General features: G+C 34.7%; 104 protein-coding genes and 2 tRNA genes (1 of these 106 running past the window's edge). 71 read left to right on the top strand and 35 right to left on the bottom strand.

The window, feature by feature from the left end:
• The 4 genes from AC3HD6_RS21545 to AC3HD6_RS21530 form a co-directional block, all read right to left on the bottom strand.
• Nucleotides 1–1,547 carry the 5' portion of a murein hydrolase activator EnvC family protein gene (locus AC3HD6_RS21545; RefSeq protein ID WP_488898188.1) on the bottom strand. 16 nt of this gene lie to the left of the window's left edge, so the window shows 1,547 of its 1,563 coding nt (coding positions 1–1,547); its start codon is at nt 1,545–1,547; the stop codon falls past the left edge of the window.
• On the bottom strand, nt 1,544–2,389 hold the full coding sequence (lolB1, locus tag AC3HD6_RS21540; RefSeq protein WP_488898187.1) for a lipoprotein insertase outer membrane protein LolB1: 846 nt from the start codon (nt 2,387–2,389) through the stop codon (nt 1,544–1,546). Before lolB1 ends, AC3HD6_RS21545 begins: the two co-directional genes overlap by 4 nt.
• A gap of 113 nt (nt 2,390–2,502) precedes the next feature.
• The gene (locus tag AC3HD6_RS21535; RefSeq protein WP_488898186.1) at nt 2,503–3,519 is read right to left on the bottom strand and encodes a sugar phosphate nucleotidyltransferase; all 1,017 of its coding nucleotides are present in this window, start codon (nt 3,517–3,519) and stop codon (nt 2,503–2,505) included.
• Nucleotides 3,520–3,666: 147 nt separating this feature from the next.
• Nucleotides 3,667–5,088 (bottom strand): lipopolysaccharide biosynthesis protein, encoded by a 1,422-nt coding sequence (locus AC3HD6_RS21530; protein WP_488898185.1) that lies wholly within the window; start codon nt 5,086–5,088, stop codon nt 3,667–3,669.
• Between the two features lie 210 nt (nt 5,089–5,298).
• Here AC3HD6_RS21530 and AC3HD6_RS21525 point away from each other — a divergent pair, with 210 nt between their 5' ends.
• Nucleotides 5,299–6,636: a dihydroorotase gene (locus AC3HD6_RS21525; RefSeq protein ID WP_488898184.1), complete on the top strand. Its 1,338-nt coding sequence runs from the start codon at nt 5,299–5,301 to the stop codon at nt 6,634–6,636.
• Between the two features lie 72 nt (nt 6,637–6,708).
• Here the strand turns inward: AC3HD6_RS21525 and AC3HD6_RS21520 are convergent, their stop codons facing one another.
• From AC3HD6_RS21520 to AC3HD6_RS21510, 3 genes are all read right to left on the bottom strand, one after another.
• Nucleotides 6,709–9,006: a GH92 family glycosyl hydrolase gene (locus AC3HD6_RS21520; RefSeq protein WP_488898183.1), complete on the bottom strand. Its 2,298-nt coding sequence runs from the start codon at nt 9,004–9,006 to the stop codon at nt 6,709–6,711.
• 69 nt (nt 9,007–9,075) lie between these two features.
• A complete protein-coding gene (locus AC3HD6_RS21515) occupies nt 9,076–9,765 on the bottom strand; it encodes a response regulator transcription factor (protein WP_488898182.1) in 690 nt (229 codons plus the stop codon).
• Between the two features lie 12 nt (nt 9,766–9,777).
• On the bottom strand, nt 9,778–11,031 hold the full coding sequence (locus tag AC3HD6_RS21510; protein ID WP_488898181.1) for a sensor histidine kinase: 1,254 nt from the start codon (nt 11,029–11,031) through the stop codon (nt 9,778–9,780).
• A 159-nt stretch (nt 11,032–11,190) separates the two neighbouring features.
• On the opposite strand from AC3HD6_RS21510, the gene AC3HD6_RS21505 reads away from it, so the two are divergent.
• The 4 genes from AC3HD6_RS21505 (at nt 11,191) to AC3HD6_RS21490 (ending at nt 15,612) form a co-directional block, all read left to right on the top strand.
• A complete protein-coding gene (locus AC3HD6_RS21505) occupies nt 11,191–11,601 on the top strand; it encodes a DUF1573 domain-containing protein (protein ID WP_488898180.1) in 411 nt (136 codons plus the stop codon).
• Nucleotides 11,602–11,778: 177 nt separating this feature from the next.
• A complete protein-coding gene (locus AC3HD6_RS21500; protein ID WP_488898179.1) occupies nt 11,779–12,660 on the top strand; it encodes an SDR family oxidoreductase in 882 nt (293 codons plus the stop codon).
• An 87-nt stretch (nt 12,661–12,747) separates the two neighbouring features.
• The gene (locus AC3HD6_RS21495) at nt 12,748–14,682 is read left to right on the top strand and encodes a M1 family metallopeptidase (RefSeq protein WP_488898178.1); all 1,935 of its coding nucleotides are present in this window, start codon (nt 12,748–12,750) and stop codon (nt 14,680–14,682) included.
• 102 nt (nt 14,683–14,784) lie between these two features.
• The gene (locus tag AC3HD6_RS21490) at nt 14,785–15,612 is read left to right on the top strand and encodes an endonuclease/exonuclease/phosphatase family protein (RefSeq protein WP_488898177.1); all 828 of its coding nucleotides are present in this window, start codon (nt 14,785–14,787) and stop codon (nt 15,610–15,612) included.
• A 3-nt stretch (nt 15,613–15,615) separates the two neighbouring features.
• Here the strand turns inward: AC3HD6_RS21490 and AC3HD6_RS21485 are convergent, their stop codons facing one another.
• Both AC3HD6_RS21485 and AC3HD6_RS21480 read right to left on the bottom strand, forming a co-directional pair.
• Nucleotides 15,616–16,302 carry a response regulator transcription factor gene (locus AC3HD6_RS21485; RefSeq protein ID WP_488898176.1) on the bottom strand — a complete coding sequence of 229 codons (687 nt, stop codon included), beginning with the start codon at nt 16,300–16,302 and terminating at the stop codon, nt 15,616–15,618.
• Complete coding sequence (locus tag AC3HD6_RS21480) at nt 16,292–17,614, bottom strand: sensor histidine kinase (protein ID WP_488898175.1); 1,323 nt, start codon at nt 17,612–17,614, stop codon at nt 16,292–16,294. Before AC3HD6_RS21480 ends, AC3HD6_RS21485 begins: the two co-directional genes overlap by 11 nt.
• A gap of 199 nt (nt 17,615–17,813) precedes the next feature.
• Between AC3HD6_RS21480 and AC3HD6_RS21475 the strand changes: the two genes are divergently transcribed.
• Nucleotides 17,814–20,183 carry an outer membrane beta-barrel family protein gene (locus AC3HD6_RS21475; RefSeq protein WP_488898174.1) on the top strand — a complete coding sequence of 790 codons (2,370 nt, stop codon included), beginning with the start codon at nt 17,814–17,816 and terminating at the stop codon, nt 20,181–20,183.
• Between the two features lie 258 nt (nt 20,184–20,441).
• A complete protein-coding gene (locus AC3HD6_RS21470) occupies nt 20,442–22,307 on the top strand; it encodes a M1 family metallopeptidase (RefSeq protein ID WP_488898173.1) in 1,866 nt (621 codons plus the stop codon).
• A 35-nt stretch (nt 22,308–22,342) separates the two neighbouring features.
• Here AC3HD6_RS21470 and AC3HD6_RS21465 read toward each other — a convergent pair whose 3' ends face one another.
• The 9 genes from AC3HD6_RS21465 to clpB all read right to left on the bottom strand — a co-directional run bounded on the left by AC3HD6_RS21465 (nt 22,343) and on the right by clpB (nt 32,241).
• Nucleotides 22,343–23,728 carry a phosphatase PAP2 family protein gene (locus tag AC3HD6_RS21465; RefSeq protein ID WP_488898172.1) on the bottom strand — a complete coding sequence of 462 codons (1,386 nt, stop codon included), beginning with the start codon at nt 23,726–23,728 and terminating at the stop codon, nt 22,343–22,345.
• A 108-nt stretch (nt 23,729–23,836) separates the two neighbouring features.
• Nucleotides 23,837–24,856: a zinc metalloprotease gene (locus tag AC3HD6_RS21460; RefSeq protein ID WP_488898171.1), complete on the bottom strand. Its 1,020-nt coding sequence runs from the start codon at nt 24,854–24,856 to the stop codon at nt 23,837–23,839.
• A 398-nt stretch (nt 24,857–25,254) separates the two neighbouring features.
• Nucleotides 25,255–26,274, bottom strand: a complete 1,020-nt coding sequence (locus tag AC3HD6_RS21455; protein ID WP_488898170.1) for a zinc metalloprotease — start codon at nt 26,272–26,274, stop codon at nt 25,255–25,257.
• 244 nt (nt 26,275–26,518) lie between these two features.
• Entirely contained in the window at nt 26,519–27,160 is a 642-nt protein-coding gene (locus tag AC3HD6_RS21450) for a response regulator transcription factor (protein WP_488898169.1), read from the bottom strand.
• Nucleotides 27,157–27,942 (bottom strand): sensor histidine kinase, encoded by a 786-nt coding sequence (locus AC3HD6_RS21445; RefSeq protein ID WP_488898168.1) that lies wholly within the window; start codon nt 27,940–27,942, stop codon nt 27,157–27,159. The genes AC3HD6_RS21450 and AC3HD6_RS21445 overlap by 4 nt, the downstream gene beginning before the upstream one ends.
• The gene (locus AC3HD6_RS21440) at nt 27,924–28,568 is read right to left on the bottom strand and encodes a hypothetical protein (RefSeq protein WP_488898167.1); all 645 of its coding nucleotides are present in this window, start codon (nt 28,566–28,568) and stop codon (nt 27,924–27,926) included. Before AC3HD6_RS21440 ends, AC3HD6_RS21445 begins: the two co-directional genes overlap by 19 nt.
• Nucleotides 28,569–28,596: 28 nt before the next feature.
• Nucleotides 28,597–29,124 carry a hypothetical protein gene (locus AC3HD6_RS21435; protein ID WP_488898166.1) on the bottom strand — a complete coding sequence of 176 codons (528 nt, stop codon included), beginning with the start codon at nt 29,122–29,124 and terminating at the stop codon, nt 28,597–28,599.
• A gap of 194 nt (nt 29,125–29,318) precedes the next feature.
• The gene (locus AC3HD6_RS21430; RefSeq protein WP_488898165.1) at nt 29,319–29,471 is read right to left on the bottom strand and encodes a hypothetical protein; all 153 of its coding nucleotides are present in this window, start codon (nt 29,469–29,471) and stop codon (nt 29,319–29,321) included.
• A 175-nt stretch (nt 29,472–29,646) separates the two neighbouring features.
• A complete protein-coding gene (clpB, locus tag AC3HD6_RS21425; protein ID WP_488898164.1) occupies nt 29,647–32,241 on the bottom strand; it encodes an ATP-dependent chaperone ClpB in 2,595 nt (864 codons plus the stop codon).
• 363 nt (nt 32,242–32,604) lie between these two features.
• Here clpB and AC3HD6_RS21420 point away from each other — a divergent pair, with 363 nt between their 5' ends.
• From AC3HD6_RS21420 to AC3HD6_RS21310, 23 genes are all read left to right on the top strand, one after another.
• Nucleotides 32,605–33,183, top strand: coding sequence for a TetR/AcrR family transcriptional regulator (locus AC3HD6_RS21420; RefSeq protein WP_488898163.1), 579 nt, complete (start codon nt 32,605–32,607; stop codon nt 33,181–33,183).
• A 269-nt stretch (nt 33,184–33,452) separates the two neighbouring features.
• On the top strand, nt 33,453–34,769 hold the full coding sequence (locus tag AC3HD6_RS21415; protein WP_488898162.1) for a phenylacetate--CoA ligase family protein: 1,317 nt from the start codon (nt 33,453–33,455) through the stop codon (nt 34,767–34,769).
• The gene (locus AC3HD6_RS21410; RefSeq protein ID WP_488898161.1) at nt 34,769–35,854 is read left to right on the top strand and encodes a 2Fe-2S iron-sulfur cluster-binding protein; all 1,086 of its coding nucleotides are present in this window, start codon (nt 34,769–34,771) and stop codon (nt 35,852–35,854) included. The genes AC3HD6_RS21415 and AC3HD6_RS21410 overlap by 1 nt, the downstream gene beginning before the upstream one ends.
• Nucleotides 35,855–35,967: 113 nt before the next feature.
• Complete coding sequence (gene paaA / locus AC3HD6_RS21405; protein ID WP_045501831.1) at nt 35,968–36,906, top strand: 1,2-phenylacetyl-CoA epoxidase subunit PaaA; 939 nt, start codon at nt 35,968–35,970, stop codon at nt 36,904–36,906.
• A gap of 122 nt (nt 36,907–37,028) precedes the next feature.
• Nucleotides 37,029–37,310 (top strand): 1,2-phenylacetyl-CoA epoxidase subunit PaaB, encoded by a 282-nt coding sequence (paaB, locus tag AC3HD6_RS21400; protein ID WP_002981782.1) that lies wholly within the window; start codon nt 37,029–37,031, stop codon nt 37,308–37,310.
• Between the two features lie 66 nt (nt 37,311–37,376).
• A complete protein-coding gene (gene paaC, locus AC3HD6_RS21395; RefSeq protein WP_488898205.1) occupies nt 37,377–38,129 on the top strand; it encodes a 1,2-phenylacetyl-CoA epoxidase subunit PaaC in 753 nt (250 codons plus the stop codon).
• Nucleotides 38,130–38,177: 48 nt separating this feature from the next.
• Nucleotides 38,178–41,030 carry a T9SS type A sorting domain-containing protein gene (locus AC3HD6_RS21390; protein WP_488898160.1) on the top strand — a complete coding sequence of 951 codons (2,853 nt, stop codon included), beginning with the start codon at nt 38,178–38,180 and terminating at the stop codon, nt 41,028–41,030.
• Between the two features lie 22 nt (nt 41,031–41,052).
• Entirely contained in the window at nt 41,053–41,520 is a 468-nt protein-coding gene (gene paaD, locus AC3HD6_RS21385) for a 1,2-phenylacetyl-CoA epoxidase subunit PaaD (RefSeq protein WP_488898159.1), read from the top strand.
• 156 nt (nt 41,521–41,676) lie between these two features.
• Nucleotides 41,677–42,477, top strand: a complete 801-nt coding sequence (locus tag AC3HD6_RS21380) for an enoyl-CoA hydratase/isomerase family protein (RefSeq protein ID WP_488898158.1) — start codon at nt 41,677–41,679, stop codon at nt 42,475–42,477.
• A 36-nt stretch (nt 42,478–42,513) separates the two neighbouring features.
• Nucleotides 42,514–42,819 carry a four helix bundle protein gene (locus tag AC3HD6_RS21375; protein ID WP_488898157.1) on the top strand — a complete coding sequence of 102 codons (306 nt, stop codon included), beginning with the start codon at nt 42,514–42,516 and terminating at the stop codon, nt 42,817–42,819.
• Between the two features lie 88 nt (nt 42,820–42,907).
• Complete coding sequence (locus AC3HD6_RS21370) at nt 42,908–44,041, top strand: 3-hydroxyacyl-CoA dehydrogenase NAD-binding domain-containing protein (RefSeq protein WP_488898156.1); 1,134 nt, start codon at nt 42,908–42,910, stop codon at nt 44,039–44,041.
• 48 nt (nt 44,042–44,089) lie between these two features.
• The gene (locus tag AC3HD6_RS21365; protein ID WP_488898155.1) at nt 44,090–44,407 is read left to right on the top strand and encodes a hypothetical protein; all 318 of its coding nucleotides are present in this window, start codon (nt 44,090–44,092) and stop codon (nt 44,405–44,407) included.
• A gap of 2 nt (nt 44,408–44,409) precedes the next feature.
• On the top strand, nt 44,410–44,823 hold the full coding sequence (locus tag AC3HD6_RS21360) for a PaaI family thioesterase (protein WP_488898154.1): 414 nt from the start codon (nt 44,410–44,412) through the stop codon (nt 44,821–44,823).
• A gap of 35 nt (nt 44,824–44,858) precedes the next feature.
• Complete coding sequence (locus tag AC3HD6_RS21355; RefSeq protein WP_488898153.1) at nt 44,859–45,566, top strand: DUF6624 domain-containing protein; 708 nt, start codon at nt 44,859–44,861, stop codon at nt 45,564–45,566.
• Between the two features lie 133 nt (nt 45,567–45,699).
• Nucleotides 45,700–46,905 (top strand): 3-oxoadipyl-CoA thiolase, encoded by a 1,206-nt coding sequence (gene pcaF / locus AC3HD6_RS21350; protein WP_488898152.1) that lies wholly within the window; start codon nt 45,700–45,702, stop codon nt 46,903–46,905.
• 98 nt (nt 46,906–47,003) lie between these two features.
• Nucleotides 47,004–47,597, top strand: coding sequence for an acyltransferase (locus AC3HD6_RS21345; RefSeq protein ID WP_068938883.1), 594 nt, complete (start codon nt 47,004–47,006; stop codon nt 47,595–47,597).
• Nucleotides 47,598–47,616: 19 nt separating this feature from the next.
• Nucleotides 47,617–48,444 carry an alpha/beta hydrolase gene (locus tag AC3HD6_RS21340; RefSeq protein WP_488898151.1) on the top strand — a complete coding sequence of 276 codons (828 nt, stop codon included), beginning with the start codon at nt 47,617–47,619 and terminating at the stop codon, nt 48,442–48,444.
• Nucleotides 48,445–48,506: 62 nt separating this feature from the next.
• Nucleotides 48,507–49,352 (top strand): aspartyl protease family protein, encoded by an 846-nt coding sequence (locus AC3HD6_RS21335; RefSeq protein WP_488898150.1) that lies wholly within the window; start codon nt 48,507–48,509, stop codon nt 49,350–49,352.
• A 152-nt stretch (nt 49,353–49,504) separates the two neighbouring features.
• A complete protein-coding gene (locus tag AC3HD6_RS21330) occupies nt 49,505–49,684 on the top strand; it encodes a hypothetical protein (RefSeq protein ID WP_488898149.1) in 180 nt (59 codons plus the stop codon).
• A 34-nt stretch (nt 49,685–49,718) separates the two neighbouring features.
• Nucleotides 49,719–52,214 (top strand): phenylacetic acid degradation bifunctional protein PaaZ, encoded by a 2,496-nt coding sequence (paaZ, locus tag AC3HD6_RS21325; RefSeq protein ID WP_488898148.1) that lies wholly within the window; start codon nt 49,719–49,721, stop codon nt 52,212–52,214.
• A gap of 312 nt (nt 52,215–52,526) precedes the next feature.
• Nucleotides 52,527–52,688: a hypothetical protein gene (locus tag AC3HD6_RS21320; protein ID WP_488898147.1), complete on the top strand. Its 162-nt coding sequence runs from the start codon at nt 52,527–52,529 to the stop codon at nt 52,686–52,688.
• Nucleotides 52,689–52,779: 91 nt separating this feature from the next.
• A complete protein-coding gene (locus tag AC3HD6_RS21315; RefSeq protein ID WP_488898146.1) occupies nt 52,780–53,556 on the top strand; it encodes a DUF4241 domain-containing protein in 777 nt (258 codons plus the stop codon).
• A 5-nt stretch (nt 53,557–53,561) separates the two neighbouring features.
• The gene (locus tag AC3HD6_RS21310; RefSeq protein WP_488898145.1) at nt 53,562–54,269 is read left to right on the top strand and encodes an SMUG2 DNA glycosylase family protein; all 708 of its coding nucleotides are present in this window, start codon (nt 53,562–53,564) and stop codon (nt 54,267–54,269) included.
• 66 nt (nt 54,270–54,335) lie between these two features.
• Here AC3HD6_RS21310 and AC3HD6_RS21305 read toward each other — a convergent pair whose 3' ends face one another.
• The gene (locus tag AC3HD6_RS21305; RefSeq protein WP_488898144.1) at nt 54,336–55,163 is read right to left on the bottom strand and encodes a T9SS type A sorting domain-containing protein; all 828 of its coding nucleotides are present in this window, start codon (nt 55,161–55,163) and stop codon (nt 54,336–54,338) included.
• 34 nt (nt 55,164–55,197) lie between these two features.
• Nucleotides 55,198–55,746 carry a phage tail protein gene (locus AC3HD6_RS21300; RefSeq protein WP_068938898.1) on the bottom strand — a complete coding sequence of 183 codons (549 nt, stop codon included), beginning with the start codon at nt 55,744–55,746 and terminating at the stop codon, nt 55,198–55,200.
• A 347-nt stretch (nt 55,747–56,093) separates the two neighbouring features.
• On the opposite strand from AC3HD6_RS21300, the gene AC3HD6_RS21295 reads away from it, so the two are divergent.
• The 12 genes from AC3HD6_RS21295 (at nt 56,094) to AC3HD6_RS21240 (ending at nt 63,866) form a co-directional block, all read left to right on the top strand.
• Nucleotides 56,094–56,858, top strand: a complete 765-nt coding sequence (locus AC3HD6_RS21295; RefSeq protein WP_068938900.1) for an enoyl-CoA hydratase/isomerase family protein — start codon at nt 56,094–56,096, stop codon at nt 56,856–56,858.
• Between the two features lie 258 nt (nt 56,859–57,116).
• Nucleotides 57,117–57,734 carry a hypothetical protein gene (locus AC3HD6_RS21290; protein ID WP_488898143.1) on the top strand — a complete coding sequence of 206 codons (618 nt, stop codon included), beginning with the start codon at nt 57,117–57,119 and terminating at the stop codon, nt 57,732–57,734.
• Nucleotides 57,734–58,354: a hypothetical protein gene (locus AC3HD6_RS21285; protein WP_488898142.1), complete on the top strand. Its 621-nt coding sequence runs from the start codon at nt 57,734–57,736 to the stop codon at nt 58,352–58,354. The genes AC3HD6_RS21290 and AC3HD6_RS21285 overlap by 1 nt, the downstream gene beginning before the upstream one ends.
• 181 nt (nt 58,355–58,535) lie before the next feature.
• On the top strand, nt 58,536–58,826 hold the full coding sequence (locus tag AC3HD6_RS21280; RefSeq protein WP_488898141.1) for a winged helix-turn-helix domain-containing protein: 291 nt from the start codon (nt 58,536–58,538) through the stop codon (nt 58,824–58,826).
• Nucleotides 58,827–58,887: 61 nt separating this feature from the next.
• Entirely contained in the window at nt 58,888–59,727 is an 840-nt protein-coding gene (locus AC3HD6_RS21275) for a metallophosphoesterase (protein ID WP_488898140.1), read from the top strand.
• Nucleotides 59,728–59,739: 12 nt separating this feature from the next.
• Nucleotides 59,740–60,036, top strand: coding sequence for a hypothetical protein (locus AC3HD6_RS21270; protein ID WP_488898139.1), 297 nt, complete (start codon nt 59,740–59,742; stop codon nt 60,034–60,036).
• A gap of 9 nt (nt 60,037–60,045) precedes the next feature.
• Nucleotides 60,046–60,345 carry a hypothetical protein gene (locus tag AC3HD6_RS21265; protein ID WP_488898138.1) on the top strand — a complete coding sequence of 100 codons (300 nt, stop codon included), beginning with the start codon at nt 60,046–60,048 and terminating at the stop codon, nt 60,343–60,345.
• Nucleotides 60,346–60,357: 12 nt separating this feature from the next.
• On the top strand, nt 60,358–60,843 hold the full coding sequence (locus AC3HD6_RS21260; RefSeq protein WP_488898137.1) for a Coq4 family protein: 486 nt from the start codon (nt 60,358–60,360) through the stop codon (nt 60,841–60,843).
• A 12-nt stretch (nt 60,844–60,855) separates the two neighbouring features.
• Nucleotides 60,856–61,149: a hypothetical protein gene (locus AC3HD6_RS21255; RefSeq protein ID WP_488898136.1), complete on the top strand. Its 294-nt coding sequence runs from the start codon at nt 60,856–60,858 to the stop codon at nt 61,147–61,149.
• Between the two features lie 24 nt (nt 61,150–61,173).
• Nucleotides 61,174–62,544 carry a DUF4153 domain-containing protein gene (locus tag AC3HD6_RS21250; protein WP_488898135.1) on the top strand — a complete coding sequence of 457 codons (1,371 nt, stop codon included), beginning with the start codon at nt 61,174–61,176 and terminating at the stop codon, nt 62,542–62,544.
• 211 nt (nt 62,545–62,755) lie between these two features.
• A complete protein-coding gene (locus tag AC3HD6_RS21245; RefSeq protein WP_488898134.1) occupies nt 62,756–63,295 on the top strand; it encodes a hypothetical protein in 540 nt (179 codons plus the stop codon).
• A gap of 58 nt (nt 63,296–63,353) precedes the next feature.
• On the top strand, nt 63,354–63,866 hold the full coding sequence (locus tag AC3HD6_RS21240) for a hypothetical protein (RefSeq protein WP_488898133.1): 513 nt from the start codon (nt 63,354–63,356) through the stop codon (nt 63,864–63,866).
• 202 nt (nt 63,867–64,068) lie between these two features.
• On the opposite strand, the gene AC3HD6_RS21235 is transcribed toward AC3HD6_RS21240, so the two are convergent.
• The 4 genes from AC3HD6_RS21235 to AC3HD6_RS21220 form a co-directional block, all read right to left on the bottom strand.
• A complete protein-coding gene (locus AC3HD6_RS21235) occupies nt 64,069–65,724 on the bottom strand; it encodes a S8/S53 family peptidase (protein ID WP_488898132.1) in 1,656 nt (551 codons plus the stop codon).
• Nucleotides 65,725–65,975: 251 nt separating this feature from the next.
• On the bottom strand, nt 65,976–66,572 hold the full coding sequence (locus AC3HD6_RS21230; protein WP_488898131.1) for a hypothetical protein: 597 nt from the start codon (nt 66,570–66,572) through the stop codon (nt 65,976–65,978).
• A 6-nt stretch (nt 66,573–66,578) separates the two neighbouring features.
• Nucleotides 66,579–67,028: a D-aminoacyl-tRNA deacylase gene (gene dtd / locus AC3HD6_RS21225; RefSeq protein WP_488898130.1), complete on the bottom strand. Its 450-nt coding sequence runs from the start codon at nt 67,026–67,028 to the stop codon at nt 66,579–66,581.
• An 8-nt stretch (nt 67,029–67,036) separates the two neighbouring features.
• Nucleotides 67,037–67,495, bottom strand: a complete 459-nt coding sequence (locus AC3HD6_RS21220; RefSeq protein ID WP_068938930.1) for a hypothetical protein — start codon at nt 67,493–67,495, stop codon at nt 67,037–67,039.
• A gap of 110 nt (nt 67,496–67,605) precedes the next feature.
• Here AC3HD6_RS21220 and greA point away from each other — a divergent pair, with 110 nt between their 5' ends.
• The 8 genes from greA to AC3HD6_RS21180 all read left to right on the top strand — a co-directional run bounded on the left by greA (nt 67,606) and on the right by AC3HD6_RS21180 (nt 74,153).
• Nucleotides 67,606–68,076, top strand: coding sequence for a transcription elongation factor GreA (greA, locus tag AC3HD6_RS21215; RefSeq protein ID WP_068938932.1), 471 nt, complete (start codon nt 67,606–67,608; stop codon nt 68,074–68,076).
• Nucleotides 68,077–68,133: 57 nt separating this feature from the next.
• Complete coding sequence (locus AC3HD6_RS21210) at nt 68,134–68,523, top strand: HIT family protein (RefSeq protein WP_101240720.1); 390 nt, start codon at nt 68,134–68,136, stop codon at nt 68,521–68,523.
• Nucleotides 68,524–68,589: 66 nt separating this feature from the next.
• On the top strand, nt 68,590–69,777 hold the full coding sequence (gene clpX / locus AC3HD6_RS21205; protein WP_488898129.1) for an ATP-dependent Clp protease ATP-binding subunit ClpX: 1,188 nt from the start codon (nt 68,590–68,592) through the stop codon (nt 69,775–69,777).
• A gap of 74 nt (nt 69,778–69,851) precedes the next feature.
• Nucleotides 69,852–71,816 (top strand): T9SS type A sorting domain-containing protein, encoded by a 1,965-nt coding sequence (locus AC3HD6_RS21200; protein WP_488898128.1) that lies wholly within the window; start codon nt 69,852–69,854, stop codon nt 71,814–71,816.
• A 5-nt stretch (nt 71,817–71,821) separates the two neighbouring features.
• On the top strand, nt 71,822–72,064 hold the full coding sequence (locus AC3HD6_RS21195) for a hypothetical protein (protein WP_068938937.1): 243 nt from the start codon (nt 71,822–71,824) through the stop codon (nt 72,062–72,064).
• A 61-nt stretch (nt 72,065–72,125) separates the two neighbouring features.
• Nucleotides 72,126–73,418, top strand: a complete 1,293-nt coding sequence (locus tag AC3HD6_RS21190; RefSeq protein ID WP_488898127.1) for a TlpA family protein disulfide reductase — start codon at nt 72,126–72,128, stop codon at nt 73,416–73,418.
• 44 nt (nt 73,419–73,462) lie between these two features.
• A tRNA-Met gene (locus AC3HD6_RS21185) sits at nt 73,463–73,536 on the top strand.
• A gap of 543 nt (nt 73,537–74,079) precedes the next feature.
• A tRNA-Met gene (locus AC3HD6_RS21180) sits at nt 74,080–74,153 on the top strand.
• Nucleotides 74,154–74,339: 186 nt separating this feature from the next.
• On the opposite strand, the gene AC3HD6_RS21175 is transcribed toward AC3HD6_RS21180, so the two are convergent.
• The 6 genes from AC3HD6_RS21175 to AC3HD6_RS21150 all read right to left on the bottom strand — a co-directional run bounded on the left by AC3HD6_RS21175 (nt 74,340) and on the right by AC3HD6_RS21150 (nt 82,605).
• Nucleotides 74,340–75,638: an HlyD family secretion protein gene (locus tag AC3HD6_RS21175; protein WP_068938989.1), complete on the bottom strand. Its 1,299-nt coding sequence runs from the start codon at nt 75,636–75,638 to the stop codon at nt 74,340–74,342.
• A 45-nt stretch (nt 75,639–75,683) separates the two neighbouring features.
• Complete coding sequence (locus AC3HD6_RS21170) at nt 75,684–75,878, bottom strand: bacteriocin-like protein (protein WP_123909037.1); 195 nt, start codon at nt 75,876–75,878, stop codon at nt 75,684–75,686.
• Between the two features lie 70 nt (nt 75,879–75,948).
• Entirely contained in the window at nt 75,949–78,141 is a 2,193-nt protein-coding gene (locus AC3HD6_RS21165) for a peptidase domain-containing ABC transporter (RefSeq protein ID WP_488898126.1), read from the bottom strand.
• A gap of 82 nt (nt 78,142–78,223) precedes the next feature.
• Entirely contained in the window at nt 78,224–78,388 is a 165-nt protein-coding gene (locus AC3HD6_RS21160) for a bacteriocin-like protein (protein ID WP_488898125.1), read from the bottom strand.
• A 94-nt stretch (nt 78,389–78,482) separates the two neighbouring features.
• Nucleotides 78,483–79,991, bottom strand: a complete 1,509-nt coding sequence (locus tag AC3HD6_RS21155) for a vitamin K epoxide reductase family protein (RefSeq protein ID WP_488898124.1) — start codon at nt 79,989–79,991, stop codon at nt 78,483–78,485.
• Nucleotides 79,992–80,850: 859 nt separating this feature from the next.
• The gene (locus tag AC3HD6_RS21150) at nt 80,851–82,605 is read right to left on the bottom strand and encodes a helix-turn-helix domain-containing protein (RefSeq protein WP_488898123.1); all 1,755 of its coding nucleotides are present in this window, start codon (nt 82,603–82,605) and stop codon (nt 80,851–80,853) included.
• 261 nt (nt 82,606–82,866) lie between these two features.
• Here AC3HD6_RS21150 and AC3HD6_RS21145 point away from each other — a divergent pair, with 261 nt between their 5' ends.
• From AC3HD6_RS21145 to AC3HD6_RS21125, 5 genes are all read left to right on the top strand, one after another.
• Complete coding sequence (locus tag AC3HD6_RS21145) at nt 82,867–82,989, top strand: hypothetical protein (RefSeq protein ID WP_262495828.1); 123 nt, start codon at nt 82,867–82,869, stop codon at nt 82,987–82,989.
• Nucleotides 82,986–85,151: a prolyl oligopeptidase family serine peptidase gene (locus AC3HD6_RS21140; protein WP_488898122.1), complete on the top strand. Its 2,166-nt coding sequence runs from the start codon at nt 82,986–82,988 to the stop codon at nt 85,149–85,151. The genes AC3HD6_RS21145 and AC3HD6_RS21140 overlap by 4 nt, the downstream gene beginning before the upstream one ends.
• A gap of 116 nt (nt 85,152–85,267) precedes the next feature.
• The gene (locus AC3HD6_RS21135) at nt 85,268–87,451 is read left to right on the top strand and encodes a prolyl oligopeptidase family serine peptidase (RefSeq protein ID WP_488898121.1); all 2,184 of its coding nucleotides are present in this window, start codon (nt 85,268–85,270) and stop codon (nt 87,449–87,451) included.
• The gene (locus tag AC3HD6_RS21130) at nt 87,452–89,659 is read left to right on the top strand and encodes a lantibiotic dehydratase family protein (RefSeq protein WP_488898120.1); all 2,208 of its coding nucleotides are present in this window, start codon (nt 87,452–87,454) and stop codon (nt 89,657–89,659) included. It abuts the gene before it with no gap.
• A 6-nt stretch (nt 89,660–89,665) separates the two neighbouring features.
• A complete protein-coding gene (locus tag AC3HD6_RS21125) occupies nt 89,666–90,505 on the top strand; it encodes a thiopeptide-type bacteriocin biosynthesis protein (RefSeq protein WP_488898119.1) in 840 nt (279 codons plus the stop codon).
• 506 nt (nt 90,506–91,011) lie between these two features.
• Here the strand turns inward: AC3HD6_RS21125 and AC3HD6_RS21120 are convergent.
• The 4 genes from AC3HD6_RS21120 to AC3HD6_RS21105 form a co-directional block, all read right to left on the bottom strand.
• On the bottom strand, nt 91,012–91,968 hold the full coding sequence (locus AC3HD6_RS21120; RefSeq protein ID WP_488898118.1) for a DUF3810 domain-containing protein: 957 nt from the start codon (nt 91,966–91,968) through the stop codon (nt 91,012–91,014).
• A 94-nt stretch (nt 91,969–92,062) separates the two neighbouring features.
• Nucleotides 92,063–93,832 carry an MFS transporter gene (locus AC3HD6_RS21115; RefSeq protein ID WP_068938958.1) on the bottom strand — a complete coding sequence of 590 codons (1,770 nt, stop codon included), beginning with the start codon at nt 93,830–93,832 and terminating at the stop codon, nt 92,063–92,065.
• 40 nt (nt 93,833–93,872) lie between these two features.
• Nucleotides 93,873–94,601, bottom strand: a complete 729-nt coding sequence (locus tag AC3HD6_RS21110; RefSeq protein ID WP_488898117.1) for a lysophospholipid acyltransferase family protein — start codon at nt 94,599–94,601, stop codon at nt 93,873–93,875.
• A 3-nt stretch (nt 94,602–94,604) separates the two neighbouring features.
• Complete coding sequence (locus AC3HD6_RS21105; RefSeq protein WP_068938960.1) at nt 94,605–95,063, bottom strand: GtrA family protein; 459 nt, start codon at nt 95,061–95,063, stop codon at nt 94,605–94,607.
• 364 nt (nt 95,064–95,427) lie between these two features.
• On the opposite strand from AC3HD6_RS21105, the gene AC3HD6_RS21100 reads away from it, so the two are divergent.
• From AC3HD6_RS21100 to AC3HD6_RS21090, 3 genes are all read left to right on the top strand, one after another.
• Entirely contained in the window at nt 95,428–95,691 is a 264-nt protein-coding gene (locus AC3HD6_RS21100; protein ID WP_488898116.1) for a hypothetical protein, read from the top strand.
• An 84-nt stretch (nt 95,692–95,775) separates the two neighbouring features.
• Nucleotides 95,776–96,627, top strand: a complete 852-nt coding sequence (locus AC3HD6_RS21095) for a BadF/BadG/BcrA/BcrD ATPase family protein (protein WP_068938962.1) — start codon at nt 95,776–95,778, stop codon at nt 96,625–96,627.
• Between the two features lie 15 nt (nt 96,628–96,642).
• The gene (locus tag AC3HD6_RS21090; protein ID WP_488898115.1) at nt 96,643–98,928 is read left to right on the top strand and encodes an NADP-dependent malic enzyme; all 2,286 of its coding nucleotides are present in this window, start codon (nt 96,643–96,645) and stop codon (nt 98,926–98,928) included.
• Between the two features lie 65 nt (nt 98,929–98,993).
• Here the strand turns inward: AC3HD6_RS21090 and AC3HD6_RS21085 are convergent, their stop codons facing one another.
• Nucleotides 98,994–99,350: a helix-turn-helix domain-containing protein gene (locus tag AC3HD6_RS21085; protein ID WP_488898114.1), complete on the bottom strand. Its 357-nt coding sequence runs from the start codon at nt 99,348–99,350 to the stop codon at nt 98,994–98,996.
• A gap of 146 nt (nt 99,351–99,496) precedes the next feature.
• Here AC3HD6_RS21085 and AC3HD6_RS21080 point away from each other — a divergent pair, with 146 nt between their 5' ends.
• The 13 genes from AC3HD6_RS21080 (at nt 99,497) to AC3HD6_RS21020 (ending at nt 114,489) form a co-directional block, all read left to right on the top strand.
• Entirely contained in the window at nt 99,497–99,691 is a 195-nt protein-coding gene (locus AC3HD6_RS21080; RefSeq protein ID WP_488898113.1) for a hypothetical protein, read from the top strand.
• 79 nt (nt 99,692–99,770) lie between these two features.
• Entirely contained in the window at nt 99,771–100,736 is a 966-nt protein-coding gene (gene gwsG, locus AC3HD6_RS21075) for a grasp-with-spasm system ATP-grasp peptide maturase (protein ID WP_488898112.1), read from the top strand.
• Complete coding sequence (locus AC3HD6_RS21070; RefSeq protein WP_488898111.1) at nt 100,733–100,933, top strand: hypothetical protein; 201 nt, start codon at nt 100,733–100,735, stop codon at nt 100,931–100,933. The genes gwsG and AC3HD6_RS21070 overlap by 4 nt, the downstream gene beginning before the upstream one ends.
• Entirely contained in the window at nt 100,908–101,906 is a 999-nt protein-coding gene (locus AC3HD6_RS21065; protein ID WP_488898110.1) for a hypothetical protein, read from the top strand. The genes AC3HD6_RS21070 and AC3HD6_RS21065 overlap by 26 nt, the downstream gene beginning before the upstream one ends.
• 4 nt (nt 101,907–101,910) lie before the next feature.
• Nucleotides 101,911–102,510 (top strand): hypothetical protein, encoded by a 600-nt coding sequence (locus tag AC3HD6_RS21060; protein ID WP_488898109.1) that lies wholly within the window; start codon nt 101,911–101,913, stop codon nt 102,508–102,510.
• 14 nt (nt 102,511–102,524) lie between these two features.
• Complete coding sequence (locus AC3HD6_RS21055) at nt 102,525–103,376, top strand: vitamin K epoxide reductase family protein (protein WP_488898108.1); 852 nt, start codon at nt 102,525–102,527, stop codon at nt 103,374–103,376.
• A gap of 281 nt (nt 103,377–103,657) precedes the next feature.
• Nucleotides 103,658–104,041: a hypothetical protein gene (locus AC3HD6_RS21050; protein ID WP_488898107.1), complete on the top strand. Its 384-nt coding sequence runs from the start codon at nt 103,658–103,660 to the stop codon at nt 104,039–104,041.
• Nucleotides 104,038–104,841 carry a GLPGLI family protein gene (locus AC3HD6_RS21045; RefSeq protein ID WP_488898106.1) on the top strand — a complete coding sequence of 268 codons (804 nt, stop codon included), beginning with the start codon at nt 104,038–104,040 and terminating at the stop codon, nt 104,839–104,841. Before AC3HD6_RS21050 ends, AC3HD6_RS21045 begins: the two co-directional genes overlap by 4 nt.
• Nucleotides 104,842–104,923: 82 nt before the next feature.
• Nucleotides 104,924–105,508 (top strand): Holliday junction branch migration protein RuvA, encoded by a 585-nt coding sequence (gene ruvA / locus AC3HD6_RS21040; protein WP_068938969.1) that lies wholly within the window; start codon nt 104,924–104,926, stop codon nt 105,506–105,508.
• A 6-nt stretch (nt 105,509–105,514) separates the two neighbouring features.
• A complete protein-coding gene (gene sov / locus AC3HD6_RS21035; protein WP_488898105.1) occupies nt 105,515–112,612 on the top strand; it encodes a T9SS outer membrane translocon Sov/SprA in 7,098 nt (2,365 codons plus the stop codon).
• A 195-nt stretch (nt 112,613–112,807) separates the two neighbouring features.
• The gene (locus tag AC3HD6_RS21030; protein WP_488898104.1) at nt 112,808–113,620 is read left to right on the top strand and encodes a FliH/SctL family protein; all 813 of its coding nucleotides are present in this window, start codon (nt 112,808–112,810) and stop codon (nt 113,618–113,620) included.
• A 139-nt stretch (nt 113,621–113,759) separates the two neighbouring features.
• Complete coding sequence (gcvH, locus tag AC3HD6_RS21025; RefSeq protein WP_488898103.1) at nt 113,760–114,137, top strand: glycine cleavage system protein GcvH; 378 nt, start codon at nt 113,760–113,762, stop codon at nt 114,135–114,137.
• A 55-nt stretch (nt 114,138–114,192) separates the two neighbouring features.
• Nucleotides 114,193–114,489, top strand: a complete 297-nt coding sequence (locus AC3HD6_RS21020; RefSeq protein ID WP_488898102.1) for a VanZ family protein — start codon at nt 114,193–114,195, stop codon at nt 114,487–114,489.
• The last annotated feature ends 854 nt before the right edge of the window (nt 114,490–115,343 follow it).

The following is a 115,343-nucleotide window of genomic DNA, read 5'->3' as shown; positions in this document are numbered from 1 at the left end:
CCTAGTGGATCAACTGGAGTACTTCCGTTCCATACTTGGAAATCAAGGGTGTAAGCACCGTCGAAATCCTGAGCCACAGTTCCTACCGGAGTTCCTGCAGAAACCTGCTGTCCTTTAGAAACACTTACATTTCCTAAGTTGGAATAAATCGTAAAGTAGCTTCCATGCTTAATGATGACAGTTTTTGTTCCGTCATTATTAGCCAATACAGAAGATACTGATCCCGGATATACTGACTTTGCGCGAGTACCTGATGGTACGGATAGTTTAATACCGTTATTCTCTTCAGTAATATTTTTGAAAACAGGGTGTGGCTGTCTTCCGAAACGGTGAGTAATTTGCCCGGCTCTGTCTGCAGGATATCCTAATTTCCCTCTGCTTTCTGCGAAACTGCTTCCGGCTGAGGTTGTAACTCCATAGCTTGTCATTGCCTTAGATTCTGCCGCTTTTTTCTCGTCTTCTTTTCTCTTGGCTAATGCTGCCTCTGCAGCTCTGGCAGCTGCTAATTTATCTGCAGCTACTTTTGCATTAGCTGCGGCTTCATCAGATGCTTTTTTAGCGGCTACTTTTCTGGCTTCATCTTTTGCACTGGCTTCTGCTCTTGCTGCTTCTTCATTGCGTTTCTTTTCTTCTTCAGCTCTTTTAGCAGCTAATTCTGCCGCTCTTTTAGCTTCTGCTTCTGCTATTCTTCTTTCTCTTTCCAGAGCTTCTGCTCTTGCTTTAGCTTCCGCTTCAATTCTTGCTTTCTCTCTTTCAGCAGCAAGCTTTGCTAGACGTATTTTTTCTGCTTCCGCTTTTCTTCGGGCTTCTTCTTCTGCTTTTGCAATTCTGATTTCTTCTGCAATAATTGCTCTGATCTGTCCTTCAAGCGCCTTGGATTGAACCTGTTTTTGTTTCAATTCAGCAGTAAGCTTTGATTCGTTCTTCTTAAAATCAGCTACCAATTGCTCTTTCTGAGCTCTTTCCGTATTGATTGTTGCTAAATCCTTCTGTTGGTTTATCAAAAGATTTTCTTTCTCTTTTACGGAGTTTTGTCTTTGTGTAATAGTTTTTTTGATCAGATTAGCTGCGTCAGTAATTTCAGCCGCTTTTTTATCCTGGTAATCAGAGTATTGTTTCAAGTACTGTACTCTTCGGATAGCCTCGCCCATGTTTTTAGCCGAAAGAATGAAGGTTACTTTATTCTGTACCCCTTTATTTTTATAAGCATTTACCAAGACTTCAGCATAGTTCTTTCTCAGAACTGCCAATTCCTTATTCTGGCGATTGATCTCAAGCTGCTTCAGGTAGATGTCATCTTCAATAAATCTCTTTTCTTTTTGAGTATTATTATAGACTTTTTCTCTTAAAACTAACTTTTGATTAACGCTGGTAAGATAGGCTATGGAAAGTTTAGATTCGCTTCTTGTTTTAGCTAAATCTGTATTTATTTGTGCAATTTGTTTTTTAAGTTCGGCATTCTGCTTCTGCAGCTGTTCTTTCTTCTGCTGTCCGTGGTGCAGTCCAAACATAAGAACACCAATTAAAAAGCTAAATTTTTTAATCATTTAATCTCAATTTTCTTATAACTGGATGGTACAGAATAAGGTGTTTCCATCCTCGAAAAGTCAAATTTCGTGTTTTCCAGTAAAATTTGACTAGATTTTGAGCCTTTTATAATTATTTTAACATTTTGCGGAAGTCGGATTCCGTTGTATTCATTCCAGTCACTATAAGATATTTCTAACTCATCCGGAGATAGAACATCTTTTAAATTGACACTCAGTAAATCATAATTGGTGTCATATTGCAGGGCAATTTTGTATTCTCTGTTTTTTTCATCGGTTACAATTTTCTGATTGACATTGGAAACCATTTTGTAGCCTTGTGCATTTTGTGTCAAAGTAAATTGAGAATCACTGATTTTAACAAAGGTTCTTCCTAATAGAATTTTTTCCAGAGCTTTATAATCAATGAAATTAACATTCAGTAGATTATTAAGATAATCGAAATCAGAATCAATATAGGTTTTACTTGTTTTATCCTGTCCTTTTATTCCATCCGGAGTGGCAATCCCTCTTGCTACATTTAGGAAAAGGGCTCTCAGGTTCATCCAAACTTTTTTGTCATTTTCAATATAAATAGTGGCATCTAAGGTTGGTATAAAACTCCCTGTTTCTACCCTAACTTTACTGTCTATCTTAATTTGTTCGAATTTTGGGGGAAGCAATACATGTTCGTAAAAGGTAAGTTTATCTCTTACTGGCTGGTTTACATCTTTTGGATTTTTGTTATCTTCTGCTGTTTTGATACTATCTCTGGTATTGCCCGTATCATTTTTTACGGCATTACGAGTTTTACAGGATGATAAAGTAAGAAGTATTAAAAGAAGTGGGATCCAATTTTTCATGTATTTATCTTTTTTCAATTAAAAAAATACGGTGCAATATTAACGCCAAACCACACAAAATCTTTTGTGTGGTCTGACTTTATCTTATATAAATTAAAGAATTTTGATCTTAATTATTTGGACAGGAAATCTAAAACTGAATAATCTCCTAAGGAAATTTCTCTAGCCACTCCTACATATTGAGCAGAATTACCAATCATCGAATTGGAAAGGTTTCCATGGTTGATTTTTGTGTTTTCCTGAATCAAAGAGTTTTCAATGTTAGAATTTACAATGACTGTATTGTTTCCTAATGATACTCCAGGCCCTACTTTAGAATTAGAAACCTTTACATTTTCTCCAATAAAGCATGGTGGAATGATCAAAGAGTTTTCGATGACAGCAGAAGCCGGATAGTGGCTCATTTCTTCTTTTTCATATTCAAGAATCTTGCTGTTGGTTTCTACGGTAGCATTTTTGTTACCACAATCCATCCAGTCATTTACTTTCCCCAGTGTAAACTTAGCACCTTTTGATCTTAAGTTTTCCAATGCAGTAGTTAATTGATATTCTCCGCCATTTTTAATATCATTATCCATGATATAGTTGATCTCTTCCATCAGTTTTTCAGCACTGTTGAAGTAATAAATACCAATAATGGCAAGATCTGATACGAATGTTTTAGGCTTTTCGACGAAGTCTGTAATAAAACCGTAGTTATCTAATTTTACAACTCCGAATGCAGAGGGGTCTTCTACACTCTTTACCCAGATCACTCCATCAGAATTCTTATCTAGTTGGAAATCTGCACGGAAAAGAGTATCAGCAAAAGCAATAACGATATCTCCTGTCATTGACTGTTCAGCGCATTTGATAGCGTGAGCAGTTCCAAGAGGGTCATTCTGATAATATATACTTCCTTTTGCTCCTAGTTTTTCGGCAATCTGAATAAGGGATCTTTCGATCTCAGGACCAAAGTCTCCAATGATAAAAGCTACCTCTTCGATTTTTTCTCCTGCAACTTTAGCAATATCTTCCACCAATCTCTGTACGATAGGTTTCCCTGCAATAGGAATAAGTGGTTTTGGTACTGTCAGTGTATGTGGACGTAATCTGGAACCACGGCCAGCCATTGGAACAATAATTTTCATAGATGATATAACAATGTTTTTTGTTTAAATGTAGTGTATTTTTGACTAAGTATAATAATTAAAACGTTTTTGAATCGTAATAGTTATAATGCCTAGTGAATTGTTTAATTTTTTAAGCTTAAGAGTTATCAAAAGCAATACCAAATCTTAGTTTTTTCTCACTTTTGACAATAGCGTATTTTTTTCTGTATAAATTAAGATTCCAGCATAAAGTAAGAATAATAAGTTTCCAATCCAGAAATTATAATTAAAAATGTAGGCGATCATAAAACTGAAAATAATCAATAGTCCTAAAAATAGAGATATCTTCTTCATTCTATAAGGAATCGGGTAGTATTTTTGCCCCAGCCAATAGGAAATAATCATCATAGAAAGATAAGCGATGAGAGTAACCCATGCAGAGACCATAAAACCATATGTTTTTAGTAAGGCAAAGTTTAAAATAATGGTAATGATGGCACCTGTCCAAGAAATATAAGTTCCTACTCTTGTACGGTCTGTTACTTTGTACCAGGTGGAAAGATTATAATAAATCCCAAAAAATAAGTTAGCAATAACAATAATCGGAATGATATTAATGGCAATCCAATAGGAGCTATTCGGAACCAATAGCATTTTGATCCATGAAACATTGGCAATAATTCCCAAAGCAACAATGGAAGCAAAAAATGAAAAATATTCTGTTACCTGTGCATATGTTTTCTTTGCATTTTCATTATTCATCTGCTTAAAGAAAAAGGGTTCGATTCCCATTCTATATGCAGTGACAAAAAGAGTCATCAATACTGCCATTTTATAACAGCCTCCATAAGCTCCTGCGTCTGAATCACTGATTAAAAATCTTTGAATAAACTTATCAAAATTTTCATTGACCATAAATGCCAGACCTGCAATCATTATGGGCCACGAGTATTTGGCCATTTCAAGGAAAAGGCTTTTTGAAAATTGAAATTTTACTTTTAAAATGACAGGAAGTACTAATAAAAATCCCAGAAAGCTCGCTGCTAAATTACTGTAAAAAGGATAGGCAACTTTTTCTTTTAATCCTAATTTCAGAGAGAATTCTTGTGGGATGTAAAGGAATAAAGCGATTGCGAAGATACTTTGAAAAACAGCCTGAATGACTCTAATAGCTGTATATTTTATAGGTTTATTATGAAACCTGAACCAGGCTAAAGGAATTACAAGAAGGTTGTCAAAGAATGCAATCCAGGCAAACCATCTGATGAATTCAGGGGTGTTGGAATAATTAAAGAGATCAGCAATAGGTTGCTCAAATAATAAAACTAGAAGTAAAAATACTGTTGATAAACCTGTTAAAAACCAAAACGAGGTATTGAATACTTTTTGTTCATTGTCTTTATTGGACGAAAATCTAAAATAAGCTGTTTCAAAACCAAATGAAAGAACAATATTGACAAAAGAGATCAGTGCATAAAGATTGGTAAAAATAGCAAAATCACTGTTGTTGATGTTTTTGATGAACAGATAATTAAGCAAGACAACAATTATTCTTGGCATTATTGCCCCAATTCCATATATAATTGTCTCGTTGAGAAGTTTTTTCAAGATGTGAAATTTTATGCAAATGTAAATATTTAGAAATTGATTTATTATGAGTGATCTTAAAATTCATTCATAAACCTTAATTTTGCTTTTTAGAGATGTTAAAAACAATATGTTATCAATGAATGATTGTATGTATTCATCAGCCCTAATTGATAAGCCTGTCTTTTTTTCAATCTTTATTTTCTAAATCTAAATTTCTAAAAAAGTAAAATGAAGACCTTAATCAAAAATGTAAACATCGTGAACGAAGGTAAAATCTTTGAGAGCGATATCTTAATAGAAAATGACCTAATTTCTAAAATTGCTTCTGGTATTTCTGAAGAAGCAGATCAGATAATTGATGGTACGGGAAAATATCTTCTTCCGGGAGTTATTGACGATCAGGTACATTTCCGTGATCCAGGACTTACTCATAAAGGTGATATTGAAACTGAATCAAAAGCAGCCATTGCTGGTGGAACAACCAGTTTTATCGATCAGCCTAATACAGTTCCTAATGCTGTTACCCAGGAATTATTAGCTGACAAATACGAAATAGCTTCTCAGAAAGCTTATGCAAACTATGGTTTCATGATGGGAGGAACCAATGATAATCTTGAGGAAGTTCTGAAAACAAACCCGAGAAATGTTCCTGGAATTAAATTGTTCCTGGGTTCATCTACGGGAAATATGCTGGTAGATAATCCCGAGACTTTGGAAAACATCTTTAGCAATACAAAAATGCTGATTGCTGTTCATTGTGAAGATGAAGCTACTATCAAAGCTAATACTCAAAAATATATAGATGAATATGGAGAAAATATTCCGGTGAAATTCCACCATTTAATCCGAAGCGAGGAAGCTTGCTATAAATCGTCTTCAAAAGCTATTGAATTGGCACAGAAAACAGGAGCAAGACTCCATGTTTTCCATCTTTCAACAGCTAAGGAAATGGAATTATTCAGAAATGATATTCCACTAAAAGATAAAAAGATTACTGCTGAGGTATGTGTTCATCATCTTACCTTTACGAATGAGGACTACGAAACAAAAGGTGGTCTTATCAAGTGGAATCCTGCGGTAAAAACACAAAAGGATAAAGACGCCCTTTGGGAAGCTTTGCTGGATGACAGAATAGATGTGATTGCAACAGATCATGCACCTCATACTGCCGAGGAAAAGAATAATGTATATACAAAATGTCCTTCGGGAGCACCATTAGTTCAGCATTCACTAGTTGTGATGTTAGAAAATTATAAAAATGGCAAAATCTCTTTAGAAAAGATTGTTGAAAAAATGAGCCACAATCCAGCCATTCTTTTCAGAGTAGAAAAGAGAGGATTTGTAAAAGAAGGGTATAAAGCAGATCTTGTTTTGGTAGATCTAAATGCTGATTGGACTGTATCCAAAGATAATTTATTATACAAATGCGGCTGGAGTCCCCTGGAAGGAATGAACTTCCATTCTAAAGTGACGCACACTTTTGTCAATGGACATCTTGTATATGATAATGGAAAAATTGCAGAGGAAAAATTTGGGGAAAGGCTGCTTTTTGAGATGAAAGAGTAATATATAAGATCAATAGAAGCGGGCTTTAGCCCGCTTTTTTATTTCAAAAATTCCATTGGCTTTAGCCAAAACCTATTTTTTAGCCTTATTTCCCATATAAAAAGTAAGCTTTCCACCATTCATAATCTCAGAATGTTTTAATATGAAATTCTTGATTTCTGTTCCGTTTAAAAGGACTTTCTGTACATATACATTTTCCGGACCTTGATTAAGGGCTTCAATTTCAAATGTTTTTCCGTTTTCTAAATGTAATATCGCATTATTAATCGCCGGACTTCCTATTGAATAGTTCTCTGAACCAGGCGCTACAGGATAGAAGCCTAATGAACTTAAAATATACCACGCACTCATTTGCCCTGTATCATCATTTCCTCCTAATCCATCAGGAGTTGCTTTGTACTGCATTTCCAGAATATGACGGATCTGTGATTGGGCTTTCCAGGGTTGCCCTGCCCAGTTATAAAGATAAGCAACATGATGTGCCGGCTCATTTCCATGAACATATCCGCCAATGATTCCTTCACGGGTAATATCTTCCGTATCGGCAAAGAATTCATCAGGGAGATGCATGGTAAACAATTCATCCAGTTTTGAAGAGAATTTCTTTTTTCCACCCATCATTTTTATCAATTCTTCTGGGTTTTGTGGCACAAAGAAGCTGTAATTCCAGGAGTTCCCTTCGATAAATCCCTGCCCATGGGTACTTAATACATCAAAGTCCTTTTTAAAGCTTCCATCTGCCAGACGGGGACGCATAAAGCCGATGGTTTTATCAAAATTATTCTTCCAGTTCTCCGAACGTTTGATGAATTGATTATAGATTTCAGTTTCTCCTAAATGTTTAGCCAATTGAGCAATCGCCCAGTCGTCATAAGCATATTCCAACGTATTGGAAACCGAAGTGCCATTTTTCTCAGCCGGAATGTAACCTAAATCAATATATTGTCCAATACCTTCATAATCTCTTTTGTTGGCGGTTTCTATACATGCTTTCAATGCTTCTTTAGCGTCACCATCATAATTCCCTTTAATAATAGCATCGGCAACTACACTTACGCTGTGATACCCACTCATGCACCAGTTATCATTGGCATAATGTGACCAAATGGGCAGCATTTTCATAGAAAATTGATTATAATGAGCCATCATGGACCTTACCATATCATTATTTCTTTTGGGTTGGATAATATTAAAGAAAGGATGAAGAGCCCTATAAGTATCCCATAAAGAGAATGTGGTATAGTTGGTGAAGTTTTCTGCTTTGTGAATATTTTGGTCCAGTCCTTTATATTCTCCATTTATATCCATATAAACAGTTGGATTGATGAATGTGTGATACATTGCAGTATAGAAATTGGTCTTTTGGGATTCGGAGCCCTCAATAACAATTTTATTTAATTCTTTGTCCCAATCTTTTTGAGCATTTGCCTTAACCTGATCAAACGTTAAATTTCCGGCTTCTTTTTCAAGGTTTTCCAGAGCATTAGTTTGGCTTACAGGAGAAATTGCAAGTTTGATCTCTATAGATTCGTTTTCATTTGTATCAAAATCGAAATACATTTTTAAATTCTTTCCAGCGATCTCCGGAAAGTTTTTTGTTTGGTCAAACTTTCTCCAAAATCCTTTATACACCTGTTTCTCATCATAGTTTTTCTGACCGTAAGACTTAAATGGTTTTGAAAATTTCATCGCAAAATAAACAGTTCTGGTTCTTGCCCAGCCGTTAGTTTGTCTATACCCGGTAATGGTATTACCATCTTCTACCCGGGCATAGGTCCAGACATTTTTCCCGTCATAATTATAAATACCGGCCATTAAGTCCAAAATGATATGGGATTGGTCTGATTTAGGAAAAGTATAGCGGTGGACTCCCACTCTTGGAGTAGCTGTCAATTCTGCAAGAATACTATAATCGGTAAGCTTAACCTGGTAATATCCTGCGGCAGCCTTCTCGTTTTGATGTGAAAATCTGCTTCTATATCCATTTTCAGGATGGGCAGCTGTTCCTGGGTTAAGCTGAAGCTTTCCTACAGTAGGCATGATCAGAAAATCTCCAAGGTCTGAATGTCCCGTTCCGCTGAAATGAGTTGAGCTGAAGCCTGTAATGGTTTTGTCTTCGTATCGATAGCCTGCACAATATTTATACACTTCACCGTTGTATTTTCCGTTAAGCTCATAAGAAATACTGTCTGTTTCAGGGCTTAATTGTATGGCTCCAAATGGAACTGTAGCTCCGGGATATGTATGTCCCATTTTTTCTGTTCCGATAAGTGGATTTACATATTGGTATAATCTTTCAAATTTTTGAGCTTTAAAATGGATGCTTAAAAATAATAGAAACAGAAAAACAGTGGGTTTGTGATTTTTCATTAATAGCAGATTTTCAAAGGTTAAAATTAATTAAAATCATCATTTGCTGGTTTGCTTTATTAAATTCGTTCAATATTTATTTTTTTCGGAAAAGCGGAAACCTATTCCGTGCAGATTTTCAATTAGAATATCCTGTTCTGCAGCCAATACTTTTCGCAATCGGGAAATAAATACATCAAGACTTCTTCCCATGAAATAATCATCATCTCCCCAAATGGCTTTCAGGATATCCTGCCTTTTCAAAACTGTATTTTTGTGATCAAGGAAATAATGAAGAAGCTCAGACTCTCTTTGAGTAAGAGTAACAGTATCAATAGCATTTTGTAAAGTATAATTTTTAGGATCAAAATCATATTTTCCGACTTTGTACTTTAGAGAAGAGGTATTTGTTTTCTTTGTACGTTTCAGGAAAACTTCAATTTTCAGCATGAGTTCCTCAATACTGAATGGTTTTACAAGATAATCATCAGCTCCTATTTTTAACCCTTTAATTCTGTCTTCTTTCAATGCTTTGGCGGAAATGAAAATAATCGGAATATCAGAGTTTTTGCTGCGAATCTGTTGTGCGACCTCAAATCCGTTCATGCCAGGCATCATAATATCCAGCAGACAAATATCATAATCCGTACTGTTAAATGCTTCCAATGCAGATTCACCATCAGAATAGCAGCTGATATCATAATAACTTTCCAGGCTGTCTTCAACCAGGAATGCTATTGTTTTGTCATCTTCCGCATATAAAATTTTAGATTTCTCCATACTTACACATGATTATATTGAAAACGGAAAAAAGAGGGTAGTGGTAATTCCTTTATCTTCATTATTCTCTACTGAAATTTTCCATTGATGTTGCTGTACGACTTTCTTTACATAAAATAGTCCCAGCCCAAAACCATTCACTTCTTCACTTCTTTTGGTAGATACCCTATAAAATTTTTCAAAAATATGAGGAATATTTTTAGCAGGGATACCCAATCCGTTGTCTTTAAACTTTAAATATAACCCTTTTGAGTCTTTATAGGCTGAAATTTTAATAACTGGTTTTGTTTCACAGTACTTGATAGAGTTGTCTAAAATATTATAAATGATATTGGTAAAGTGAAACTCATCAGCCATTATTGAAGTGCTGCCTTCAATATCTATTTCGATATTGACGTCTGTATTTTTGTACTGTATTGTGTCTGTAATTTCCTGAATAAAGGGAAACAGTAAAATTTTATGAGGCTTTAATGACAACCCTGAAGCATCATTCTTTGCAATATTCAGTATTTTTTCAATATGATTATTAAGCTTATGACTTTGGTTAATAATAATAGATGTGTAGGTCTGCAATTTAGAATTTTCCTGCACCTGATCCTGCTTATTGAGCGCTTCGGACGCTAAAAGTATGGAAGATAAAGGTGTTTTGAACTCATGTGTCATATTATTGATGAAATCTCTCTGCAGCTCTGAGAATTTCTTTTGTTGAATAATGGTATAGATAGAATAAACATACACTAAAAGAATAATAATAAGGGCAAAAGTGAGCAGATACCAGAATCTTAATGAACTGATCAGATAAGTTGTTTTATCCGGAAATCGGATTGAGAAATAATAGATCAGATTTTTATGTTTGGGAAAATTAATGACCTTGTTACTTGGGCTTTCCTGGTGGGAAGTCATAAACTTTCCGTACACCATTTTGTCACTATGGCAGTTGTATAGAGCATATACATAGTCTGTATTGACCTGAAAGCGGGTGAATTCTGTTTTCAGATAATATTCAAGAACTATGGGATGAAATTCATTATTAATATTGACTACATAATAGTCATTAGCAATATTCTGTACCGGGTTTTCAATATAAGAAGTTTTGCCTCCGGATAGTTTCTCTGCAACTTCCATTAAGGCAATATTTACCTTTTGGTTAAACTTTTTATCCTCAAGATTATAAGCCTGGCGGGTCCACATCAGTTGAGCTATTAAAATTCCGATAATAGCGACGAACCCCAGCGTTATGATGATATTGAGTTTTTTAATTTTCATTTCCGGAAACAATATTATCCAAAAATATCTATTTATCTTTTATCATTAACAACTTGTTAACAAATGTTTGACAGCAGTTAACAAGTTATAATCATAGTCTGTTTTACATTTGCTACATCGAAAAAAGATAACCTTATCTAAATATTAAAATTTATACTCATGAAAAAACTAAAAATTACTGCTCTTTTAGCTGTTTTAGCATTCTCACCTTTTTATGCTAATGTGCTTTCTACTGATGCCCCATCAATTGTAAAAAGGGTTGCAGATGCTATTAAATGGAAATCAGAATCTATAGATGTAGGAAATATTCCTCAGGGAAAACCAAAATTGATCAGGTTTGAATTTACCAATACAAGTTCAAAACCAATCATTATACAAAATGTAGCACCTTCATGTGGATGTACTACAGCTGATTATACAAAAACTCCTATCCAGCCAGGAAAAAAAGGTTTTGTAGAAGCTAGTTATAATGCGGCAGCAGTAGGTCCATTTATGAAAACTGTAAATGTGACTACAAGTGATAGCAAAACTCCTAAAACACTTTCATTCAAAGGAGTAGTTGCTTCTTAGTAGATCGTTTTAAATAAATAAAAAATAGCCTGGTAATCATTATCAGGCTATTTTCTTTTTAGAGTATTTGATTTATTTTTTTGAATAGTATAAGGAATAATTATTTGTAGCATTATTTATCAACCTATTTTAAAGGATTGCATTTCAATATTTATTATTTTTAAGAAAAAATATTTTATGAGTCTATATACACAACCAATGTTGCGCGAAGGTGCACTGAAAGATAAAGTAGCAATTGTGACAGGAGGCGGAAGCGGCCTTGGAAAAGCAATGACTAAATATTTTCTTGAACTGGGAGCCAATGTGGTGATCACCTCCAGGAATCTGGAGAAACTACAGACTACAGCAAAAGAACTTGAAGACGCGACAGGAGGGAAAGTTCTTTGTGTAGCTTGTGATGTGAGAAACTGGGATGAGGTGGAAGCCATGAAAGAGGCAACGCTGAAAGAATTTGGTAAAATTGATATTTTATTAAATAATGCGGCAGGAAATTTTATTTCTCCAACAGAAAAACTGACTCATTCTGCTTTTGATTCTATTTTAGATATTGTTTTAAAAGGAACAAAAAACTGTACACTTTCTATAGGAAAACATTGGATAGATTCTAAAACTCCAGGAACTGTATTGAATATTGTAACAACTTATGCATGGACGGGTTCAGCTTATGTGGTGCCTTCTGCCTGCGCAAAAGCAGGTGTTTTGGCAATGACAAGATCTCTGGCTGTAGAATGGGCAAAATATGGAATCCGTTTCAATGCGATTGCTCCAGGACCTTTCCCTACAAAAGGAGCTTGGGATAGACTTCTTCCGGGAGATCTGCAGGAAAAATTCGATATGAAGAAAAAAGTTCCATTGAGGAGGGTAGGAGAACACCAGGAATTGGCTAACCTTGCAGCATACCTTGTTTCGGATTATTCTGCTTATATGAACGGAGAAGTAGTGACTATTGATGGTGGTGAATGGCTTCAGGGAGCAGGAGAGTTCAATATGCTTGAAGCAATTCCAGGCGAAATGTGGGATGCTTTGGAAGCGATGATTAAGGCAAAAAAATCAAACTAAATTAATTTATTTAAAAAAATAGCCCGGAATTGTTACAATTCCGGGCATTTTTTTTACCTATGCATTACATTAGTATAATTTTTTCAAATGAATTTAAAACTTCCAACCCTTGTTTCGGCTATTACAGTTTTCTTTTTCTCGGGATCTGTATCAGCACAGGAAACTCCAAAGTATGATTATGTAGAAGCATTTAAACCATTCTTCTATCCTCAGACAGGTACGGAAACCCGCTCTGCAAGCGGACAACCGGGACATGCTTATTGGCAGAACTCAGCAGATTATCATTTGAATGTCAGCTTGAATGAAAGTAAAAAAGAGATTACAGGAACGGCTGAGATTAAATATACAAACAACAGCCCTGATCAACTTGGCTTTCTTTGGCTGCAGCTTGATCAGAACCTATTTGCGAAAGATTCCCGTGGGAATGCCGTTGTTCCATTGTCAGGAAGTAGGAATGGAGCGCATGGAGAAACTTTTGATGGTGGATATACCATTAAATCTGTAAAACTTGATGGTAAAGCAGTAAAATATACCATTACAGATACTAGAATGCAGATTGATCTGCCTGGTGAACTTAAAGCCAGAGGCGGAGTGGCAAAAATTTCTATCGAATATTCCTTTGTCTCACCAGAATACGGGTCAGACAGAATGGGAGTACAGGATACTAAGAATGGGAAAATCTTTACCATGGCACAATGGTATCCGAGAATGTGTGTGTATGATGATGTAATGGGTTGGAATACCCTTCCTTATGTAGGCGCTTCCGAATTTTATCTGGAATATGGAGATATTACGGCTACTATTACAGTGCCCGCCAATCATTACGTTGTAGCATCAGGGGAGCTTCTGAATGAGAATGAAGTATACAGTAAAGAAGAGACAAATAGATGGAATCAGGCTAGAAATAGTGATAAAACAGTCATGATACGCCCAGAATCTGAAATAGGAAAAAATAAATCTTCAGGAACAAAAACTTGGAAATTCAAGATTACCCAAGCCCGCGATTTTGCTTGGGCATCCTCTTCAGGATTTATTTTGGACGCAGCAAGAATCAATCTTCCGAATGGTAAAAAATCATTAGCTATTTCTGCCTATCCTGTAGAAAGTGCGGGGGAAAAAGCATGGGGAAGATCCACCGAATATACAAAAGCTGCTATAGAACATTATTCCAATAAATGGTATGGTTATACGTATCCTGCAGCAACCAATGTGGCTGGGAATGAAGGCGGAATGGAATATCCGGGAATTGTTTTCTGTCATATGGATTCGAAAGAAGAAGAGCTTTGGGGAGTCACAGATCATGAGTTTGGGCACAACTGGTTTCCGATGATCGTAGGATCTAATGAAAGGGTATTTGCTTGGATGGATGAAGGTTTTAATACATTTATCAACGGAATTTCAACAGAAGCCTTCAATAAAGGAGAATATTACAGAAAAAAGAATCTAGGACAATCGGGAAGCTACTTCATGAATGATAATCTGGAGCCTATTATGGTGGGACCGGATAATATGAAAGAAAGAAGTATTGCTGCTTTGGCATATTATAAGCCTGGAGCCGGATTATCTATTTTAAGAGAATCAATTTTAGGACCTGAAAAATTTGATAAAGCTTTCAGAGCTTATATTGACCGATGGGCATTCAAGCATCCTACTCCGTGGGATTTCTTTCATACAATGGAGAATGTTTCAGGAGAAGAACTAACCTGGTTTTGGAGAGGTTGGTTTTTCAATAAATGGAAAATCGATCAAGGGATAAAGAGTGCGAAATATATTGATGGAGACTTTAAAAAAGGAGTTCAGATAACGATTGAAAATATTGGGCAACTGCCTGTACCTACTACAGTTCAGCTGAGGTTTAAAGATGGAACAGCAAATACAGTGAAAATTCCTATCGAAGTTTGGAAACGAAATACAGAATGGACCTTCAAAGTAGATTCTAATAAAGAAATTAAAGAAGTTAAGTTAGATCCAGATTCCCAAATCTCTGATACTGATTTGAATAATAACAGTCTGGTTTTGTAATATTCATCATTTAAAAAGAATAATTTAACATTATTATCATATAAATAAGACTTCTCTATCACAGAGAAGTCTTATTTTTGTCTCAACTTGATAAAATAGATTATGAATTTCAGATTTTCAATGGTATTCCTGATGTTATTTGCATTGGGATTTTCTCAGGATCTTACGGTGATGAGTTTTAATATCAGGCTGAATGTTGCTTCAGACAAAGAAAATGCATGGCCGGAGAGAAAACAGGATGTTGCGGACCTTTTAATGTATTACCATCCTGACTATTTCGGTGTTCAGGAAGCTCTTCCGGAGCAGATGAAGGATATTAAAAATGGATTGAAGAATTATGAATATATCGGAGTTGGGAGAGATGACGGTAAGGAAAAAGGAGAGTTTTCCGCTCTTTTTTATGATACCCAAAGATTGGAAGTAGTAAAATCGGGGACGTTCTGGTTATCTGAAACGCCCGAAAAACCCTCAAAAGGATGGGATGCAGCTTTGAACAGAATCTGTTCTTATGCTGTTTTCAAAGATAAAAAATCGAAAAAAGAATTCCTTGCGATGAATCTTCACTTCGACCATATTGGAAATGTTGCCCGGGTAAAGTCCTCAGAATTGATTTTGAAGAAAATCAAAGAACTGAATCCAAAGAATCTCCCGATAACAGTAAGTGGAGATTTTAATCTTACAGATGATACGGAACCTGTTAAAATCCTTTCTCAAAATATGAAGGATACCTTTTATCATTCAGAAACGAAGCATTACGGACCAATAGGAACTTTTACGGCTTTTAATGTAAATGAAGTGCCTAAAGAAAGAATAGACTATATTTTTACCAATGGCTTTACAATAAGATCTCACCGTCATATCAATGATAGAAGAGAGAATTTACTTTATCCATCGGATCATTTTCCGGTTATCGTAAAACTTTCTTTCTAAGAATTAGTGGGTTGGAAAATCAATCTCAAATCCAATTCCTCTGAGGGATTGGATTTTTATTTTCGGGTCATTGCTGAAATATTTACGAAGTCGGCTGATAAATACATCAAGACTTCTTCCTGTAAAATAATCGTTGGTTTCCCACAGGTTATCCAGAATATTATTTCTTGTGATCGTAGTATGGTTATGCTTCAAAAGATAGAGAAGCAATTCCTGTTCACGAACCGTCATTCGTACATTGCCGTTAGGATGAGATAAGAGAAGTTTTTGAGTATCCAGCAAGTAGTCTCCAATTTTCACTTGAGGTTCTATAGCCGGTGGTGATGTTCTTTTCAGAATATTCTTTATTCTTAATACCAGTTCTTCAGGATCACAGGGTTTGGCAATATAATCATCAGCACCTATTTTTAATCCGGTTAGGCGGTCAATTTTCTGATTCTTTGCAGTTAAAAATAAAAGAGGAAAGTTATTTTTCTCTTTTAAGATCATTTTTGCAAGGGAGAAACCGTCAATATTGGGCATCATCACATCCAGAATTCCCATCTGAAAAGGAAAATCAGTGGAAATAATCGGTATGATATCTTCAGGGTTTTGGAACCAGCTGATCTCAAAATCTTCCAGTTCAAGATATTGTTTAAGAATCATTCCGAAATCAGAGTCATCTTCTGCCAGCAGGATTTTAGTTTTCATAAGGGATGGTTATTTTAAAAGTACTTCCAATACCCGGTTGGCTGGATACGTCAACTTTACCGTGATAGGAGGTAATGATTTCTTTTACAAAATACAGCCCAAGCCCCAGTCCTTTGCTGTTATGAATATTATTGGCCTGTATCCTGTAGAATTTTTCAAAAATGTTTTTCAGTTCTTTACGTTCCATACCCTGGCCATTATCAGAAACCTCAATTTTTAGATGCTGAGCAGCACTGTTGGTATTGATGGTCACGGCTGATGCTCCATACTTTATACTATTTTCACACAGATTCTTTACAGTTGTTTCCATAAGATTTTTATCAAACGGAAGCTGGCTGGTGACTTTATTATCTAATTTAAAATCTATTTGTGGATAAGTGAAAGAAAGGTCCTGAATGAAAAATGACCAATCTTCGGGCTCAATAGCAATCATATCTTCCGGTGTTTCATCTTTATGGAGCTGAATCATCAAGCTTTCGAGTCTTGAAATTTGTCGGTCAATCAAGGGAAGAGTCTCAGGATTCCAACCTTTTTTTAACGTTTTTGATGCTATTTTTAAGGTTGCAATTGGAGTCTTAAACTCATGCGAGATGTTATCCACAACAGTGTGGAGAACTTCTACCTGTTTTTGCTGTTTGATGAGGTTTTTGATCGTGAAAATATATAATAGAAGAACACCTGAAAGAAGGGCAATACAGCAAATAATTAATAGCGCAAGTTCTTTGAAAACAACATTTTTTATATTTCTGATTTCAAAATCAGTTTGGGTTTTAACCAGAAAGGTATTGCTTCTTTTAACGGTTCCTTTGTCTGAATCATTTCTTTTGGTTGTGGAAGTTTCCCAGCTTCCGTTGCTGGCTATGTGAGGCTTCTTAATCTTATCTTTTGTTTCAAAAATAACAATAGGCTCAGTGATCACTTTAGCACTGTCCGGAAGGTGAACAATAGAGAGATAACGGATTCTTGCAGAAATGTCATAACCATCTTTCTCAGCTCGGCTCTCAATATAGCGGATAAGTCTCTCCTTGGCTATTTTTCTGTTTTCTAAGAAATACCTTAAAAAATCCTTTTTACTGATCTCTTTATTATGATATTTGATAATAATTTCCTGAAGGGCATCATCCTTTGACTCCTTGATCTCATGAATATCCTCCAGATTATCAGAGTAGTTGGTAAGCCCGTCATTGACAGATCTGTAGATGTCTCTTTCTTTGACCTGATAGGTTTTATACATAAAGTAAACCTGTATTCCCAGTAAAAGTAGGAATAAGGCAGCAAAAACCGGAATGAGAATTTTACTCTTAGATATCATTAAAACAAAGATAAAGCTTTAGGATTCTATTGAAATGGTATTTTTCTCATTAACCTTTTATTAACCTTATGTTTTAAGGAGAAAGCGAAAAGACGTTAACCCATCATTAACCTTTCGTTAACCGAAATTCTCCAGCCCAATTTGGAATTTTGTCCTGTAAAAACAAACTAGTCTTTTTTATATTCTTAAAAATATAATCATGAACAAAACTCTTCTTTTTCTGTGTCTTCCCATAACGATGCTGGCTCAAAAACAAAAAATTGCAGGAACGGTGATGAATACCGAAAATGAAAAACTCTCAGCAGTGCACGTAGTTCTTTATAATTCCAAAAATGAATTAATCAAAGATTTGAAAACAGATAGCAATGGGGGTTTTATTCTGGAAGGAATCAGTGATCAAAATGTAAAGTTGATGGTGAAGAATGATGGGTATTCTTTATTTGAAAAGAATCTGGATCTGGAAAACCCTGAAACCTTACAAATTATTTTAAAAAGAGAGGCTAAGGAGATAGAAGGTGTTGTAATGACTCAGCGAAAACCATCAGTGAAAAGAAAAGTGGACCGCCTGGAGTTTAATGTAGAAAACAGCAATATATCATCACTTAATGCATGGGAAATTTTAAAAAATACTCCTAATGTTACTGTAAACAATAGTGTACTGACTGTGAAAGGAAGCACAGGAATTCTGGTCACGATCAATGATAAAAAAATAATGCTGACCGGTGATGAACTGAAAAACCTTTTGGAAAACACGCAGGGGGATGAAGTGAAATCTATAGAAGTGATTACCAATCCACCTGCGAAATATGAAGCTTCAGGAAGTGCAGTGCTGAATATTGTGATGAAAAAGAACAAAATTGAGGGCTATCGGGGAATTTTGTCTTCAAAATATGTTCAGACCCAATATGCAAAAGCAGTTTTTGGACTGTCGCAATATTATAAGAAAGATAAGCTATCCATCATGGCAAGTTACTATAAAGGAATGGGAACTTATTTGCGCGAAGGATCTGACTATGTCTATTATCCCGAAAGCCAAACCCGGTGGATCAGCACGATGAATAGGAAGGATAAAAACACTAACCAGAATACCCTGAACCTTAATGTAGAATATGAGTTGGACAGTTTGACCAGCTTAAGCCTCAACTATTCAGGGTATTTTTCTCCAAAGTCTCATGGAGTCTATGATGTGCCTACATTGATCTACAACAATCAAGATGTGGTAGAATCTCGTTACAGAACATTCAATGATCACGAATCAAGTTCCAATAATAATTCAATTAGTTTTCAGATAGACCGAAAGCTGAATAAAAAAAGCAGCCTTTCCTGGATCAATTATTTTACAGGAAATAATACTGATAAATACCAAAATGTCACCACTCATCTGAACTTTGCAGGGCAGCCCCCAAGAGAAGACCATTTTCTGACCCAGAATAAAGCTGATGTTCAGCTGTATTCTACTCAATTGGATTATCAATGGAAGGGCGAAAAGCTGGAGTGGGAATCCGGTACAAAATATAGTTTTGTAAAAACGAACAGTAAACTTGATTTCTCTGATAATGAAAATGGATTGATGGAATTCAGACCTGAAAAAAGCAGTGATTTTGATTATAAAGAATATAATTTTGCACTATACTCTTCACTATCATATAATATTGGAAAATGGAACTTTAAAGGAGGGCTTCGTGCGGAAATGACAGACCTTGAGGGGATTGTTTCAGAACCCTATACCCGAAATAAAAATAACTATTGGAATTTTTTTCCAACCTTTTATGCTCAGTATACCACAGGGAATAAACAAGAATTTGGGTTTTCTTATGGAAAAAGAATCAGCAGACCTTCTTACTCATGGTTGAATCCTGCAAAATCTTATTACAACCTGTTTTCCTATTTTCAGGGAGATCCTCAATTGAAAGCCACCATTATTCATAATCTAAATCTTACCTACTCTTGGAAGAATTGGAATCTGGATTTTTATTACCGCAAAGAGCTGTATCCATCTATGGAAATTTCATATCAGATTCCGGAAACGAACAATGTTGTATACCATTTTACGAATATTGAAAAAGGTCAGGCATTTGGACTGAGTTTATATAAAAATTTCCAAATAAAGCCTTGGTGGACTGCTGTTTTATCCGAAAATCTGGAACGCAACGAAAACTACTTCAATGGAGTAGACGGAATATTACATCAGAATAAAGTCTGGAATTGGGTATCTAATATTTCTACCAGCTTTACTCTGGATAAAAACAGGGATTGGAAAATGGAAATAGGACATCGGTATTTCTCTCCGGGAATACAGGGACCTTTCAGAATTTCCAGCAGTTGGTCTGCATATTTTGTGATGAACAGAAAATTTTTCAATAAAAAGCTGGAAGCATCATTAGTTGTAAGTGATATTTTTAAAACTACACGAGAGAAAGTTTCTACCAGGTATGCCAATCAGGATAATTATTTCCTGGATTATTCGGATACTCAGGGATTCACACTGTCACTGAAATATAACTTTGGAAATCAATCTGTGAAGAATGCTAAAACCATCAAAAAAACATCTGAACAGGATAGACTTTAATCTAAGTTTGAGGGAAGAAAATCAAGATTCAGCATAAGTTTGTTTTAGGCGGGATGATTACAGCTATCATACAATCAAATTACTTTAAAAAGGAATTAGCCTTGATTAATGACTTTCATAACTCCCATCTTCCATCTCCAGAACTTTTAGAATATTTTAAATAGAAAATTAATTATCATAAAACATTATTATAAAAGAAATTCTCACTTGATGTTACATTTTCGCTATTTTTGATACTTATCTAAAAAAGAGATTATTATGAAGAGAATTTTTTCCGGAATGCTGGTGGTTGTTTCATTGCTGCAACTCTCCGCTCAGGAATTGTATATGCCGAGAAATATTAAAAGAGCTTATGAACGAGGAACCCGTGATATTTCTGGTACACCTGGCAAAAACTACTGGCAGAATAAAGGGATTTACAATGTTGACGTAAAAGTGGATGCTAATACAAAGACTGTTTCTGGGAAAGAAACTATTGTTTATACCAATAATAGTCCCGATAATCTTAATGAATTAGCGATAAGATTTGTAAATAACTTACATAAACCTCAATCTCCGAGATCAGGATCAGTTTCTAAAGATTTTTTGTCTACTGGGTTGAAAATCAAATCATTTATTGTAAATGGAGAAAAATATGATATCGATAGTGAAGATTGGGGAACCGTTGAAAAAGTAAAATTAAAATCAGTTTTAAAATCGAAGTCCAAAGCTGAGGTTAAGATTGAATGGGAATATCCGCTTTCTGTGCAGAGCGGAAGAGAAGGACAGATTGATCCTGAAACATTCTATGTCGCTTATTCTTTCCCTAGAATTTCCGTATATGACGATTATAATGGATGGGATATGCTTCCACACTCTGACAGACAAGAGTTTTATAATGACTTTAATGATTATAGCTTTGCCATTACAGCACCCAAAAATTATGTAGTGTGGGCAACCGGAGATTTCCTGAATCCTGAATCCGTTCTTCAGCCAGAGTATTTAAAAAGATACAAGGCTTCGTTAAAAAGTGATAAGGTAATGCATATTGCTACAGAACAGGAAATGAAGTCAGGAAAAGTTACCCAGCAAAATAAATGGAATGTCTGGAAATTTAAAGCCAATCATATTACAGATTTCTGTTTTGCACTGAGTAACCATTATGTATGGGATGCAGCGAGTGTTCAGCTTAAAACCAAAAGAGCAAGCGTTCAGGCGGGGTATAAAGCAGGAGCGAAAGATTTTGAACATTATGTAGACTGGATGCGTTATAATCTGGACTGGTTTTCCAAAAACTGGCCTGGAGTAGAATATCCTTATAATGTAATGACTGCCATCCAGGGATATGCAGATATGGAATATCCGATGATGATTAATGATAGCAGTATTCCTGATAATCTTCAGGATGCTAGACTTACCGCTGATCATGAAATTGCACATACCTATTTTCCTTTTTATATGGGTATCAATGAAACGAGATATGCTTTTATGGACGAAGGATGGGCTACTACTTTAGAATATCTGATTGGGATTGATGAGAATGGGGAAGAAAAAGCAAAAGATTTTTATAAAAACTTCCGTGTAAAAAAATGGATCAATGATCCTTCTGCAGAACAAGATCAGCCGATTATTACAATGAGTACGCAGGTAAGCGGCTCAGGATACGGAAATAATTCATATGTAAAATCATCATTGTCTTACCTTGCATTAAAGGATTATTTGGGAGATGAATTGTTCAAAAAAGCATTACATCACTATATGGACAACTGGAACGGAAAACATCCGGTTCCATGGGATTATTTCAATTCTATGAATGCAGGTTCCGGGAAGAATCTGAACTGGTTTTTCCAGAATTGGTTTTATACCAATAATTATATTGATCTAAAAGTTGCAGGAGCTTCTCAAATGAATGATTTGCTTACTGTAAATGTAGCCAATATAGGAGGGTTTGCTATTCCGTTTGATGCCGTGCTGTCCTATGAAGACGGAACTACTGAAAAGCTGCATTTTTCACCTTCTGTCTGGGAAAAAGATCAAAAATTAACGGATCTGGTGATTCCTATTAAGAAAAAAGTAAAATCCGTAAAGCTGGACGGAGATATTTTCATGGATTATACACCGGGAGATAACAGTAAAACTTTATAAAATGAAAGCCTTCAAAATCTGAAGGCTTTTTTATTTTAAAAATAGGCAGTTAATCTTAGACCTAGGGTAACATAATTTATTTTTTCTTTCGCAATCAGATTGTTCAGTTCCTGATCCAGTTCAGCACTTTCCTTGATCTCATCGCTGAAATGATAACGGATTGTAGAGTTAATCTGGTTATAATCTGTATAGAAAGTAAGACCTAATCCAGGGTTGAATTTATAGGTTATAGAAGCGCCTGTGTTCCAGCGGAAAGCTGGTTTAGGTTTGTATCGGGCTATCTGAAGTTCATGATTTGGGGCATCTATTTCGTTTCCTTTTACAAATACTTTTCCACTGGCTGTAGCAGAATATCCACCGGTTAGCTTTAGCATAAGCTGCCATTTTTCTGAGAACTCATGAGAAAAATAGGGTCCAATCCCTGCAGCCAGAAAGCCCATTGATTGTGTTTTAATTTCATGATCTCCAAAATCCTGGCCATCATCAAAAGTTATTCTTTGAGATTTAATTGGGAAGCTGCTGAAAGTAATATCTGCTCCCACACCCCATTTTTTTGAAAAGAAGTAAGCGCCTTCCAGTCCGCCTTCAAAACCGGTTTGCTTTTTGTCATCCAATTCCGATTCTTTCAGGAAGTTGGTAGTCCCTAAAGCGGTACCCATTTTTAAGGAAAGAAAAGAAGGATAATCATTCCCTTGTATTCTGGATAAAAGGCTTAAATTATCTCCTTTGTTCTTATATATTTTATCAATAAAGAAATAGCCGAGTTCTGTAGATATAATTCCTATGCCGGCACCAGCAAGAATATCCGGTACCCAGTGTCTGTTATTTAAATTTCGGCCAAGGCCTGTAATGGTGGCAGAGCCATATCCTGCAATACTGTAGGCTGGGTTTACCATTCCATATTCCTTATGGAGAAAGCTTGCGTTGGTAAAAGCCATGGCAGCATGTCCTGATGGAAAAGAATTATTTTTAGAGCCATCCGGACGTTCAACTTTAGCAGTGTATTTAATGGAGTTGACTAAAATAGCCATGATGGCTAAACTGGCTCCATAGGACAGAGTAGCTCTTCCAATATTGTTTCTTCCTTTTACACCGCTTAGTTTCAGACCATAAACGGCTACAGCAGGAGCATACTGAAGATAATCATCATATTTGACTTTGAAATTGGGAAGATATCTGTTTCTTACCTCACGGATATTTTCTTTTTCTCCCCATGTAGCCGCAGCTGCAGTAAAAAGTATGGCAGGGGCTACAGACTTCTTTACCCATTCCTTTTTAAAAAAAGGTGTAGGTTCTTTTAGTGGAGTATTTGTATTAATCAAAGCAAGATCTTGCTGAAGATTACGAGGCTGAATGGTATCTTGTGCTTTATAACTGCAAAAATGTAATAAAATCCCTAATGTTAGGACCGATTTTTTCATCACCGTGTCTTTATTTTTAAAATCTCGTAAAAATATAAAAAAAATCTATCCCAAAAATTGAGATAGACTATTTTAATGTTTTTATAATATTTAAACTGATCGTGTTGATTATCTTAATCCAGCTCTTGGCCCGGATGCTGATACTACAGCCTGCATTCTTGTTTTTTGATTGGCAGAGAACATGTACATAGACTTATCATCTACATAATCCATATAATTCATAAACATCTGAGAGCGGCTTACTCCACCACAAACTCTGTTCAAAGGATATGTTGGATTTCCGTAATTAGGACCTGGAGAAGTTGGTGTGTCATTAGAATAATCTGTTTGGCAGCCTGCATCAGATGATCCCCAAAGGTGTGGTAGGTTTAGGTAATGACCTACTTCATGTGTTACTGTTCTTCCCAGATTGAACGGAGCTGAAGCGCCGGTTTTTCCAATATATTGATAACCTATTACAAGACCATCATACCATTGCCCTGCGTGTTCCGGGTAATAAGCATAGCCTAAAGTTCCAGGCTGGTTATTTTCGTCTAGAATTGAATTAACAACCCAGATATTCAAATTTTTATTTACATCAGTGGCGTCAATTCCACCTGTGCTTGCTTTCTTCATTTGCTCAAGGTCAGATCTCCAGCCTGTTTTTGAATTCTGTTTACGGTTCGTAGCCACTAATTTGAAACGGATTTTTACATCACCTGCTGCGGAAGGCTGAAATGCGGAAGGGATCTTGGTGATGTCAGAGTTAGTAGCACCATAATCTGCGTTTAAAACAGCAATTTGTTCAGCGATTCTTGCATCAGAAACATTCTGGGCGGAAGTACTATAGATCACGTTAAAAACAACTGGGATTTCAACGGTTCCATCAGCAAGTACTTTTCCAAACTTAATATTTTCTGCAAATTTTTCAGTACCGAATTCAATATCGGCTATTTTTTGTTTGAGTGCAGGGTTTTTCAAAAGCATTGCTTCTCTTATTTCTTCAGACGCGCATTTTCTTTGGCTCGCCGTTGAAGCAGTAGAGGAAGCTTCTGGGTTCATTGAAGATTCATTTTGATTGGTAATGCTGTCATTATTACAAGCAGACATAAAGCTCAGAATTAGAGCTCCCAAAAAGAGTTTTTTCATATCGTTATAATATAATGTGGTTGAGGGTGTGAAATTATATTATTTAAAATTAATATGCAAATTATTTTCTAAATTATTTAGTAAATATTTACATTAATGGTTGATTGTTTGAATATATGGTAATGTAATTTGGTAAGTTTTGAATTTTAATCAATTTTGGTTTATTGTTTTATATTTCACATTTAAGTGTATTTCAAAATGAAAATAATATTATATTTCTTTGTTATTTATAGAATATTTTTCACGCTAAGTCCGTCAGTAACACGCTTAAATATAAAACTGATAACTTTGTTTTTAGTGTGTTTGAATGTCTATAATGCTTGTCTCAACAATTTTGATTTTAGCGCAAAAAAAATCTATCTCAATTTGAGATAGATTTTAAATATTTTAAACGAATTTTAATTAACTCTTAATCCTGCTCTAAGTCCGGTAGCAGAAACTACAGACTGCATTTTTGTTTTTTGTCCGGCAGAAAACATGTATAATGATTTATCATCAGAGTAATCCATATAATTCATAAACATTACAGATCTTTTAACCCCATAACATGTATTATAAAGTGGGTAAGTCGGATTTCCGGTATTAGCAGTTGTTTGTGTTGGAGTGTCTGCAATCAGGTCATCTCCACATGTGGTATCTCCCCAGATATGTCTAAGGCCTAAATAGTGTCCTACTTCATGAGTGGCAGTTCTTCCTAGATTGAAATTAGCAGAAGTTCCTGTTTTGCCAAAAAACGGAGCAGCAATAACTACACCATCTTTCCATGTTCCTGCATCTTCAGGCCAGGAAGAATATCCAAGAACATCTCCTCTGGTATCCGGCATTCTGCCTACCACCCAAATATTGAAATTATTCGCAGTATTAGTTGCGTCAATTCCTCCTTTAGATGCAAGTTTCATATTATTTTTATCTCTGTCTGTTTTGGTCCATGATGATTTAGTTGTGGATTTTCTGATCGTATTCACCAATTTGAATCTTACTTTTACATCACCAGCTTTTACCCCTTGAAATTCTGTAGGTATCTTTGAAACATCGGTATTGGTTCCTCCGTAGTCTGCATTCAACACATCAATTTGTTCTGTGATCCTTGCGTCTGAAACATTTTCTGTTGCTGTACTATATAATACATTTACCACTACTGGGATTTCAACTGTTCCATCTGCCAGAACTTTTCCCATTGCTGCTTTTTTTGCAAAGTTTTCAGCATTAGCTTCAAGATCAGCTACCTTTTGCCTTAAGGCTGGATCATTCTTCAGCGCTTCGTTTCTCATGTCTTCTGAAGGGCAATTTCTTTCTGTTGCAGTGAAGGCAGAAGAAGTTTCTGAATTGATTTGTGCTTCATTCTGATTGGTCATGCTGTCGTTATTACATGCAGACATAAAGCCAAGAGCAAGTGCTCCAAATAATAATTTTTTCATATCGTTTTTCTATTTTGAGGATGTGAAATTATATTATTTGAAATTAATATCCAAATAAATTTAATATTTATTTAGAATATAATCAATAAAATTAGTATTTCTTTGATTATAATATTGCTTATTTATTTTTTTATTGAATTTTAATTAATTTATGTTTTTGCTTAATTTATTTCATATTTAAGTGGATGATTCTATTTGAATGATGATGTTGTTTTGAATTTTATAGAATTTTTTTTACTTTAAATCAATTCGCAAAACCATTTTTAATAGCAAAAACAGCCAGGCCTACACGGGTTTTCAAATCTAGTTTTTCGCATAACTGGTCGCGATAACTTTCTACTGTTCTGGGGCTGCAGCACATTCTGTCTGCAATTTCTTTATAGCTAAGTTCTGTAACCGTATATTTTAAAAATTCTTTTTCGCGTTCAGATATTTTTATGGCATTTTCAATATCATTCCCTTTGTTGAGATTAGAGAATATAATTTTTGAGGCCCATTCAGGGTAAAAGAAACCATCAGAGTTTAATCTTATCAATGCTGTTTCCAGATCTTTGGGATGGGTATTTTTTAAAAGATAACCTTTTGCTCCGTTTTTAATCATTTTAATGACACTATTGTCATCACCTTGCATGCTGAGTGCCATCACTTTGATGTCAGGATGATTTTTGGTAACCCAGGCTGCGGTTTCAAAGCCGTCCATAATCGGCATGCTGACATCCATAAGGATAATATCCGGAATTGTATTTCCTTCTTCGAATTTTTGGATCAGATCTTTTCCGCTTTCACAAACGTAGATCACTTCAAATTCAGTGAAGTTGCCAATAATTCCTTCAAGGGCTTTGGCAATAAGTATATGGTCGTCAACAATTACAATTGTTTTTTTCATGGCTGTTTCTTTAAGATAATATTAAGTTGGGTTCCTGCATTCTTTTCGCTCTCCAGATGGAAATCTGCACCAATAATTTCAGCTCTGTTTTTCATATTAGTGAGACCAATTCCATTTGATTGCGTCCGGGTTGTATCAAATCCGATTCCATCATCACGAATGGTAAGTTCCCAAAGTATGTTTTCAGAAGTATTTAAGCTGATGAAAATATTTTTGCAGTGAGAGTGTTTTATGCTGTTTTGAATAAATTCCTGAGTGATTCTTAACAAGAGATTTTTATGAACAAAGCCAAGATCCAGGTAATCAAAATTATGTTCAAAACTGATCAGACATTTTTTCAGTGAATTGGTATTATCAACTTCTTCCTGAATTAAAGTCACAATTTCTTTTTGACTGATATTGTCATCGGTCAATGTTTTTGAGAGGCTGCGAAGATCCTGTAGTGACTGATTGATGATTTGTGAAACCTGGTCAATTCTCTCATTGGCTTCAGGAACTTTATTTTCGTAAAGCATTTGCTGAACATATAGACTTACCAATGTAAGCTTTTGCCCGATATTGTCATGCAATTCTCTTCCAATCTGCTGCATGGTAGCCTGCTGGATCTCGAGTTGAGTAGAGAGGAGCTCTCTTTGATGAATTTCATTTTTCATCTCTATTTCATTAAGATATTCTCTTTTGCGCTGTCTGTAATTCCTGATATAGATGGCAACAGCAACGGCAAACATTACAAAGAATGTATTGAAAAGGATGATTGTAATTATTAATTCTGCTTTCCCCATATGAATGAACTTGCAAATAAAAGATACATGATAGTTCCGGAAACCTGAAAATAAGCAAAATATAGATCCCATAGATCTCTATATTCCCAAAGAAGAGACATGAAGGTCATAAACGGGAGTGTTCCTATATAAAAAAGAGTATTACCCAGATTGATATAAAACATCCTGTTGGTACTGAATTTTAGAATTTCTGTTGAATTTACCTGCTTATAATATTCCATAACTACCAGTACCATCAAAAATATACATCCTAAAGTATAATTGGGAGCATAAACAACTTTTCTTTCTACGAAAAGTGAGAGTTGCGGAATAAACGCAGCAAAATATAAGAAAGAAAAGATGTAGAATAGTTTGGGTTTCTTCAGAGATTTTATCGCATATAACCAATAAAAGAAAATAAACTGCAATGGCATTACAAAATAGTTGTAAAAAATAATCCTATCGATACGAAGTTCCTCCTCTGCCCATTTCACAGACGATTCACATAGGAATATAGCAATAAGATATAAAGCAAAAAGTTTCCAATGCAGTTTTTTTTCACGGTTAAAATAAATAATGGATACTAAAGCAGCGATAGCCTCTCCGGTATACATAAATTGTGCGAAAAACCTCTGGAATTCAGTCATAGTTTATAATAAGTTCTTTTAATTAATTCTAAAGCATCCCCATTGAGCTTGCTGGAGGAGATAAAGTACCTTGATTTTCACCGATTCCTTTAGGTGGTGGTGAACCTTTTGCAGAGAGTGCAAGATTAGCTATTTTCCCATTTTTAGGTTGTAATGAATTGAAATCGAAATGTAAAATTTCACCTTCTTCAGTTTCTTTTTTCAAAGTAGGCACCATTACAAGGGTGTGTCTTTCAGAGTATTCTTGGGGAACAGGATGGCTTTCCATAATGTCCCAGTTTTCGATTTTCGGATAAGCGGCATAATAAAATCTGATGCCCAGATCTTCCTGGGTACATTCAGGATTTATTTTTAGGGCTTCATGTTCTAACTTCTTAATGAAGTTTTTCAGCTTGGTAAGATCAAACCATATAGAATTGGCATCTGTTATTCCCATGGTTTCATTAATGGCAGTCATTTGGTTTTGACGATAGTTGTCAATGAGAGCTTTGATAAGATCATTTGACATTGCTCCTGAGCTTAGAGGCTCTTGTTCATTAGTAGTTTCTGTTTTCATAACTTAGTTTTATAATAGAGCATCCGTGTTTTCGCAAATTTCGTAAAAAAATATGGGAGTAAATAGGATAGGGAATAGGGAATTACACTGTTATTTTTACCGTATTTTTACGGATTGTGTATGTAAGGGAAAAAGAATAAAAGTAAAACTAAGATATTGTTCATAAAAAAAACGGAGAGTAACTCCGTTTTGCTTTAAATACAAGGGTATCTTCTTGGATCTCTGCAAATCATTCCTGATGTACAGCATAAACCGTTAGGGCAGTTCCAGTTTTCATCACATTCAATGATAGGAAGTAGCAATCCGCCTTCAATTTTCTTTAATTCTTGTCTTTTTAATTTTTTCATACTGATTTTGTTTAAGTTATTAATTTGTTGGAAATATAAAATTAGTGATATTTCACATTGAAAAGATATAAATTAATGAAAAATTTAATTATTAAATAAAAAATGAGTGCCGCAGATTTCTCTACAGCACTCATCTACAAAAATTAATGTATATGAAAAAAACTACTTTATTTTTTTATTGTTCAGTAGGTCTGAACACTAGCCCTGTTTCTGTAAAATAATCCAGGGTAATTCTGTCGCCGTCATTTACATTTCCTGCAAGAATTTCTTTAGACAGTTTATTTAATACTTCTTGTTGGATCACTCTTTTTAAAGGTCTTGCTCCAAATGCGGGGTCATATCCTTTTTCCATCAGGTAATCTACTGCGTCCTGAGTGAAGGTCATAATAATGTTACGCTTTGCGAGCATATCATTAAACCCTCTCAGCTGATACTGAACGATTTTTCCGATTTCTTTCTTTCTTAAAGGCTGGAATAATACAACCTCATCAATTCTGTTCAGGAATTCCGGTCTTAACGTCTGCTTTAAAAGATCAAAAACTTCATCTTTGGTTTTATCTACAATCTCATCCTGATTTTCCTCAGTTAAGTTTTCAAAGTTCTCCTGAATAAGATGCGAACCTAAATTCGAAGTCATAATGATAATCGAATTTTTGAAATTCACTACACGGCCTTTATTATCCGTTAAACGGCCGTCATCCAAAACTTGAAGTAAAGTATTGAAAACATCGGGATGTGCTTTTTCAATCTCATCCAAAAGCACTACAGAATAAGGTCTTCTTCTTACTGCTTCAGTTAATTGCCCGCCTTCATCATATCCTACATATCCCGGAGGAGCTCCTACCAGTCTGGAAACACTGTGACGCTCCTGATATTCACTCATATCAATTCTGGTCATATTGTTTTCATCATCAAATAAGAACTCAGCTAACGCTTTTGCAAGCTCAGTTTTACCGACACCGGTTGTTCCTAAGAATAAGAAAGATCCGATTGGTTTTTTATCATCGCTCAATCCGGCTCTGTTTCTTCTTATTGCATCCGCTACAGCCTCAATTGCCTCGTTCTGTCCTACCACTCTGTGGTGAAGTTCAGCTTCAAGATTTAATAATTTATCTCTTTCAGACTGCAATAGTTTAGTCACAGGAATACCTGTCCATTTTGCAATGACTTCAGAAATATTTTCAGACGTTACTTCCTCTTTGATCAGCTCATTCTGATGGTTCTGCATTTCCAGTTCCACTTTGGCCAGTTCGTCTTCTTTTTCACGAAGTTTTCCATACTGGATTTCCGCAACTTTTGCATAATCTCCAGCTCTCGAAGCTCTTTCTGCTTCTAACTTCAGAGATTCAATATCTTTTTTGATCTGGGTAAGATCTTCACTTTTCTGTTTTTCTTTCAGCCATTTTGCATTGATCTCATTTCTCTGTTCAGAAATTTTAGCAATGTCTTCTTTTAAATGGTCAATTTTAGTTTGGTTGCCTTCTCTCGAAATGGCGGCCAATTCAATTTCCAGCTGCATCAGCCTTCTGTCTAAAACATCCAGTTCTTCAGGTTTGGAATTGATTTCCATTCTCAATTTTGCAGAAGCCTCGTCAATAAGGTCAATCGCTTTATCTGGTAAAAATCGGTCTGAAATATATCTTTGGGACATTTCAACAGCAGCAATAATTGCTTCATCTTTGATTCTTACTTTATGGTGAGCTTCGTACTTATCCTTGATTCCACGAAGGATGGAAATTGCAGACTCAGTATCCGGTTCCTCTACCATTACTTTTTGGAAACGTCTTTCTAAGGCCTTATCTTTTTCGAAATACTTTTGGTATTCATTTAAAGTAGTTGCTCCAATCGCTCTTAACTCACCTCTTGCAAGAGCTGGTTTCAAAATATTGGCAGCATCCATTGCTCCTTCACCTCCTCCGGCACCTACTAAAGTATGGATTTCATCAATGAAAAGAATGATCTGTCCATCAGATTTTATCACTTCATTGACTACAGATTTCAGACGCTCTTCAAATTCACCTTTATATTTTGCTCCGGCGATCAATGCTCCCATATCCAATGAATATAATGTTTTATCCATCAGGTTTTCAGGAACGTCACCGCTGATAATTCTGTGTGCAATCCCTTCTGCAATAGCTGTTTTACCTACACCAGGTTCTCCGATAAGGATAGGATTGTTTTTGGTTCTTCTGGAAAGGATCTGCAATACTCTTCTGATCTCTTCATCACGTCCGATTACCGGATCTAGCTTTCCTTCAGCAGCTAACTCGTTGAAGTTTTTAGCATATTTATTTAAAGATTGATAAGTCTCTTCTGAACTTGCAGAAGTAGCCTTACTTCCTTTTCTTAATTCTTTAATGGCTCCTTCCAGTAATTTCTTAGTTACGCCCATGTCTTTCAACATTTGAGAAACTTCAGAGCTGGTTTCTATTAGGGATAACCATAAATGTTCGATCGTTACATATTCATCACCCATTTTTTTAGCGATGTTGGGGGCATCCAGTAATACTTTGTTTGCTGATTGTGAAAGATAGATGTTTCCTCCCTGTACTTTAGGAAGCTTTTCTAAATTTTCACGGTTTCGCTCTCTTACTAAAGCAGCATCTGCTTCAGACTTCTTTAATAGGAAAGGTGATATATTTTCATCTACCTGAAAGATTCCTTCTAGGAGATGTTGAGGTTCGATACTTTGATTGCCAAATTCCATAGCAACTTGCTGTGCTGCCTGGATGGCTTCTTGTGATTTTACAGTATATTGGTTTAAGTTCATATTTTCTATATTTTTGGTAATGATTCGTTCAAATTTTAGTTTTAAAAACATCAAGAAACTAAATTTTAAGGCTCAGTTTCTTAATGCCAATCAATTATTTAATCATGTAATCGATGACTGTATCGCAAAAACTGTTCAATTATTAAATTTACAAAAAAAATGGACAAAATTTCCGGATTATATATTTTTAACGATAATTTAACTTGACAAAATTTCCGATTCATTAAAATTTTCTCTGAAATTGATGAACAAATAGTCAGGCCGGAGAAAAAAAGCTTCTCCCAACTCAATTTTGAAATCAATGAAATTAGTAGATTACAACATTCAATTTATTTCAGAATAACTACTTTTGCATTTTTACAGATGGAACTTAAAGAAAAACAAAGGAAAATATTAGACGTAGCCGTAGAACTTTTCAAGGAGAAAGGCTATATGGGAAGCTCTGTAAGAGACCTCGCTACGAAGCTTAATATCAAGGCAGCATCGCTATATGCACATATCCGTTCGAAAGAAGAAATTCTGGAATGGGTTTGTTTTGGTATTGCACAAGAGTTTTTCGATGAGCTTCAGGAAGTAAAAAATACTGATATTGGTCCAAGGGAAAAGTTGAATTTGTTTTTGGATAAACATTTGTCGGTAGTTCTTAAAAATCGAGATGTAACTCACATTTATTCTATTGAATGGAGGCATCTGGAAGAAAGGCTTCCTGAATTCATAGAGCTAAGGAAAAATTATCAGCAAGAAGTTGAGCAGCTGATTTCCGAAATCTATCAAGCGGAAAACTGGGAATTGAAATCCCCATCATTTACAACAAGATTCATTCTTCATACTTTAAACAATTCCTATTTCTGGTTCAAAAGAAACAGTGATTCTACAGATGAGATCACTGATGAAATAAGGGATAAGATCCTTTATGGGCTTCTGGGAAACCAAAATAAATAGGGTTTTGTCATTCTGACGAAGGAAAAATCTTCATTATTGTTCAATGTTATTCAGTCTTTACTTGTTCTGTAACAACTTTAATCTTAATAGAAATTTTGTTGAGATCCCGCACTCCATTTTGTTTCTTTCGGAATGGCAAATCAATTGAATTTCAATTTTAACCCAGTTTTAATTATTTAGAATCATTCAAAATATGATGAAAATCATAAAAATTTTGTCAGCTTCCAAAATCTTTTTAAATTTACACCTAACAAATGTTAGTTAGTTTTATGGATTTTTCAGTTGAATATCTGGAGCTGGGTCAGTTGAGACAGCTTCAATCCGACCGCTTAGTAAATCTCATGGGTTATCTGAACGAGAAGTCGGAATTTTATAGAAGAAAGTTTGATGAATTGCAGATATCTCCACAGGAAATAAGGACCATTGCAGATATTACGAAACTTCCAATTACTTACAAACAGGACTTGAGAGACAACTACCCATTTGGTTTATTTACAGTTCCTAAAAATGAACTTCAGAGAATTCACTGTTCAAGCGGAACAACGGGTAAGCCAACGGTGGTGGGCTATACTAAAGAAGATGTAGATCTTTTCAGTGAAGTGGTAGCAAGATCTCTAAGTGCAGCAGGAGCAAGACCAGGAATGCAGCTGCATAATGCTTATGGTTATGGGATTTTTACAGGCGGGTTAGGACTTCACTATGGAGCAGAAATGTTGGGAATGAGTGTTCTTCCTATTTCAGGGGGAATGACAGCCAGACAGGTTGATCTTATTGTAGATTTTAAACCGGAAGTGATTTGTTGTTCACCATCTTATGCTTTAACTATTGCTGATGAATTTGCTAAAAGAGGAATTTCTGCTGATGAAATTAGTCTAAAGTATGCTGTATTAGGATCTGAACCGTGGACAGAAATTATCAGAGGCCACATTGAAGAAAGATTAGGCGTTCATGCCACTAATATTTATGGTTTGAGCGAAATTATCGGCCCTGGAGTTTCCATGGAAGATTTTGAGGAAAAGGGAGGTTCCTATATTTGGGAAGACCATTTTTATCCTGAAATTTTAGATCCGATTACAAAAGAACCGGTTCCTTTCGGAGAAGAAGGAGTATTGGTGATTACCACATTAACGAAAAAAGCAATGCCGCTTCTGCGTTACTGGACGAATGATATCACAAGTCTTTATTATGACGAAAATGCGAAAAGAACCATGGTAAAAATGAAACCTATTGTTGGCAGGGCAGATGATATGCTGATTGTAAGAGGGGTAAATGTGTACCCAAGCCAGATTGAAGAGGCATTTTCTCATGTAAAAGGAGTAGTTCCCAATTATTATTTAACTCCTGTTGAAAAGGAGCAGATGTGTGTAGCTTTAGATATTGATGTTGAAATTGATGACGAATTGGTAAAGGCACAAAAAATAGAAGCAAATACCGATGATTATTTTAATTTTGTCGGAAGCTTCGGAAAAAATATTGAAAACGAAATCAAAAAGAGAGTAGGAATCACTACAAAAGTGAAAGTTCATGCTCAGGATAGTTTGCCGAAGTGCGAAGGTGGAAAAATTAATAGAATACTTAAAAAATAATGAATTCATTTTATAAACTTAAAACTGTAAGGGTTCAGAAGGATACTTCAGACGCGGTAAATGTCGCGGTGGAGATTCCGGAAGAACTGAAAGACAAGTTCAGGTTCAAACAGGGACAATATCTTAATTTCCGAATGATGATCAACGGAAATGAAGAGAGACGTTCTTATTCTATCTGTAATGCTCCAAGCGAAAAAAGCAATACACTGGAAGTTTTGGTGAAATTGCTGGAAGGCGGAAAAGTATCCGGATATTTCAATGAGCATCTTCATATGGATGAAATGTTGGAAGTAATGCCTCCAATGGGTGGTTTCAATACTTCTTATCACCCGACCAACGTAAAGACGTATATAGGTCTGGCTGCAGGAAGCGGAATTACTCCGGTTTTATCCAATATCAAAGAAAGTCTTTATCAGGAACCGAACAGTAATGCTTATTTGTTCTACAGTAACAGAAGCATGGACCATGTTTTAAGAAAGGCTGAAATTAATAAGCTGGTAGAGCAGTTCAATGGAAGACTTAAAGTGATTTATCTTGTAAGCCGTGAAAAGCATGAAGATCCGGTTTTTGAAGGAAGAATTTCTCCTGAAAAATTAGATCAGCTGTTTGAAAGATATCCTGAGATTGATGTAAAAGAAGCCACTTATTTCATTTGTGGCCCTTCAGAGATGATTAAAGGGATCGCAGATTATTTAAAGAAAGATAAAAAAGTACCCGCTATTCAGGTTTTATTTGAATACTTTACAGCTCCTGACGAAGAGAACACGGAAGAAATGAGTGATGAATTTAAAGCGATTGCCAATATTGAAAGTATGGTAACGGTAATTATTGATGATGATGAATATTCATTTCACCTTAATTCCAAAAAAGAGAGTATCTTAGATAAAGCATTGAAAGACAATCTTCCCGTGCCTTTTGCATGTAAAGGAGGAGTGTGTTGTACGTGTAAGGCAGAAGTTTTAGAAGGAGAGGTTTTTATGGAGAAAAACTATGCACTTACCGAAGACGAAGTAGCCAGAGGTTACGTTCTTACCTGTCAATGTCACCCGACAACGAATGTGGTGATGCTTAATTATGATGTGTAATTCAATTTGAAAATGTACTAATTTGGAAATTTGAAAATGGGTAATTGTTTATTGTCATTTTCTCTAAATAATTTTCAAATTAACTCATTCTCAAATTCTCAAATTAAAAGATTATGGACTTAGAAAAATTTGTTCAATACGTTCACGAAGAAAATAAAGTAGAACCCAAAGATGTAATGCCGGATGATTACAGAAAGCTTTTGGTTCGTCAGATTTCACAGCATGCCCATTCTGAAATCGTAGGAATGCTGCCGGAAGCCAACTGGATTTCCAGAGCGCCTTCATTGAGAAGAAAAATGGCTCTTTTGGCTAAAGTTCAGGATGAGGCAGGTCACGGTTTATACCTTTATTCTGCAACAGAAACTTTAGGAGACGGAAGTATCAGAGCAGATAGAGATGCTACTTATGATGACATGCTGGAAGGAAAAGCAAAGTATTCAAGCATCTTTAATTATCCAACATTAAGCTGGGCTGATATCGGTGCTATCGGCTGGTTAGTTGATGGAGCAGCGATTATGAACCAGGTAATGTTGATGGGGAATTCTTATGGCCCTTATTCAAGAGCGATGGTAAAGATCTGTAAAGAGGAGTCTTTTCACCAAAGACAAGGGTATGAGATTTTAATGGCACTTTGCCGTGGTACCAAACAACAGAAAGAAATGGCTCAGGCTTCGTTAAACCGTTTCTGGTGGCCGGCTCTAATGATGTTCGGACCTAATGATGACAGCTCACCAAACTCTAAAATCTCTATGAACTACAGAGTAAAAAGAGAAAGTAATGACAGTCTTCGTCAGAGATTTATCGACGTTACCGTTTCTCAGGCTGAGTTCTTAGGATTAACCATTCCGGATAAAGACCTGAAATGGAATGAGGAAAGACAGCATTACGATTTCGGAGAACTTCCTTGGGGAGAATTTATGGAAATCTTAAAAGGAAACGGACCTTGTAATAAAAAGCGTATTGAAACGAAGAGAAAAGCGCAGAGAGAAAACTCTTGGGTGAAAGAAGCAGCAATTGCTTTTGCAGAAAAACAACAAAAAGAAGTAATATAATTTGAAATGTGCTAATTTGAAAATTTGAAAATGACTTTAACCACGTTATTTATGCTCAAATTTTCAATGAACACGATTCATCAATTTTCAAATTAACCAATTTTCAAATTTTCAAATTAATTATGGCAAATTTAGATATGTGGGAAGTGTTTATTCAGACTAAACCGGGATTATCTCACAAACACGTTGGAATTGTACAGGCGCCAACAGCAGAAATGGCTTTACAGAACGCAAGAGACGTGTATACAAGAAGAAAAGAAGGAACTTCTGTTTGGGTAGTTCCAAGTAAATATATTGTGACTTCAGAAGGAGTGGATAAAGAAGCATTCTTTGATCCGGCAGATGATAAACTATACCGTCACCCAACGTTCTACGAAATTCCAAATGACGTAAAAAATATGTAAAACAGCTATTGGCTGTTAGCTACTGGTAATTCGCCAAAAGCTAGATGCCAAAAGCCAAAAGATAAAATAATGAACCCATTATATAATTATTTATTAAAACTAGCAGATGACAGTTTCATTATGGGACAGCGTCTATCTGCATGGTGCGGTGAAGGTCCTTATTTAGAGGAAGATATTGCATTAACGAATATTGCATTAGATGAACTTGGTCAGGCTAATAACTTTTATGTGTACGCTTCAAGAGTTATTGATAATGGTAAAAGTGAAGATGATATCGCTTTCTTAAGATATGAACATGAATATATAAACGCGCATTGGACAGAACTTCCTAACGAAGATTATGCTCAGACGATTCTTAAGGTTTATGTTTTCTCAGTGTATCAGAAACTGATGTATGAAGCATTATCCAATTCAGCGAATGAAGAATTATCTGCTATTGCTCAGAAATCATTAAAAGAAGTAAGGTATCATTATACGCATGCGGTATCCTGGATGAAAATTTTCGCTCAGGGAACAGAAGAAAGCCGTACGCGTTTAGAAAATGCTATTGAAAATATCTGGGAATACACCAAAGGATTGTTTGCCAAATCAGAAGGTGAAGATGATCTTGTTGCCTTGAATATCGTTCCTAATGTTGATGAACTGTATAAAGAATTCATTGCCATTACAGAAAATGATTTCCAAAGCTTCGGATTAGAGTACCCAACGAATCCATTTATGCAGCCAAAATCAAGAACAGGGTATCATACAGAATACTTTGGATTTATCCTTTGTGAGCTTCAGTATATGCAGAGAGCGTATCCTGGGTGTACTTGGTAGATATTAAGTTTCTCTTTCATTTATATTATTCTAATAACCAGTTTATATATGAAATGTTTTTATAGCCTCTTGCTGCTTTTGCCTGCATTATTAGATGCTCAGACACAAATACATCCAATAACACAAACAAGTTGGAATGATAATATTACGGCAGATAATGCTGCAATAGAAAATGTAATAGCGCTCAGTAAGACGTTTATGGAGCAACCAAAATTGGTGGGTATAAATGTATTCAATAATTACGAACCGATTTTCAGTTCTACAGATAAATGGGATAGGGGGTCTTGGTTCAGAGGTTATTTTAGTGGCTATATAGGAAACTACAAAAAGTTTTATGAATATGATCCAGATGCAAAATTTTCTGGTTTTTGGAGTAGTCATCCCCAGCCAAGGCATACAAGTAAACAGATACGTGCTATGATTCACTATGATAATTATTATTCGAACTCCAAGAATTCTTCTACAATTCTTCAAGGGTTAGAATATTTAATATGCCAACAAGTTAAAAATCAAAATAACAGTTTGTTAGATGGTGGTTATATTTACTGGTGGGCAAGAGAAGGTAAAGATATATTTGAACAAAATGATATTCCAGGAAGCGTATCTCAGAATAGTGTACATGTATATGAAACAGGTAGTGCTATAGTAGGGCTTTGTGAAGGATATCTATATTTGAAAAAAAATAATATTGCACTTCCACCAGGTTTGTATGAGGCTATTGGTAAAGCTGCAGATAATTTATATGCAATAGATCTATTTGGATATAATTCTGAAAATTACACTGCTTTTGGATTATGGGGGCTTGCAAAAGCTTATAAAATAACACAGGATTGCAAGTATTTAGATAAAATTATCAATGTTAGTAATTGGCTGTTAGACCAACAAGCAAATGAAACTGGAATATGTAATGGAACATGGAAGAGAGGAGAAGAAACTCTTGATAATGGGCAGAAAGTATATCATGAGTCAAAGATTAATTATCATGCAATTATTTTAAGAGGATTAATTGAGTCGCTAGATGCTGTCCCAAAGTCGGATGTTGTACTAAGAGAAAAATTGATTTCAGGTATTAAAAAGGGTGTTAATCATATTATTAAATATAGGGTGGAGTATGAAAATGCTTCTTATTTAGGAACTTTAAGTGTTTTTTATAGTACAATAGATTGTGAAAAAATAGCTAATTTGAATAATAATGATTATTATTCTTTTCTTTATTACGATGATATTGTTGAAATGTTTGCACTTTTAACATATTATGCCACTTTTAATAAAAATAATTTTAGTCAAGCAGAAATTGATACTTTAAAAAAGCTTTTAAATATAATTAGTATTCATGCGCAAACACGAATAGATCCGGATAATAATGGTGTACCGGAAGGATTGACTCCTGATGAAAAAAAAGAAGACCAAAAAAGAAGAGCAGTTGATCAGATAGCTTCACTGGCTTACTATTTAGACTATACAAAAGCTATTAATAACAACATAAAAGTTTTCGAAGTAGACAATACCAACTTCTTTGATTCAGAAAAAACATCAAAACTTGTTTCCTTAGATTTTGATCATGACGGAGTAAGAGATGAGGTAGCTTATTTCAGTACCAATGGGGATGAAACATTCTTAAATGTTGCTAAAATGACTCCTGACGGATCCATATCTTCTGTGAAAAATGCTTGGAAATCTACAGGATATCCGCTTGAATTATTCTCGGACAGAATAGTTTCAGGAGATTTTGACAACGATGGATATTTTGATGATATGGCTGTAATGTACGATTATGGAGGGGGAGAAACAAGGATTCACGTGTTTGAAGGTACAGGGGCTGAATTTATATATAGTAATCAGGCTCAGGGATGGTGGAAAGAGACGGGGTATTATGCTAATTTGGTGGGTGACAGGATGGTATCCGGAGATTTTGATGGCGATGGAAAGCACAATGATATTGCAGTTTTTTATAGATATGGTAATAGTGAAACAAAAATACACGTATTTCAAGGACAGGCAAACAAATCTTTTAAATACTTAGGTGCAGATGGATGGTGGCAAAGTATCTCCTATTCAACAGATAATATCATAAGCAATATTGTATCTGGAAATTTTGATAATAATGATATGCATGATGATATTGCAGTTTTCTATAAAAATAGTAATGATGCTACTGATATTCATGTGTTCGAAAGAGTGGGCTCAAGTTTTGTTTTTAAAAAATGGTGGGAAAATACAGGTTATCCTTTCAATCAGTTTACCAAAAGGATTGTTTCGGGGAACTTTTATGATGGAAACAAAAGAGATGATATTGCAGTATTATATGAATCTGATCCTGGGCATGCAAATCTGCATCTTTTCCAAGGAAAAGGAGATCATTTTAATTATTTAGGATCTACAGGGTATTGGGCATCAACTAACTATGACTCTAAAAAAATAAAAGGAAAAATTGTTGATTTCAATATTGAAAATGATGATAAATCCCAGATTTTTGCCATGTATAATGTCTCAAACAAAGATTCTAAACTGCAGGTCTTTAAAAACAAGATGTATAGCACGTCACCAAGTTTTGTACTCAATGAGGTAAAAGATTGGTGGAAGAATGAATGTGGTGGAGATATCGGTTTACAGAATCAGTATGTACCTTCAAGTGTAAGTAGAACGGCAAATAGGCCTTTAGAAAAGGATACTTCAGATAAAATTGCTAATATCAAAATATATAAAGATTCGGATTCCTATGAAGTGGTTTCACAAGAGAAAATAAAAAGTATACAGATCTTTGATTTTTCAGGGAAGATGATACAGGAACATACCGGAATTCTTTCGAATCGATTCAGGTTCGGTATTTTAAAAGGAAACTATATTATAAAAGTATCCGATATCAATAATAAAATTTCAACCAGAAAAATACTTGACTAAAGTAATTTTTCAATGTTAAAATATGCAAAACAATATTTTAAACTTATTAAAAACAATTCCCGATCCGGAAATTCCGGTGATTAATATTGTGGAGCTGGGAATTGTAAGAGGAGCAGAAATAACAGGTGATAATTCCTGCGAAGTGACAATTACACCAACCTATTCTGCATGTCCTGCCATGTTTACCATTGAAGAGGATATCATCAAAATGATGAAAGAAAACGGATGGGAAGCCAAAGTAGTTACCAAAATGTTTCCGATATGGACAACAGATTGGTTGACTGATGAAGCGAGAGAAAAACTTCGTGCTTTCGGAATTACACCACCTGAAAAAGGAGCAGATGAACATCATATCGGGAAACCGAAAAAATGCCCACGCTGTGGTTCTGAGCACACCAAACAGATTAGCAGATTTGGGTCTACTCTGTGTAAAGCCTCTTATCAATGCTTAGACTGTCTGGAACCTTTTGACTATTTTAAATGTCACTAAAATGAGTGTAACTATAACTAAAATGACAAGTTTATCCATAAGATTTACGGACTATGCAAAACATAACGATGATATGGGCAGATTGTTAAATTGTTAGACGGTTACATTGATTTATATTGTTAAATTAGTGCATTGTTAAAAATAAAATACAAAACTATGTATACACAACTCGATATTGAATCGCATTTTGACGGGAAGCTGAAAATTGCCTACCTAAATCAGCCTGAAACGATGAACGCTCTTACAAAGCCTTCTTTGGGGGATCTGAAAGATTTCATTAAAGAATGCAGTGAGGATGAAAATGTAAGATGCGTTGCCATTTCCGGAAGAGGAAGAGCATTTTGTTCAGGTCAAAATCTTGAAGAAGCTTTTGCAGTAGGGAAAGAACACCACGATCAGGATATCATCAGAAAAATTGTGGTAGATTATTATAACCCATTAGTAATGGAAGTAACGCGTTGCAAAAAACCGGTTATTGCCTTAGTAAATGGCCCTGCAGTAGGAGCTGGTGCAATGTTGGCCTTAATCTGTGATTTCGTGTTGGCTAATAACAAAGCGTATTTTTCCCAGGCGTTTTCAAATATCGGTTTGATCCCTGATACAGGAGGTACTTATTTCTTACCGAAACTTTTAGGTAGACAATTGGCTAATTATTTAGCATTTACCGGTAAAAAATTATCTGCTGAAGAATCTAAAGCTCACGGGCTTGTTGCTGAGGTCTTCTCTGAAGAAGAGTTTGGACCAAAATCAATGGAAATTCTTGAAAGAATGGCCAATATGCCGACAGCAGCAATTAAGCTAACGAAAAAAGCCTTTGCAAACTCATACACCAACACTTTAAAAGAGCAGTTGGAACTTGAAGGTGATCTACAACAGGAAGCCGCAGAAACAGAAGACTTCATAGAAGGTGTAAATGCCTTTTTACAGAAAAGAAAACCTAATTATAAAGGAAAATAAATCAATTTGATAATGGGTTAATTTGAGAATTTGAAAATGAGAGACGATAGAGAAAATATTATTGTAAAGAAAACTTTTGGATTTGCATTAGATATTATTGAATTTTCTGAAGTCTTGTATAAAGCAAACAGATTTCCGCTTGCTAATCAAATTTTTAAATCCGGAACTTCAATTGGTGCAAACGTAAGAGAAGCTCAAAATGCTGAAAGTAAGGCAGATTTTATCCACAAAATAAAGATTGCTGCCAAAGAAGCAGATGAAACTGAGTACTGGCTTTTATTGTGTTTTCAATCACCATTCCTGAGTTCTCCGAATGAGAGTTTATTTAAAAATTTAAAATAAATTATATTAATTCTCTCCAAAATTATTTCAACGTCAAAAATTAAATAATTTTCAAATTAACTCATTTTCAAATTTTCAAATTAAAACTATGAATATTGGAATTATTGGGGCAGGAACCATGGGCGTTGGAATAGCCCAGGTAGCTGCAACAGCAGGATGCAAGGTCGTTTTATTCGATGCTAATGCTCCACAAATAGATAAAGCACTTACAGGTTTAGAGAAAACCCTTGAGAAATTAGCTGAAAAAGGAAAAATTTCTCAGGAAAAAGCCACAGAGATCAGAAACAATATCGTTAAAGGTGAAACATTACAGGATTTAAGAGATTCTAACCTGGTTATCGAAGCGATCATTGAAAACAAAGACATCAAAACCAAAGTTTTTACAGAATTGGAAACTTATGTTTCCGAAGACTGTATCATCGGTTCCAATACATCATCCATTTCTATCACCTCTCTGGGGGCAGAACTAAAGAAACCGGAGCGTTTCATCGGGATCCACTTCTTTAATCCGGCTCCGTTGATGCCTTTAGTAGAAGTTATTCCATCTTTGTTAACAGAAAAAACGTTAGCCGAAAAAATATACAACCTCATGAAAGAATGGGGCAAAGTTCCTGTTATTGCTAAAGATATTCCTGGATTTATTGTCAACAGAATTGCCCGTCCATACTATGGTGAAGCATTAAGAATTGTTGAAGAGAATATTGCCACACCGGAACAGGTAGATGAAGCAATGAAAACAATAGGAAACTTTAAAATGGGACCTTTTGAATTAATGGACCTTATTGGAGTAGATGTGAATTTTGCCGTAACAACAACGGTTTACAAAGATTATTTCTATGATCCGAAATATAAGCCTTCTTTGTTACAACAGAGAATGTCTGAAGCTAAACTTCATGGAAGAAAGACAGGGAAAGGTTTTTACGATTATAACGAAGGAGCAGAAAAACCTGTCGCTCAGAAAGACGAAACTCTTTACCAACAGATATTTTTACGAATCATTTCAATGTTAATCAATGAAGCTGTAGAAGCTAAAAGATTAGGAGTTGCCAATGACGAAGATATTGAATTGGCTATGCAAAAAGGAGTAAACTATCCAAAAGGATTATTAGGCTGGGGACAAGAAATCGGGTATTCAAAAATTTCCGAAACTCTTCAGAATCTATACAACGAATATCAGGAGGAAAGGTATAGACAAAGTCCTTTGCTTCGTAAAATGAATTAGATAATTTGAAAATTGATTATAACAGGTTTTCATTTTCAAATTAATAGTATGAATATAGAAGAATTCAGAGCAGAATTGGAAACAAGGCTTCTCATTGAAAAACAGTATTTAACTGAGGAAGCTTCTTCCATGGATAGTCAGGAAAGGCTTGAATTGCTAGGAAAGTTTAATGAAAAATACAGAACGCTGCTTCAAAGACTAGCCAATGAGAATGGAATTGATTTAAACGCAATGTATGAAGGTGAAAATAGTTCAAACAATTCCGATACCCACCTTTCATATGAACAGGTAATTTTAGGCAAAACAATGAGTGTTTACGATAAATTATCGGATGAACTATATGAAGAAATAACAAACGAAGAGTAGAAATGAATCCAAGACAAGTAGCAGATTATATGTTCAATCAGGATTATTTTTCCCAATGGATGAATATCAAAATGATTGAGGTAAAAGAAAATTACTGTTTAATAGAAATGCCCATCAAAAAAGATATGATTAATGGGCTTAAAACAGTGCATGGTGGAGTTACTTTCGCCTTTGCAGATTCAGCACTGGCTTTTTCATCAAACAATACTGGAGATGCAGCCGTTGCTCTAAATTGTATCATCAATTTTACCAAAGCAGGAAAAGAAGGTGATGTTTTCAGAGCAGAAAGTGTTTTGGTAAATGATACCAGAAAAACAGCTGTTTATGATATTCAAATCACCAATCAAAATAAAGAGTTGATTGCAAAGTTTGTAGGAACAGTATACAAAATCGGAAAAAAAGTAACTGAATTATAATATACTCTTTACCCCAAAACACCAATGGAATTAATATGAAAAAGATCTTTTTACTTCTTTTTGGAATATCTATGTTGGGAATAAATGCCCAACAGAAAAAGTTGAACGAAGGGCTGAAAAAGGAGCTTGATGAAATCATGAGATTGGATCAGGAATACAGAAAGCTTTTTGATACTGATATAACCCCAGAAAAAAAGGATGAAGTGTTAAAAGCTTTACATATTGATAAGGAAGACTTTAAAAAGAAAAACTGGATGCTGGTAGCTCAGCAGGATAGTATTAATCTCCAGAAGGTTGAAAAGATCATTTCTCAATATGGATATCCGGGGAAAACACTTGTAGGGGAGCCTACCAATAAATCAGCATGGTATGTTATTCAACATTCCACTAAAATTGGAAAATATCTGCCTCTTATCAAAGAAGCCGGAAAAAATAAAGAAATTCCATTTATATGGGTTGCTATGATGGAGGACCGATATCTGATGCAGACTGGACAGGAGCAGATCTATGGAACACAGGGAAGTGGGGAGTTCTGGGAAGAAAACGGAAAAGGATATGAAACACAATATATCTGGCCAATAAAAGATCCGGGAAATGTGAATGAGAGAAGAAAAAAAGCAGGATTTTCCAATACAATGGAAGAATATGCTAAAAGTCTTTATGGAGACAACTTCGTTTACAAAATTTATACGCTGGATGATGTCAAAAACAAAAGGGTAGAAGCAAAAGAAGTGAAACACTGAGGGCGTATCAGAAACAAAATTAAGAATTACAAGAAATAAAGTTAATATACCTGAATGAAATGTACGGATTACAAATAACAGAGAAAATTCAATGTTATATTGCTAAACAGATACAGGGTTAAATTAGAAAACAATGAACAACGTATACATCATAGACTATGTCAGAACTCCCATTTCAAAACTACAGGGAGGATTATCAGAAGTAAGAGCCGATGATTTGGCAGCCATTGTTATCAAAGAAGTGGTAGCAAGAAACCCAAAGGTTCCTGTAGAGGAAATTGAGGATGTGATCTTCGGGTGTGCTAATCAGGCCGGGGAAGATAACAGAAATGTAGCCAGAATGGGGCTTTTGTTGGCTGGACTTCCATATAAAATTGGAGGTGAGACGGTAAATAGACTGTGCGCTTCAGGAATGTCGGCGGTAGCTAATGCTTTCCGTTCCATTGCAGCTGGTGAAGGTGAAATTTATATTGCAGGTGGAGTGGAACATATGACGCGATCTCCTTATGTAATGTCCAAACCAAGTGCCGCTTTCGGAAGAGATAGTCAGATGTATGATACCACTTTCGGATGGAGATTTATCAATCCGAAAATGAAAGAAATGTATGGTGTTGACGGTATGGGTGAAACTGCAGAAAATCTAGCAGACATGCACCAGATCAACAGAGAAGATCAGGACAAATTTGCCCTATGGTCTCAGCAAAAAGCGACCAAAGCTCAGAAAAGTGGAAGATTGGCTGAAGAAATTGTAAAAGTTGAAATTCCACAAAGAAAAGGAGATCCTATTGTTTTTGAAAAAGACGAATTTATTAAACCAACTTCTTCCATGGAAGGATTAGGAAAACTTCGCCCAGCTTTCAGAAAAGAAGGAACCGTAACTGCCGGAAACGCTTCAGGAATGAATGATGGAGCAGCTGCTTTGATCTTAGCCAGCGAAGAAGCTGTGAAAAAATATGGTTTAAAACCAAAAGCTAAAATTTTAGGATCTTCAGTAGCTGGTGTAGAACCAAGAATTATGGGAATAGGACCTGTAGAAGCTACTCAGAAGTTATTAAAGAGATTAAATCTGTCTTTAGAAGATATGGATATCATTGAACTTAATGAAGCCTTTGCTGCCCAAGCTTTAGCGGTAACAAGAAGCTTAGGTTTACAGGATGATGATGCCAGAATTAACCCAAATGGAGGAGCTATTGCCATCGGACACCCACTGGGAGTTTCCGGGGCAAGAATCATTGGTTCTGCAGCCATGGAACTTCAGAAGCAGGATAAAAAATATGCATTGTGTACCCTTTGTATCGGTGTAGGACAAGGCTATGCAATGGTCATTGAAAAAGTATAAATCAATTTGAAAATGGAATAATTTGAGAATTTGAAAATGTTTAGTGGCATTATTCATTTTCAAATTAACTCATTCTCAAATTCTCAAATTAAAAAAATATGAACATCTACTCATATCACGGGATCCGTCCCATTATAAAACCATCTGCCTATATTCATCCGCAGGCAGTAATTATTGGGAATGTAGAAATTGGCGAAGAAGTCTATATCGGTCCTAATGCGGTAATCCGTGGCGACTGGGGGAAAATTATCATTAAAGATGGAGCCAATGTTCAGGAAAACTGTACGCTTCATGTTTTCCCGAATATAGAAACCATTTTGGAAGAATCAGCTCATATCGGGCATGGAGCAATTATTCATTCAGGGCACATTGGAAAAAACTGTTTGATCGGAATGAATTCTGTGGTGATGGACAAAGCTTATATTGGTGATGAAAGTATCGTAGGAGCTTTAGCATTCGTTCCTGCTAATTTCAGATGTGAACCAAGAAAACTGATTGTAGGAAGCCCAGCAAAAGTTATCCGTGATGTTTCTGATGAAATGATCCATTGGAAAACTGAAGGAACAAAACTGTATCAGGAACTGGCAAGAGAAGGAAAAGAAGCCATTTTGCCTTGTGAACCATTTACAGAGTATGTTCAGCAAACTCCAACAAAAATTGTGGATTACAGTATCTGGGATGATATAAAATAAATGACCATTAAAATTAAATATGATTAAGAAAATTGCTCTTATATGCAGTATGATGTTTGCGGTAAACTCTATGGTATCAGCACAGACTGTTAATACAAAACCGCTTACGATAGGAGAGGTGAGGACGATTAAGTCTAAAACTCTGAATGAAGAAAGAACACTCAATATCTATCTTCCTCAAAATTTTGATAAAGCAAAAGCGTATCCCATCATCTATCTTTTGGATGGGAGTATAAATGAAGACTTTATCCATGTTACAGGATTGGTACAGTTCTTTAACCAGATGTATTCTATGCCTGAAACTATTGTGGTAGGAATTGCGAATATAGATAGAAAAAGAGATTTTACATTTCATACAGATCTGAAGGATTTGCAGAAAGATTATCCTACAACAGGACATTCAGATAAGTTTATCACCTTCTTTGAAAAGGAACTGAAGCCTTATATAGAAAGTGAATTTAAAACAACAGAAAAATATTTGTTTGGACAGTCTCTAGGCGGCCTTTTAGCTACTGAGATTCTGTTGAAGAAGCCGGAAATGTTTAACAATTATTTCATCATCAGTCCAAGTTTATGGTGGGATGATGAGAGCCTTTTGAAGCAGGCGCCTCAATTGCTTTCAAAATCTGGAGATACTAAAAAATTCGTTTATGTTTCTGTGGGAAAAGGAGAACATCCTGTAATGGTAAAAGACGCTCAAGATCTAGATGATGTTTTAAAAAAAGCAGGAAAGAAAAACTGGACAGTAGAATATAAAATGATGGAAACAGACAATCATGCAACCATTCTTCACAGAAGTTTATACGAAGGATTGGTGAAGATGTTTCCTTATCAGGACCCGAAATAAATGTAATAACTAGATACTTACAGTTGTCTAATGGTAATAACAACTTAATTCCCATAATTATCATGAAAAAACTGTTTTTAACCTTAAGTATAATTTTAAGTTTTATCGTAAATGCCCAGAATTCTATACCATTTACACTCAATGAATATGGTCATATTATGATTAAGGTCAAGGTAGATAATGTCGAAGGGAATTTTCTTTTTGATACTGGAGCAGGACTTAATGTATATTTTGACAAATTTGCAAAAAAATTGGCACCAAAAGAATCTTACAATTTCTTTGTAGGGCATAGAGCTACAGGAGAAGCATTGGATTGCCCTATTTATCAGTCAGAAAGCTTGGATATTGGGAGGCTGCATTTTGAAAAACCACAGTATTCTACATTTGATGTAGATTTTCCAAATATAGACGGATTAATCTCACTACAAATGTTTAAAGATATTCCTGTAACCATTGATTATGAAAAGAAAGAACTCATTTTTGGAAAGTTGAAAAATGGAGATAAGAAGAATTTCATTGATGTACAGTTTGCAGACCAGGCAGGTAAAGCTATCGATATGTTTACCTACGTGAAGGTCAATAATAAAATTAAAATTCAGGTTTCCCTTGATTCAGGTTCCGGGAGAAATGCATTTAGTTTAAGTTCCCGTCTTATGGATGTTTTAAATATAAATAAAGCTGATTTTAAAGTGACAGAAGCTAAAAGTGAATTTAACAATACAAAATCGAATAAAGTATATACCGGAAGCATAGTGAAAATAACAACAGAAAATGAGTTGGCCAAAGTAGAAAACCCTAAGACACGTTTTGTAGACGGACTTATTTATGAAGGAATTACCAGCATTGAATGGCTGGGTAAGAAAATAGCCATAAGCATTCCAGATAAAAAAATATATATCATAAAGTAGGGTTTTCATACACTACGTCAAATGCCATCAAAAAACGGCAGATGAAAAGGACTTCAATTTAGATGGTATCCTATGAGACTGGACAGAAATTTAATGAACAAAAATAGAGAACAGATCCATGAAATGTAAGGGCATTCGTTTTTTTACAAAATATGAAACAGGAATCAGTAGATATTTCAGAGGTGCTGGAACATGTAGAATCAGAGGAGGTCATCAGTAAACTAAAACAGAAAGATTTTTTTCCTGTTTGTGGATGCAGTTCTCATTCTGGGCTTTTTCCTTTTATATTGATGCTGTTTATGGCAGGAAGAAAATGGAGTAAATTGTTATGAGAAAATAAGAATTAAGTAAAAAGTAAAAAATTATATGGAAAAATTAAAAAACTATATCTACGGACAATGGATAGAAGGAACCGGAATCGGAGTTCCTCTATACAACGCTGTAACAGGAGAACAGGTAGCGATTTCCGATACGGAAGGTCTTAATTTCGAACAAGCTCTTGACTATGGTAGAACTGTAGGATACAAAAACCTTTCTTCAATGACGTTCTACGATCGTGGAGAAATGTTGAAAAAAGTAGCCCTTTACCTGTTAGAAAGAAAGAAAAAATATTACGAATTATCATATAAAACAGGAGCAACACACGTTGATTCTTGGGTAGATATTGAAGGTGGTTTCGGAACTTTCTTTACCTATTCAGGATTAGCAAAAAGAATGCTTCCAAACACTCCATTTTGGGTAGATGGAGATACTCAGAAGATTTCTGCTAACGGAACCCACTTAGGAACCCACATTTTAACACCTAGTGAGGGTGTTTCTGTACAGATTAATGCTTACAACTTCCCGGTTTGGGGGATGTTGGAAAAATTATCCACATCATTGTTGGCAGGGGTACCATCTATTGTTAAACCATCACCTTTCGGATCTTATCTTACCAATGTTGTATTCCAGGATATGATTGAAAGTGGAGTATTACCTGAAGGGGCAGTACAATTGGTATGTGGAGAGCCGGGAAATATTCTGGATTATGTTCAGGACGGAGACTCTGTATTGTTTACAGGTTCAGCCACTACCGGAAGAAAGTTGAAATCACTTCCCTCTGTTGCAGGAAATGCTGTTCGTTTCAATATGGAAGCAGATTCTCTGAACTGCTCTATCCTTGGATTAGAAGCAAAACCAGGAACTCCTGAATTTGATTTATTCATCAAAGAAGTTCGTAACGAAATGACTACCAAAGCGGGGCAAAAATGTACGGCGATCAGAAGAATTATTGTTCCTGAACATTTAATTGGTGACGTTCAGAATGCTTTATCCAAAGCTTTAGATCAAACAAAAATAGGAAACCCGCTAAGCAGAGAAACCAGAATGGGATCTTTAGTGGGAAGACAGCAATACGAAGAAGTTTTAAGAAAAGTAAATATCTTAAAATCAGAAACGGAGCTTGTATATGACGGAAAACATGAGTTGGTAGACGCCAGCTATGAAAATGGAGCCTTTATGAGTCCTAAGTTATTCCTTAATGACAAACCTTTCGAGAAAAATATATCTCACGATGTAGAAGCTTTCGGGCCGGTATCTACATTAATGCCATACAAAGATGCTGAAGAAGCTGCTGCTTTGGCTAAAAGAGGAAAAGGAAGTTTGGTAGGATCTATTGTTTCTCACGATGAAAACTTTATCGCAGAAACTTCATGGAAAATGGCTTCTCAGCACGGTAGAATCTTTGTGTTAAACAGAGATAATGCTAAAGAAAGTACAGGCCACGGCTCACCTCTTCCAACATTAATGCATGGAGGTCCTGGTAGAGCAGGGGGTGGAGAAGAAATGGGCGGATTAAGCGGTCTTCATTTTTTCCTGCAAAAAACAGCTATTCAGGGATCTCCGGATGTATTGAAAGCAATTACTAAAATTTACCAGCAAGGGGCAGAGAAGAAATTCTCAGACAAGCATCCTTTCCAGAAATATTTTGAAGAAGTTGAAGTGGGTGATTCTCTTGAAACAGCAGGAAGAACTGTTACGGATGCAGATATCGTCAACTTCTCAAACGTTTCATGGGATCATTTCTATGCCCATACTGATGCTACAAGCTTAACAGGAACTATTTTCGATAAAACAGTTGCTCACGGTTACTTTATTCTTTCAGCAGCTGCAGGATTATTTGTTTCTGGTAAAAAAGGACCTGTTATTGCCAATTATGGACTAGAAGAATGTAGCTTCTTTAAACCTGTATATGCTGGTGATACCATCACCGTTTATTTAACAGCAAAAGAAAAGATTAACAGAGGAGTAAAAGGAAGAAATATTCCATCTGGTGTTGTGAAATGGCTAGTTGAGGTTATTAATCAAAGAGATGAGGTTGTTTGTGTAGCAACTATTTTAACATTAGTGGCAAAACAATCTCCTTTCATAGATCTTACGGTGAAGAATGTTCAGAAGATTCTAGGTGGATTAACAGAAAGTACTCCTTCACTTTGGGGGAAAATGTCTCCACAGCAAATGATTGAGCACTTAGACAAGGCTGTATTGGTAAGTTTGGGAGAACCTGAAGCAGACAAATGCTTTACTCCTGAAGAACATCTTGAAAAATGGCAGGATTCCCTTTACAATCATAGAGGAATGCCAAAGGATTTTACTGCTCCTTTCTTACCACAAGATGGTTCCCTTCCTGAGCTTACTCACAAGAATCTGGAAGCAGCCAAGCAGTCATTCATTGATAATCTGAAAAGATTTGTAGTGTATTACAAAGAAAATCCACAGGCAGAGCATATGAATTTCGTATTCGGAAAACTAAATAAAGAAATGTGGGAATTGATGCATAAGAAGCACTTTACACATCATTTTGAACAGTTTGGATTGATTTAATTCAGAATGAAATATAAATTTATAGTCCCTTTAGGTTTACTTAAAGGGACTTTTTTAGCTTTAAACCTTGACACGGTTTATTAACCAAAAAATACACAAAGAGGACTGATATTAGAACTACTTCAATTGAAGAAGACCGTTTTTACCATATTTATAATCGTGGTATTAACGGAGAGAATATTTTCAAATCAGATCGGAATTATTTGTTCTTTCTCAATAAAATATCTGAATTTCTTATTCCAGTCTGTGATGTATATGCATACTGCCTGATGCCTAATCATTTTCATCTTTTAGTTAAAATAAAATCAGATTTTGAATTGGTTAGAGATCATCCCAACAGGTCTTCATTCTCCTCAGAATATTTTCTCAAAACAATTTGGCAGAATTTTTAATTCTTACTCCCAGGCTTTTAATAAAGAACATAAAAAACATGGAGCCCTTATTGAATCCATCAGATTTGCTGCTTTGTTGTAATAATCTTTTGTTAAAACACTCACTCATATTGGCTAGCATTATATTTATTCGTTATTTTCAAGTTTAAAATCGATACATAAAACAAACAACAATGAACGAAAGCTGGATGCAAAAATGGGAAGAGATAAAAGACAAACTGGTATCTCCTATAGATATTGAGACATATTTTACCTCAGATGAAATTATGGAACAGAAGATGGAGACGATGGGAATTGGTAATGTTTCACTGCCATCAGGAAAAGTAATTGTAAGAGATCCTTTGGTATATCTGAACCAGAAGGAGCAGCCTTTCTTTGTTGAGGTTCCTAAAGGAAATTTTCCAGTAACTATTGCTGTGGTAAAGCTGGAAGATTGGGGGGATCGGTATGCTGCAGTAAAAGTAGAGTTCACTAAAGAAAAGCCTGTGATTTATAGAGAAGCATTAATTGGTATAGAAAATATTGAGGATGTTAACGAAGATGCTTTTTTTGGATTTAACGTGGATGCTGGTTTAGCCTGTATTACCGATCCTGAAGTGGTACCTTTTGTAGATAAATTTATTGATGAATTGGAAGTAGAGAATATTTACGATGATTATTTTGCAGCGCTGTTTGCGAAAAGTTATAAAGAGAATCCGCGAAATCAGAGAGATCTGGGAGATTGGATCAATTGGACGGTGCCTGGTACGGAATATCAGATTCCCATATTTGCAAGTGGAGTAGGAGATGGAGTATATCCGGTTTACTTTGCTTATGATAGACAGGATCAGTTATGTGGAGTGTATATTCACTTTATTGATATCGAATTAGAATTATCTGAATATGATGAAAATGAGGAAGAAGAGGATGAATCATCAGATCAGCCGGGTAATTTTGTTTTTCTAAAATAAGCTCCATGAATAAAACTTTTGCAGATCAGGTTATTGAATTTAATAAAAATCTGGCGTACTCAGGCAAACTGCCTGATGGCTTTGAAGTATTGAATCCGTATTTGGGCAATCCGGAAACGATGGTGGTTATGCAAAAGTTTTATCATCAATATTATAATGATTCCCATAAAAGGAAGTTTATGATAGGGATCAATCCCAGCCGGCATGGAGCTGGAGTGACAGGAGTTCCGTTTACGGATACCAAACGATTGGAAAGTGTATGCGGAATACAAATGGAATCTGCCCATACTCATGAAGTATCTTCCGTATTCATGTATGATATGATTGCAGATTATGGCGGAGCAGATTTGTTTTATAAAGATATTTATATCAATTCTCCATTTCCGTTGGCGATTGTCAGAAAAACCAAGAACGGCTGGCTCAATGCCAATTATTATGATGATAAAGCACTTTTCCAGGATGTAAAAGATTTTATGATTGATTCTCTGAAAAGTTATATTAGCCTGAATCTGGATACTTCAGAAGTATTTGTTCTTGGTAAGAAGAATGCTGAATTTATTTCAAAACTTAATAAAGAAGCTCAGCTTTTTGATATGATCACTGTTTTGGAGCATCCTCGGTATATTCAGCAATATAAATCTAAAGAGAAACAGTTGTATATCGACAAATATATTTTAGCATTAAAAGATAAAAAAACAATCCCCTTAATATAATCAAGGGGTGTTGTTGATGAATTAGAATCTTTATGGGAACAAGATCGGATGTGGAACTTCTATATATTAGTTTTTAATAACTTTAGTAGATTCAGTAGCAGTCTTGATAAAATAAACTCCTTTAGGAAGCTCTGAAATACTAATTTCATTCATTCCTTTCTGAACCTGAACAGTTTTCAGTATTTTGCCATCAATACTATAGACTTGTGCATCTGAGTTGTAGTCTGCTTTAATAGAAAGCGGTCCATTGGTTGGATTAGGATAAAGAGTCAAGTTTTTTTGAGTGCTTTTAGTTTCTGAGGTTCCTAATACAATATTACTGTCTTTTATCCACCTAAAACCATCCAGCCCAATGTAATAATAGTTGCCTCCAAGAGTAAGCTGAAGTTGATCAATTACAATGTTGGAATAGTTTTGTCCATTGAGATTAGTAAGGTCAATAAGGGTATATCCATTCGTCAAACCAAGGCTGGTTGAGAAATTATTGGTTTTTATAGTAGAGAATTTTGTTACTCCGCTAAGCTTTCCTGTTATCGTAAGAGAGCCTGTTGCAACAGGATTTGATAGATCATTAGCGACATACACCCAAAATCTATTTACTTTGAACAGGTTTGAGGTTGTTTTTATACTGAATGATGGATTGGGAGTAGCTAGACTTACAAAGTCTGTATTATCAATATATCTGTTGTCAACTGCTGTACCATCCCATCCTGTACCCGGATAAACTCCTATATCGAAAGTAGAAGTATGTGAAATGATATTAAAAACAACTCCGTTATCAGTAAAACTGGTGCTTCCATTAGATTCAGTTTCGAAAGTCTCTGTACTGGTCTGCCCAAATGAAAAAATTGAAATGAGCAGACTACAGATTGCAAAAATAGTAGTGCTTTTCATGATTTTTGTTTTAAATATTAGGTTATTATAGGTATTAATCACGCGGAGGATAAATGCCTTCAACACAAATGATATAATTTAATCCCAGATAAGGAGGCATATTATTTACCGGAAGATTCTGCCCTGTAAAAGAAATAGATTTTGTATTGATTGCAGTGTTGGGGTCCGTATCTATAAAACTGGGTACTGCCTGGAAGTTTCTTCCATTTGGAATTCCGGTGATGGCAAGAGAAGATGCCGCTGTAGGGGTTGCTGTATTGGCATTTTGATTCACTATTTTAAGCTGAAACCCAGCTCCAATACTTGGAAGATTCGACTGCAAAAGAGTATTTTGTGTGGTCCCTGCCGTTACCCCCAAAGGATAATATTCATTGGCGTTTACATTTCCGGCTCCAAGAGCCATACGGCCTTTCAGATTGGGTAATGCAAAAGTGGTAATACCATCTCCACCGTATGTAGTTCCTAATATTGAGAATAGTGCTGAATTTCTTGAAATGCTTATTAAGCTTCCATCACAAAACATCCATCCTCTTGGTGCAAAATTTCCTGCAAATAATTTAACGATTCCAATGTACTCTTCCATGGTATATATTTTTTTAGCCTTTAATTTCTTACTCTATTCATGGCTTTTCAGATTCCGCCGTTAAGTGATTTATTTTCTTATCCAAAGGAACAACTAATAAAAAAGTAGTGCTAGAGTAGAAAATACCAAATTCAGCATTGCGTATTTCTACGTAAAGAGATATTTTTCTGCTATGAAGAGGTGGATTGAGTATTTAAAATAAAACAATCCATAAATATTGGCTCAATAATAACTTCCAACCTCCCTCTTCCAGCTTCCAGCCTGAAAAATAGCATGAATTTCTCCTCTTTAAGTTTCTCCAAAAGCACTGTATTTAGTATTTTTGTAAGAATCCAATAAAAATTAAAATGAACGAATTCGTTGTATCAGAAATCAAAAATAATATTGCCGAAATTACTTTCGGAACCCCAAAAAGTAATGCTCTTCCAGGAGCTATTTTAGAAAAACTGGCTCAAACTATCCTTGATGAAGGCGCTAAAGATGAGGTTAAAGCAATCTTGGTAAAAAGCGAAGGAGAGAAAGCATTCTGCGCAGGAGCAAGCTTTGATGAACTTCTTGCGATAGAAGAACTGGAAGCTTCTACAAAATTTTTCGGAGGTTTTGCTAAAGTACTGAACGCAATGAGAAATTGCGGAAAGATTGTGGTGGTAAGAGTTCAGGGAAAAACAACCGGCGGCGGAGTAGGAATTGCCTGTGGTGCTGATTACTGTTTTGCAACAAAAGATTCTGCATTGGCACTTACAGAAATCAATTTAGGAATCGGACCTTTCGTCATCGGACCTTACGTAGAAAGAAAGATCGGAAAATCACAATTCTCAGCAATGGCTATTGATGCTGATTTCAGATCTGCTGAATGGGCAGAACAGCATAATGTATATCATTCCGTTTCAGATAACATCCAGGAAATGGACGAAAAGCTTGAGAAGTTCTTACAAACCCTAGCTTCCAGAAGCAGCGATGCTCTGGCATTGATTAAGAAGGTTTCATGGGAAGGTACAGACCATTTCAATGAACTGATGCCAGCGAGAATTCATATGAGTGCCAGCCTTATTTTAGAAGATTCTGCAAAAAAGAATATTGAAGCCATTAAAGAAAGACTGAGAGCAAAATAGTTTTTTGTTCTTCAAAATATTCAGCCGCTGATCACTTCAGCGGCTTTTTTGATCCTTATTCTCAAAATGGGCAAGAGAAAGAATCTCTTTGCTGTACTTAAAATATGTTACCATTACTTTTCTTCCGGTTTCATATAGATCAGATAATCTTAAAGTTAAAAATTATAAGACTAGACTGATAAAAAAAAATCATTATAAATAAAAAAATATTTTGATGAGTAAAAAAAAATTATAACTTTGTAATTCAAAGTTCTTTTTATGAATTCGAAAAATTATCACGAAGATTTATCCCATATCCGTTCCATGATGGAGCGGTCTTCCAGATTTATTTCTTTAAGTGGTCTCTCCGGAGTGGTAGCTGGATTAACGGCAATTATTGGAGCGATATATGTGTATTTTGTCTTTCAGAGAGAAGGAATCAATTATTTTGATGGTGACAGAAATATTTTTGATTCTGCTCTAGTCAAAGAACTTATCGGGATTGGGATAACCATTTTGGTGGTTGCTATCTTTAGTGGTTATCTTTTTACGGCTCACAAAAGTAAAAAGAAGGGTTTGAAGATCTGGGATGTTACTACAAAACGACTTTTGATTACTTTTTCAGTGCCTTTGGTTTCAGGAGGAGTTTTTTGTCTTGCCCTTCTTTACCATCACCTTTTCGTTTTCATCGCCCCGGCAACATTAATATTTTATGGATTGGCTTTAGTTTCAGCAGAACGATATACTTTAACGGATGTAAAATATCTAGGATATTTCGAGATTGTTTTAGGACTCGTTTCTCTATTCATCTTGGGGTGGGGATTAGTATTCTGGGCAATCGGTTTTGGAGTTTTGCATATAGTTTATGGTCTTATTATGCATAAGAAGTATAAATAATGGGAATTGGTTTTGTCATCTTAATTCACCTTTTCATTATAGCTTTTTTAAGTTGTATTGGTGCTGTATTATGTGGCTTACTTACTTATTTTATCAGTGGAAAAGAAAGAAGACGACAAAAAGTGATATTGGCAGTTATAGCTCCTTTTATTGGATTTTATACTTTCTATATTGTTGGAATTACAGGTTTATCCATTGTATCTGAGCATAAAAATGTAGATGTGGGATTTGGGGATGCCTGGTATGTTCCTTTGCAACATAATTATCAACTGTTATTTATTGATATTCCGGAACAAGCAGGCATTAATAATAAAACTGGAGAAACTCTGGTTTTAAGAGTGACAAAAATAGAAGAGTATGGGAATCAGATTTTTGGGAAAAATTTTGATAACAAGTATTTTTTGATAGATACAAAAACAGATGTGGTAAAAACTTTTGATACAGAGAGCGATTTGACTGCCTTGCATCCAGTAAAAAGACTTAATCTGACTGATGCAACTCAATTTTATTCAGAAAGAAAGGATAGTATTATGGGTTATTGGCCTTTTTTGATAGGATTTTTATCTCTCATTATCAGCATTGGGGCTGTGTGTATATGGAAGTTAATATTAATTTTTTAATAATATAAAACCATCATTTGTATCAAAAATAATACTTTCCGAAGGTAAGGAAATTTTTAATCCTTATTTTTGCACCGTTTTTTTAAATCGAGAAAAACTGTAAAGATTATGGTTGCATAGGATTAAAGAGAATGAAAAATAGTCAGATTATGACTGTTTCAGAACAAATAAGATAAAGTAAATGATCAAAATTAGTCAACTCAATAAAGAATTTGAAAGTCGTGTAAGACTGGGCATTATGTCTGTTCTTATGTTAAACGACTGGGTTGATTTCTCCGAGATGAAAGGATTATTGGAGATTACAGACGGCAATCTTGCCAGCCACAGTAATGCCCTTGAAAAAGTGGGTTATATTGAAGTGAAAAAAGAGTTTGTAGGAAAGAAGCCAAAAACCTCTTACCGTGTTACACAAAGTGGGAGACAGGCTTTTACAGATCATCTGGATGGCCTTGAAAAATTATTGGGACGATAGTCCTGTATTTTTTTGAATCTTTACTTTGCATTTCAAAGTTCTTTGTTTTAAAATAGTAATAATGAATAGAAAAACATTTTTAAAAAAGATACTACAGGTTTCAGTGTTGGGAGCTTTCCCAGGATTGTATTCATGGCAGGTAGAACCATTTTGGGTTGAATTTGTTCAAAAAAAGCTTCCTGTGAAAAACTTACCTAAGGCGTTAGATGGAAAAATATTGATGCAGATTTCGGATTTGCATGTAGGAGCGAGATTTGACTGGAGTTTTTTAATTGACTCTTTCCAAAAGGCCAAAGAATATCAACCGGATTTTGTAGTGTACACGGGAGATTTTGTAAATCGTGGAACTCCTCAGGAACAAGCAGATTTAAGAAAAGTAATGGAAAACTGTGTGCTGGGTACTTCAGCAACTTTTGGAATCTTAGGAAACCATGATTACGGAGAAAATTGGAATGATTCCGAATGCTCGGAGGAAGTATGCGATACGCTAAGTAATTCAGGTATTACAATGCTCAGGAATACTCAGGCCGAAAGTCATGGTTTAAATTTTATAGGCTTTGAAGACCTATGGTCACCCCATTTCCAACCTTCAGAAATGATGACCAACTATGATTCATCTAAAGCCAATATCGTGCTTTGCCATAATCCTGATGCATGTGATCTGGATATATGGAATGGCTACCAGGGTTGGATCTTAAGTGGGCATACTCATGGCGGGCAATGTAGAATTCCCGGTATTATCACTCCCGTACTTCCGGTGAAAAACAAAAAATATGTATCCGGAGAGATTGACTTGAAAGATGGACGAATGCTGTATATCAATCGTGCCCTCGGACATTCTTTCCAAATAAGATTTATGGTTCGCCCCGAAATCACTGTTTTTACATTAACTCAAGCTTAAATAATTAATTAAATGGAAGACAAAGAAATCATCAATCTCGGAAAATCTATATTCGGAGTCTTTTTTGTGTTGGGAAGTATCTTTCTTTTAGGAGCGATAATAACCAAGGAAGGAGGTTTTGCTGGAGCAGGTTATATGCTGGTTTATTTCGGAGTGCCGGTAAATATATTGTGTGTTTTATCTTTTTTGATTTATGGTATAATATATCGGCCAAAATTTTTAGCCTGCTTAAAGGCAGTTGGTATACTCTTAATCAATATTCCCATTGCAGCTCTGTATGGAGCAATAGGGATCTGTTTATTTAATTAAATTATTCTAATGATGTCAGAAAGAAATATTTTAAACTTAGGAAAAGCCATATTCGGACTGTTCTTCCTCGCAGGGAATATTTGTTTTTTGGGATATATCCTTACAAAAGAATTCAAATTCGCAGATTTTGGTTTTTTGCTGCTCATTTATGGATCCATATTCAATCTTCTGGTTTTAGCAGGTCTCATGCTCTATGGAATGATCAACAAGCTCAAACGTAAAACCTGTTTTCAATCAGCAGGATATCTTTTGTGGAATATTCCCATTGCTGCTCTTTATGCCATCATAGGATGGAATCTAATCTTTTAAATACATAACACTATGAAAAAAATACGCGTTCAGTTTCTGCTTTTTGTGTACGATAAAACTCAAAAACTCTACAGGAAATACTTTAAAAAGAAAAAGAGACAATGGCAGTTCAATGAAAGGCAGCTGCTGGAATTTCAGGAAGATTCGTTAGGAAGAAAATTAGGAGAATTCTATCATAAACATGGGTTTTCAATGATCCCAAAAATGGAAAACCACGATGTTCATCATCTGATTACCGATTGTGGAACCCACTTCGAGGATGAAATTGCGATGCAATATCTTTTACTGGGAAACGGAAAGCTCAATGCTCATCTTTTAGCAGCCATTGTACTGGGAACCTTTATCCTACCAGAATATATGAAGATATATATGAAAGCGTATCGAAAAGGACAGACAATGAGAGCCTTCCACGAATGGGATTTCGAAGGTCTGCTTTGGCAGAATTTTGAACATCTGAAAGATTTTATCCAGCAGAAAGATCCGGTTGTTTTACATTAAAAAGTACATGACATGGAAAATATAAAGTTTAGCCCTGCCGGGAGATATACTTTCTTTATTTCTTTTGGTCTTGGTACATTTCTATTTTTATTATTTTTTATCACTAGAAATGACGACTTATTTGTTTGTGGGTTGATCTATGTAATTTTTGCAATACCTGTGAACATGACAGTACTTTTATATGAGTTGCTTCATTTCTTGATGGACATTTCTGAAAGAAAAGATTCGGGAAACTCTGTTCTCCTTTTGCTGGCAAATATTCCAATTGCAGCAATATATCTTCTTATTATTTTCAATTTTTCATAATCTAATTTTTAAATATTTATTATCATGAAAACACATCACTATATATTTCTAACAACAGTGCTATTTGTTATCCTATTTTATGATCAGGACATGGGGCTGAATTTTGGAATTCTTGGAATTTTATATGCAATTCTGAATTTCTTTAAAACGGCTCAAAAAAACAAAACCAGAGTATTTTATTTGCTTACAGGGACAAGTATACTTTCGGGAATTGCATTTGCATGGTATGGCGACTTTCCGTCATTCCTGGCAGTGGCCAGTTCACTGCTTTTATTAGCTTATAAATCAAGGAACAGAAACATGAAAATCCTTTTTTTAATTCCTGTTTTTATCACCAATGGCTGTACTTCAATATGCCGGGTATTTATGCTGGAGAAATGGCTGCCTCAAAGAAATGTTCCTGGAATGTGGCAGAAGATCGTGGCCTTTGTGCTCATTCCACTCATTCTTATTTCTGTTTTCTTTGGGATTTATGCCGCTGGGAGTGATCATTTTGTCGCTCTTTTTACCGATTATGAACTGGATATCAATCTTTGGCAGGTTTTCTGTCTTTCTGTTTTAGGGTTTTTTATTGCTTTTAATTTCTGGAATTTTGCTGTTGAAAAACTGATTTACAAGAATCATCATTATTTGGATAACGACTTTCAGAAAAGCGCTCAGGAGTCTAAGGCAACTTATTCTTTCCTTGATCTGGATGCAGAAAGAATGAGCGGGGTAATATCTTTCTTCTGTCTGAATATTTTGTTGGTATTTTTCATTATCACATACAATTATGAACAGTTTTATGAAGTTTCAAAAACACCAGTTCAGCTCTCAGAAGAAACCCATGAACGTGTCAATGCAGTGATTATGTCTATTGTGATGGCTATTCTGGTGATCATGTTTTATTTTAAATCAGGCTTCAATTTTGATCCTAAAGCCAAATTGTTGAAAATTTTAGCTAAAGTATGGATTGTGTTGAATGCTGTTCTTATCCTCTCTGCTGCAGCCAAAAACTATGAGTATATTGTCAATTATGCCTTTACCTATAAAAGGCTGGGTGTTTTTGCATTCCTTCTTTTATCTCTGGTGGGACTTGGTTTGACCTTTATTAAAATTCAAAAACAAAAAAGAAATGCCTTCCTTTTCAATACAATGGCGTGGTATCTTTATGGAACGATTCTGATATGCAGCTATATTAACTGGGGAGGTTTCATTACTTCTCAGAATATGAAACGTAACGATTTTGCTATTAATTACCATTTTGGTTCAGTTAATTTCAGTGAAAAGAGTATGTTGAAATATGTGGAAGAAAAAAATAACCCAAAACTAAAAAGAGACATTCAGAATAAAATTAAAATAGAAAAATCAAAACCTTTCCTTTCAAAGATCATTTATTATCAAACCATTGAATAATGATGAAAAACTTTCTTCAATTCAAAAAAAACCAATGAAAAGAGTTGGAACAATTTTAGCATTTAAAAAGAACCGATTAACCAGGATTGAATTGAAAATGGAATGTGACGGGATATTTAAAAAAAATATTACTTCGGATGTAGGGTGAATTGTATAACTTCCATCTCCCAGCCTCCAGCTTCCTTTCTTTTCTTCCTTAAAATTAATTATTATGAAAAAAAGCTTATTGTTAATTCCATTGATTATTATTTCATGTAAAAAAGATCCTGCCGTGACGGATGTATCCCAAAAAGATTCAACCATTGTAACAGAAATGCCGGACTCAGTTTATAAAGCAGATTCTTCAGCATTGAGAAAAAAAGATTCAATTATTAACAATGCTCCTGCTACCAAGGATGTTTTACGTAAAGGAGTGATGAGAAGTGAAAAAGAAGGGCAGATCATAAGAACAGCTGATGCATCTCAGCTTCCTTTTACATTGGGAGAAGAATTCAAAAATGATGATCAGGAAATGATTTTAAAACTGACCAATTTTGAACAATCTAATATTAAAGCAAAAATTTCAACAAAAGAAAAAGATTTCAATATCAGATTCAATCAAATAAAACTTCCCAATGGAAATTATGATGGGCCATTCGGAAGAGAGCTTACTTATGAAATTCCTGAAAAAGGTGAAGTATGGCTCATTATTGGGAAAAGTAATATGGCCTCCGGAAATACCAAAGGTCATTTTACCGTAAGTATTGAGTAAGAAGAATCAATTTGGTATAGTTTCTGCAAATCAATACCTGAAGTTTAAATTTAAAATTATGAAAAATATAGTTCTAACAGCAATGGCCGCCTCAGCTGTACTTGTAAGTTGCGGAACCGTACAGTCGCTGGTTCAGAATACATTTCCTTATACAACGAATGTTTTAGTTTCTACAGGGGTTCCTGCAGATAAAGAAGTTTCTTCAACAGCAACAGCTGCCAATGTACAAACATGGTTTGGGGGAAATAATAATGCACAGATTAAAGATGTAAGAATTTCTGATGCAAAAATTTCAGTAGCATCTCCTTCAGGAGGAAATCTAAGTGCATTTAAAACGATTAAAATATATGTTTCATCCAATGGAACAGGAGAGAGGCTGATTGCGTCCCGTTCCAACATATCCACCAATTCATCCAGTATGAGTTTGGATTTGAATGATACAGGATTTCTGGATAGTATTGTAAAAAGTTCAGGACTTACTGTAAGAACAGTGTATGAGCTGAAGAACCAGACTTCTTCGGATATGAATATTAAAGTAGCCCTTAATTTCAGTAGCGTTCCTGCGAAATAATTGTTATAAAAGTTAAGACAAAAAAGCTCCTTTCAGCAATGAAAGGAGTTTTTGTTTTGAATTAAAAGATGGGTAGTTATCAAAGTCATAAAGAATAGCAATTGTACTTTTTGACTTTACAAAAACTACTTTATCTTACTTATAGTCACAGAACAACTAAAAGTAACTTCCGGCTTCATGCTTCCAACTTTCCGCCTTTTCACTATAATTTAGTAAACTTTTCTACCACCCGTCTCGCTCCTTCATTGATATTAATGATATACTGACCAGTAGGAAGATTTGAAATATTAATCCTTTCGCCGGAAGCAACCGTGCTTTTTATCACTGATCTTCCATACATATTGATAATTTCAATGTCCAGTTTTTTATCTTCATTAGTCTGAATAGCGATATAGCTGCTGGATGGATTAGGATAAATTTTCACTTCCAAAGCAGGTAAGGCTTTAACAGAAGCTGTAGATTTACCTTCCAGTTGTAAAATGGCATTTCTTACATTCGGAAGTGGACCAATTTTTTTATTCACATCAGTTCCTCCCTGTGGAATTCCTGTAGAAACCAAAAGATTTTTCATAGCAGCCGGACTTAAATTCTGCCCTGTGGTCTGACGGTAAAAAGACTGAATCAGTACCGCAGCAGAAGCTACTGTAGGCGTTGCAGAACTGGTTCCGCTGAAATAATTGTAAGTTCTGTTATTATCATTGTCATACTTTGCATACGATCCATAACCTGCAGCCAGAACGCTGCTTCCCCATCCTTGTACATCCACTCTACTTCCGTAAGTACTGAAGCTTTGTTTAGAATGAGTAGTATTAGGAGTCCCGGCTCCTACAATGATTGCACCGCTGTTTCCTCTGGCCCTGTACGTTGCATAGAAAGGTTCATCAAGATCCTGATTCCCATTTCCTGCTGCTGCAATGATGATGATCCCTGAATCTGTGGCAGCTTTTGTAAGATCCCAGATCACACTGTCATATTCAGCAGGACAATATTCACCATTTTTTCCACCAGTCTGCATTTCATATAAAATGATATCTCCGGCTTGAGAAGCATTAATTGATCTGCTTACTGCCGAAGCTCTATTGTATCCAACAGTAGTCCATTCCATATAGCCTTTTATTTCTGAAGCATTGTAAACAGCTCCTGTAAGGCCGATATTATCTTTTATAGACCCTAAAATACTTACAACAGCTGTTCCGTGATCGCGGTAGTTATTGTTAGCTAATCCTGAATTAGGAGAATATCCAGGCTCCAGCTGAATGGAGTTCTGATTCGTTAGCATTTCATGAGTTTTGTAGAAACCATATTCCACATCTCGGATACGGATATTTTGTCCGGTAATTCCTCTTGACCATGCGTATTTTGCATTGATTCCCGGATTATCATTCAGATATGTTTGAAGGTTTTCCAGATCAGGTGTTGCTACAAACATATTGACAAGAGGTGGTTCAACAGGAGTACTGCTCATCACAGATACGTATTCTATTTCAGGGAATTTTTCAAGAGTTTGAGTAAGTCTTTGAAAAGTATCAGCAGATTGAACAGGAACATCCGCTCTGAATATCCTTTTCAGTTTTTGAACAGACTCTCCGGAATTTCCGTTCAATCTGCTGCTGGCGATCATTTCATTAATTTTTTCATTGCTGAAACCTAAGTCATAAGTAAATGATATTCTATTTTCCCTTGCAAATCTTTCCAGTTCAGGATTTTTACTGAGTGCATCTTTTTCCGAAGAGATACTTTTTGTAAAGCATACATAGATAAGATCGTTTTGTGAAGCACTGCGATCTGCTGGAGATTGGCCAAATGAAAGGAAAAAACAGAATACAAAGAGAATAAAGGACTTGATTTTTGTTTTCATATTATTTTTGTTAAATGGTTGTGAATAAATTTGGATAATACCAAAAATAATAATAAAATGAAAACAAATCACGTTTTTGTGAATTTATTTTTCAATAATTCGTTTGTTCTTTGCCTAAAGGGCTTTATGAAATATGCATAATCTACGAGCGGTTTTTTATCATATAATTTTCCGCCATTTTTATAAAAAAATACCTTTCAGTTTTGCTGAAAGGTATTTCTTTATTTGAATACAATGAGGGATTAATCCGATTAATCTTCAAATTGATCTTCGTGGATTTTATGATAAAAAACCTCCTTTTTATCCATAATTTTATATTCAATTCCAAGGCTGTCTTTGTTGGCTTTAACAAGTTTTGCCTCCTGAATAGGTTCCTGTTTTTTCTCACTTGGAATATCAACCCAGGGAAGCTGTAAAACTTTTTCTAAAACTTCAACGTAAGGTGTTTTGCAGACTCTTTTTTCAAGAATGCTTTCCTGTTTGTAAATCGTGATTTGCGGTTTAGACAATGCTCCGGGACGATGCCTCTCTATTCGATAATTATCATCTAATTGCATTCTCTGGTAGCTGTCAATAGTTGAAAAATAACTGACAAGAGCAAAGAAAGGAATCATCATTGGGAGAATACTCAAAATAATTCCGGCAATCAAAAGACCAAAATAAACCTTAATTGCTTTTTCCTTCCAAAGTCTGATGATGATGAAAACAGTCATTGCCAGCCAGAGCCAGCTGATAATTTTGTCTGTGTAATATCCGGTATAGCTGTATTGATTAAAATTTAAAACAACTTCACTCAGGAAAATCAATGTCAATATAAGATAAGCGATAACAATATTCTTTTTGCTCATCTGTAATCAGATTTTTGTAATGGAATCCATAACAATGGTGACGGGCCCGTCATTGATTAATGAAACTTTCATATCCGCTCCGAAAATACCGCTTTCGGTTTTTAGTCCGGATTTTGCCATTTCTTCTTTAAAATAATCAAATAACGGAACAGCTTTATCTGGTTTTGCTGCTTTAATGAAAGAGGGGCGATTCCCTTTTTTGTAATCCGCAATCAAAGTAAACTGACTGATGCAAAGGATTTCTCCGGAAATATCCTTTACAGAAAGATTCAATTTATCATCTTCATCTCCAAAGATTCTTAAGTTGAGTATTTTTTGTACCAGCCAATCTGCATCTGCTTTTTCATCATTCTCATCAATACCTACCAACAGCATGAGTCCTTTCCCTATTTCACCTACGATTTTTCCTTCTACTTTTACGCTGGCTTCAGAGGCTCTTTGTATAACGATCTTCATTGTTTATTCTAATAGTAAATATTTAAAGTTTTGCTTGCTGGGTCATAATTATAAGCTGTATAAGTCTTAGGGGGAAGAGAGGTTTTGGCTCCATCTAGCGGCTGGCCAGTTCTCAGGATCCATTTGGTTCCATCTTTTGGACATAGAATAGCAATATTATCTTTTACCTCAAGAGTAGTGCCATTATCAGGACATAAGTGAGGTGCATTCCGATCATAAATTTTAAAGGTATTTCCAACACGAACAATGATTAACCCCCGGGTACCTGATTGCTGTTCATTGACGTAGATCCAGCCATCATCATAATTTAAAGCGTTATATGCAGGAAGGTTCAAATTCAAAGTAACATTGATTGGATTGTTTGGAAAGCAGCTCACCGTATCTTCTCTGCTTCCACATGATTTTATAGATAAATTACTGAAAATCAATAAAATGAAAATAGATAATATCGAAAAAGTTTTTTTCATTTCAATTTAAATTTTTATATATTTGTAAAAATTAAACGATTATAACACGTAAAACATTGTCCGGCAAATGTCGGATTATTTTTTTATACTAAAACTAAATTTTGAAAATTATGGCAAGCTATGTAACAAAGGAGGGCCTTGAGAAAATGAAAGCTGAGCTGGAACAGTTGGAAACTGTGGAAAGACCAAAAATTACTCAGCAGATCGCAGAAGCTAGAGACAAAGGAGATTTGTCTGAAAATGCAGAATATGATGCGGCTAAAGAGGCTCAGGGGATGCTTGAAATGAGAATTTCTAAGCTGAAAGATGTTATCTCAACTTCTAAAATTATAGACGAAAGCCAATTAGATACTTCAAAAGTTTCTATCTTAACTACGGTGAAACTTAAGAATAATGCAACGAAGCAGGAGCAGGTATTTACATTGGTACCGGATAACGAAAGCGACCTTAAATCTGGAAAGATTTCTGTAAACACTCCGATTGCTAAAGGATTACTAGGTAAGGTTAAAGGTGAAACAGCTGAAATTACTTTACCAAACGGAAACAAGCTTTCTTTTGAAGTATTAGACATTTCTCTATAGTCTGATCACTCTTTTCATTTCTAAACTTCTAGTATTTAATCTCTAACTTTTATAAAAATGAGCACTATATTCACAAAAATCATCAATGGCGAAATTCCCTCTTATAAAATTGCTGAGGACGAAAATTTTATCGCATTCCTAGACGCAATGCCTTTGGTGAAAGGACATACTTTAGTAGTTCCCAAAAAAGAAGTGGATTTGATTTTTGATCTTGAAAGTGAAGAATACAAAAACCTTTGGGGATTTGCCCAAGAGGTAGCCAAGAAGATCAAAACTGCAATTCCATGTGTAAGAGTAGGAGTAGCGGTTGTAGGACTTGAAGTTCCCCATGCTCACATTCATCTTATTCCTTTAAACAAGATGGAAGACATGAACTTCAGAAATGAAAGACTAAAATTAACGAACGAAGAATATATAGAGATTCAAAACTCAATTATTAATTCTTAAAAAACAGAAAATCGTAAAAAAGTAATTTTTTACGATTTTCTTTAACATATACATTATTATTATAATATGAATCCAAACCAATGTTCTTTCTGCGGAAGAAAAAGAAATGAAGTACAGATGCTGATTTCTGGGCAGAACGGTTTTATTTGTGAAAATTGTATAGAGCAGGCACACGTTATCGTGAAAGATAGTGCTTCTAAATCAGGTCATTCACCTGCAGATAATATGGAAGATCTTAAAAAACCAAAAGAGATCAAAGTATTTCTTGATCAGTACGTAATCGGACAGGATCAGGCTAAAAAACAGCTTTCCATTGCGGTGTACAACCATTATAAAAGATTACTTCACGCTCAGGATGAGAATAGAGAAGTAGAACTTGAAAAATCCAATATCATCATGATAGGGGAGACGGGGACAGGAAAAACTTTACTGGCTAAAACAATTGCCAGAGAGCTGAATGTTCCTTTCTGTATTGTAGATGCGACTATTTTAACGGAAGCAGGATATGTAGGGGAAGATGTTGAAAGTATTCTTTCAAGATTACTGATGGTGGCAGATTATGATGTGGAAAAAGCAGAAAAAGGAATTGTCTTTATTGATGAAATTGATAAGATTGCAAGAAAATCAGACAATCCAAGTATCACAAGAGATGTATCCGGGGAAGGAGTACAGCAGGGATTACTGAAACTGTTGGAGGGAAGTATTGTAAACGTACCGCCTCAGGGAGGAAGAAAACATCCTGACCAAAAATATATTCAGGTGAATACTCAGAATATCCTGTTCATTGCCGGCGGAGCTTTTGACGGGATCAAAGAAATCATCGAAAGAAGAATGAATAAGCAGGCTATTGGTTTCAGTTCCGAAAAAATCAATAAAACGGATGAAGATGAATATGTATTAACAAATATTAATGCAATTGATTTACGTTCTTTCGGATTAATTCCCGAACTTTTAGGAAGATTTCCAATCATCACTTACCTTGATAAACTCACGAAAGAGACCTTGGTAAGAATTATGAAAGAGCCTAAAAATTCAATCGTGAATCAATTTGTGGAACTTTTCAAAATGGATGGCACGGATTTGGTAATTACAGACGGTGCAATCGAAAAAATTGTAGAAGAAACCATTGAAAAAGGATTAGGAGCGAGAGGTCTTAGAGGAACTACAGAAAAAGTCTTGGAAGACTATATGTTTTCAATCGGAGAGGAGAAAAAGATTGTGTTAACGGAAGATAATATTTTGATTAATAGATAAAAAGTTTTTTTTTTAAAGAAAAAAATAATACCTTTGCGGGTGAAGATTGTATTAACACACAAATAATTTATACAATGAGAAAAAGTTTATTTGCTATAGGTCTTTTAGCAATCAGTTATTCTGTTCAGGCGCAGATATTATGTCATGTAGACACTGGTGCTAATATGTATGTGAGCGAAGGCACCCTAGTATTTAGTGGTGGAGGTGTACAGACAAAAGATACTGGTGTTCTGGATGTACACGGAAATGTAATGGTTGTAGGTGCAGCCGGAGATGCTTTTAAAACGATTACTGCTACTGGTTCAGATAAAACTGACGGTGGAAATATCATTTTAAGATTGAATACTCCTGCCAGCTATGCAACTTCTACATATGGACAGTTGTACATCGATGGATTATCCCAATCCAATGTTTCTGGTGTTGTGAACAAAGAATACAGAACGGGTAAGCACGGTACTGGAGATTTTTATCAACAGATTGCTTTACCTTTCTATGACAAATTATTAGGCAGCCTTTCTTCGGAGCTTAATAAGAATTTTAGTTCTACCAGATGGTCTAAGAATGAAATCTTAAAGTGGAACAACAACACTGTTGTGAGTGAAACCCAAGCTCCTTGGAGTACTGCTACTCAACCTTTCGGATACTATATGTTAGGGTCAAATAATGACAACCTTGATCTTAGTAATCCGCCAGGTGCTAGTGGGGTTTATAACCTTGCGGGTAAAGCATTTACCAATCAACCTCTTGTTAATTTAGTTAATGCAGGTAATGGTTTAGACTTTGGACTGAATGGTACGAACACGAATGCTTATACAGAACAGTATCAATCTTATTTATTTGATCAATATGAGTCTACTGCCAGTTCTTGGACAGGAACATATGGTAAGAATATCTATGAATTTGGTAACCCTTTCTTCACAAATCTTGATTTGTCAAAAATTGGATATGTAGAATCAGGTACAGTTACAGATGGAAATAACATTACCAATATCTGGGGTGTTCAATATTCACCAGGTACCGTACAATATGTCAATGGGGTAGGAAGTTCATTTACTAATCCTCTGATTATGACATTTGATCCTGTTACTCGTATGCCAATAGGTGATATCAATAATCTTATGGTGAAGCCTATGGGCACCTTCATTATAAAATTAAGAGATAATAGTCCTCAAACACTAAACTTCAACACGCTGAGAAGATTTAGCAATACTGCAAGAGTAGAAGGGACAGACTATAACGTTGCTGCTAGTAAAGTAGCTAGTAATAGTACAGGAACTGTGAAACAATTAGGAGTAATTGGTTTGGATGCTAATGGTAATGAGTTAGGAAGAACTTATTTTGTTGTGTCTCCACATGCTACCACGGGACATCAAAATTCTGTAACGAATACAATACAGGCTGCTTCTGATAATAACAGTTTTGTTACTTACGAAGAAAAAATGACTGGAGGAATTGATCCTAATTATGTTCCCAACTATTCATTATATATTAATGAGGCTAATGAAAAAGATTTCCTAGGAAAAGAAATTGTATTAAATAGCTTTGATTATAATGAGCCTAATCATACTCAACAAATTGTTTCTTACAAATTTGAAGTAAGAGAAAATACTTCTATGATTCCTAATGGAAGTCATCAATTATCATCCGGAACTGGTTTTTATTATAAAGCAGCCAATGGTAATGTAGAAGAAGTAAAACAAGGTGCCATTATCCCTGTAATGTCTAAAACTTATGGGCTATATTACGGAGCACCTGACAGAGGTTCATTAGCAACTAAAGAAGATAATACCTTATCACTTTCCAGAACAGTGGTTGTATATAACCCTGCGGTTAGCAACTATATTGTTAGATTTGATAAAAATTGGAAAAAAGCAGATATTGAAGTTTATGATATGAGTGGTAAACTTATCATCTCTAAGAAAGCAGTGGATGCATCTAAAGACTTTGTGATTGAACTTGATGGTTCAGTGAAGAGTACTTATGTTGTGAAAGTGGTTTCTGATAAAGGAGTAGTAGTTAACACCAAAATCTTAAAATAAATAATATGAAAACTATAAATAAACTAGTATCCGCTCTTTTGCTTTTTGTGGTATCATTTGCTTACGCAGAAGAAAACAATGGTATTCCTCCAGCGCCAGCTCCGGATGCGGTAGCGAAGGCAGGTAGTGGGGGAGGTGGCTCAGGTGCACCTACATCACCCATTGATATGTATGTATATTTACTTGTAGTAGTAGCTATTGTATTCATTGCCTTCTACACAAAGAAATATAAGACTATAAAAGCATAAAATTTTATTAAAATAATATTAAACTCTCTGATTAATCAGAGAGTTTTTTTATTTTTACTTTATGAAAAAGATTTATACATTATCTGCGGTTTTAGCTGCATTTGCACTGCAAGCTCAGTTTACAGTTACTGTTCAAACACCCGCAGATTTTAAAGAACAAGAAGCTATTCTATATACATTAAACGGTTCAAAGGATATTATTGTAACCAAAGAACAAAGTAAGAATAATACCTGGACGTTTAAATATCCAAATAACTACATGGGGATGATGAAGATTTACTTCCCCACAACCAATAACACTGTAAGCTTTATTTCTGAAAATAAGAATGTAAATATCAAACTGGATATTCAGAATAATAAAGTAAAGGATGTTGCTTACCTGGATGAAGCCAATGAGTTAATGAGCAAGCAGCAGGAAGGTTCTCAAAAGAAAGAACTTATTCTTCCTGCTTTATCTCAGATTAAAGAATACTATAAAGATAATAGTGACTTTGGAAAAGCTCTTAAAGCGGAGATTGGTAGACTTTCCGGTACATCTTCTTCTATTGATCCTGCTAAACATCCTTTTATAGCTTATTATAATACCAATTACAGCAAGTTCCTGGGAAATCCTGTAGATGGAGCTAAAAAAGCGGATCAGGATGAAATTATCAACTTCCTGGATAAATCCAATGACATGCTTGAAAGTTCATCATTGCTGAGACCTTTATTGGTAGCTTATTTGAACTCTGGGGGCAATGCTAATGTGGGAGCTTCTGTAGATAAGCTTTTAGACCGTTTAAAGGTAGAAACTCCGAGAGGGCAGACTGTGTTATCTGAGCTTATAGATATTTTTGATGTATATCAGATGGATGATTTTAAAACCAAATATCTTGGTTTAGCAAAGAATCTTAAATGCACCATTAATGATAGATTGGCTTCTACGTTGAAATCCAATGCTAATATAGAAATGGGAGCTGTATTCCCTAATTATAAGTTCCAATCGGCAACGAATACTACAGTAAAATCACTTCATGATGTGAAAGCTGATAAAAAAGTCATTGTATTTTGGTCATCTACATGCTCACACTGTGAAAGTGAATTACCTAAGCTATTGGAGAAATACAATGATTTGAAAGCAAAAAATATTCAAATTGTTGCGCTGTCTTTAGATGTTGATAAAGATGCGTATTCTAAAAAGATTGCTGCATTTCCATGGATCAATGACTCAGAATTGAGGGGATGGAACAGCAGTTATGTAGATACGTATAATGTTCATGCTACTCCAACATATTTTATTTTAGATGCTAATAATAAGATAATCAATAAACCAGATCATGTTGGAAATGTTTTAGAATATTTTATGGTAAAATAATTTTGGAGGTAAGGAATATTTTTCTATATTTGCACCACCAAAACGGCGAGGTAGCTCAGTTGGTTAGAGCGCAGGATTCATAACCCTGAGGTCACGGGTTCAATTCCCGTCTTCGCTACAAAAACAGCAATCATTTATTAATGATTGCTGTTTTCTTTTTTGTACAACGCTTTTTATTTTTCAAATGATTTTCCCTTATAGTTGTTCAGGATCAAGCACAAAATCTGGGATCAGGTACAAAACTTGGGGATCATTACAAAATCTATATCTTTCGCCAAAGAAATAAATTATTTTAATCGCAAAGAAAGAAAATTCAAATATTTTATTTTAGGAAGCTAAGAATTGCGGCCTCGTCGCTGAAGAAGCTTTATGAATAGACATTCGCTTAGATAATATCAATGAAATTGATTCCATTCTTTGCTCCCTTAAAAGTATGAGATAAGATGCTAAAAACTTTGCGTCAAATTAAACTCCATAAATACAGACAATATCATCCCCAACTTTTAAGATTGATCCGGAAAAATGTGATCAAAACGCTTCAGTTTTATTTTGAGGAACAGCATGTTTATTTCTTTTGCTTCTTTAAAAAGATATTTAAACTTTATTCTCGTTATTATGGGATACAGATGAAAATATTTTTCTATATTTGCACCACCAAAACGGCGAGGTAGCTCAGTTGGTTAGAGCGCAGGATTCATAACCCTGAGGTCACGGGTTCAATTCCCGTCTTCGCTACAAAAAACAGCAATCATTAATACATGATTGCTGTTTTCTTTTTTATACAATAACCTCATTTTTCAAATATTCTTTTGCTTACCGTTTCGGGTAGCCCTTAGAATATAACGTAGTAAATTCTTGTGGAAATAAAAAAGTCGTTTCCATGATTGAGAAACGACTTTTTTTTCGATGTAATGTTTTTTACTAAGCCTGGTAACCTAATAGTTTTCTGATCTGATAGAAGAATCTCTCAATAAGTCGTAGATCTTCAGTGACAATTTCTGCACTTCCTCTAAGTTCTTTATCAAATTTCAGGTTTTTATTATAGCTTGTTTTTAATCCCTTTGGTAAAATCACATCTACATAGTAATTTCCTTTATCATCAGGAATAAGTGATATATTCTGAACTTTTCCTTCCACGATTCCATATTCCTGGAAGCGGTAGTTATCCAGTTTGATTAATACTTTTTCCCCAGGATGTATTTTTCCGGAGTTCGCAGTAGGAACGGACATTCTACCTACTAATTTTTCCTTATTCTTAGGAAGAATAGATACAATAGCTTCTCCAGCTTTTACAAACTGATTTTCACCAAAAAACTGCTGAAAGCTGGCAACTCCATCTGTAGATGAAATAACTAGATAATTTTGTTCCCAAAGTTTTAATGCTTTTCTTAACTGCTCAAAAAGCTGTAAGGTTTGTGAAGAATAATTGATTTTGTCTTTTTCCGTATTGATGACAGTTCCGCTTTTAGTTTTATTGAGGTTAGAAACTCCCTCTTCAGCCTGCGAAATGGAAATATTGATGTTTTCAAGGTTCTGTTGAGCCTGCAGATATTTAATCTTTTCATTCTCAAGTTCCATTGCAGAGATGACTCCCTGATTGAATAGCTCCTGAGATCGTTGGAAGTTCTTTTTGGTAAGGTCATATTTGGCTGATTCCAGATTTTTTTGCTGTTTTAAAGTGATAATTCTTGCTCTGGATTCAGAAAGACTGAGATTGGTAGCCAGGTTTTCTGGAGCATAGGGTTGTAACCTTGTAAAAAGCTCCTCATCTTGAAAGGCTTTTGCAAAACTGTTGTATTCTCCCTGCAGTTCCCCTAATTTAAACCTTGAAGTCTGGGCAACAGGGAAAGAGCTGAGCTGATTAGGGGACATAGAGTCTACTAGTTTTTTTAATGCAATAACATCTTTATAATTAGCAGCAGACAACATCACCATCAGTACGTCATTCTTTTTTACTTCCTGATGATCTTTAATAAATATCTTCTCAATCTTGGAGTTGATTCTTGCTTCTAACTTTTCCGGTGGATTTTGAGAAGTTACTATAATAGGAGCCGGTACAAATTCCGGATATTTTATGATGTAACTCATTACAAAAATGAGCAGGATGATTACGAATATAAGTGTATTCCCCCAACGGATCATCCAATTGGGTGGTTGAGTAAGAATATCCTGTACACTTTCTGAACGGAGTTCAATATTATCTAAAACGTCTTCTTTCATTGTTTTCTGAGGTAAAATTCCCCCCAATATCAGGGGGAAGATAGTTTAAATACGTGGGCAAGTCCCGTCATACCAAGATGGTGGTGAAGTGTCTGCATCTGGTGGACATGCAATATGATGCATACGACATGGCATCCAGCTGCCCAGACACCATGATCCACAGCAATTGTCATCCGGAATTACTACACCGCCACTGACAAAAACTAAATCTTTTCTGGAAAGTTTTTTTAGATTTTTCATAATTAATAGATGTTTTATAATTTCCTACTCTATAAGCTTTTCGGATTCCGCTATATATGATTCTCTATGGTTAATTTCCTAATTCAAGCTGATTTCTTACCAATCGGTAATACTCACCGCGTAAGTCTACCAATTCAGCATGGCTGCCTTCTTCAACTACTTTTCCTCTGTCCAGTACAATAATCTTATCAGCATGTTTTACGGTGGAAAGCCTGTGGGCGATTACGACAGCTGTTTTGCCTTTAAAGAATTGTTCAAGATTTTCCATAATGACCTTCTCATTATTGGCATCTAGGGCGGAGGTAGCTTCATCAAACAAAATATATTCAGGAGATTTGTAAACGGCTCTTGCAATGAAAAGTCTTTGCTTTTGTCCGCCACTGACTCCAACTCCTTCGTTTCCGATCTTTGTATTGTAACTTAACGGAAGACCTTCCACAAATTCTTTGATATTGGCTATTTCTACAGCACGTCTTAGTTTCTTTTTGTCGATATGATCTTCACCAACAGCAATGTTATTGGCAATGGTATCATTGAATACATAGCCTTCCTGCATTACTACTCCGCAATGATCTCTCCAGAATCGTGGTGAAATGTTTTTCAATGCTGTATTTCCTATTTTAATATCTCCCTGATCAGGTTCATAAAACTTCATCAACAGCTTCAATAGGGTAGTTTTTCCACTTCCGCTGGCTCCCACAATGGCTGTTGTTTTTTGATAAGGAATCGTAAGACTCAGATTTTCAAAAACCGGAACATCTGATCCAATATATCTGAACGACATATCCGTAACTTCTATATCTCTTTGTGGAATTTCCATAGCATATTGCTCATCCTTATTTTCTTCATCTTCTTTATCATGAATTTCCCCCAATCTTTCAAGGGAAATTTTGGCATCCTGAGTTTGTTTAATGAAATCAATAAGCTGAAGAAGAGGGCTGTTTAGCTGTCCAATGATATATTGTACAGAAAGCATCATCCCTAAAGTTAAGTTTCCACTTAATACTAATTTTGCAGACAGAAAGCTTACCAGAATATCTTTCATCTGATTAATGAAATTTCCTCCTACAGATTGCCATTGCTCCAAAGACAATGATTTTATTCTGATTTTAAATAATTTTACCTGGAGAAATTCCCAGTCCCATCTTTTCTGCTTTTCAGCATTATGCATTTTAATTTCCTGCATTCCATTGATGAGTTCAATAACTTTACTCTGTTCCTGAGAAACCTGGGAAAACCTTTTGTAATCCAATTCTTTTCTCTTTTTCAGGAAAAAACTGATCCATCCGATATAAGCAACTGCCCCTACAAGATAAACAATGAAAAGCCTGTAATCATATAATAGGAGGACAATACTGAAGATAATCAGATTGACCAAGGAAAACAGAGTATTTAATGAAGAACTTGTTAGAAGCTGTTCTATTCTATGATGGTCGTTAATTCTTTGCATGATATCTCCTGTCATTCTGGTATCAAAGAAACTGATAGGAAGCTTCATTAGTTTGATAAAGAAATCGGAAATAATCGAAATGTTGATTCTGGCAGAGAGATGGAGAAGAATCCAGCTTCGAATGGTCTCAATACCCATTCTGCCAAAGAATAGCATAATCTGGGCAAGCAGGACCAGGTAAATAAAGTTAATATCCTGATTCTGTATCCCCACATCTACAATACTCTGAGTAAGAAAAGGGAATACCAGGGATAGTAAACTTCCTGCAAGAAGTCCTACTGCAAGTTGAAGAACAAGCGATTTGTATTTAAAAAGATATTTGGAAAGAAAAGAAAAGCTGGCTTTACTTTCTTCATTATCAAATTCGGTTTGAAAGAATGCTGGTGTTGTTTCCAGGATAAGGGCTATTCCTTCCTCAGTGTTTTCATTAGCATTTTCGCCGATCCATGCTTTGATGAATTCCTCCTGATTGTAGGTAATCAGTCCGTAGCTGGGATCAGAAATATATATCTTATTATTTTTATCGGCCTTATAAACAACTACGAAGTGGTTTTTATTCCAATGTACAACACACGGAAGCGGAACCTCTTCTACAAGGGTTTTGAAATCGACCTGAACTCCCAATGAACGGAATCCCAGATTCTCAGCAGCGTCACTTAAACCAAGAAGGCTGCTTCCTTCACGAGTAGTTTCAGAAAGGGCCCGGATTTGTTGCAGGGATATACTTTTGCCGTAATATTTACTTACAATTCTAAGACATGTGGGTCCACAGTCTTTAGTGTCTGGTTGTTTATAAAAAGGAAATTTCTTCAAAACTAATAATCATTATAAAATGCCGTCATATTCTGACGACATTTTTACTTTATTCAATATTATAATTCAATGAAATGGCAGGCTAGTAGTAGCACCATTTGTTACATGCATTTATTGCTCCCTCTTTAGGCGGGTTGATTTTGGATTCGCAATAACTTGCTTCAGACTGAATTCTGGCACATTCCTCAGTAATACCGCCTTTCAGGGTTCTTAGGCCTTCTCTTGAAAGTTTTTTTAGGTTTTTCATAATAAATAGTTTTTGGTTTGTCTACTCTTTTATAGCTTTTCGGATACCGCTTTTATTTTTCCTAAGATAGTGAATTTTGAATCACCTGCTATGATTATATTTCTTCGTCTTCTATTAATTCATCCACAAAGAATACGATGTCTTCTCTGTCATATTTTTCAGGGAACTGATATCCATTAATCACAAGAATAGGAGTGAAGTTAAGGCCTGCATTGCTATTTTCTACAGTCATTTGAATCAATGGATTCAGGTTTTCTGAGGTAACAGCTCCTCCGGAAAGAATATTGACTTTACTTTCATCTCTCGTTTCAAACCATTCTTCTACAGCGTGGAGGAATTCTTTTTCCGTTTTATTGTTGTAGATATAGGCAAGATCTGAGATTAATGCATTATACTTTTCATTGGATCTTTCTGGAGTATAATTGAATCTCATTTGTAAAGAAACATCATCAGGATATTTTTTTAATAGACTTTCTGCCAGTTTATGACCATCTTTACAGAAACCACAGTAAGGATTGGAAATTATGGAAATACGAAGTCTTGCATCCTTTTTTCCTACCGAAAATGTCTCAGTATCCTGAAACTCTATTTTATCCTTTTCTAATAACTGACTTTTGAAGAGTTCATAATTTCTTTTGAATCGAAGATTTTTAGCATTGGATTTTTGAAGTTCTTCTTTTTGCTCAAGAAGAGTATTAGAATACATTACTGCTGAAAATATAAGTGCCCATAAAATTACGGTTAGTAAAAGTGCCCCAATTCCAAAAGAAAGGTTTTGAAAAAAGAAAGCGCTGATGACTAGCTGCCCAACCAGAATGGAGATAATTAGCAGGCAAACTCTACAAAATGTTTTTTCAACAAATGCCTGAATGTATAAAGAATAGCCAATAGCCAGCACAGATACGAAAGTGAAGCCTTTTACAATATAAGCTGTAGCTGGTAAAAATAAGCCTAATACAGCAAGCCCGGTAAAGTAAATCAGTGAAAAGTCAGAAAACTTTAACCCTAAAATACTGGTTTTATCTTGTTTGATAATCCTATCACAGGAATTAGCTGTTTGCGTAGCAGGAGCTGCTCCACAAATACTTCCTATAACCGTGGACGTATTTCCAAATTTTTGGTTGAATATCTCCAGAGAAATATAAACACCTGCTAATGAAAGAAGATTAAAGATGGCTTCAAACAATCCCTGGAACACAAATGAATAGATAAGAATTACTGCAAAAATAGCGTATAATACAGGTTTGAAATTAAAAGCTGTTTTATTTTCTGCATTTTCAGTCTTTTCAAACAGAAGAACAAAGTCAGTAGAGTTCTTATATAGTTCTTCCTTATCTAATGTTTTTGCTTTTTCGGAATAGACAGAATAATTACTTCCTGACTTCTTTACCAGTGAAAATGCATTATCAACAATAGCGATGAATTCTTCCGGAAGTTCATCCCAATATTCCTTATCAAGCTGGTAGGCATCATTTTTTACTCCCAAAAAGTTTAATGTATCACTGAAAGCTAATGCTGACGGATAATTGGGATGAGAATTAAACTGGAAAATAAATTCCTGTTTATCAAGTTTTAGGTAGTTAATTAGTTTATCAAAAATCATATTAATATTTTCATCTAAAATACACAGATGTTTTAAATTAACAAAAATATTTTTCTTTTATTAGTGAGATATAATGTGCTATTGGTAGATATAGTTTGAATTTCAATATTTTATTTTACAGGATTTAGCTCGAAAAAGCATTTTTATCTGGTAAGTATAGTATAAGCCTGAAATGAAATATCAAATAGAAGTCGTTATTAATTCCATTTTCCCACAGATGCTATGTAAAAGTTTTCATGGTTAATGTTTACATTCATTTTAGCACATCTGTGGGATTAGGATAATTAACTCTTGTTAATTTTATTTTAAATGGTATTAGTTTAGTTAGCCATATATCCCTGGTTTAGGAAGGTTGCTTTTGTATTTTGTGTTTTTACCTAGAGCAAAACTTATATCAGTACAAATTATTAAAAAAGCTTTTGGATTTTAAATTTATAATCTATACATATAGAACTATAAAAGAAATAAACAAAAGTATTTGATTTTTAATGTTTTTATTGCTTTTTAATTTGATGTTATTTATACATAGAATTGTAAAATATCAAATAGAAGCTTTTTATTGATTCCATTTTCCCACAGATGCTATGTAAAAGTTTTCATGGTTAATGTTTACATTCATATTTAGCACATCTGTGGGATTAGGATCACTAACTCTTGTTAATTCTATTTTAAATGGTATTAGTTTAGTTGGCCATATATCCTTGGCTTGGGAAGGTATTGGTCAACTTTTATAGTTTGTGTTTTTACCTGGAGCAAACATACACCAGTACAAATTATTAAAAAAGTTTTTGAATTTTAAATTTATAAATCTATGCTGATAGATCTATAAAAATATGGGATTCAATAGATTGTATTTTAGTTAGTTATGAGCTTTTTGAGGTTTTTTTAAACTATCGATCTCTTTAATGTATGTAGAGAGCGTAGTGCCTGTTTTTTTCTTAAAAGCCAAAGAAAATGCCTGCTCATTATTGTATCCCAGCTCCTCAGCAATAACAGATAATTTGTAGGAACGGAATTTTTTATCATTTACCAATCTGTTTAAAGCAAAATCAATGCGCAGATCATTAAGATAACTTGCGAAGTTTTTTCCTTTATGAGTATTGATTATTTCAGATAAATAGGCAGTGTTTGTTTTTATGTTTTTTGCTAAGCTGGCTAACGTAATTCCCTTTTTTAAGAAGAGTTCTTTGGATTCAAATATTCTCAATTCCTGTAATATAAACTGAGTAACTTCTTCGGATATGTTTTTTGAATTTTTATCATCTTGTTCAATAGGCTGAGGAATAAGTATATCAGTTACTTCAATATCATCAATTTCATGTTCTTCATCTGTCTTTTTCTCCTCAATATTTTTCTTTTCAACCAAACTGATTAAATCTTGTGCAATTTTTCTCTGTTCTTTTTCTGTTTTCTTAGATTTATAGTATAAATATATAATGAATAGAAGTATCAATAGAAGTGCTCCCATAGAAATATAAAGCACTGTTTTTCTAAATTTTAATTCCTCGATGATATTTTCTTTTTCCTGTAGAAGATTAGGAGTATCATACTTTTTAGGGATTTCTGTAGAAAGATATTGAATCTGTTCATCGAGTTTTTTATCAATTGCTAGAAAGCGGTCAATATAATAAAGTTGCTTTTGCTGATTATTTTTTCCTTTATAATAATCTATAAGATATATATAAACTTCACGGAGTTCAGGAAACGTAATATTAAATTTTTGTACATTGGAATCTAATTTAATGTAAGTCTCTGTAACTTTTTCCTCATTTTTTATTCCCTGGTAAGCCTTTCCTAAATTATAAAGGGCAGAATTAGCATTGATGTTTTCATTATTATTGGTAAAATAAGTATAAGCATTTGAAAGTTTGGTAATTGCTGTATTGTAAGCTTTTGACTTAAGGTCGTAAGTTCCAGCTAAATAAGAATATAGATTAGGGTCATATTTATTTTTACCTGATAGAATAGCCTTTTGTCCTTCTTTAATTAACAAATTAGCAGAATCTAATTTGTTAATCTCAAGATAACAGCTTATAAGGGCTATGCGCATTTGAGTATGTTGATAATCATCTGTGATGCTATCTCCATGGTATAGATAATACCTGAATATTTTAGCCGCCTCCTTATTCTTACCTATATAACTATTGATATAGGCAATATTCATATTGGCATAGGCTATTTGCTTTTCGTCGTGCTGCTCTTTTGCGTATTTAAGCCCTAAAATATAATTATCCAATGCAGCTTTTAAATTATCATGCTTATAATATAGATTTCCTTTGCTCAAATAGGTCCTGGCAGGATATAAATTTCCCTTTATATTTTTTGTGATGATTGCTAAACTATCAAGATATTTGAGGGCTGTTGGAAAATCTTCATAAAAATGTATTAGGACATAGCCTTCTGCTATTTCGAGAGTGTTTTTTTCTTTTTTAGCTTTTTGTAGATAATATCTAGCTATTTGTTTGGCCTCTGAATTTTTATTTTGGTCATAATAGTCATAGAACTTATTCTTTAATTCCGGATAAGTAAATTCATATAAATTACTAAATTTGTTTTTTTGAGCACTTGCCAAGCTGTTGGTTAATAATAATATAATTAAGACTATATATTTCATTATTTTTGTAAATACAAAACAAATTTACATTTTTATTTACTAATGTCTCTTATCATTGAAAAATCAATATATTTACATGTAAGGTTATGATATTTAGTTACTTTGTTTTGTTTTTTATAATTTTGATTTATAAATCTATAGTACATTTTAAGTGTAAAATTGAAAAATATTCTTTTTATTTGTATTTAAAATCTTATGTATAATTTTATGAAGAAAATAATCAAACAAGAAAAAAAATTATCGTTGAAAAAAATACAAATAATGAAAATTAACGATATGAAAACAATTAATGGTGGTAACGGAGGTAACCAGATGGTGAATTTTAACACTGGAGAAGAACCACCAACACAGATCCCTCCAAATACAATCATTGTGAGACCATGAAGCAATTAATATTTATCATTATTTGTGTTTTTAATATTTCCTTGAACGCTCAAAAAAATAATCCAGCTCCATCAGTTCCTATGACGGATGAATATTTTGGAATCCGGATAGTAGATGAATATAGGAATTTAGAGGATTTAGAAGATCAACAAACAATGAATTGGATGAAATCTCAAACAGAGTATACCAATTCTATTCTTAATAAAATCCCTAAAAGACATTATTATTTGGAAAAAAGATTAGAGCTTGATAAGAAGCAAGGGTACTCTGTATCTGATTTAAAAATTACTAATAATGATAAATATTTTTACTTAAAGAAAACGGGAGATGAGAAAGTTGCTAAACTTTATTATCGGAAGGGCTTTTTAGGAAAAGAAGAACTTCTTTATAATCCTGCCAATTTCAAAAGTTCTGACACAAACCATGAATTTGTCATTAATTATATTAGCCCAAGCTTAACTGGAGACAAAGTAGCCATTGCGATGGCTGAAAAAGGAAAAGAATTAGCTGAAGTTATTATAATGGATGTAAAGGATAAATATATCCATCCTGAAATTATTACCAGTACGACTCCTGCAGGTATAGGAGGAATAAAGTGGCTGGATGATGATTCTGGTTTTTTTTATACATACTTTCCTGTTAATGATTCCAAATCCCCTGATTTTTATAGAAATACGAAAGCTATTTTATATAAAATTGGAACCAATCCTAAAGAATTGAGAGAAGTTTTTTCAGCTAATAATAATCCTGAATTAAAAATGGATGAAAAAAAATCTCCTATTATCTTAGATTCTAATGATAAGTATTATGTTGGAATGTTGGTTGATAATAATTATTACAGGCAAACATTTATAATTTCCAAAAAAGATTTACTACAAGGTAAAAAAACATGGAAACCTCTTTATAATAAAGAAGATAAAGTGAGATCGTTACAACTTATTGATAATGAGTTGTTTTTTTTGTCTCAATATAATTCTCAAAATTATACCCTCTGTAAAACGAATCTTGAAAAACCAAATTTTAGAACTCCTGAAATTTTAATTCCTGAAAAGAAAGATGAAGTTATAGGGCAGTATCGGCTTACTAAAGATGGTATTTATTACACAACAACCAAAAATGGAGTAGAGGCTAAGCTATATCTATATAAAGATGGTAAAGATACTTCAATTAAGTTGCCCTATCCATCAGGAAATATAAATTTACAAGCAAAGGGAAAAGATGATTCAGATATCTGGATAAATTGCTCCGGATGGGCAAACCAGGAACAGCGTTTTAGATATGATCTAAAAACAAATTCTTTTGTTGCTGAAAATATAGCTCCTATTATGGAATATGTTGAATTTAAGGATATTGAAGTAAAAGAAGTAATTGTAAAGGCAAGAGATGGGGAAGAAATACCATTGTCCCTCATATATAATAAAAATATACAACGTAATGGTAATAATCCAGTATTAATTGATTCCTATGGTTCTTTTGGAGCTTCCTACAGTCCATATTTTTCCCGCATTTATCTATTATGGGTAAATCAAGGAGGTGTTATGGCTATTGCCCATGTAAGAGGTGGTGGAGAAAAAGGAGAGAAATGGCGTTTAGGTGGTTATAAAGAAACAAAACCTAACACATGGAGGGATTTAATAGACTGTACAGAATATTTAATAAAAGAAAAATATACCTCAAAAAATAAGATCGGTATTTGGGGAGCAAGTGCAGGTGGAATTACAGTTGGAAGGGCTATAACAGAAAGACCTGATTTATTTAAAGCAGCTATTCTAGAGTTGCCAATAACCAATACATTAAGGGATGTGCTTAGTATTGCAAGTAATGTGGATGAATATGGAACCTTAAAAGATCCTAAAGAATTTAAAGGTCTGTTAGAAATGGATGCTTACCATCATATTAATAAAGGAGTACAATATCCTGCAACATTTATAACTGGAGGAATAAATGATCCAAGAGTACTTGCCTGGGAACCTGTGAAATTTGCAGCTAAATTAATGGCAAATAATACATCAAAAAATCCTGTTTTACTTAAGATAGATTATGAAGGTGGGCATGCAGTTAATACAACTGCTCTTCATGCACACTCAAACCTTTCAGATATTTTTGCTTTCGCCTTTTGGCAACTAGGACATCCTGATTATCAGCAAAAGCCAATGAAGTGAAATAATGAGGTTATTAAAAAATGAAAGGATAAAATAAAATTAGTTATTAGTGAAGATCATCAAATCAGTATAATACTTGTTTAAATGATTATCAATTTCTATGAGATGGTAAAAGAATGAAAAAATTAATTATTATTGTTGTTGTTAGTGCTTTCTATATTTCTACTATAAATGCTCAAAAGACTAACCTGGCATCTTCTTTCTCCACTATCGACAATTACTTTGGGACGAAGATAATTGATGAGTATAGAAACTTAGAAGATTTAGATGATTCCAAGACTCTTAATTGGATGAAATCCCAGACTGCATATACAAATTCTGTTCTTGATCAGATCCCTAAAAAGAATTATTATTTAGAGAAAATACTAGAAATTGTTAAAAGGCAAGGATACTCTGTATCTAATTTAAAAATATCAGGTAATAATAAATATTTTTATTTAAAGAAAAAAGGAGATGAGAAAGTAGATAAACTGTATTATCGGGATGGGTTTTCTGGGAAGGAAAAACTACTTTATGATCCTGCTTTATACAAAAGCTCAGAACTTAATCATTCCTTTGTTATCAATTATATAAGTCCAAGTTGGGATGGTAGTAAAATTGCTATTTCTATGTCTGAAAAAGGTAATGAAATAGGGGATGTAATTATCATGGATGTTAAAACAAAATATATTCATCCCGAAACTATTACTAATTCGGCTCCCGCTACTTTTGATGGGATAAGATGGACAGATGATAATAAAGGTTTTTTCTATGTGGCTTTCTCTGTAACTGATCCTAAATCTAAGAATTTTTACAGAAATATGAGTACCGTTCTATACCAAATAGGTACAGATCCAGGTAAAACTCGTGATGTTTTTTCTGCCAAAAATAACCCTGAACTGAATATAACTGCAGATCAATTTCCTATGATTTTGGACTTTGATTTGGATCAGGAATATTACCTTGGAATGATAGTAGATTATCAAACCTATAGAAAAACTTATATTATTAGGAAAAAAGATTTGCTGCAAGGTAAGAATAACTGGACAGCTCTATCTGACCCAAGTGATAAGGCAAAAAACTTAGATATACGAAAAGACCATGTTTTTTTTCAATCCAGTTATAACTCTCCTTTTGTTAAGCTTTGCAAAACCAATATTAAAAATCCTGATTTCAAAAATGCGGAGATTTTAGTACCTGAAAAGAAAGATGAAATCCTTAAAAGTTATCGGGTTACTAAAGACGGTATTTATTATACAACTACGAAAAACGGGGTAGAATCTAAATTGTATTTACATAAAGATGGGAAAGATACTTCGATCCAGCTTCCTTATCCATCTGGAAATATTGTACTAGAGAACAAAGATGAAAAATCTTCTGATTTATGGGTAACGTGTTCAGGCTGGGCAAATGAGGAACAACGTTTCAGTTATAACCTAAAAACAAATACTTTCAAACCGGAAAATCTAATTCCTGTTGCTGAATATCCTGAATTTAAAAATATTGTAGTTAAAGAAATTACTATAAAAGCAAGGGATGGTGAAGAAGTTCCAGTTTCCTTAATTTATAACAAAGACATCATAAAAAATGGAGAAAATCCATTATTAATTGACTCTTATGGATCCTATGGAATATCAAGTACTCCTTTTTTTGCTAAAACATACTTGTTATGGGTAAATCAAGGCGGAATGGTTGCTATTGCCCATGTAAGAGGCGGAGGTGAAAAAGGAGATCAGTGGAGATTAGCGGGTTTTAAAGCAACAAAACCTAATACATGGAGAGATCTAATAGACTGTACAGAATATTTAATCAATGAAAAATATACCTCAAAAGATAAAGTTGCAATCTGGGGAGGAAGTGCTGGAGGTATTACTGTAGGCCGTGCAATGACTGAAAGACCCGACCTTTTTAAAGCAGTGATTGCAGAAGTGGGAGCAATGAATATGCTTAGAGATGAAGCAGCAGTTAATAGCCAGCCAAAAGAGTTTGGTTCTGTAAAGGATCCAGTAGAATTTAAAGGACTATTAGAAATGGATGCTTATCAGCATATTAAAAAAGGAACAAAATACCCTGCTACTTTTATAACAGCGGGAATGAACGATCAGAGAGTCACTCCATGGATGCCTACGAAATTTGCAGCTAAATTACTAGCAGATAATGCCTCTGATAATCCGATTTTATTGAAAATAGACTTTGAAGGCGGGCATTCAGGTAATGTACCAATAGCTCAGAGATATGCTAATATAGGTGATATTTTTGCTTTCGCCTTTTGGCAATTAGGACATCCTGACTACCAACCTAAAGAAGAAAAAAGAAAATAAATGTCTCGTTTTCCCTATCAGTTTTTCGAAGAATATATTGTACGTACTCCTTTATTTTCATGTAAAAGGTTTTTTGAAACGGTAAATAAAGATGAAATTTCAGATGAGGAATTAAAAATTAGATTAGCTGATGATTCTGTTTTTCTGGAAGCTCTTTACCTTGCCTCACCTGATTTGCATGAAGAAATTCTCAAATGGCTTCATACGGAAAAGCAATTTTCTCAAAAGGAACACCAAAAATTAAAACATACTTTATTAAAATATTATAGCCGAATGAGTACTCGTTGTACCCCATTTGGTTTATTTTCTGGAGTGGGTTTAGGAAAATTTAATATAGACTCTAAACCAGTAGATTCATTGGAAGATCCATTGTTTACAGATTATCTAATCCGTGATACGAAATTGGATATGTATTTTCTTGTGTCATTGGCTCAGCATTTTATAAAAAAACCAGGAATAAGAACTAAGCTTTTGTTTCAGCCTAATAATACTATTTATAAAGTAGGAAAAAAAATACGTTATATAGAATATCAATATTCAGGAGGGAAAAGAGATTATGTAATTTCATCAGCTCTACTTTCTGAAGAATTACAAGCAGTATTAAAATTTTCAAAATATGGAAAAACCATACAGGAGCTTACAGAGATTCTTATAACAGAAGATATCACCCAGGAGGAAGCATCAGGATTTATAGAAGAATTGATTGATAATCAAGTTCTTACCAGTGAGATTGAACCTAATGTTTCTGGAAGAGACTTTTTAGATATTCTCATTTCTGTTTTACAAAGGTTTCAGGTAGATGAGACCAACATTTTGATTTCTATCCAAAATAAGCTTCATGAATTAGATCAAAATATTGGTAATCCAATTTCAAACTATGCTGAGATTGAAAAGCTTATTGCATCTTTTGGGATTGAATATGAACAGAGATATTTATTTCAAACCGACTTATATTCTAAAGATAAATTAATCTTATCATCCTTTTGGAAAAAAGAACTTAAAACAGCCTTTAGCTTTTTAAATAAAATATCTTTAACCCAAAAAGATATCCGTTTAGAGAAATTCAAAAAAGCCTTTGCCGACCGATTTCAAGGACAAGAAATTTCATTACAGTATATTCTTGATTCTGAGATTGGTCTTGGTTATAAACAAGATACCTCTTTAAAAGGCATTCATCCTTATTTGGACGACTTGGAGTTTTCAAAATCTGAAATAAATAAAAATCTAAATATTGAACTTAATCCGGTTCAAAAGATCCTTAATGAGAAACTACAGGATGCCTTATTAGAGAGTCAATATAAGATAGAGTTATTGGATGATGATTTTGAAGGCGTAAACGAAAAATGGGACGACCTGCCCGATACAATTTCTTTTTTGACAGAAATTATTTCAGAAGGAAATACAGAAAAACTATTCTTAAATGGGAGTACTGCAAGTAGTGCAGCCAATTTATTAGGGCGATTTTGTTCTGAAAAATCTGGGATACATAAACTCACCAGAACTATTGCACAGAAAGAAGAGGCTCTGAATCCTGACTGTATTTTAGCAGAAGTAATTCATTTACCCGAAGCAAGGATAGGAAATGTGATTAGAAGGCCTACTATAAGACAATACGAAATCCCTTACATGGCAAAATCTGTTTTGCCGGATGAAAATCAAATAGCTGTAGATGACCTTTATATTTCATTGAAAAATAATAGAATTGTTTTACGGTCTAAAAGACTCAATCAAGAAATAAGACCTTATTTGACAAATGCTCACAACTACTTTTATAATACTTTACCGATGTATCATTTTCTTTCTGATCTTTATTCTCATGAAATAAGAAATAGTTTACGTTTTGACTGGGGGGGATTGAAGGATATTTACAGGTTTCTCCCAAGAGTAGAATATAAAAATATAATCCTTTCAAAAGCTTGCTGGAAGATCTTTGATAAAGATGTTATTTTTTTGGAGCAGGTAATGATAGATAAAAATGAGTTTTTATCAGAATTGAAAAATTGGAGAATTAAAAGAAAAATTCCTGCATGGATACAATGGATACAAGCAGATAATACTTTACCGCTGAACCTTGAAAATTATGATATGGCTATAATGTTTATTCAGACCGTTAAAAAGAAAAAAGCAATCATGGTAGAAGAATTTTTGTTTAATGAGAATGAAGATTTTAGACATGAATTTGTTTTTCCTATGTATCAATTAAAATAAATTTTGATGAAAAGAAAGTTAGTTCCGGGCAGCGAGTGGTTGTATATCAAGATTTACACAGGAGTAAAAACAGCTGATATTATTTTAGAGGAAGCTATAATACCTTTACTACAGGAACTTCAAGAGGAAAGCTTAATAAAAAAATGGTTTTTTATCCGTTATAACGATCCAAGGATTCATCTTCGGCTCCGTTTTGAGCTTTCGGATCCTAATCTTTTTAGTAAGGTTCTTTCATTAGTAAATGTTTACCTGGAGGAATACAGGGATTCCGGTGAAATATCAGAATTTATAATAGATGTTTATCAGCGGGAAATTGAAAGGTATGGAGAAGCTACGATGGAAAAAGCTGAGATTTTATTTTGGAAAAGCAGCGAAAGTCTACTCTATGAGTATCTTCATTTTGATGATGAAGAAAAAATTATGGTGTGTATTTATTATATTGATAAGATATTAGAATGTATTGGATTGTCTATTCGGGAAAAATTAAGTTGGATCAAAGAATTTGATATTGCTTTTAAACAAGAATTCAACGCAGACAAAAAGCTAAACAGTGCTCTTGATAAAAAATACAGGATGTTCATTCCCAATTATTCTGAATTTGTAGATTCTGCTGAGTACGATTTTTTTCGACAGTACATTACTACAAATATCCATGACACTCAAGAAACATTGAAAGATATTGAAAAATATTATTCAGCTCCTTTACAAGGTTTTTTCCAAAGTATATTTCATATGCATATCAATAGAATGTTTGTTTCGAATCAACGAGTGTTTGAAATGATTATCTATGATTATTTGTTCAGGTACTATAAAACTCTTGTTTTTAAAAGCAGCAGAACGGTATAATATAGGTAATATTTATTGCATATAATATGGAGGGGAATGCGATATCTGAATCATTATTTCTAACTAAATAGTATAATAATTCCTATAAAAAATGCTTTGAAAATTGATCAAATTGTAAAGATTAAATTGTAGAGATATTTTTAAAAATGACGAGAATAACTCTAATTTTTAACTCATTGAAAATACTGGATAAATGGAATATTTAAAATTCAAACAACTGTTTTAATTTGTATGATTTTCTTAAATTAACTATAATTTGTTTATTATTTTAATAGTATATGCGAGGCTTGACTGTGATTGGTATTAATTAGTGTCGAACTCAAAAAAACTTAAAAAATCATAAAGTTTTCATAAAGTTTGAAAAAAGGAAAGAAATGTTTTTGTATTTATAAAATATGTCGTACTTTTACATCGCCTTGAATGAGGGAACAAGTCAAGGTAATAAATTTTTTTTCATCATTTGTGTTTTTAGAATCGTATCGCCTGATACGATTCTTTTTTTATGTCTATTTTTCATAGTTGAGAAGGAGGTCTATAAAGTAAGAGTAGGTCACTGAACCTTCTTGTTGGTTGCTCTTCAGGAACAAGTTGTTAGTGAATCCAAAGAAGTCATCAAGCCAGCCTTGATGCTTGAATATGAAACTTTTTTCATAAGAACGGTCTCTTTTCATTCCCGGAGAGTAGTTTTGGATCACTGATTTTACAAACTCAGGATCTTCTTCAACAATAAACCTTAAAAGGCTTTTTAAAGTAAAATATTCACTGCTGTATTTTAAGTCCGGATTGTTGGAATGAACTCCCATCAGATACCCTATAAAATTAGCTTCCTGTTCCCTGGCAAAGCCAAGCTGGTGAGAGCTTTCATGAGCAGTTGTAAAGGGGATGAAAGTATGTGGTAATTCAGCGTTATACTGTGCTTCTGCTGTAAATGGATTGTAATATCCCAATATTCCGGTAAAGTCCATTACTTTTCTAAATAAGCTGGGTTTAATAGCAAGAATCTGAGTCGCCTTTTTATCCGAAATATAGTGTGGCAGCTGAGTCTGTTGGAACATGATTTCCTTTTGTACAGCCTTTAGGTTAACAACCACGAAAATGCCATTGTGGTCCTCGTGTACCTGTGCACGGGTGATCTTGCATTTTTCCAGATACTGTATTGCTAATCTTTTAGCTTTATTGATTTCAGGTGTATCCTGACTAGAAAGCTTTTTAATGATCGGAGTTTGGAAATACAGCATTCCCCAGAAAATCTGATAGATAAAGTAAAAGATATTTCCAATAATAAGAATTCTTAATAGGGAAGTACTTCTGCTATTCTTCTTCAATAAGCTAATAAGGCTATATAAAAGAAGAATTCCCAATAGGATATAGATGATATCTCCCACTGAGAAAGAAAGCCAGCTAAAGGCCGTTTGATGAAGTTTTTTCTGGAATTCAAAGAACTTATCAAAAAAAGCAATCATCAATGAAGATTTCGAGAAACCATAAAACAAAAGAAATTGGGCAAGTAATACACCTGCCCAAAACCTTTTCTTCTTATATATATGTAGTCTATTTTTAGTGTGCACCTTCAGATTCTAAAACATCAACGTTAATACCTTGTCTAAATAAAGATTTTTTAGCCAGATAAGCAAATAAAGTAATGTACACGAAGCACAGAACAGGAATTACATATGAACTGTGGATTCCGATAATATCAGAAAGCTTACCCTGAAGTGGTGGAATAATACCTCCTCCGAGGATCATCATCACAAGGAATGCGGATCCTTGAGCAGTATATTTTCCTAAACCGGTAATGGCCAGAGTGAAAATAGATGGCCACATGATACTGCAGGCAAGACCTCCGGAAAGGAATGCATAGATCGCAACATTTCCTGTTGTCAATAATCCTGTAATCATAGCAGCAGTTCCAAATAATCCGAAAATAATCAATGTTACCGCAGGTTTATTTTTACTGATCAGGAATAGAATAACCTGGATAGCTACGCAGATTGCATAAAAGTAAAGGTGAGACATATCTTTTTGAGCAATCGTATTGATTCCGATAATCACAGAAAAAGCTATAAATGGAACAACTATAGTAGCGATGGTCTGTTGTTGCTTATTCAGGTTAAAAACAGCAATAGCACCTGTCCATCTTCCAATCATTAAGCTTCCCCAATACATGGAAATATAAGGCGCCAGGTCCGAAGACTGATGTCCTCCGAATTCAGGCATACTTAAAAGTTCTCCCAGATTACTTCCTATGGCAACTTCCACTCCTACATAAGCGAGAATAGCAATCATTCCCAATACAAGCTGTGGGTATTTCATAGCACCCCAGCCTTCAGCATTTTTCTTCGCGCTGGAGTTGGCAAATACAAGAGAAATGATAACAACAAGCAGTGCACCTCCCAGGTACATCATTCTTTTCTTTTCTAATGGATGCTTAATGGTTTCCAGTTCTGCCTTTTTATCTGTAATATGCTGTTTAATCTCTGTAATTTTCACAGCATCAGTTTCTTTTTCAAGAGTTTTATCTAATACGGTAATTTCATTGCCTAAAGTTTCAATACTTTTAGCTTCGTCAGAATTGTAGCTGCTGAATACCGGAATAAAGAAAAGAATAACAAGAACTGTCATTGCGATCAATGTTTTTCTTGCTTTACCTGCTTTTTCCATAGGTTCAGTAGAAATCCCGTCAGGAAGTTTCTTTGAAAAGTAAAAGATTCCTGCAGCAATCAGAAAAAGAGCTCCCACTGCTGTATAAAGTAAGATCACCTTATCAAGTGCCAAATGTTTGATCTGATCATCATCTACTGTTGCCGTAGTACCGAAGAGTGCTAAACCAACAATAATGGGCCCAATAGAGGTTCCAAAAGAGTTGATTCCACCCGCGAGGTTCTGTCTGCTGGCTCCGGTTTTAGGGTCTCCAAGCAATACAGCAAAAGGGTTCGCAGCAGTCTGCTGAATTGAGAAACCTAATGCTACCACAAAAAGCCCGATAAGCATACCATAATATACATTGCTTTTAACCGCAATAATCATGATGGCAGCACCAAGGGCAGAGAGGAGTAATCCGTAGACAATACTCTTTTTATACCCCCATTTTCCGATAATGTCAATTCCTTTTATAGTACTGAATATGAAAAGCAATAATGCTCCCAGGAAATAAGCAGTATAAAAAGCAAAATCTATTAACTGGGACTGAAATTGGTCGAGAGAAAAATAGTTTTTACAAAAAGGGATGAAAATACTATTGCCGGCAGCAATAAACCCCCAGAAAAAAAATACAAGTACAAGTGTGTACAGTGCCGGGTAATTAGTCGGCTGGTTGGTTTTTGACATATTTTATTGAAAATTTCGCAAACAAATATAACTAATTCTTTTAAATAGAGTGCTCTATCAAGGTTTTTTTAATTACTTGATAAGCCTCTGCTTTTAAGTCTTTTGGAGAATCAGTAGGTTCTATAATTCCATTGAAATAAACTTTTACTCTTCCGGGGTAGCCTTTAGAGTTATCAAAAGGAAACATTTTCTTAAGCCCGATAAAGGTATAAACAGCGATAGGAGAATTATGTTTTGAGGATAGCATAAACGCTCCATCTTTAAAGTCATCCAGAATAATGGAAGTGTCATCCGGTACACCACCTTCCGGGAAAATAGCAATACTGTTTCCTTCCTCCATTTTTTCAGCACATCTGCGATAAACATCTGCACGGCTTTTGGCACTTGCTCTGTCTACCATTACACAAATCCTTTGATAAATGGTCCCAAAAATAGGAATCTTAACAAGCTCCTTCTTCCCAACAAAACAAATGGGATGATGTGGAAAAAGAATACAGGTCAGCATGATATCCATAATCGAAGTGTGATTCGAGATGAAAACATATTCTTTGTTTCTGTCTTTGTCTTGCTCAGAGAGTTTAATGAGATCATATCGGAAGCCCATACCGTAAAACATGCCGAAACACCATAAACGGACAAATTTATAGGCATATTTATAATGCTTCTTACTAAAAGATAAAATATAAACGGGGATCCCAAGAATGATTGTTAGAACAAACGCCAATAACAAAAGCCAGAACCTCCAGAGATAATTTAAAATTTTTGCCACAGTTTAACCGTTAAAAATTACTTTCTTTTTTACCGAATAATTAAGAATGGAAACCAATAGGATTGCTGCAATCTTACTGATCATTTCCGGACTCAAGGTATAAAAAATTAAATTGATATTATCCTTAAATATAAAACTGTAGAATATCTGAAAGAAGCCAAGACTGAATAAAGTGGAGATAAAAGAAACCACCATAAAATAAGCGAACTCCTTTTTCTTGGAATGTTTTCCTCTTTCAAAAACAAACCATATGCTCAGAAAATAGTTGCTGATAATCCCGCAGCTGGTAGAGAGGATGTTGCTTAAAGGATAATGTACACCATGAAAGTTTATTTCTTTTGCAAAGAAATGAGGCAGGTAAGTACTGAATATTTTGAAGCTGCCAATCTCAACAATGGCGCTTAGTCCTCCGGCAATAATGAAGAACAAAACCTGCTTCTGGCGTATGAGTATTTCTTTCATTTAATTTATATAAAAGCTGAAAATATATCTTATATTGTATTGGATGCTAGAATGTTTTATAAGTAAAACGATCAATGATCCCTGCAGTCCTATGTATTCATAATGGTTTTCAATTATTTCAAATCAGGATACTTTACAATATGAATATGCAAATTTATAACTATATGTTAAACACTGAAAAAAGTTGTTAAAATATTTTTTTAAATAAAAATTATTTCTAATTTTAATAAGCGGAATGATGTTACTTTAACCTGATAATAAATTCATTTTCAAATCCTTGTGATAATGGTTTTTCCTATCTTGTAATGCCCAGCTGAAAGCATACTACTCTAAGTTTTTATGACCAATTGTTAATAATATTTGTATGAAAAGTCAAAACAAATACAGAAAATTCCAGCTTCAACAGAAAAATATTGAAGCACTGGAAAAAGAAAACTCCCGCTTCAAACGAGTGTATTCTGAATATGAAAATATGTCCAATGAGCTTTGGAATCTTGAAAACTCGAATGATGAACCTGTGCCTGATGATTTTATCAATGCTATGGTGTTGCAGACATCTTATCTGGAAGATGAAATTGAAGACTGGCTTCTACAATTCAATGAAAAAAAAACTAAGATTAAACATTAATGATTTTAGACAGCTTCCAGGTTGTTTTAAATGCTAATTGAAGATAAATTCATAATTTAGCATCCTTAAATTAAAATCTAAACTATGGTTGCTATTGTAGATAGTGGTTCTACTAAATCGGATTGGGTAATACTCGATGACTTTAAAAAGGTTTTTCTGAAAACCGAAACCATCGGTTTCAATCCGAATTTCATCAACAGAGAACTTATCGCTCCTGAAATACAGAAGAACAGCAACCTGATATCAGTAAAAAATTCAATCACCAAAGTCTTTTTTTATGGCTCAGGATGTGGAGTGGAAAAAAACCGCCAAACTATAGAGACTGAACTTAGAAAAGTGTTTGACAAAGCTGAAGTCATTGTAAAAGAAGACTTGATGGCCGCTGCTTATGCTGCCTATAAAGGAAAACCTGCGATTGTGTGCATCTTAGGCACAGGATCAAACTCATGTTATTTTGATGGTAAAGATGTGAAGATTGAACTGCCATCTCTGGGTTTCCTAATGGGAGACGAGGGAAGCGGAAGTGCAATCGGAAAACAATTGGTACGCAGATATTTTATGAAAAAACTACCTGCAGATCTTCACGCGGAATTTGAGACAGATTATAAACTTACTATAGAAGATGCATTGAAACATATGTATCACGCTCCAAGACCAAATGCTTATTTGGCTGATTTCAATAAATTTGTTGTTGAAAGAAAGGATCATCCTTACTTTGTAAACATGGTTTTCGAAGAAATGAAAAGCTTCTTCGAATATCAGGTCATACCTTATCAGGAGGCCAATGATGCTGAAATCAACTTTATTGGCTCCATAGCTTATTATTATGAAAATATTTTACGCTCTGTAGCCGAAGAACTTAATTTAAATGTGGGACATGTAGTACAGAAACCAATTGAAAGCTTAGTAGATTACCACATTAAATATATACTCTAACAAAAAATAAAACGTATGTCAAGTAACAACAATCGCGACGAAAAGAATTTTAGTCAGGCCGCGTTAGATTACCATAAAGCAGAACCCAAAGGGAAAATCGAAGTTATACCATCCAAGCCACACTCTTCTCAAAGAGATTTATCATTGGCCTATTCTCCCGGAGTAGCAGTTCCTTGTATGGAAATCCACGACAAGCCTGAAACAGTATATGATTATACGGGAAAAGGAAACCTTGTAGCGGTAATTTCCAATGGTACAGCTGTACTTGGATTAGGTGATATTGGTGCCGAAGCATCAAAACCGGTAATGGAAGGGAAAGGACTTTTGTTCAAAATTTTTGCTGATATCAACGTTTTTGATATTGAAATTGATGAAAAAGATCCTGATAAATTCATTGAAATCGTAAAAGGAATTGCTCCTACATTCGGAGGAATCAATCTGGAAGATATCAAAGCTCCTGAAGCCTTTTATATAGAACAAAGACTGAAAGAGGAATTGAATATTCCTTTGATGCATGATGATCAGCATGGAACAGCAATTATTTCTGCAGCTGCATTAATCAATTCATTGCAGATTGCTAATAAAGATATTGATAAAGTAAAAATGGTAGTAAATGGAGCCGGAGCAGCTGCCATTGCTTGTACTAAACTTTATATTTCATTAGGACTTAAAAAAGAGAATGTCCTGATGTGTGACAGTAAAGGAGTTATCAATCATAAAAGAGAAAATCTTACTCCTGAAAAATTAGATTTCATTGCTCAAACAGATATTGAAACATTAGAAGATGCTGTAAAAGGATCTGATGTTTTTGTAGGGTTATCCAAAGGAAATGTGATGACTCCTGAAATGTTGTTAAGCATGAATGAGAATCCTATTGTATTTGCCTTAGCAAATCCGGATCCTGAAATTGCTTATGACCTGGCACTTGCAACCCGTAAAGATGTTATCATGGCAACAGGAAGAAGTGATTTTCCTAACCAGGTAAACAATGTATTAGGTTTCCCTTATATTTTCCGTGGTGCATTAGATGTACAGGCTACAGGTATTAACGAAGAAATGAAGCTTGCAGCTGTACATGCTATCGCTGATTTGGCAAAAGAGGCTGTGCCTGAAGCAGTAATTCTGGCTTATAATGTTCAGAACCTGCAGTTCGGAAGAGAATATTTCATTCCAAAGCCATTTGACAACAGATTGATTACAAAAGTATCAAGTGCTGTTGCGAAAGCTGCTATGGAAAGTGGAGTGGCAAGAAAATCGATTACTGATTTTGAAGAATATGAGCACCAGTTATTGGACAGAATGGGGAGAGATGAAAGATTGGTAAGAATGATGCAGAGCCGTGCAAAATCCAATCCGAAGAGAATTACCCTTGGAAATGCTGAGGAATACAATGTATTGAAAGCAGCTCAGATCCTTTACGAAGAAGGAATTGCTTACCCAAGCCTTTTAGGGGATAAAAAATACATCAAGGAACAAATGGAACGTTACGGGATCAACCTGGATATTCCAATCATTGATCCAAGTGATGATGATCAGAAAGAAAACAGAAAAAAATATAGAGAAACACTTTGGAAGCTTCGTCAGAGAAAAGGGATGAACGAGTACAAAGCGAAGAGATATGTTCGCCAGAGAGACTACTTTGGTCCTTTAATGCTGAAGCATGGAGATACCGATGGTCTTATCGTAGGGTTCTCTAAAAACTATACTTCTGTATTGCGCCCTGTTCTAGAAGTTATTGAAAAAGACAAAGGAGTAGATAAAGTTGCTGCTATGATGATGATTCTGTCTGAAAAGAAACCTATTTTCTTTGCAGATACATCTATTAACCAGAACCCTACCTCTGAAGATCTTGTAAATATTGCTAAAATGGCAGAATTTACAGTGAAATCTTTTGCTATTGAGCCTAGAATTGCCATGCTTGGATTTGAAAACTTTGCTGCCATTTCTGAAACATCTAAAAAAGTAGCAAAAGCAGTAAGCATCCTTCATGAGAAATATCCTAAGATGATCGTTGATGGTGAAATTCAACCAGATTTCGCTATGAATGCAGACCATTTAAGTGATTATCCTTTCTCAAAGCTGGGAACAACTCCTGCAAATACGTTCATCTTCCCGAATCTTGAAAGTGCAAATCTTTCTTATAAAATTCTAAGAGGAATGAAAGTAGCACAAGTAATCGGGCCTATCCTGATGGGATTAAAGCAGCCAGTACACGTTCTTCAGATGCGTTCAAGCGTAGACGAGATCGTAAACCTTGCCACCATTGCTGTTCTTGACGCGCAGAGAAGAGAGAAAAAATAATTTATTTACTGTATATATTTAAAAAAGCATCTTGTAAAAGATGCTTTTTTTGTTGAACCTACATTTCAGAGTTTTTTTAACTTATTATTTTCTTCTAAAAGTTTTTTGTTCTCTCTTTCTAAGTTTTCAATATATTTTTTTTGAGTTTCCAAAATAAAATCCGGAATTTTTGAATAGGTAATATTGCTTGTATGTAAGTTATTTTCAGATTGAGGTGGATATTTTATACCATTCGTTTTAATACTTTCTAAGGATACCTCGAGCGCTTTTGCCAGTTTTTCCCATTCATCATCATAAATTTTAACTTCACCTCTTTCTTTTCTGGAATAATTTGAGGCATCTGTACCTATGATTTTCCCCATTTGTAATTGAGACAAACCCTTTTGTCTTCTCAGGTTCTTTAATTTTTCTTGTGTTTTCATTGCTTACTGTTTCTACAAATGTGCATAATTTGTAAATTATTTGCAAGGAAATTGCAGGAAAAATGCATACTATTTCTTTATTGGGTGATTTTTTTGTTTGTATCTTCACTGATGTCAATAGTGACAAAAAATTAAAAACTTAACCTATGAAAAAATTAGAAAACCTTAAGGGTAAAAAATTAGGCAACATGAAGAGTGTAATGGCTGGAAAAAAATCAATATCAGCAGATTTCGGTTTAGCTGGTCCTTGCGGAGGAACAGGAACAGACAATGATCCACATGTACTAGAAACTCTTACAATCATTAAAAGTGGAGGAGGTAAAAATGACGGATGTGACTAATATTCTCTCTGATTAAAAAACTGAAGACTCTTTATATTATAAAGAGTCTTCCTTTATCTATTATCTAGTAATTAAAAGTATGATTCTAATTTTATCAACACCAAATGATGACGATACTAATATTGTAATGGAGCATTTGGCTATTCTGGGTGAAAAGAGCTTAAGAATAAATGATTTGGATTTATTTAATGGAAATATAAAAATGCACTATGAGCTATCACCAGAACCTAAACTTTTTGTAGAAAGTGTTTTTTTTGGAAAGATAGACTTATCAGAGATTAAGTGTGTGTGGTTTAGAAAATTTGGTTTTTTTGATAAGTTCAAACAAAACTTTGAAGGAGAAACAAATATTGAAATGTTAGAATATTTAAAATTAGAATATACGGCTGCGTTAGATCTCTTTTTTGACTTTCTGAAAAGTAAGAAATGGCTCAATCATTATATGAATATCAGAAAGATCAATAAAATCAGTACCCTTATAGCCTCTCAAAAGATAGGGCTTACCATTCCCAAAACAACCATAACCAATACTGTTGATGCGTTAGATCTTAATGAATCATATATTACCAAGTCCATAAAAGATGGTACTGTTATAAATGTTAAGGATAAAATCTTCTTTTTTTTAACAAAAGAAGCTAACCCTCAGACAATGGCCCGCTATAGTCACTTTTTTCCAAGCTTATTTCAGGAAAAAATAGACAAAGAGTATGAACTCCGTATTTTTCATTTGAATGGCGTAAATTATCCTATGGCTATTTTTTCCCAAAAAGATACTCAGACCGGGGTTGATTATAGGAATTATAATTACAGCAAACCGAATAGGATGATCCCTTATACACTGCCTCCAGAAATTGATGAAAAAATTTGCATGCTGATGAAAGACCTCGGACTTGATACCGGCTCGCTGGATATTATGAAAGGAAAGGATGGTGAGTATTATTTTCTGGAAATAAACCCTTCAGGCCAATTCAGGATGACATCTTTACCATGTAATTATAATCTTCATTACGAAGTGGCGTGCTGTTTAAAAAAAATGAATACATGAAAAAAACATTATTAAAAGAAATGGGATATGAAAAAAAGAAAGAGCTGCTACCTGTTATCTTTTCCCATACAACTCCTATGGATGTAAGTAAAATTAAAAGAGACCGCCCATTTAGGCTGGTAAAAACAAATATGCACCAGTCGGAAATCTATTGCTTAAGAATATATAAAGATGGAATTAACATATCTACAGAATAATAAAGACAAATACATTCATGTATTTTCATGTTGCATTCCTATTAAAGGCCATGAAAGAGGTGCGATCTATGATCTTCAGAGAGAAGATATTGAATTTGTCCCCAATACAATGATTGATTTTTTGGATGATATAAAAAATAAGAAACTTGCTTCAGTTCTTCAGGACTATGGATCAGATGCTATAGCCATAGAATATCTTGATTTCTTGGAAAAAAATGAATTTATTTTTTATTCCCACACCGCTTTTTTTCCTGAACTGTCGGACAACAGTATTAATGAGGATACTTCTACAATACAGTTTGTAACGATAACCTTATCCGATTTTATCAAAAATCATTTAGAAAGGGTTATTGGGAATATCAATGAATTGGGAGTGAAAAGGCTGCATGTTCATATCACTTATAAAGACAGCATGAAGGATATACATGATGTTTTGAAGTTATTAGAGTATTCCAGAGTGACAAATATCTCTTTTTCTATTCCTTATCAGAGAGTTGATAAAAAATTATATAATAATAACCGGTTAAAAACTTTATATATCTTTAATGCGCCTAAGGAGAAAGTGATGGCTAATAATGAAGTAACCAGTGTTTTTATCAAAGTGAATGATGCAAAGATTTTTTTGCCAAAATTTAATATTAATACTATTGATGTTAATATGACGGCATATAATATTGCAAGAAATTATAATCTCTCATTGTATAAAACCATATTTGTAGATGAACATGGAGCTATAAAATTTAATATGGTGGATACAATAAGTTATGGTAATATTACAGATTCAGCTGAAGAAATAAAAACAGATACCTTTCAAAAGCTCGCCAATGTTTGGAATATCAAAAAGGAGGATATTACACCATGCAATGTTTGTGAATTCAGATTATGCTGTACGGTAGTTCAGGTTCCTTTTAAAAATGAAACTGGTTTTACAGTTACATGTAATTATGACCCATTTACTGCGGAATTAAATTAAAATAATGAATAAAAAACTGATAACCTTGGGGATATTATTTTTTTTTAGCTTTATGATGCAAAGCTGTAAAAATTATTATTACCTGAAACATAGTCCTGCAGTATATAATGAAGATGGGAATAGTATCCATAATTTGAAATTTTCTAATGAAACCCTACCGTTCATTACCTTTTCGGACTATCAATTCAATACCATCAATAAAAAATATATTTTCTTCTCAACACAAAACGTGAATGATATTCTTAAGGGAAAAGTTAGGAAGACTTTCAGTGAACAATTTCTTTTCATGTATACTAATATGAGTATTTATAATAACCTGCTAGGGTTTTATTATGAAGGAGTATCCCTGAATGAGATAAAAAAAAATGATAGCAAAACACCTGAGATTGATTTGGGAAATGGTGTTTTATATACCTATGATTCGGGTAGGTTTAATGTAGTAGATATTTACAGGGAATGTAATGGTGGAGTGATAAGATTTGTTAATCTTAATAATCCAGATGAGAAAGATCCACAGAATAAAAAATTTCATAGAGAGGTTAATAATCTTTTTTTTGATCTCAACAGTAATTTATGGGATGTAAAATCGGTCACCTTTCAATAAACTCAATATAATATATGGTTGAAAGTATAACCAATATCCTAAAATATCTTGAAAAAAAGGGTATTCATTTGGAAAGTAAAAAATTTTCATTCCAGGTTAATTCTCATCCTTCCTTTCCGAGCCTCTTGTCTATTGCGAGCGCTCTGCATATTAATAACATCCCTAATTATGCATTGGAGATAGATGACTCTGAAATAGATGAGCTTCCTGATGACTTCCTGGCCTTTTTGGAACTTAAAGATAATGAACAGGAACTTGCTTTTATCGAGAAAGTAAGCAGCAGCAAGAGCTACCAGATTAATGGAAGGTATAAGCTGAGCGAAAAAGACTTTTTATTGAAATGGAATAATATTGTTATCCTTATTGATGAGACCCAGTCTGTTGTTAGAAAGAAAAAAAGCGATACACATAATGCTCTTTTACTGGCAAGTCTTATGCTAATTTTGCTAATATATGCCTATTTTCAAATGAGCATTTCTTCATTCACCTATTTATTTTTATCCCTATGTGGTCTTATTTTGTCTATTCTATCCCTCAGAAAAATAGTTGGAATAGAAAGTCCTGTAATAAATAAAGTGTGTTCCGGAAACTATACAGACTGTTCATTTTCTGAAGATCATAAAAATGGAGGGTTTATTTCAAACTTCGGAGACTATAGTCTTGTTTATTTTTTAACAAATGTGCTTAGTCTTTTATTTCAGCATAATGAAACCTTTGCGTCTATACAAAAATCTCTACTAATTGTTGTTGTACCTGTAATGGGATATTCTCTGTATTACCAATTATTCAAAATCAGAAAAGTCTGTCCGCTCTGCATTGGAATTATTCTTATTCTGCTTTTGCAAACATTTATTTTATGGATATGATGAGTTTGAATTTCCTTATTTCTCTGGTTATATATGGGATTATTTATATCATAATTTTTATTTTGTGGTCACAAATCAAAAATTATTTAAAAGATAATGAAAACATTAAAAACCAGCTTATAATAAAAAATAGAATTGCCAGAACTTATGATGTTTTTATTAATACACTGAATAAACAGGAAAAAAAAATATTGCCTGAACCGATGATTACTTTGGGGAATAAAGACAGCTGCCTGGAATTAACTATATTCACAAGTCTTTATTGCAAAATGTGTGAGGAAATGTGCGAGATAGTCAATAAGATACTTTTGGCTTATGAGGATGAGGTCAAGATAAATATTTTTTTTAAAAAACAATCTGTAGAAGAAAAAGATATCTTTTTGTATAAACTTCATAATATTTTTTTATATCAGGGTGATAAAGAATTTATAAAAGCATTGACCTTTTGGTTTGAAAATAGAAATTTGGATACTTGGAAGATGGACTCCAGATATGATAAGAAGGAAAATGTTGAAGTTTTTAATTCATTGAACGATTGGTTTTTCCGAAATGAAATTATTTCAACCCCTTCAATCTTTATCAATGGGCAGGTGTATCCAAACGAATTTGAAAAAGAAGATCTATATTATCATATAGAAGGAATCATAGAAAATAACAGATCATGAAATATAAACTATTAATCACCATCATATTCTTCTCATTAGTTCAAAGTCTCTATTCCCAGAATATGAGAATAGACTATAATATTATTTATAAACAAGACTCATTAAGTTCTGAAATAATATCCAAAAAAATGGTGCTCCTCGTCCAGGATGGAGAATCCAGATTTTGTACGGAGAAACAATATCAGGTAGATTCTCTGAGAAGTATTGGCTTCTATGGTTTTGCAGTGGGAGACTATGCGTTTGATACAGTAAGAGATAAGCAGAATAGAATCTCAAAGTATCACTATATGTCAGCCGATGTATATAAACTGACAGAACCTGTACAATTGGATTGGAAAATAGAAAAAGAGGTTGCTAAAAAATATGGTTATAACTGCCAGAAAGCAACATTAAATTATAAAGGAAGAAATTGGGAAGCCTGGTTTACACAGGATATTCCATTGCAGGAAGGCCCCTATGTCTTCAAAGGATTACCTGGCCTGATTGTAGAGATGGAAGATAAAAGCCATTCCTATAAATTCTCCTTTTCGGGGTTGAAAAAAGACTTTCACAAAATGCGTTTTGAGAGTTTGGGCTTTAAGCTAATAAATGTTTCAAAGAATAATCTTAAAAAGGTAATGCTGGACTATTATAATGATCCGTTTCGTGAGATGACCTCTGGAAATGTAAAAGCAAAATTTAAGGATGAAAAGGGAAATGAGATAGAACCCAATTTTAGGGAAATGACAAAAAATGTACAAACTTCCCTGAAAAAAAACAATAATCCGATAGAATTATCAGAAGCGATTAAATATCCATAGTCGTTAAAAACAATTTATTTTCACCTTTATTGCGGTATTTGGAGCTTAAATTTTTATATTTGGGGAGTTTCAAAAATTAATAATGATATTTTCTTTACAAGGTACTGTTCAAGAACTTACACCTACCTATACAGTAATCAATGTACAAGGCGTTGGATACTATGTGGGGATCAGCTTAATGACCTCACAAACACTTACTTTAAATCAGCAAACTGTTTTATTTATTCAGCAGATCATCCGTGAAGATGCTCATCTTTTGTTCGGCTTTAACACTCGTTCGGAAAAAGAAATGTTCAATTTGTTAATAAGCGTTAATGGAGTAGGAGCTGTTTCTGCACTTATTCTGTTATCTACATTAAGCCTTGATGAGATTGCTTCCGGAATACTTTCAGGAAACAGTGCACTGATTCAGAAAGCCAAAGGAATCGGAGCTAAAACAGCAGAAAGAATTATAGTAGATCTTAAAGATAAAGTACAGAAATTCAGTGGTCCAGCGGAGAATATTTCGTCGATGGTGAATAATAAAATCAAGGAAGAAGCGTTATCTGCATTAGAAGTTTTAGGAATTCCTAAACGAACAAGTGAGAAGATGGCGGATAGAATTTTAAAACAAAATCCGGACCTCTCGGTTGAAGAACTGGTAAAACAAATTTTAAAAAACATTTAACATTTGGTGGCGAATAATAAGCATTTTAAAATATTTTTGTTCCTATCGTTCCTGTTTATATCTGTAAGTGCCCTCGCACAGCAGACTAAAGACACAACGATTATACGAAAACAATACGAGATAGCAGACCCCACGAGGTATGAGGCCTATTTCGATATAAAAACTGGGATGTACTATGTATATCCCAAAATTGGAAATACCATTACCGGTCCTCCTACTCCCATGTCTCCGGAAGAGTATAAAGAATATGTACTCGCTATACAGACTAGGGCATACTATAAGGAAAAATCGGAAAAATATAATCTCCTCTTTAGAAGAGACAAAAGTGATGCCAGAAAAAGGGGACTTATTCCTTCAGTAATGATCAACAACAAATTATTTGAAACCCTGTTCGGGGGAAATAAAATTGAGATCATTCCTTCCGGATACGCATCCATTGATTTCGCAGGACTTTACCAGAAAATAGATAACCCGCTGATCCTCCCACAGAACAGGACCAGCTTTACTTTTGATATAGATCAGAGAATTCAGCTCGGATTATTAGGGAAAGTAGGAGAAAACCTTCAGTTGAAAGCCAATTATGATACTCAGAGCGGTTTTGCCTTTGAAAACAGGATGAACCTCGTGTGGCAGGCAAAAGGAAGCTGGAAAGATCTTCAGCAGAAAGGGCTTGGAAATGTGGATAAACCTAATGAAGGCGGTGAAGATAAAATTATTAAAAGAGTTGAATTCGGTAACGTCAATATGCCGCTTTCCACAAGTTTGATCCGTGGTTCACAATCATTGTTCGGGGTAAAAACAGAATTCCAGTTAGGGAAAACCTTCGGAACGGTTGTTCTATCCCAACAGCAGGGTGAAGCCAGAAATATTGTAGTACAAGGAGGTGGAGTAATGAATAACTTTAAAGTCAATGCCACTGACTATGAAGAGAACCAGCACTACTTTTTAGGGCATTACTTTTTAAATAAATATGATAATGCTTTAACTAACTATCCACAGATCAATTCAACGATTAATATCACCAGATTAGAGGTTTGGGTATTGGATCAGGGGAACAGTAACTTAGCTTATCAGAAGGGAATTATCGGGATCAGAGACCTTGGAGAAGATGGAATAGGAGGAGCAATGCCGGATAACTCAGTGAATAATTTATATAATGATATTTCGGCAAAAGCTGGGACAAGAGAAGCTGGTAAAGATTATAATGGAGTTTACCAGGGACAGGTATTTGGAAGTTCACAGCCTTATGTAAATGGTGAGCATTTTATCTTTAATAGCAAAGCAAGAAAACTGAATGCTAACGAATTTACCTTCCAGCCACAATTAGGATATATTTCATTGAACCAAAAGCTTAATGATCAGCAGCTTCTTGCGGTATCCTATTCATATACGGTAAGTGGAAGCAGTAAAGTATACAAAGTAGGGGAGTTCTCAGAAGAAAGCCCGGTATTGATTACTAAAGTATTAAAGGTAAACAATAGTGTAGATGTATCTTCTCCAATGTGGAAACTAATGATGAAGAACGTTTACTCTTTAGATGCAGGACAGGTTTCTCCTGATGGATTTATTCTTAACGTATACTACAGAGACCAGAAAACAGGAGGTAAAGTAAACTATCTTCCAGATACCTCTGTTAAAGATCTGAACTTATTGAAATTACTAAACTGGGATCGTCTGAATATGAATGGTGATATCCAAAATAATAAAGATGGAACTAAAGGAGATGGTATTTTCGATTTTGTGCCTGGAGTTACCATCAGACCGGAAACCGGTAGGATTATCTTTACCAAAGTGCAGCCTTTCGGAGACTATATGCAGCAGGTATTAGGTACTAATGATCCTCAATATGTTTTCCACGACCTGTATGACCAAATAAAACCTACCGCTGGGCAAACTCCGGTTCCTCAGCGTTATACCATGGAAGGCCGTTACAAAGGTGTTCAGGGACAAGGTATTTCCCTTGGAGCAGTAAATGTACCTCAGGGATCTGTAAAAGTTTCTGCGAATGGAGTACAGCTTTCTGAAGGAGTAGACTATACTGTGGATTACATGCTAGGTACGGTTACGATCATCAATGAGAATGTAAAACAATCTGGACAGGCAATCAACATTTCATTAGAAAACCAACTTACATTCAATACTCAAAGAAAAAGATTCCTGGGATTGAATTTAGAAAGAAGATTCAATGAGCACTTTATTTTAGGAGGAACGGTTATTAATTACTCAGAATCTCCACTTACCCAAAAAGTAAACTTTGGGCAGGAAGCTGTTAACAATACAATGGCGGGGATTAATATGATGTATAATAATCAGGCACCTTATCTTACAAGATTTACAGATAAACTTCCATTGATAAAGACTGAGGCTCCATCCAATATCAACTTTAAGATGGAGGCAGCATACCTTCTTCCTGGATTGAATAAGGCAACCAACAGCCAGTCTTACATTGATGACTTTGAACAGACAACTTCTAAAATTTCTTTAAAAGAACCTGCAGCTTGGAGCTTAGCATCAAGACCAGAAAAAAATACAGAACCTCCTTTCAATATCCCGCCAACAAGTGATGATATCACAAGTGGATATGGAAGAGGATTATTGTCATGGTATAATATTGACCCTAGATTCTGGGGGGTTGGAGGTAAAGCTCCTGGAGGAATCACTCCACAGTCAGTGTCTAATCATGCATCCAGAAGAGTGTTGCTCTCTGAAATTTATAACAACAGAGATTTTGTAGCAGGAGATCAAACCTATACCAATACTTTAGATATCTCTTTTTATCCTAAAGAAAGAGGACCTTATAACACCAATTCAGGAACAGAGCCGGCAGTGAGTAGATGGGGAGGAATTATGAGACCAATCAGTGTTCCTAACTTCGTAAGCTCAAACATTGAATATGTTGAATTCTGGATGATGGACCCTTATGCTGATGGTAATAAGCTTGGAGATAACCCGAAACTATTATTACACTTAGGTAACGTATCTGAAGACATCCTTAAAGATGGAAAAATGTTGTACGAAAATGGACTTCCTGCACCGGGAGTAGCATCTAATACAACAACTTCCAATTGGGGAGTACAGCCAAAACAACCTCCTATTTTATATGCATTCTCTACGGAAGGAGAAGGAAGAAAAGCGCAGGATGTGGGATATGACGGTTTAAGTTCAGATCAGGAAGCAATGAGATTTGGTAATACCTTTGTAAACCCTGTAACAAATATTGTTGACCCAGCAGTGGATGACTTTGTATTCTATCTATCAGATAAATTTACGGGAAGTCAGGCCGCTTCATTGGTTGAGCGTTACAAATATTTCAGAAACCCGGATGGAAACTCAGAAGCCAATTCATTGAATGTTTCTTCCCAAACTCCGGACGCTGAGGATATTAACAGAGATTATAACCTGGATCAGATTGAAAGTTATAATGAATATCCAATAAAGTTAGATCAGGCCAGTCTTTCACTAGGAAGTAATAATATTGTTGATATTAAAACCGTAAAAGGGGTTTTCCAGAACGGACAGTCTTCTGATGTGAAATGGTATTTGTTCAGAATCCCAGTTGCTAGTTTTGATAAAACTCAAGGAGCTCATAGTGAAACGGTACTTAATAATGTACGATTTGCAAGATTAATGCTTACAGGTTTTGAAAATACATCTACTCTTCGATTTGGAACAATGGATTTGGTAAGATCAGATTGGAGAAAATATCCTAAGAATCTTGCTCCTTATTCAAATGTTGCAATAGACCCAGATCTAAGTGAAGGATCAACAGTAGATACTGACATTACAAAACTTGAAGTTGGTAGTGTAAATATAGAAGAGAATGCTCTTAACCAGCCTCCTTATGTATTGCCTCCTGGAATTGACAGACAGGTGTTAAGCGGAAATGCTGGAGCACAAAGACAGAATGAGGCCTCTTTATATATGAATGCTAAAGAACTGAAACCAGGTAAAGCACAAGGGGTATTCAAAAATACTAGTTTAGATATGAGAAGATATAAAAAGCTAAAGCTTTTTGTGCATGCTCATGATCCACTAGGAAGAATTATTGGTATGGATAAACCAACTAAATTCTTTATTCGTTTCGGAAACGATGCTACGGATAACTATTATGAATATGAAGCATCTTTGAAGCTGACTTCAACGTCTGCAACAGCTCCTATGGAAATCTGGCCTATGGAAAATGAAGTGAATCTTGATATTCAGAACTTTGTTGATGCTAAGATCAGAAGAGATAAAATGTATTCTGATAAAATTACGCAAAGATTCCGTGATCCCGCTTTTGAAGAAGGAGAGTATTTAAAAAGAATCTATATCAAAGGACGTCCAAGCTTAGGCAATGTAACAACCATTATGATTGGTATTAAGAATGGAATACCTAGAGATGAAACAGGAGTATCTATAGACAGAATTCTATGGATCAACGAGATTCGTCTTTCCGAAATTGAAAATGATGGCGGATATGCAGGAAACGCGAGCTTAAATTTCAACTTAGGTGATTTTGCAACCGTTAATACCAACGCTTCATATACTTCAGTAGGATTTGGAAATATCGATTCTAAACCGGCAGAAAGAAATCAGTCTACTCAATCGGCATTCAGTATCAATACTGCGATCAATGTAGATAAACTTTTACCGGAAAAAACAGGGGTAAAGATTCCATTGAATTATTCTTACTCACAAACGATTGAAGATCCGAAGTACAATCCTTTGGATACCGATGTTGAGTTTAGCAAAGCTCCTAACAGAGAACAGCTAAAGAAAGTAGCAAGAACCTATACTCAACAAAGAAGTATTGGAGTTGTTAATATGCGTAAAGAAAGAGTGAATCAGAATAGTAAACCTAAGTTTTATGATATTGAAAACGTATCCGTAACGGCGGTATATAATGACGATTATTTCAGAGATATTTATACAAAGAAAAATTACAGACAGTATCTTAGAGGATATATTGATTACAATTACACTTTCAAACCATGGGTGATTAAACCATTCAATAAAATGATTAGTGATACTGCCAAGTCTACTAAATATCTGAGATGGGTAAAAGAATTCAATATCAATCCTATTCCAACAAGACTATCTTTCAGAACAGAGATTGACAGAAACTACAATGAACTCGAATTTAGAAACATTGAAGCTATTTTAGGTGGAAATACCGCTGGAGATATGAATGCGATCAGAAATAGAAACTTCTACTTCGGATGGCAATATGGTTTAGGATTCAACTTTACAAAATCATTAAAGCTGGAAATCAACTCTGCAACAAGAACGCTTAATGATAACATTGATGTAAATACAATGGATAATAAAGCGATTTTCGGAAATGTATTCAGAGCAGGTAGACCAGTATTGTATAACCACAGAGCACAGTTGAACTATAAACTGCCATTCCAGTATTTACCTTATCTCGACTTTATCGATGCGGAAGTAGGATATGGATTTACATATAACTGGAATGCAAGATCTACAGCCTTACTTTCAAGCCCTGAAGGAAGCTTAGGTTCCATAGGACAGAATACCAATGTTATCCAGGCCACTGCAACAGCTGATATTCCTAAATTCTTCGGACAGTTTAATTATTTCAAAAATATTAATACCAAACTTCAGAAGCGTAAGCAGGAAATGGATTCCCTGAACAATGTGTATACAAAACAATGGGAAAAGAATAGATACGCATATAAGAAGTATAAATTCAAAAATAAACTTACGGTGCTTCAGAGTGCTGCATTCTTCCTGACTTCATTTAAGCAATTGGATGTAAGTTATACAGAGAATAATGGTACGGTACTTCCTGGATTATTATCAGCTCCAAACTGGTATGGTTATGGTCAGACATTGGGAGGTCCTACTATCGGATTCCTGTTGGGATCGCAGGCAGATATCAGAAGAACGGTAATGGAAAATGGATGGGTAAGCGGCTCTAATTATATGACTGACCCTTATATAAGGATGTCCACAAGAGAGTTAAGAGCAAACTTACAGGTGATGCCTATGAATGATTTCAGAATTGACCTGAACGTGTTGCATAACTTTAATAGTAATTTCTCACATTCTGGTTTTAATTATGTAGATGGAGCTGGAGTCCCTGACCCAGGCTTTACATTTGCAACAGACATGATTACCTATTCGAATTCAACAGTACTTCTCAATTCATCATTTAAAGATGGAGCTGCTGTATATCAGGCAATCAGAGAAAATGCGATGAAACTGTCACAACAGTTAGGAGGACCTAATGCTGTAATAGGAAACGATGGATTTGCAAAACATTATAGTATTGCTAATGCTTATGTATTGATTCCTGCATTCAGAGCTGCTCTTGAAGGAAAATCTGTTTCACCAATAGGAAACCCTAAAAAAGCAGGAATGCCATTGCCAAACTGGAGAATTACCTATTCAGGATTGAAAAACATTCCGATCATTAGCGGACAATTCACGAAGTTTGACATTTTACATGGATATACATCAACATATACTGCAACGGGAATTCAAAGTAATATTGATTACCATAGTAACCCGGGAGGAAATTATCAGACAGTAGATGATGCAGGTAATATTAAACTGAATGATGGAGATAAGATTAACCCTTACACATTCGCTCAGGTTGGTTATGTAGAATCCTTCTCACCACTTCTTGGGATAGATGTTACGATGAGAAACAATATGCAGTTCGGATTACAGTATAACAAAAACCGAATGATGGTATTAGGATTGGTAAACCATACCCTTACCGAGGATTCCAATACGGAATATGTTGTAAGATTAGGATACATTGTGCGTAACTTTAGATTAGGTACTGCCAACATAAGAGGTAGAGGTACCAAAGGAAAAGGAAGTGATCTTAATATCAGAGGTGATATTTCTCTAAGAGATAGTAAAACGTCTATTATGAATATCCTGTTGAACGATTCACAGATTACAGGAGGACAGAGACTTCTTAATATCAAGCTTTCAGCTGACTATAATGTCTCCGAAAACCTAAACTTGAGAGTCTTCTACGAACAGATGACCTCAAAGTATAAGATCTCAACAGCCTTCCCGTTGTCTACGATCAGAGCGGGTATTTCTGCTACATTTACATTTGGAGAATCCGGTGGTGGATTCTAGAGATAGTTAATATTTTTTTATAATAATTTAAATACCCCAAAGAGCTTTAACCTTTTTGGGGTATTAGTTTTTAAGGATTTGAAGGTTTAAATAACTATAAAAAAATATTTTAGCATATTAACTGATTGTGTTAAATCTTATCAATGTGATTTATAATATAAAAAAATGTTAAATTTGAACTCTTAAAAATAAAAAATGAAAACAAAATTATTCTCGCTAGCCTTACTGGCTTCGTCTTTTGTCTTTGCACAAACAATTCCATCATCTCTTACTCTCGAAAAATTGACCGTAAATAGTTCAGAAGGTGTGGGTTCAAATCAGCTACTACTTCAGACATTCCATGTAAGAAATCCAGACAGGTATTTTATGAAGAATGTCGTAAGTGGTTTTGGAACGGATGACGTAACTTTTTTTTTAAAGCATGATGGACAAATGTATGTGGATGGAAATGTGGGCGTGGGAACAATGAACCCTCAGGCTAAATTTGATGTTGCGGGAGGAATCAATATTGCTGGGGGATTTCCTATCCAGTTAGTTGGAAATGTTTCAGCGCATGGTTTGAAATATAAAAGAAATAACAGCGATAATTCTTTATTAGATGGTCCTTTTCTTTACGGCTGGTCAGGGGGAGGTTTAGGGATTAAGAAAGACAATAACGAATTCAATGTTTTGAGTTGGAATGAAAGTGGTAATGTGGCCATTCAAGGTAAGTTGGAAGCAAAGGAAGTTAAAGTGACGTTAACACCAACAGCTGATTTCGTATTTGATGAGAATTATAACTTACCAAAGTTAGAAGCAATTGAAAAACATATCAAAGAAAAGAAACATCTTCCAGAAATTGCTTCTGCAAAAGAAATGGAAAAAGAAGGAGTGAATGTAGGTGAGTTTCAGATCAAATTACTACAGAAAATTGAAGAATTAACACTCTACACAATTGAATTGAATAAGCAGGTGAAAAAGCAAGCGGAAGAAATTGAAGTTTTGAAAAAGAAAAAAAATAAATTATAAAAACTATATAAAACAAACAGGTCTACTATACTTGGGATTAGGTTTTTCTTATTTACATCCAAAATTTATTGAAGATGCCTATTAAGGCTTTGAACCTTTTAGAATTTTGAATACATTTGTAGAAAATAAAAATTAAAAAATGAACACACCATCAGAATTAAAGTACACTAAAGATCACGAATGGATCAAGATCGAGGGTAATGTAGCTACAATCGGTATTACAGACTTTGCTCAGGGAGAGTTGGGAGACATCGTTTATGTAGATGTAGATACTGTAGATGATGACCTTAATGGCGGAGACGTTTTCGGAAGTGTAGAAGCAGTAAAAACTGTTTCAGACTTATTCTTACCTATTTCAGGAAAGGTTATCGAATTCAACTCAGATTTGGAAGATCAGCCGGAACTGTTGAATACAGATCCTTACGGAGACGGATGGATTATCAAGTTAGAACTTGCTGACGGTGCAGATCAGTCTGAATTGCTTTCTGCAGAAGATTATCAGGCGATCATTGGATAAGATTTCAAAAATATTTAGTAAGATATTGCCCATTTATTGGGCATTTCTTACTTATATGCTTCTCAAACCAGGAGAAGAGAACCACGAATACTGGTTCATGTTCAGCGGTATTGATAAAGTGTTGCACGTAAGTATATTTGCCGCTTTAGGGTTTTCTTTTATAGCTGCATTTCCAAAAATTAAATTTTCTTACTTTTTTCAGATCATCTTTATATATGCCTTCCTTACAGAAATTCTGCAGGAAGAAATGGGATTGGGGAGATCTATGGAAACATTGGATGTGGTAGCAGATACAGTAGGTTGCCTTATCGGTTATTATACCTATAAATTACTTATCAAGCGATTTTTCTAATCATATTTTAGAATCTCTCTATCCATAAAAAATTAGGACCCACCTAGTATACTTTCCCTTCCTCTTCTTAAATTCTCATTTTCTCGAACTCTATCACGCTTCAGATTTGCAACTCATTCAGGAGCTATTTCCCGCTATCCACTCATACTCCTCACACTGAGCTGGCCACCCTCAAACCCTCCGACTGTCCAACTCTTGTTGCGGGGTACCCGTTTCTATCGGGGCTAGGGTAGGGGACGGATTTATAAATGATGAGTAATAGGTAATAGGTAATAGGTAATAGGTAATAGGTAATAGGTAATAGGTTGGCATCAATTAATATGATCATGATTATCCATATGGGTCGGCTTCCATTATTCCCATCCTTTGGAGGGGGTGTCAAAAATTCTTTGAATTTTTGACGGGGTGGTAACCCTGTCATTTCTTCTCTATGAAAATCTGTGTCATTTGTGGGGAAAAATAATAAACACCAACTTTTAATCTTTATTTCTTTCCTGTACAGTCCTATTTAATACCACAGATTGTATTGTCGCTCTATTTCTAATACTTTACTATCCTGTATGGATCTCAACAAGGCTGCTCCATATAAATAAAGCATCCACCATAATCAATCTAGTTTTTATACTACAGCCAAAACCTATTCAAGCTTTTTTTCGAAAGCCACCATCATATTATATAATGTATAGCTTTCATTATTCATATATATAAAATGCATATTATACAGCGTTTAAAACGACATTCTACAGTATTCAAAAACAACTCTAATATTGTGGATAAGTATAAAATAGTACATAAATATAAATAAACCAATATGTTATCTATAATACTTATCCACAAATGTAATACTGATGTAA

Source organism: Chryseobacterium sp. II3a, assembly GCF_057815135.1.
The sequence above is the reverse complement of the archived record's forward strand: the minus strand, read 5'-3'. Positions and strand labels throughout refer to the sequence as shown.

Coding starts and splice junctions, on each gene's coding strand:
- AC3HD6_RS21360 (WP_488898154.1), top strand. CDS start 44,410: ATGAATCCAAGACAAGTAGCAGATTATATGTTCAATCAGGATTATTTT.
- AC3HD6_RS21380 (WP_488898158.1), top strand. CDS start 41,677: ATGTATACACAACTCGATATTGAATCGCATTTTGACGGGAAGCTGAAA.
- AC3HD6_RS21130 (WP_488898120.1), top strand. CDS start 87,452: ATGTCTCGTTTTCCCTATCAGTTTTTCGAAGAATATATTGTACGTACT.
- AC3HD6_RS21100 (WP_488898116.1), top strand. CDS start 95,428: ATGAAAAGTCAAAACAAATACAGAAAATTCCAGCTTCAACAGAAAAAT.
- AC3HD6_RS21170 (WP_123909037.1), bottom strand. CDS start 75,878: ATGAAAAATCTAAAAAAACTTTCCAGAAAAGATTTAGTTTTTGTCAGT.
- AC3HD6_RS21295 (WP_068938900.1), top strand. CDS start 56,094: ATGAACGAATTCGTTGTATCAGAAATCAAAAATAATATTGCCGAAATT.
- AC3HD6_RS21270 (WP_488898139.1), top strand. CDS start 59,740: ATGGAAGACAAAGAAATCATCAATCTCGGAAAATCTATATTCGGAGTC.
- paaA (WP_045501831.1), top strand. CDS start 35,968: ATGGACTTAGAAAAATTTGTTCAATACGTTCACGAAGAAAATAAAGTA.
- AC3HD6_RS21250 (WP_488898135.1), top strand. CDS start 61,174: ATGAAAACACATCACTATATATTTCTAACAACAGTGCTATTTGTTATC.
- AC3HD6_RS21275 (WP_488898140.1), top strand. CDS start 58,888: ATGAATAGAAAAACATTTTTAAAAAAGATACTACAGGTTTCAGTGTTG.
- AC3HD6_RS21080 (WP_488898113.1), top strand. CDS start 99,497: ATGAAAAAATTAGAAAACCTTAAGGGTAAAAAATTAGGCAACATGAAG.
- AC3HD6_RS21470 (WP_488898173.1), top strand. CDS start 20,442: ATGAAGAGAATTTTTTCCGGAATGCTGGTGGTTGTTTCATTGCTGCAA.
- AC3HD6_RS21220 (WP_068938930.1), bottom strand. CDS start 67,495: ATGAAAAAAACTTTTTCGATATTATCTATTTTCATTTTATTGATTTTC.
- AC3HD6_RS21310 (WP_488898145.1), top strand. CDS start 53,562: ATGAATAAAACTTTTGCAGATCAGGTTATTGAATTTAATAAAAATCTG.
- AC3HD6_RS21505 (WP_488898180.1), top strand. CDS start 11,191: ATGAAAAAACTAAAAATTACTGCTCTTTTAGCTGTTTTAGCATTCTCA.
- AC3HD6_RS21290 (WP_488898143.1), top strand. CDS start 57,117: ATGAATTCGAAAAATTATCACGAAGATTTATCCCATATCCGTTCCATG.
- AC3HD6_RS21430 (WP_488898165.1), bottom strand. CDS start 29,471: ATGAAAAAATTAAAAAGACAAGAATTAAAGAAAATTGAAGGCGGATTG.
- AC3HD6_RS21445 (WP_488898168.1), bottom strand. CDS start 27,942: ATGGGGAAAGCAGAATTAATAATTACAATCATCCTTTTCAATACATTC.
- paaZ (WP_488898148.1), top strand. CDS start 49,719: ATGGAAAAATTAAAAAACTATATCTACGGACAATGGATAGAAGGAACC.
- clpX (WP_488898129.1), top strand. CDS start 68,590: ATGAATCCAAACCAATGTTCTTTCTGCGGAAGAAAAAGAAATGAAGTA.
- AC3HD6_RS21190 (WP_488898127.1), top strand. CDS start 72,126: ATGAAAAAGATTTATACATTATCTGCGGTTTTAGCTGCATTTGCACTG.
- gwsG (WP_488898112.1), top strand. CDS start 99,771: ATGATTCTAATTTTATCAACACCAAATGATGACGATACTAATATTGTA.
- AC3HD6_RS21315 (WP_488898146.1), top strand. CDS start 52,780: ATGAACGAAAGCTGGATGCAAAAATGGGAAGAGATAAAAGACAAACTG.
- AC3HD6_RS21240 (WP_488898133.1), top strand. CDS start 63,354: ATGAAAAATATAGTTCTAACAGCAATGGCCGCCTCAGCTGTACTTGTA.
- AC3HD6_RS21525 (WP_488898184.1), top strand. CDS start 5,299: ATGAAGACCTTAATCAAAAATGTAAACATCGTGAACGAAGGTAAAATC.
- AC3HD6_RS21410 (WP_488898161.1), top strand. CDS start 34,769: ATGAATTCATTTTATAAACTTAAAACTGTAAGGGTTCAGAAGGATACT.
- AC3HD6_RS21140 (WP_488898122.1), top strand. CDS start 82,986: ATGAAGCAATTAATATTTATCATTATTTGTGTTTTTAATATTTCCTTG.
- AC3HD6_RS21450 (WP_488898169.1), bottom strand. CDS start 27,160: ATGAAAAAAACAATTGTAATTGTTGACGACCATATACTTATTGCCAAA.
- AC3HD6_RS21085 (WP_488898114.1), bottom strand. CDS start 99,350: ATGAAAACACAAGAAAAATTAAAGAACCTGAGAAGACAAAAGGGTTTG.
- AC3HD6_RS21500 (WP_488898179.1), top strand. CDS start 11,779: ATGAGTCTATATACACAACCAATGTTGCGCGAAGGTGCACTGAAAGAT.
- AC3HD6_RS21435 (WP_488898166.1), bottom strand. CDS start 29,124: ATGAAAACAGAAACTACTAATGAACAAGAGCCTCTAAGCTCAGGAGCA.
- paaD (WP_488898159.1), top strand. CDS start 41,053: ATGCAAAACAATATTTTAAACTTATTAAAAACAATTCCCGATCCGGAA.
- AC3HD6_RS21520 (WP_488898183.1), bottom strand. CDS start 9,006: ATGAAAAATCACAAACCCACTGTTTTTCTGTTTCTATTATTTTTAAGC.
- AC3HD6_RS21495 (WP_488898178.1), top strand. CDS start 12,748: ATGAATTTAAAACTTCCAACCCTTGTTTCGGCTATTACAGTTTTCTTT.
- lolB1 (WP_488898187.1), bottom strand. CDS start 2,389: ATGAAAAATTGGATCCCACTTCTTTTAATACTTCTTACTTTATCATCC.
- AC3HD6_RS21070 (WP_488898111.1), top strand. CDS start 100,733: ATGAAAAAAACATTATTAAAAGAAATGGGATATGAAAAAAAGAAAGAG.
- AC3HD6_RS21440 (WP_488898167.1), bottom strand. CDS start 28,568: ATGACTGAATTCCAGAGGTTTTTCGCACAATTTATGTATACCGGAGAG.
- AC3HD6_RS21020 (WP_488898102.1), top strand. CDS start 114,193: ATGCTTCTCAAACCAGGAGAAGAGAACCACGAATACTGGTTCATGTTC.
- AC3HD6_RS21455 (WP_488898170.1), bottom strand. CDS start 26,274: ATGAAAAAATTATTATTTGGAGCACTTGCTCTTGGCTTTATGTCTGCA.
- AC3HD6_RS21245 (WP_488898134.1), top strand. CDS start 62,756: ATGAAAAAAAGCTTATTGTTAATTCCATTGATTATTATTTCATGTAAA.
- AC3HD6_RS21465 (WP_488898172.1), bottom strand. CDS start 23,728: ATGAAAAAATCGGTCCTAACATTAGGGATTTTATTACATTTTTGCAGT.
- AC3HD6_RS21305 (WP_488898144.1), bottom strand. CDS start 55,163: ATGAAAAGCACTACTATTTTTGCAATCTGTAGTCTGCTCATTTCAATT.
- AC3HD6_RS21260 (WP_488898137.1), top strand. CDS start 60,358: ATGAAAAAAATACGCGTTCAGTTTCTGCTTTTTGTGTACGATAAAACT.
- AC3HD6_RS21375 (WP_488898157.1), top strand. CDS start 42,514: ATGAGAGACGATAGAGAAAATATTATTGTAAAGAAAACTTTTGGATTT.
- AC3HD6_RS21210 (WP_101240720.1), top strand. CDS start 68,134: ATGAGCACTATATTCACAAAAATCATCAATGGCGAAATTCCCTCTTAT.
- AC3HD6_RS21485 (WP_488898176.1), bottom strand. CDS start 16,302: ATGAAAACTAAAATCCTGCTGGCAGAAGATGACTCTGATTTCGGAATG.
- AC3HD6_RS21510 (WP_488898181.1), bottom strand. CDS start 11,031: ATGAAAATTAAAAAACTCAATATCATCATAACGCTGGGGTTCGTCGCT.
- AC3HD6_RS21420 (WP_488898163.1), top strand. CDS start 32,605: ATGGAACTTAAAGAAAAACAAAGGAAAATATTAGACGTAGCCGTAGAA.
- AC3HD6_RS21475 (WP_488898174.1), top strand. CDS start 17,814: ATGAACAAAACTCTTCTTTTTCTGTGTCTTCCCATAACGATGCTGGCT.
- paaB (WP_002981782.1), top strand. CDS start 37,029: ATGGCAAATTTAGATATGTGGGAAGTGTTTATTCAGACTAAACCGGGA.
- AC3HD6_RS21095 (WP_068938962.1), top strand. CDS start 95,776: ATGGTTGCTATTGTAGATAGTGGTTCTACTAAATCGGATTGGGTAATA.
- gcvH (WP_488898103.1), top strand. CDS start 113,760: ATGAACACACCATCAGAATTAAAGTACACTAAAGATCACGAATGGATC.
- AC3HD6_RS21135 (WP_488898121.1), top strand. CDS start 85,268: ATGAAAAAATTAATTATTATTGTTGTTGTTAGTGCTTTCTATATTTCT.
- AC3HD6_RS21235 (WP_488898132.1), bottom strand. CDS start 65,724: ATGAAAACAAAAATCAAGTCCTTTATTCTCTTTGTATTCTGTTTTTTC.
- AC3HD6_RS21045 (WP_488898106.1), top strand. CDS start 104,038: ATGAAATATAAACTATTAATCACCATCATATTCTTCTCATTAGTTCAA.
- AC3HD6_RS21490 (WP_488898177.1), top strand. CDS start 14,785: ATGAATTTCAGATTTTCAATGGTATTCCTGATGTTATTTGCATTGGGA.
- AC3HD6_RS21150 (WP_488898123.1), bottom strand. CDS start 82,605: ATGAAATATATAGTCTTAATTATATTATTATTAACCAACAGCTTGGCA.
- greA (WP_068938932.1), top strand. CDS start 67,606: ATGGCAAGCTATGTAACAAAGGAGGGCCTTGAGAAAATGAAAGCTGAG.
- AC3HD6_RS21175 (WP_068938989.1), bottom strand. CDS start 75,638: ATGAAAGAAGACGTTTTAGATAATATTGAACTCCGTTCAGAAAGTGTA.
- AC3HD6_RS21195 (WP_068938937.1), top strand. CDS start 71,822: ATGAAAACTATAAATAAACTAGTATCCGCTCTTTTGCTTTTTGTGGTA.
- AC3HD6_RS21105 (WP_068938960.1), bottom strand. CDS start 95,063: ATGAAAGAAATACTCATACGCCAGAAGCAGGTTTTGTTCTTCATTATT.
- AC3HD6_RS21280 (WP_488898141.1), top strand. CDS start 58,536: ATGATCAAAATTAGTCAACTCAATAAAGAATTTGAAAGTCGTGTAAGA.
- AC3HD6_RS21090 (WP_488898115.1), top strand. CDS start 96,643: ATGTCAAGTAACAACAATCGCGACGAAAAGAATTTTAGTCAGGCCGCG.
- AC3HD6_RS21345 (WP_068938883.1), top strand. CDS start 47,004: ATGAACATCTACTCATATCACGGGATCCGTCCCATTATAAAACCATCT.
- AC3HD6_RS21120 (WP_488898118.1), bottom strand. CDS start 91,968: ATGATTGCTTTTTTTGATAAGTTCTTTGAATTCCAGAAAAAACTTCAT.
- AC3HD6_RS21230 (WP_488898131.1), bottom strand. CDS start 66,572: ATGAGCAAAAAGAATATTGTTATCGCTTATCTTATATTGACATTGATT.
- AC3HD6_RS21115 (WP_068938958.1), bottom strand. CDS start 93,832: ATGTCAAAAACCAACCAGCCGACTAATTACCCGGCACTGTACACACTT.
- AC3HD6_RS21060 (WP_488898109.1), top strand. CDS start 101,911: ATGAATAAAAAACTGATAACCTTGGGGATATTATTTTTTTTTAGCTTT.
- AC3HD6_RS21460 (WP_488898171.1), bottom strand. CDS start 24,856: ATGAAAAAACTCTTTTTGGGAGCTCTAATTCTGAGCTTTATGTCTGCT.
- AC3HD6_RS21340 (WP_488898151.1), top strand. CDS start 47,617: ATGATTAAGAAAATTGCTCTTATATGCAGTATGATGTTTGCGGTAAAC.
- AC3HD6_RS21535 (WP_488898186.1), bottom strand. CDS start 3,519: ATGAAAATTATTGTTCCAATGGCTGGCCGTGGTTCCAGATTACGTCCA.
- AC3HD6_RS21330 (WP_488898149.1), top strand. CDS start 49,505: ATGAAACAGGAATCAGTAGATATTTCAGAGGTGCTGGAACATGTAGAA.
- AC3HD6_RS21255 (WP_488898136.1), top strand. CDS start 60,856: ATGGAAAATATAAAGTTTAGCCCTGCCGGGAGATATACTTTCTTTATT.
- AC3HD6_RS21285 (WP_488898142.1), top strand. CDS start 57,734: ATGGGAATTGGTTTTGTCATCTTAATTCACCTTTTCATTATAGCTTTT.
- dtd (WP_488898130.1), bottom strand. CDS start 67,028: ATGAAGATCGTTATACAAAGAGCCTCTGAAGCCAGCGTAAAAGTAGAA.
- AC3HD6_RS21200 (WP_488898128.1), top strand. CDS start 69,852: ATGAGAAAAAGTTTATTTGCTATAGGTCTTTTAGCAATCAGTTATTCT.
- AC3HD6_RS21300 (WP_068938898.1), bottom strand. CDS start 55,746: ATGGAAGAGTACATTGGAATCGTTAAATTATTTGCAGGAAATTTTGCA.
- AC3HD6_RS21145 (WP_262495828.1), top strand. CDS start 82,867: ATGAAAATTAACGATATGAAAACAATTAATGGTGGTAACGGAGGTAAC.
- AC3HD6_RS21155 (WP_488898124.1), bottom strand. CDS start 79,991: ATGATTTTTGATAAACTAATTAACTACCTAAAACTTGATAAACAGGAA.
- AC3HD6_RS21480 (WP_488898175.1), bottom strand. CDS start 17,614: ATGATATCTAAGAGTAAAATTCTCATTCCGGTTTTTGCTGCCTTATTC.
- AC3HD6_RS21055 (WP_488898108.1), top strand. CDS start 102,525: ATGGTTGAAAGTATAACCAATATCCTAAAATATCTTGAAAAAAAGGGT.
- AC3HD6_RS21365 (WP_488898155.1), top strand. CDS start 44,090: ATGAATATAGAAGAATTCAGAGCAGAATTGGAAACAAGGCTTCTCATT.
- AC3HD6_RS21370 (WP_488898156.1), top strand. CDS start 42,908: ATGAATATTGGAATTATTGGGGCAGGAACCATGGGCGTTGGAATAGCC.
- AC3HD6_RS21335 (WP_488898150.1), top strand. CDS start 48,507: ATGAAAAAACTGTTTTTAACCTTAAGTATAATTTTAAGTTTTATCGTA.
- AC3HD6_RS21065 (WP_488898110.1), top strand. CDS start 100,908: ATGGAATTAACATATCTACAGAATAATAAAGACAAATACATTCATGTA.
- pcaF (WP_488898152.1), top strand. CDS start 45,700: ATGAACAACGTATACATCATAGACTATGTCAGAACTCCCATTTCAAAA.
- AC3HD6_RS21355 (WP_488898153.1), top strand. CDS start 44,859: ATGAAAAAGATCTTTTTACTTCTTTTTGGAATATCTATGTTGGGAATA.
- AC3HD6_RS21265 (WP_488898138.1), top strand. CDS start 60,046: ATGATGTCAGAAAGAAATATTTTAAACTTAGGAAAAGCCATATTCGGA.
- AC3HD6_RS21415 (WP_488898162.1), top strand. CDS start 33,453: ATGGATTTTTCAGTTGAATATCTGGAGCTGGGTCAGTTGAGACAGCTT.
- AC3HD6_RS21515 (WP_488898182.1), bottom strand. CDS start 9,765: ATGGAGAAATCTAAAATTTTATATGCGGAAGATGACAAAACAATAGCA.
- AC3HD6_RS21160 (WP_488898125.1), bottom strand. CDS start 78,388: ATGAAAAACCTAAAAAAACTTTCAAGAGAAGGCCTAAGAACCCTGAAA.
- AC3HD6_RS21050 (WP_488898107.1), top strand. CDS start 103,658: ATGTGCGAGATAGTCAATAAGATACTTTTGGCTTATGAGGATGAGGTC.
- clpB (WP_488898164.1), bottom strand. CDS start 32,241: ATGAACTTAAACCAATATACTGTAAAATCACAAGAAGCCATCCAGGCA.
- ruvA (WP_068938969.1), top strand. CDS start 104,924: ATGATATTTTCTTTACAAGGTACTGTTCAAGAACTTACACCTACCTAT.
- AC3HD6_RS21390 (WP_488898160.1), top strand. CDS start 38,178: ATGAAATGTTTTTATAGCCTCTTGCTGCTTTTGCCTGCATTATTAGAT.
- AC3HD6_RS21125 (WP_488898119.1), top strand. CDS start 89,666: ATGAAAAGAAAGTTAGTTCCGGGCAGCGAGTGGTTGTATATCAAGATT.
- AC3HD6_RS21030 (WP_488898104.1), top strand. CDS start 112,808: ATGAAAACAAAATTATTCTCGCTAGCCTTACTGGCTTCGTCTTTTGTC.